We start from the raw sequence: 112,961 nt of genomic DNA, 5'->3' as shown, positions 1-112,961 counted from the left end.
ATATTCATTTTCTGCCGCGTGGGTGTAGTCAATAGCGTAGGTGGCGTTTTCAGGGCCTGTTCTACCCATTTTTTGAAGTTCGAACTGGGCCTGCTTTCGCACTCTTGCGAGTCCTGTCAAGCCTGCCAGTTCTGCCTGCTGCTGTTTCTGTAATAACGTTTGTTGGTCTTGGGTCGAGACATCAACCTGCGGTAACCGCATGGGCGCAGTTACAAGACCTGAACGAGTTTGCAGTAGGGAGTTTCCCAGAGTTAGAAGGCGGTTAAACTCGGTATGTTGCCCGTTCATCATTACCAGCGACTGATAAGCCAAGTTTTGCTCCGCTGCCTGTTGACGGATCAAAGTGACTCGCCGGTTTTCCAAACCTTCCAATACTTCCTGAATCTGTTGAGATTTGGACTGCATCTCAGTGAGCCTTTCCTGCTCCACAGCAAGTTTTTGGGTTGCCTCGCTCAGTGCACTCGCTGCGTCACTCGAACTCATGCCAAATGCCAATTCGGTCAGCCCCGGATTCGAAACTATTTTTTGATAACCGGCAATTTCATTCTTTAATTTTCTAACTTTATCAGCCTGCTCTTCTACCAGCCTGTTTTGTTCATCATAGGATTTTTGAGTGTTTTGTAGGCTATTATCAGCCTCGGGTAAGGCCATCGAACTAGTTTTTTGTTTAATATCATCAATGGTTTTTGCGTATTCCTGCGCCTCCTGCCGCGCCTGCTCGGTTTTTTGATATGAATAAAGCCAAGCAGCTCCCAATCCTAAAACTATACCTGGAATACCTCCGACAGCACTCAACATCCCACCAGCAAGCCGCATACCTACCGATGTAACTGAGTTCAAACGATTTTGCGCCGCTTCACGGGCAGCAGTGTTTCGAGTAACTTGCGCCTGCGCCGCACTAAGCCTTTTTCTGCCGCTGCCTGTAGGTCTGCGGAGGTCGCGGCCGCTTTTGCTTGTTGGGCACGGTATACCGCTGCACGCGCTCGAGCAGTCGCAACCTGTGTACCCCGAACCTGCGCGGCGGCCAAGGCGACTTCACTGCGCTGTGCTGCCACCATCGCTCCTGTAGCAGAGACAATCCCCGAAGCCATGCCACCGAAATAACGCGCTGCACCCAAGCCAACTAAAATACCCAATGACGAGGCAACGGTATCAATGTTATTGGCTAATCCGTCGAGTATTACACTGAGCTTTGCCGTGGAACCCGTAGTCTGGTTTTGAGCGCCCACCCATGCCTGAAAGGCGTTTTCTACCTTAGTGACTGAACCACTTACCGAAGCTGGCAAGCTTTGGTATTCACCACGCAGTTTCCCCAATTGGCTTATAAGCGCCGGCACAACCTTATCAATGGTCAGCTGCCCCTGATCCGCCATTGATTTAAGGTCTTTTCGAGCAACGCCCATTCCCGCGGCCAGGGCGCGAATAACACGGTCACCGGCCTCATTTACTGCGTTGAATTCTTCGCCGCGTAGCACGCCCTGCGCCAATGCCTGGCTGAACTGCGTGATGACTGAGCCGCTTTCCTCTGCACTGGCCCCTGATAATTTTAATCCCGTCGCGACTGCTTCCGTGACGTTGAGAACATCTTGTGACTGATAGCCGAATTCACGCATTGAAGCAGCAGAACCGCGCGAAAAGGTTGGCATTATCTCCGAATGCCGTACCAGTCGCCTGACTGATAGCCATCAGTGCACTTTGGTTTTTACTAAAATCAGAAGTGGAGTTTGAGGCTTGTTTTAAACGCGCATTAACCTGATTCCATTCATCCGCCAGACCAATAAGGTGGCCCGTGGCAAACGCGCCGGCAAATACTCCGGCCACACCTTTGGCCATTTCACCAATGCCTGACAATTCTTCATTCAACTCTGAAATAGCGCGTTGGCTTTGTCGTGATGCAGACTCCGCGCGACGACTACCCTGCTCCATAGTTCGATAGTAGTTCTCGCCCATTCGGGAGGCACGCGCTATCTCACTCTGAAATGAAGTAGAGTTGGCGGATATTTTGATGATTAATTCGCGTAAAGTTGCCATGCTTCACCTAATAAAAAACCCGCCGAAGCGGGTGTGTTAATTCAATTAATAATCGGGTGATAAATATTTATCAATCGCAGTAGGTTTCACCCCCGAATTGATTTGCGCTACTGTGACAAGCGCTACCATCACTATCGAAACTATGGGCTTCTATACTACCATCGGGTAATTCAACGCTATAAGTATCGCCCCCATACTTCTTGGCATAAGCTTTATGAACCTCATATTGATGCCTATAAGCTGCATCCAAATCTTTATAGAGTTTCTCTCTCTCAGCCTCTACTATTTTTTTTGCTTCTAAATTCCCTGCTGTTGCAGCACCTTTAACATCACAGCTAAAAGGTAATCCAACATACGGCACCAAATCTGGGTATTTTGAATTTATATCTTTCTCACTATCGTAAACTATTTTTAAATAATAAGATTTGTTCCCACAAAGTCTATCTGCTTTCAACTGTGCTAAGTTAAAATCGTTAGTACTATATATTTTAGCAAGCCTTAAATCCGAGTCTACGCTATCTACCAATTCAGGAACTGGTCGTGAACAACTCGTAATGAACATGCATATAAACGCAGTGATGAAACTTTTTTCAAAATAAAACCTCCTTGGTATTTATAAGTGACATACTATCAAGGAGGGGATTTAGATCAACTTATGTACTTTTATTCTTAGTTCTAACCAACATTTTTAATAAAAATTAGTCGGCCAATTTCCCGAGGAATCCTTCCAGCCCATTGCTATCGTCCGCTTCTTCAGGCTCAACACCCCACTGCAATGTGGCGTCTTCCAAACTCACGTTTCCACCCTGGGCATTGAAAATTGCCGCCGTAATCTGGGCCGCCTGCCTGTCTCCGCGCCGGTCGCTAATCGGGTTGACCTTATCGAACTCCATCCACATCTTAAGCTCCGTAGCCGTCAGCGTTTCTTTCAGTTCTTGAAGCGTGCGCCCCAATCGGAGCGCAAGCGTCATCAGGAAGAGGGTTCCTGGGGTTCGGACTTTTTTCGATGTCTTCCGAGCGGCCAAGATCCAGCGCCTGGCGAAGCAAGCGGGAATGTACCGGACCGTAAATGGCTTCAACTTTTTCCTTATCTGCCAGCGTAAACACGGGTTTCAGGTCTTCATCCAGCAGAATGTCGATAAACAGGATCACGTCGGACTTCAAGTTGCGATTTGCCTGCTGTGCAGCTGTGAGCGGTAGCGCAGCCTCTTTTGAATTTTCCTGTTCGGTATCAGGATTAGGCTGATCGCCCTCATCATCCGGTAGCTCGAAAAGTTGACGCCATTCGAGCCACCCTGCGGCCGAAGGCTCACGAACCAGTTACCGTAACGCCCCAATCGGGTACGAATACTTCTTTTTTACGGAAACCGGAAAGCGGGGCCAGGGCGAGTTCGCGTAGAGAAGGTTTGGCAGATTTATTGGTCATTCGAATTTATTCCATATGATCGGGAGAAAAGCGGCGGCTGCCGCTTAGAGAGTTGCCGGACGAATGCGCACCGGTTTTCCCTTGATACGCAAGGTGTACGATGCAGTAACAATGCCGGACGTCGAGGCAGACCAGGAGTTCTGACGAACCTCGGCAAGATAGGCATAGCCGTTGCCGGACGGGAAAATCACGCGGATCGCACGAAGTTCGTCGTTGTCGTAGGCAGCTTGCAATGCCTCCTGCGCATCTTCGTCACCGCTCCAGTTACGGGAAATAGTTATTTCGGCCTGAGCCGGCAGACCGTTGGTATTTTCCTGTTCGGTAGAACAGAGTGTGGTCACGTCAATGTCGGCCTTCTGTCCGCCGGTAAAGCTGATTTCTTTCGTTGCACATTCGGCATCAAGCCAGGTTGCGCCGGTCGGGTTTGCCTCGGTGGCAACGGCACTCGAAATGCTCACCTTGGTGCCTTGCGTTTTTTCGTACTTACTGGCCATTAGTTTTCTCCAGACATAAAAAAACCGCCCGTAGGCGGTGATGGTTGATAAAGCGGATACAATTAAACCTGCACTTCGACAGTGACCCGATTAAGGCCAGTGTCCGATTCATAGCTCTTTGTTTTCATCAGCGAAACAGGCATCAAGGGGTTTATGGCCAACGCGACTTGACGATGAATTTCGTTGGCCTCGTCGATAGTCTTGGCATAGACATCAACCTGTAGCGACGTCGAGGTATAGCCAGACTGTCCGTTCAACACGTCATCACCCGTTTCCGTCGGGAGACTAAACACGATCCACGGTGCGAGCGTTTTCTGCGGCGCTACATAAGGAAAAACATTCCCTTTACACAACGTGGCCAACAACGGATAGATTTGTGATTCGGTCATTTCGACAATACCTCATCAATGGCTGCATTCAGCATGTCGAAACCTGCCTGAGCCGCCAATTCCTGATTGGTATCGTACGCCGGACGGACAAAGGGATTTGCAGGCATTTTCGACGTACCCAATTCGATAAATCGCCAGTAAAAGGCATTGTTTTGGCTAGACCCTTTGGTGGTCGTATCGCTGTTGGTCCCTGACGGATTGGTGCCCCGAATATGCACGCCGGCCACCGCCTCGCCGGGTCCCGATTTTCTGCTCAGGACGACAACGTTCCTTTTTAACTTGCCCGTGCGTACTGGTGCATTGTTTTCGACCGCGGCTCTCAGCACCTCGGCACCGGCGCGTGCGGCCTTATTCAGTACCTGCTTCGTTTCCGACTTGCTCAGTGTGTCCAAATCCTCGGTAAGCCTGAGCAGGTCGCCAAAATCAAGATTTGCACCAATCATTGTTTAACTCCTGCGCCGCAAAGGATTTCCAGTCGGCTGAACTTGGCATTGGGCATCGGCGGCGATGTTATCTCGAAGATTTGTCCGCGAAACAACAATCGCGACGTGGCATCGATATCGTCTCTGTATCTCATCCAGACACGATATTTTGCCTCTGCAAGCTCGGCACCCGACCTCATAAGTTCGGCCCCCGAAATAGCCTTGACCTCGGCAGATACGGGAGGCGAATCCACCCACTCCTCTACCGGCTGGCCCGAAGGCGAACGGATAGTCTTCAGCGTCTGAATAATGACGCGATGTCTAAAGCGCCCTGGCTCCATTATCCGTCTCCCTTTTCGACTGGCTGACTGTCGCGAAAGCAGCGGTAAGGCCACATCAGGTTTTGGGCTGCGCGGTTATCATAAAGCTGCACTTCACTTTGACTTGTCCGATGTTCAAACAAGTCTGCAAAGACGAGTAGCGTGGCGTTGACAACCGGTGCAGGAATATCACCTGCAACCTTCCACGCGGGGTTGTCACACCACTTTAGGCAAAGTTCCAATGCGCCCTGCGCGTAGCGTCTGATTAATGCATCGCGGTCATCACCGTCGAATTCGATGTGCTGTCGAAGCTCTTCGATATCGACCAAATCTGTCACGGTAATCGCCATCGGCTATTGGGGCGGTCACCCGCCCCCTCCCACAAGTTAATTACGCGGCAGCCGGTGCAGTAAAGCTGCCCTTGATAAGCGCCTTCGGACGATAGTGCGCCAGCGCCAGGCGTTCTTCACACAGGATGGTCAGCATGTTTTTAACGAAGTTGTCGCGGTCTTCACGGCTCACCTCGATGCTGGCATCCATGCGATCCCAAACCTGCGAAGCCATATCGAAACCGCCGACGGTAAAGGTACCTGCCGCCTGCGCACGGGTAGGCACGACCGGCAGGCCCCACATAACGTTGCTGGTAAATGCCGAAGGGCCGCCGAACAGGTAGCGTCCCTGCTCATCTTTCAGCAGCGCGATACTGTGCCAGTCACGTGGATTGAGGATGATGCCGGAGGCGCTGAACTCGGATTCGGTCACCTGATAAATTGCGTGGGCAATCAGGTCGGCGCGGCTGTCGCCGGTTTCATTCAGCGTTTCGTCATAAGCGGTGGCCACAAAGTTGAGGCCCTCCAGATCGTCACCGCTGCCTTCACCGTTCAGCAACTGCTCCTCTTCTTTCAGCGCCAGGCCGTACATCAGGCGGTTGTTGACATAGGATTGCAGCATCGGTGCATCGTCCATGACCTGACGGGATGCCTGGATCCAGTGTGCTACCGTTTTAACGTTCGCCGTTTGCTTGCTGAACTTGATGTCGGATTCCGGCTTCAGTGCCTTCTCCTTCACCGATGCGGCGCTATTGGTAAACAGCTCTTCACGAACGTATTCCAGTGAGTTGCTGGAAATACGGCCCTGCGCCAGCAGGTCACGGATGGTAAGACGACGCAGCCCAGGCATCACAATACCAGGCACCTGCATTGGCTGGATAAGCGAGCCGGCGGAAGCGTCGTCGCTTCCCAGAGACTTGTTGAAGGTTTTGGCGTCAAAACGGCCTGCGCTACCGTTCCATGATTTGACCAGACCTTCCGAAGCACGCTCGGCAAAGGATTTTTTGGTTTCCGGATTTTCTGCGCCGGCGGCCAGTTTCTGCTCCAAATCGAACAGGCGTGCGCCGGAAGATTTCATTTCATCCTGAACCCTTGCCAAATCGCCCTGCAATTCCTTGGAGATTTTACCGGTGGCTTCGATTTCATGCTTTTGTGCTTCAAACAACTGAGTCACGTTTTTCTGGGAGTCGGCGATGGCCTTTTGAATTTCAGCTAATTCAGACATTGTTATTTTCCTGTTTGGAGTGGTGAGAAGGTTTTAATGCTCTGCAAAAGAGCAGATATTTCAGGGTCGTCGCCTCCGGACTCGCTCCGAACTGCGGACTTGATACGGGCAATAAAGCCCTGTGCTTCCGATTTTGATAGGCCGACTGAGTCCCTCAGCCACTCCTCCGCATCGCGAATGGTTTCCACGCCGTCGATGCTTTTCAGGGAACTGACGCCCGCAAGCTCGTTGGCCGGAAAGGTACAAATACTGATTTCACGCAGCGCCGCCACGCTTTTGAAAATTCGCCCCGAAGCGCTCAGGGTGAAGTCATCCTTTGTGGCACTGAAACCTACCGACATTCCTTCGACCGTGCCGTGTTTCATCGCCGCCTTGAGGTCGTTTGCCTGGGAATGTCCTGGGGTTAGTACGCCACGAACCAGCAATCCCTTGCTGTCTTCCTCGATGCTATCCCACTTGCCGACCGGCATTTCCCACGTACGGTGGTTGTAGAACATCGCGACCTTGCGGGACTGACTGGTCAGCGCTTTTTTAAATGCACCAGGCAGGATGATGTCGCCGTCCGAATCGGTGTTGTTGAATACCGACGCGTAGCCTTCAAAAATCCCCTGCGTGCCGTCTCCGGAGAACTTGATTTCTGCCTGGTCAAAGGCGAGTGTCTTGTTGATGCTGCGCATCGTTACCCCCATAAAAACTAAACCCCGCTTTTAGCGGGGTCCTGTTTGCCTAAATCCGTTAACGGAACGTTTTGCGACTGTCGAGTGGCTACATCGCCTCCGGCAAGCGGCGGCATGTTGTCGGTGCGCCGCATTTCATTGATGGTTCGCAAGCCGGCGTCACCCATTGCCTTCATGTAAGCCGCACGCGCGGTTGAATCGCCACGCAGCAGCCCGTCCAGATTGTGTTCGGCATGTAGCCTGCCCACGTCGGCAGGCTTTAAAAGCCAGCGCTGGATGCTGTTTTCCCAGCGCGAGATAAACGGCTGAAGGGTGTACTGAAGAAACCCGAGGTTTTGCTGCTCAATGCCCGTTCCCCAGCTCGTAGACTTTTCCACGTCACCCACCAGATGCGGCGGAACGCCGAAGAATCGCGCCAGCTCGCTGACCTGAAACTTTCTTGATGCCATCATCTCGGCATCCTGCGGCGTGACACCGATAGGAGCATTGCTAAATCCCGCTTCGAGGATCCACAGGCGCTTTTTCACCGGCCCGCCGGCAATTTCCTTGAAATTTTCCTGCAACTGGTCGCGTTGTTCCTTGGCCAGAACCTTGTCACCGGTTGAAAGTATCTGCGGCGACTTTGCGCCGTTGGCGAAGAAATCACGCTGCTGATCTTCCATTGCCACCGCAACGCCGGCCGTCTTGCAGGCAAAGGCTATCGGCGACAGGCCGACCAGGCCGGTAAACCCGAACCCCTTGAGGTGAAAAATTTCCCTTTGGGTAAAATCGGCATATTCCGCATCGCGTTGATAGCGATAGACCAAATTTTTGCCGACCATCTTCACGTCCATATTTGCTGACTGAAGCGGGAGCAGGCTTATCACGTCACCCACGCTGTTTCTTTCCACCAGCGCGTAGGCGTTGCCGTAGAAACAGAGCTGCATCGTCATGGCTTCACGAAATTCCTGCGCAGTCATGTATTGATTGGGCGAGTAGCGCAGCAGACGCGCCAGCGGGTTGTTCATGTCAACCTTGCTGCGATTGTTATCCTTGTCAGTTTCGAAAACATCCAGAGGCAGGCAGGCAGTGAGCGTCGAAATAAGGCTGACGCAGCGCCAAACCGTTGATATCTGCAACACCCGTTCATCATTAACGGCTGAATCCCCGAGATGCCCGGATGCCGATACGGGACCGGATTGCGAACCTTGATTTGGGGTAACGAGACGTCCACCGACAAACCACGACTGAAGGCGTGCAAACCAGCCGCGATTGGTACGAAGGTCAATGCTGTAATTATTTTCTTCCATCACATGCTCAACGGTTTGAATATGAAGTCCTCGAAATCACCACCTTGTTCGGTGACTTCACCATTTGCGGCACCTACTGACATTGTCAGCCCCACCATGCCGTCAATGCGGCCGGTCGCCTTTGACTTGTCCAATTTTCGGTTTCCTGCAGCGTCCTTGACTACTACGGCGTTAACGGCACACATGGTCAGCACCGGATGCATTCCGTGTCGCACCCTTCCATTCAGCATCAGTGATTCAAGGGTATCGACCGCCGGTCCCATGTCCTTGAAGCCCTGACCGAACTGGACAAGCGGAAGCGTCAGCCCAATGTTGTCGCAATCTTTTTTGAATTGCTCGATGCGCCAACGGTCGAAGGCCATCGACGTCAGGTCGAACTCGCCAAGAATTTCGGCGATTTCATTGACGACAAAGGAGTAATCGACCGACGCACCAGGTGTGGTTCGTAGGAAGCCCTGCTTAACCCATACGTCGTAGGGCGCACGGTCTGTCTTGGCACGCTCCACCAGCGTTTTTTCTGGCGTCCAGAAAAACGGGAAAATGTCCCAAATCCCGTCATCGTCTGGACCGGCAATAACCAGCGCAGTAAGGTCATTACGCGCCGACAAATCCAGCCCCGCAAACCACTTGCGTGAAGTGTTGACCGGTGGTTCACCGCACGACTCCCACACGCTGCGGGAGATAAACGGGGAAACCGTAGACACGCGCTGATTAAGATTCAGGTTTCGGAAGGTATTTTCAAAACTCGGCATGCGGCCTGCCTTCTCCGCCTGCCGCGCCATATCTTTTTCCGACCTGAACGTGCCCAGCGCCGGATTTGCTGCCAGCCAGCTGTCTCGCTTACTAATGTCGGCATCTTTGGGCGCTTCGTACACGTGGCACACGATATGGGGATCGGCGGATTTGACCGCATCGTCAATCCAGATGCTCAGTAGGTCGGCGTCGTTTGCAGCCTGCGTGCTAATCACAATCAGCAGAGGGTTTTCGTGTGCACCCTGCGCCGTGGTAATGGCATCGATGAAGTCATCCTGTGAACCACGCACCTGACCGGTTTCGTCCAGAATCGCCAGAATGGGAGAAAGACCGTGTGTGGTTTTGCCTTCTGCAGACAGCGCCTTATATTCGACGTTGCAGGGCAGACCGATAAGCTTTTTACCGCTGGGCGTGATATGAACGATTTCCTGAAGGTCGGGATTCAGGTTAACCATTTTCACGGCCAGATTGAAAACAATGGATGCCTGCTCACGACTCAAAGCCCCGCTGACAATCTGCGAGTTCTGTACCGCCTCCGGCCCCACCAGGTGGGCGAGAAGAATGCCGGCAATCAGCCCCGTCTTTCCATTTTTTCGGGCAATGCTCAAAATTGCCATATCCGTGCCGACGGGATTGTCGTAGACGGCGAGGATAAAATCTTTCTGGAAATCATCCAGCCGCATCGGTTGCCCGATTAACTTACCCTCCGGCACTACGCAATAACGTTCGATGAACGCTATTACACGCTCACCTCGCGTCATAGGTAATTATCCGTGTTTGGGGAAGGCCAGCAAATTGTCATCTCCGGCCTGATGCCGTTCGGACGTTCTTCTGGCGTTGTGATCATTCTGGTTACGCTTCTTTTGGTCGCGGCTTTCACCGTTGGTGGCGTGCGAGTGAATCTGTAGATCACGGCGCTGGGCGAGGATAGTTCGCTGCAATTCAACAATCTGCTTACGCAGGTCCTTGATAAGCGCTTCGTTACGGCCTTCCCCCTCACGCGCTCTTCCTTACGCAAATCCTTGCGTAAAACGGTGATATAAAGCTGGTTATTTGCAAGTTCCGCAGCGGCCAGCAGATCGGCCGGCGTCCAGCTATCCAACGCTTTGGATCTGATATTGTCATGCCAAAATGGTTCGGCTTTTTTCTCCAAACCCGCATGTTCTGGGGGTGGATGGTGCCCACAGTTGCATTTTGCATGGCCTGAAGCGCCGCCGTCGAACTGTCCGAGCGGGTTCGTTTTTCTGCCATATGTCAACACCTATAAAACTGAAAAAATCGGGTTAGCGTTAAATTAAAAGGATGCGAGCGGTCTTTAGAGGCGTGCGCCTCAGAGATTTACCCTCCCCCCTCATGAAAATGAGAATGATTGTCATTTGAGGGGTAATAGTTTCACTTGGTAATCATTTCAGGACCGGCCTGTAACTGCGCACCAATAAAGCCTAGTGCCAACGTTCCTTCGCCATCAGGGTAATCGTCGAGCACCTGTTGGATTTTTTGCTCGGCATCTTTGAAATTTGCCTGACTATCTGCCGGTAACGAGGCTATCAGTCCTTTAAACATCAGGATGGTTTGCTGCTCTTCGGTCATCACTTACTCCAGTGTAAGTTTGGGTCTAAAGGGTAGCCGCTGGCATCACAGCCGATGACAACGCCGCTCTTTTCCATGCGCTGCTTGGTGGCGCTATGGTGGGTATCGCAGAGTGCCTGCCAGTTGCCCTTGTCCCAGAAAAGTTTCTGAGCCTTCTTCACAGCCAAAGAGTCGCCTGACTTCATGGCGGCCTTAAGCTTGTGCGGCACCTTGTGGTCCACTACGGTCGCGGCAGTAACGCGTCGTTGCTCCTGACACATCACACACAGGGGGTTGTCACGAAGAAAGGTCAGTCGCGCCTTGTTCCATCGACTGCCGTATATTCTTGGCTCTTTCATGATGGCGGTTCGTCCTGATCCAGATGAACAACGATGGGGTTCTCAACCTCGCTTTCGGTCAGCATGAATTGAGCGTTAATCACGGGCATTGAGCCAGGTAGCGTCTCGATGTTTGAACTAACCTGCCTGCCAATGATCTCGCCATCGACGGCGACAGCAAAGCCAAAGAACCATACCGCCACGATAAAGCTTTGCCATTTGAAATTGTTTGGTCTGTTTCATGAATCCCTCACTCTGTTCGATTGATAGGCAAACCATTAGCAGAGCCACCAGCCTTGGCCGATAGTTCTGATGATGAGTTGCAGGCATAAAAAAACCGCCCATGGGCGGTCGTTTTGGTGTCTTTCATTGTCTGCTTTTAAGCTGTTGCCATTCAGCCAAGTTAAAAATGCCAGATGGAGGTGTTACAAACTTTCTTAAATACTGCGTAGGTTGAAAAGTTTGTAATATTTCTTCAAACAGTAAGGCTTTCCAAACGTTCCCTAATTGAAGTGATTCCGAATGCCTAACTTTTTGTGTAACCGTTTGATTAACCTCTTCTAAAAAGACATCCGTATTAAGCATTGGCATGCTAGCAAAAATCCCTAAAAAACTTATAGTCATTCCTGCCCCATAGGAAAACTCGCCATTTCTTTTTTGATACCCTCCATGCGAAACGAAAAATGCAGGGGAGCCAGACATGCCCGGGAATGCAGAAATATCGACAACTATTATTTTTTGCCCATTGAAGTCATAATCAGGTTCACTTGCAATACTTCCAGTTTTCCAAATTGGTAATCGATTTTTTCATCATGATACCCATGAGGATAACCAATCATTACTACAGAGGTAGATGGGGTTAGTCTGATCTCAGAAGAGACGAAAGTACTATTTATTGATGTGTATTCAATGTTATCTAAATGCCCTGTTAGCATGGGGATAAGTACTAAATCAGCTAATGTATCCGTTGGATGCTCAAGCCATAATTTCTCTCCATCTTTGTAGAGAGGAATTACCTTTGAAACTGGTTTTCCACTTTTATCTCGAAGAAAAATTTCGAGTTCGTCACCCTTGGGTTCCTTATTGCCCTTATCTACTGGGTCTAAACCAGTTACCACATGAAAATTAGTAGCGAGGAAAGTTATATTTTCTCTGTTGAAATAAAAAAAGCCTGTACCTTGGGATACAACATTTCCACCAGACTTCAATAAAATCATTGTTGTTGTTAAAGATAAGCCATTCACGTTTTCCATTTCAAGACCCCGAAAATCTGCTGAATTGCAGATGATCAAGATATCATTCTTATAAAATTAAAAACACTGATACATAAAGTATTTCACACTGTAATTTTGGTTAAAATTTTACTACAAAACAATAAGTTACATACTCAATAAAAATCACTAGTATAATTTCTTTTTTCAAAAATCGGCGTAAACCACCTTAATTGATTAGGGCATACCAGACTTTAAAAACATAGCTTTCTAAGTCTTAATCTTAATAATGCCTTCTATTTGTCTATTACAGTTCTGCAAATCATTTAGCAGTAACTCGTTCCAGAGCACAGAGCCACCGTAAGACAGCGGTTCATCCGGCGGTGGTGATATTGGGCACGGGCTTAACAGGCTGGCCGGTATCGGCGTTGCTGGCACCTTTACGTATTGCGTTGTAGTGGTCGAGCAGGCTACCAGCAGCGGCAGCAGGAACAGGCACCACAGCGCACGGCTCGGTCTTGAGAACCGTCTTGATAATGACCTGGCGTTCTGGCTGGTGGCTGTGTTGGCTTTCTGATCATTAAGCGTTGCTCCGGCGATGGTGTTGAATATGCCGACTGTCTGCGCCTGTGACTGGCTGATAAATTCGGCCTCGTTTTTCTGCTGGGTCAGCGTGGTTATCGTACCTGCCTGATCCGTGGCCTTTCCGTAATAGTGAAATGCCACCCAAGCGAGGCAGATCACCAGAGCGAACAACAGGGTGGCCAGCGCCACGATTATTTTATTAAGCATGGAAGCACAATCCCCGCTAACCAGACGCCTATCCACCAGCGTGCCTTAAAATTGCTTATGCTCATCGACACGGCTATGAGCAAGTAGAGTCCACTCATGACCGCCTCATTAGGCAAACTTGCCGGTCTATCTCACGCCGGTTAATCAGGCCGCGATTGCGCTGCTTATTGACGTAGACCCATGCGCGTAAATCGTCACAGGCCTGAGCCGTGTTCCCCGCGTTCAGGTGGCGCAGCAAAGAGGAATTCTTGAAGGCGCTCACGCCGACGTTGTAGGCAAACGAGTAGAGCGCGGCACGTGTGTAATCATCAATGGGTACCCTCACCGATGCGTCCACCGCCTTTTTGACCGGCGCGAGAAGCTTTGCCAGTAACGCGTCGCATTCTGCATCCGAGTAGTAGCGCCCCTTGACGACATCCGACCCTGTAATGCCGCTGCATACTGTCCAGACGCCGCCGACATCTTGGTAAGGGTAATGTCTCAACCCTTCCACTCCGTCGTTACCGCCCAATAGCGCAACGGCTATCGCGACCGCGCCACCAGCCGAGGCTGCAGCAGCTACCACTTTATTTCGAAGCGTTGTTGTCATGGCCATAATCAGTCCTGTTGCGGCGGCGGGGTTATCAGCCCCTGCTTTAGCGAGGCTTCATAAGCTTTGACGGCGCGTGATTTGTAGTAGGCGTTCGTCAGGTAAGTAGCTACCGCGATAAGTATCCCCACGATCACGGCTACCTTGTTCCAGTCGATCTGGCTGAACCACTGAGCCACGCTACCTCCGCAAACAAGACTGCCTGACACGCAGTAGGTCGTTACCGATGCGATTTTGTCTGGCATAAATTTAATCATCCGTTCACCTCCAACTCAGGGTTGGCTGTGCTGTAGTCGAAAGCACACATCCGATGAATGAGCGCTGAATTTACACAATAAAAAAAGGCCACCTGAGTGACCCGCTGAAAACATTTGTTAAGATTGACTAAAATGTAACAATTAGTGTTATCTTAAATTACTGCTCTTTTATTTGGAGATGGTTATGAGAAAAGCTCAATTCACAATTCGAGTTCATCTTAACGATGCTCAAGCAACCAGCTATGCCAAGTTACATGAGAAACTGGCAAAAAAAGGGTATACAAAATCGATAGTTGGGCGCTCTGGTAAAACGTATTTATTGCCAGATGCTGACTACATTATTGAAAGCATTCTTGATGAACGAGGTGTTGCAAACGAAGTCGTCGCAATAGCTAACTCCATATGCCCATCCTCGTCAGTTTTAGTTACCAAATCGGCAGGGATGGCTGTGCGAGGTTTAAAGCCAGCTTAACAATATGTCCGTCAACCTGCTTATGCGCTGGCTTTCAAAAACGAAGCTATCCACGCTTTTGCAGGTTCGGGTAAATCTCGATGTAACTGGCAATAAAAAAGGGCCACCGAAGTGGCCCTTTTGAAAAGGTGAATTTAATCAGACAGCGACAAGTTCAAGTTGCTTTCCCAAGGCCGAAAGAGCCTTTTGGATAGTGTCAATCTTGGTGGAATGCTGCAGGTCAAACAACCTGGTCACTTCCTGCTTTTTCACGCCCATCGCGTTCGCCAACTGAATTTGCGTCAATCCTGAATCAATGAAAGCGTTCAGCATTATCACTTTGGCTGTCACGCTGGCAGGCACCTCAACATAATCACCTGTCACGGCGCTTGGCGCTGGAACCTTTTCACTATCCTCAAAGTAAAACTCAAAGGATGTTACCAAAGCATCGAGCGCCATTTCCAAGGCTTCTTCCCGTGATCCTCCCTGCGTTAAAGCTTCGGGGATGTCGGGAAACTGCACAAGGTATACGCCGTTATCGGGTTCTAAGGTTACTGGGTATCGCATAATATTTTCGTAATGAATCGCTGCAAGTACCAGCCCCGAAGGGCTGGTTTTATTTAAGGCCTAATTGCTTGAGAATCACTTTTCTGAGTCGGTCATCTAACTCAGAGCCGGGGTGTCTTGGCATCACACTACGCTTGCCTTTGAATCGAAGTTTTAGATGTTTGGTACCGTCGTAAACTTCTACCCCTTGAGATTCAAGCCACCGCCTGAACTCGCTTTGCTTCACTACTCTCTCCTATTTGTTAAACATGAAACTATGTAAGCATTTTTGCTTACATAGTCAACATTTTTGTTTACTTCATTTTGGGAGAGCAATAAAAAACCCCGCCGAGGCGAGGTCTTAAAGTGTGTAAGCTACGTGGCTAAGTAACCAGTCTTAGCAGATTAATCAGGGTTTTGTCATGACGCAACTCTTTTAAGCTTTTCAACCAGAACATTTTCTCTTCGGCATTCTCTATCCATCTCAAGCCGGATATTCAACGCCCACAGGCAACCGTCAATAAAGCCTTCTGCTGTCTGCAAACGCATGGCAACCGTGTTATATGAAATCCCCAGCTTCTTACCCATCACTCTCAGGTTGAGATTGTCGATGTAATACCACTCGATTAATGAGCACAGGTATTCATCTTTTTTGCTCAGGCGAATCATCGCCTCATTAATCTGCATGCCGTCGTCGTCACAGCATGAAACCCGCCCTGCGCGTGTGGCCGGAAGCAGCCTTGAAAGCCCTGCTGCGGTTCGTGGGTATCCATGATTAGTTTCCCCACTTGCTGCCCATGCGCCCCATCGCGCCAGTACCATCTGAATGTCTCGCATTAAGCACACTCCCTTACGAGGTTCAGGATAATTTCCTTGGTATTGCCGCTGCCCAATTCATAACGCGAATCCCCCAAAACCCATTCGCACACACTGGATGCTTCGGCGCGAGAGGAAGGCTTGATTTGGCACAGAAGATTATCCAAATAATCTTCACGGTCGGTAATCCAACAATCCTCGTCGTGATAATACTCGTTATACAATGCTTCATAAGCCGGTTCTTCGCATCTCATGGAGCCACCGCCAGTAAAGAATCTCTTTCACTACGTCCGAAATTGAATTTGGGGTTGGCAGAACGTTAGCAAAACCTTTTGAGGTTGCCTTTCGCAGAGCCATAGTTTCAATAATGCGCTGGCCGTACATGCATTCTTCAAGTTTCTCTTGTTCATTCCAGTAATAAAATGGCTCATAAATTTCCGCCAGTTCTCCCACCAGCATCATTTTTTCGGCCTGCGTTTTCTCCAATGCCGCCTCATAACTGCCGAAAATGTTCCTCACGCTACTGGCCGTCTCAATAGCTTTTTTGGCTGCCTTGATGTAGCCAGCTGGGTTATCCATAGACATCGTGCCAAAAGCAATTTGCAAGGGGTGAGCACCCGTCCTGTGCAGATAATCGATGTAACGCTGCTGGGCATCTTTCGGGCTGATTTTGAGCTTGCCCAGCGCCTCTTCTGCCGCATCCAGATGTGCAGGTTCGTTGAGCCTGATAACTTTCAAAATCCAGAGGTAAGCATCCGTTTGCTTGTGACCGGTCACCACTTCTTGAGGAGGCAAAGCTTTTGGTACTGCCATAGCCGTGCTGAAAGAGGCAGTTGGAATTGTAAAGAGTGTTTTATGTTCGATGTTGTCAGTGCGCATTATGCTGCTCTCCCATCGCGGTAACGGCGATTATTATCTTGTGGCTGTTCTCTGCTGAGGTTGTCGGCCTCCGCCTGATCAATCGGGTAAAAGTGCCCAAGGCGGAAACCTCGGTAAACGGTGCCCAGCGCCCCGTTACGATTTTTGGTCACGTTGATTTCGGCAATGCCGCGCGCCGGACTTTCGGGGTTATAAACCTCATCGCGGTAAAGCATCATGATGATGTCTGCGTCTGCTTCAATCTCACCCGAGTTTTTGAGGTCGGCATTGACCGGCCGCTTGTTCGGGCGCGACTCCACGCCGCGAGAAAGCTGGCTGAGGGCAACGACCGGCGTTTTGTTGGTCTTCGCCAGCGACTTGAGCGTTTTCGATATCTCGCCCACTTCCAGATCGTGACGGCCCTTACCTTGCGTTTTAACGAGTCCAACATAGTCCACGGCCACCAGCGCCGTTTGAGGAAACTCCAGTTTGTGCTTGATGGCACGCTGTTTAATTTGTTCAGCTGTCAGGTTCGTGGCGTCGATAATCCAGATGTTGCGGTCCGTCATTCGGCCAATGCCGCTGGCAATACGCGCCCAGTCTTCGTCTTCAAGCTTGTCCGGAGACTTGAGTTTCGAGGTCGAGAATTGTCCCGCGCCAGCCACCTGACGTTCTGCAATCTGAATTGCGCCCATTTCCATGCTGAAAAAGAGAATGCCATGACCTTGCTCGGTCACCCTGTCGATGATATTCAGCACCAGTTCGGTTTTGCCCATCGAGGGCCTTGCGGCCAGCACCACCAAATCCGTCTGATCCAGACCGCCGGTAAGCGTGTCAAGTTCTTCAAGGCCGGTCAGTAGCGTGCGGCCCTCGGCGTGTCCGTCCATCTTCTCCTGCAGCCGGTCGGTAATTTTCGGTAGCAGTTCATTGATGTGGATAGCCCGTAATTCTTCCTGAACGGTATCCAGTGCGTTTATTTGGGCTTTAAGCTCGTCCAGTAACCCTATCGCCTGCTCGCTGCTGGTGGCCGTTTTAATGCGGTTCAAGGACACCTCCAAACTACTTTCCGCCATTCTAAGCGTGGCATTGCGTTTCAAGACGTCGATGTAATGACGTAGAGAGGATTTGGCCCAGAGCTTGCTGCTGGCTTCGAGGATCGCTGCCTCGTGCTGCGGCAATGACTCACACAGGAGGTACGGATCAATCACGCCCTTGCCTTTAGCCTGAGTCCGAATGCCTTCAAAAATTTGCTGATACTGCCAATTGCCAAAGTGGGAGGCTGGCACTGTGTCCAGAATTTCCATTACCTCCGGCTCTTCGCCTCGCTGGAAGATGCCGCCAATCACCGCACCTTCGATATCTTCATCACGCCAAATACTGCTCATGCGGTCACTGCCCCTTTTTTCCACGATAACTTTCCCAATCAAAAACCAGCGTTGCGCCTTCGCCTTCAACCATACGATCCATCAGGCGTTCGCCAATCACCTCGGCAATATCTGCTGGTGGGAGGTTGCTAATCAGCACTGTGGGCAGCATCTCCTCGTAGCGAGTGTTCAGGATGTCGAAAAGAATAATCTTCTCGGAATCGCTGCCGTACTGGATGCCCACCTCGTCAATAATCAGCAAATCGCGGCTGGTGTAAAAATCAATCACGTCTTCTTCACGCTGGTCTGATGCCTTGTCCCAACTGCGCCTGACTGCCCGAATTATCCGCATGACCGACGTCAGAAGAACGTCGCCCTGATAGCTTCGGATTATCTCCTTGGCCAACGAGACGGCCAGGTGATTCTTGCCGGTGCCAGGTGCGCCGCAAAGGATCAGGCTTGTGCCTGCACTTTGCATTTGCGGCCACGCCTTTGCATACGCACGCATTACACCGAGGTTTTTTCCGGCATTTGGATTAACCACTTTGAAATTGTCAAAATCGCAGCCGGTAAAGCGCGGCGGGATATTGGCATTCTCGGTTAACTCCCCGATCCGGATTTCCTGTTTGCGGGTTTTTAAGTCTTTGGCTTCCTGATCCAGACAGTGTGGGCAACGGGAATGCTTGTGCGACTCTCGGCCGGAGAAGAACATCCAGATATGCTGCTGTTCAAACTCACCGTGTTGAGGGCAAGTAACTTGCAGCGTCTCACTGTTCCGGTAGGCGCTGTAAAGCGACCCAATTTTCCCTTGGGCAAAACTACGTTCTTCACGCAGGTCTGCCTGCTTGGTTGCGATCTCGGCCAGCTCCTGACGTCTTTCTGAAAGCTGATTATTCATCGTTTTCCCTCGCCCAAGATGGTGTTTGTGATACGCCGTAGTCGGCTGTTACGAATCCGCTATGGCGCTGGGTTGCTACCCGCTTTGCAGGCGCACTCCATGCTTCATCGAACGAGCGACTTGGGCCAAAAAACGTTGCTGCCTGCTTGACAAATTCGGTCCCAAGCTTGCCTGTGCTTTCGAGGAAAGCGGTGTAACGCTGCATACCTGCCACCATTGAGGCCGGGGTAACCCCTTCATGCAGTCTCGCGTTCCAAGCTTTGAAGGCATTAATCTTTGAGTTGCCACCAGCTCGTTTAGGGTATGCCTGCCAAGCCTGTTCAAATTCGGGAGAATAATCTGCAGATCCACTTTTGGTCGGTGTACTGGCAGCTGCCTGTGCACCAATAGATTTAGGTTCAATGACTGATTCACTGACTGATTCAAAAGAGTGACTGATTCTGGGTGAAACTCCTTCACCACCCCTAGTGAATCTCCTTCACCACCTGGTAAATCTCCTTCACTAGGGGGTGAATCTCCTGCACTAGGGGGGTGAATTTCCTGCACCACCCCCTAGTGAAATTCCTGCACCACCTAAATTAAGGCGATATAGGTTGCTTGAATTCCCTTTTTGACCTGGACGAAGCTCTTTCCTGAGCAATCCCGACTCGCATAGCGCATCGATATGGGTGATAACGGAACGTCTTGTCGTTTCACACTGTTCGGCTATATGTTGATAGCTCGGCCAGCACTCGCCCTGATCACTCGCATTATCAGCCAGCTTGATGAGGATCAGCTTTCTCAATGGATTGCCCACTTTAATTTTGAAAGCCTTAGTCATTAACTCCATGCTCATTGATCAACCCTCACGAAGTTATCTTGAAAATCTTTAAGTGGTCGAAAACATTCATCGGGCCAACCTTCACGCATAAAAATCACTCTTTGGTTGATACGATCGAACGCAATCACCCGCACAATCACTCCTCGTGGGTCACGATACCTACGGTCAAGAGTTTGTATTAAATTAGGCATTAGGAATTTTGCCTCTAGGTAATTGACTTGGAAACTTCCTCCATTCTTCTGCGTCGATCTCACCATTTTCATGTTGAGTGATTAATATATTTCTCTTGTATTTCAATGCCTTGTTTATCGCACTTTGTCTTACACCAAGCATATTTGCAGTGTTAACTTGCCCATGCTCTTTGACAAAAACTGAAAGAGGTATTCTTTTCATCCTGGCTCCTAAGAAATTCACTGCGATAAGTATCACCGCTAGAGATTTTTAGTCAACACCTGCGGTGGTTGACTGTTATTCCCTGCGGTGATAAATTGCGAGAATGAAAAAGAAACCCTTATCCTCAGAGCAAATCGCTGATGCTCAGCGCCTTAAGTCGCTATATGAAGCGAAAAAGAAATCTTTGGGTTTATCTCAAGGTTTTATTGCTGACGAATTGAACATGGGGCAAAGCGCAGTAAATGCACTTTTAAATGGCGTCAACGCATTAAACACTAGTAATGCTGCGACATTTGCAAAAATCCTTCAGGTTTCAGTTGGTGATTTCAGTCCTTCATTAGCAGAAGAAATTGCGATTATGGCTAAGTCGTTGAGTGCGGATGAGTTTGAGTATGCAGGTAAGCCGCGCCTGGGTTTAATACCGGTCGTTGGAGAGGCTATCTTGGGAGTTGATGGCATGATCGACATGGTGGAGATACCGGCTGGATGGTTACAAATTTATAGTACCGATAAAGACGCTTATGGGCTTAAAGTCAAAGGTGACAGCATGCACCCTCGGATTCAATCGGGTGAGTTTGTGGTTATCGAACCAAACACTCATGTTCACTCAGGGGATGAGGTGTTTGTTCGTACTTTGGACGGCCACAACATGATAAAAATAATGACTAAAACTAGGGACGGAAGCTACCAGTTCTCTAGCATAAATAATGAACATAAGCCTATTACTTTAGATGCAAATGAAGTACAAAAAATGCACTTTGTGTCCGCAATAGTAAAAGCAACTCGCTATATGGATCACGACGAAATCCCGCCAAAGCACAGTCCTAACTAACTACAAGTTTCAAAATTAAACCGGCGTTAAGCCGGTTTTTTTATGTCTCCGATAAAATAAACATCTTTTCATTTTTTCCCTCAAATCAGTAACTTCTACTTAAATCCACCGCAAGTGTTATATAAAAATCACCAGCGGAGTTGACATATAAATCTCCAGCGGTGATACTTACCCCATCGAATACTAATGGGAGGCATAATGTTCAATCTGGAAAATAAAATATATGAAGTTGATTCATTCACCCTTTGCATAGCTCACGGTCAATATCAGTCTTTTTCTAAAGTGGACAATAAAGGTGAGTTCTATGATTTTTATAAGACAGTATCAACTGATAGTTTATGCCTTCACCTTAAACCTGATGTAAACCGTCCTATTTATGCCTTATATAAAAGGTTTGGATCTTTTTTTGTTTTGATTTGTGCTTTTGAAAATAAGGATGAAATTTGCCATGAAGCAATGCAAATCATCAATAGCTCAGAAGAGCTTAAAACTTCTTTGCAAAACTGTCTTAAAGGAGGTGACTACTGGGTAAATAATAAGTAATTCGTCTTTAACAAAAACAAATAATTTCCTTTGTGAATTTCATTGCGTGATAGCTTTTTAAGGTTGGTTTTATCTCAAGAAAATTCACATTAAAACAGTAGTGAAAACTCTTAACTTTGTAGATAGATTGAGATCACCATAGAAGAACCCTCATGACTATGTTAAAAAATTCAACTGACGTTTTACACATATATGTTTTTGCTTCCGTACTTCGCTCTGACTGCTTCGCCAAGCCTATGATGAAGCGTGTGGTGGCTACAAGTGAAATCGAAGCTCGCCGCCAGCTGTCATCCAAATATGTTTTATCATTAAGTTGCCGAATGCCCACTTATTTGGGAATTAAACATGAAAGAAGATTTGAAAATTGAAATTTCCGATCAAATCATTGATAGCGTAGCTGGGATTGAAGTTGCCGAAGCCACTATTAAATTGGCAATGGAATCTTTATATGAAACCTCATTCAAAGAGTGGTCCGCATTACAATTAGCAGTAGAGCACTTAAGTTCAATCAGGAATGAATTATCAACAATCGATAGAGAGCTACTTAAATGAAATCAGCAAAAATTGACTACTCAAGATTTGAAGAAGATGAATTAATTGACGACGGTGGTATTGACGTAGCTTTTCGCATTCGCCCTACGCCTGTTTTTTATATCTCTCGTCATGGCCGTTTTAAAAAATGCCTCAGCCGCTCGGCGGCAATAAACACCCTTGCGCACTTTATGACGCAAAAAGTATTTACGCGAGCCAACCGCCCTTCACGCCATCCCGATGTAAAGATAGACCGTGATGACAAAGTGCTTTGGCGACGCGGTGAAATCCGCGAAGAATATTGGCAAATGCAATTACGCTGCATTCGTCGTATCCGTAGGATACTTGCTAAAAAACGTGATATTCAAAAATGGAAAATAAAGCACGATAAATTGGTTGCTGATTATCAGGCGTTGAATAAAGCCAAGCCATTTTAAATATTAATTAACTCAAAAAATAATAGCGGCCATTTGGTCGGGGATAACTGCGCCCAAATCGCCGCCTGGAGTTTATAGCATGAATGTAGAGCAAAGAATTGAAAGGGACAGAAAGCGTATTGCACTTTCATATATCGACTATTGCAAAAGTCAGCACGGAGTAAAGGTTGCCCACATTAAGGTGCCAAGAAAGAAAATGCCGGTTGTCGTTGAACTGTCCGAAGCTGGCATCAAAAAAGGCATGATTGAGCGCTTTGAGAACTTGGTGATGAAGTCTGGAATAACTCCGTTCGTTACCACTGATGAAATGCGCTGCGTAGCCGATACATACGCTGAATTTTTCGATCCCAATAATGGAAAACTGACTCAGCAAGGCTTTGGCTTTATGGAGGCATTGATGGTCGAAATGGTATCTGAGGCGCTCAAGCAGCCCAAGGGTTCAGATTTGAAAGTGGTGGCTGAATGAACATAACAGTAATCAAGGCACCTGCGTGGGTCGTGGATAAGGCAGTGAGCGTGCTCAAAAAGTATCGCCACCAGCGACAGCTGCCCACACGAATTCTTTCGACCGGGAATCTATCGCTAAAAGTGAATCGACGCTGGCGCCTACTTTCAAAAAACCAGGGTAAAAGCTGGCAGTTAATGAGCCACGAGCGCTACAACACTCAGAAGGATATCAAGTGAAAACTCAATTGAAGCCTTTAGAGGCCAAAAACCTGCAGGTTATCGAATATCGCGGCCAGCGCGTGGTAACGACCGAGCAAATGGCAGCTGGCTATGGTGCCAGCGTCAAAAACATTCAAGACAACTTTCAGAATAACCGGCTGCGTTTTGTAGTAGAAAAGCACTTCTTTCGTGTTGAGGGTGAGGAGCTACGTGAATTCAAGAACAGACCCGAAATAATCGGGGCTGTAGGTAAAAATGCACGAAGCCTGATTCTTTGGACGGAACGCGGCGCGGCCTACCATTCGAAGATGCTGGAAACAGATCGAGCGTGGGATTACTTCAACGATTTGAGTGAATTTTATTTCACGCACCGTGGAACTATTGCAGCACCTATCGATGCTATGCAGTTGCTCAATGACCCTGCAACACTGCGTAATTTATTGATGAATTACTCAGGCGATAATGAAAGGCTTAAAAACCAAAACAAAGAGTTGTCAGTAACGGTAGAGAGCCTGGAAAAGCATTTTGCCAAAGGGATGACTATACCGGCCTTCTGCAAGTGTCTTAATGGGGTAAACACCAGCAAAGTTATGTGGTGGGCGTTTGGACGCGACTGGATTTTCAATGAGCAACGTGATCCCGAGAAAGACCCACGCTGGCGTGTTGCCTCTTATGCGCGGGATAAATACCTCACCGAGGAGGAAACGGAGATTAAGCCGCATGGCATGGAGGCTTTTCGAAAGAAAACCCCTGTTCTTTTGGAAAAGGGGTGTCACCGGCTGTATGCCCTGTATCTGAAAGGTGAATTGCCGATGAAGGTGTCATGGAACGGTGAATTCAGCCATGACAAAGCTCTCTATATGTCGGAGGTAAAATAATGAAAATTGCAACCAAGAACTTCCAGTTGAATTCTCTGGCAAATCAATATGCAGCCTCTGTGCTGGATCATGTACGCTCGAAAAATAAAGGCGATTGGTTTGAGGTCCCTGCTGGGCATTCGTCTTTGCGTATCGAGATTATCGGCGGAGTAAAAGGTGTGCGTCAGCTAATTGATGGATACCTTCTAGAAGCATTGGAACAAAATCTTGATAAGTGGGAAAGATTTGGTATCGCCATACTGAAAAAGTGTTTGAAAAATAAAAGTGGCCTTACTTCGTATGGGATTGAAATATGGGAAAGTATGGGGAATGACATGGGTTCTACTTATGCGGGGAAGGAAGGGAAAACGCTATGAGTGACTTTATGACTGAAGAAGAGGTAATGCTCAAAATTGGTAAGGCGAGGACTGCCCTGTGGAGGCTAAGAAAATTCAATGGTTTCCCAGCCCCAGTGCTTACTCACCCTGCCAAATATAGCAGGGCTGCCGTCGAAAAATGGATCGCGGATGGTGGCGTCAACCGAGTTTCTTAACGTGCCAGAAAATTTTATCAGCGTAGAGTTCATAGGCTTTGCGCTGTTCTTCCATCCAGTCATGTTTATTATATACAGCCATGACACCACCTAACTCATGTCCAAGCATCTTTTCAGTAACATGGGGCATTACACCTTCACTGGACAGATTCGTTACCAGCGAGCGGCGAAAGTCGTGAGTCCTCCATTCAGGAATATCAAGTGTTGCCCTAAACTTCTTCATGTAAGTGTTTGAGGATGATCTGTCTATCGCTTTGTCTAACTCTTGGCCTGGGAAAAGAATTTTATTACCGGAATTAAGTAGCCTTTCGATAGACGGTTGGATTTGCTCGAAGATTGGTCTACGAATGACATTTCCCATTTTTGAGTGTATCGATGGAGTGGTCCATATAAGGTCTTCCATATTGAATTCTCCAATGGTGGAAAGTCGCAATTCGGAAAGCCTAGCGCCCCATAAAAGAAGTAACTGATGTAACATTTTGTTAGATGAAGCAATTTTGCTGTTCTCAAGTCCCAACCATATCTTAGCCAGTTCCGAGTACGTGAGTACGCGATCGCCGACATCCGCCTTTTTGCCGATATTTTTTACACTAAGCTTGGTTAGCTCACATGACGGTATTATTTGCCTACTAATACACCAATTAATGACTGAACGTAACTGAGTGAGTAAAACCCGCGCCTTCTTTTTGTTCAAAGATTCTTGCTTGTCAAAAAACTTCACCCACATTGAGATAGGAATATTTGCAACAGGTGTGTCTGGAAATTCAGAGTACATCGTGTTGTAGACAACTGATTTGTACAAAATCCGAGTATTTTCTTTGAGTCCACTAACGTATTTTTCCCACCAATAGTCCAAGCAATCTTTCAGTGTTAGTTCTCCAGTGGATCCAGAGAAATAGGTTTTTGGGTGAACCCCCTTCATGTACAATGCGCGCAACTCACCGACAGTTATCCGGGCGTCTTTGAGTGTAGTAGAGGGATAGCGACCAATAGTTACGCGAGCTGGCTTTCCCTGCCACCTGAAACGATACTGGAATGCTATCGTCCCAGTAGGGGATATCCTGGCCCCCAGACCATCGGCGTCGGTTACCTCTGCAGGTCCACTGTAGGGTTTCCCGTTTATACTTCTAAGTTTGGTATCGCTTAATGCCACAATGATTTTCCTGTACACACTGGTTAAATCATTCTGTACTCAATCTGTACTCATTGGCAAGTGAACGAAGTGATTATGACCTCAAACGTACTGGAACAAAGAGGAACGAATTAAAACGTAAAGCTTGAAAAAACATGAGCAATTACGATAAGATACAAACAACGGCGAACATTGCGAAACAATGCCGCACAAAGTCTCCTTAGTTAAACGGATATAACAAGCCCCTCCTAAGGGCTAGTTACAGGTTCGATTCCTGTAGGGGACACCATTTTCACTGCTCATTACATCTCTTAAAGTCTAAAAACACATATCTTTCAAACAAATAATCTAAAACCACGTCTCAGCACATCTAAGAAAATGCAGTAAAAGCTCGCACAATTGTGTATATAATTGCGTATAACTCAGGTTCGATGTAGAGAGCTATACACATGCCACTCAGTGATATCCAAATAAAACGCGCCAAACCAACCGAAAAACCCTACACCCTCAATGATGGTAATGGGCTTTCTTTGCTCGTCGAAACCTCGGGTGCGAAAGGCTGGCGGTTCAGATATCGCTTTGCAGGTAAGCCAAAAATGATTTCTTTTGGTGTGTATCCCGCAGTTTCTTTGGCAGATGCGCGTGCCAGACGTGAAGAAGCCAAATCCCAACTGGCCAAAGGTATAAATCCGAGTGAAGCCCGTAAAGCCGGTAAACTTGCTCAGCTGTCCGCTGCTGGCAATACATTCAAAGCTATTGCTCTGGAATGGCATGCCGCTAAGAAAGCATCCTGGACAGAGAATTACGCTCAGTCAGTGATCCGTCTTCTTGAGTTGAATGTATTTACTTTCCTGGGTGAAAGGGCAATTGATGGGATCCAGCCTTTAGAGTTGCTGCTTGTACTTCAGAAAATTGAAGGTCGGGGAGCGGTAGAATTAGCCAGTAAAGTACGCCAACGCTGTGGAGAGGTATTCCGCTACGCTGTTATTACTGGCCGCGCCGCGTATAACCCAGCTCCAGATCTGGCCAGCGCCTTACAGACGCCAAAAAGAAACCACTACCCCTTCCTGATGGCGGATGAACTCCCTGCTTTTATAAAAGCTCTGGATTCCTACTCAGGCAGCATCATAACTAAATTGGCCACGCAGCTGCTAATGCTAACCGGCACCCGAACAATCGAGTTAAGAGCAGCAAGATGGGAGGAGTTTGATTTAGAAAATGCTATGTGGGAGATCCCTGCGGAACGCATGAAAATGAAACGTCCTCACCTAGTTCCATTATCAACGCAGGCACTGGAGATCCTACGCCAGTTAGAGACGCTAACAGGGCGTTACCAGCTCGTGTTCCCTGGGCGCAATAATGCCAGTAAGCCGATGAGTGAAGGGAGCATTAATAAGGTACTAAAACTGATCGGGTATCATGGGAAAGCCACAGGACATGGATTCAGGCACACCATGAGCACTATCTTGCATGAGCAAGGTTTTGATAGCGCCTGGATAGAGTTACAACTTGCGCATGTTGATAAAAACTCAATTCGCGGAACTTACAATCATGCGCAGTATTTAGAAAGTCGAAAAAAAATGCTCCAATCATTCAGTGATTATTTGCTAAATGAAAAAACAAATTAATTTAATAACCTGCATCAGTAATATCCGTTTCAAGTTCTTTAACTTGTTTTGAGATTCTTTTCCTGAAGTTATAACTAATCTCCTCAAGTCTCATGTTTTCTGTAGATTTTTTGAAGTATTTATTAAGAACATCACACATTTGCTCTTCAGTATAGTTATCAAAATTTGGAATATAACTAGTTTTAGAACGATTATGTTTGACTTGGTAAAATGCTCTTACGAAACTTTTTACATTTATTTTTACATTATAACGAATACATAGCCGATTAATAAAGGCGTCCATTGCATGCAAAAATACCTCATCATTTATTTCAGAGAAGAAGAACAACCACCCCTTAGACTTTGCTTGAAATACACACCCTGTAATCCTTAAATTGACTCGCCATTCAAGAAATTCTTTGCTCTTAATTTTTGAGTATTTATAACCTGTAAAAATAGACATAATTGATTCGCGAAGTCTATCTTTAGATGCCTGTTTAGCGGAAACCTGAGTAGATGAAAACTGATATCCTAAGTAAGAAAAATCACTCACACCAAGGACACCTACAGAGGATTTATCTGGGGATTTTATAGGATCGTGAATTTCTAAACGAATATTTTTAAATCTTTTAATAACATCTTTGGATAGCTGAATACATTCTTCTTTACGACAAAGAATTAAAATATCATCTACATATCTAAAATACTTAATACCTTCCATTTGACTATAATATTTATCGATATTGGATAAGTATATTGCAGCAAGCACATTAGATATAGAAAGGCCCTGAGAACCACCGACTGTAGCAAGCTTGTCAGAGCTGCTTGATTTTGATACCGTAGGCGCAGTGATAGCACTCAGAATAAGCGCTAATATTCTCTCATCTCTAATTCTCTTTCTAAGAGTAGTAAGTAACTTTTTATGATTTATTTTCGGATAAAAGTTTGACACGTCAAGTTTAATAAATGCATCATATTCAGCTGACAACAAAACCTCTTTAATATCTTTAACAACCAATTGCGGAATAGAAAATTTCAAAGAAGCGGAAAATCTATTTTGAAGAAAATCACATAGAGCTCTTAATGCAATTTTATCACGAATTGTTGGTATTGATATTTCTCGAGGAGGCTTTCCTCTTCCTTTACTAATAAGTTTCAACTTATACTTGGTAAAACGATACTCTCCCAACAATACTTTTCTTCTGATAATTGATATTTGCGAATCAAAAATCTCCCATAATTTTTTATGAGTCATATTATCTATGCCTGTCGCTGCAGACAGGATGACAAATTCCTTATAAATTCTTATTAGGTTATCTTCTTTGAATATCCTGTCATACTCATCCCATATTTTCACGACATCACCTCAAATATATAGAAATCAACAAGGGGAATATAAATAAAACCAATAAGAAGATGGAGTATCCGATTGAACTTGATAGAACAACAGCAGTTTGAATTTTTGTCGGTTTTTTAGTTAAGCTATCAACTTGGCTAGCGTGTGTATTATAAAACTCGGAAACCACAGCTTTTTTAAAATCAATATCCTTGTGGTTCTCGCAAACACTCAAAATACTTTGATACTCTCTATTTAACTCAACCGAATCGGACTCCGTACTATTAAGCTTCTCGATAATAATACTCAACTGCTCATAGCACTGCTTCATTAACATAGCCCTCTCTTTAAAGTTTCTATTGTTTACAAAAAGAGTCGCGCATAGAACCAATACAGATAGAGTTACCATTATCAAAGGAAAAAAGTTACTTGGGGATGGCAATTTCAACTCAAAAATAGATACACAAACAAGAACGATTGAATACCAAAGGAGCATTAATTGAGAGTGGATATCATAACTCAAGAGGCGTTTCTCGGATTGTATCCTGGTTTTTCTTGTCCACCATATTTTATTATTCAAACTCATCTTACACTCCGAGGTGATAGGGTTCTTGAGACGCCTTACGTAGTATTAAGAGTAACGCCTATTAAAACAGGCTAGCAGGTAGCTAGGGGATATAATCCCCTCAAAATTAGTTACACCCAATTTCTGGATGATCGGAAAACCGATACGCCCCAAGAAATCTAATTCTACCGCTACTTATTAAAGTATCAATAAAAAAATGAAATCTAACAAAAATTGCACTACACCGCACCCGCCTGCGGTTTTTGCAATGCATAATTTTTTCAGTTTTCATTTTTTACAAACCGATACGCCAGGCCGCGCCACGTCTGGTGTTGTCTCGTAAATCCCAAACTGAAAAGATTGAAATGAATTTCAGTATTTTTCAGTTTTAGAGTTCTGCCTACCTTGTTGAATGCCGGTTAACCATATGTTTAAAAACAACTTTTCTATTTTACGTGAAAATAAGTGAGCAAAAAGGGAGTGGTATGTGGGTGGGGTAAAACGTGAGAACCCTTGCGCCACGCGGCCTGGAAGCACAAGGGATGAAAATCAAAACTGAAAAAAATGTAATGCTAAAAACCTGTAAGTCCGCGTTTGAGCATTTCGCTCACCGGATTAACTTCGGCGAACAACCGTACTTTTTGCCTCACTGTTACGTTGCTCTCCTTCCCTCGCTTCTTTTGCCGAGTTCGTCAGAAAAACCGCTATTTCTTCGCGCTGCGCGGGCGCAATGTTGTCCGCAATATCCTTTACTATACGGCTGTACGTTCTGCCGCTTGGGCTTAGGGTATGCGAGAAGGTCATATTCATCACAAAGGTGTGACCACATTCCGGATCCGAACAGGAACAGTAGAGATCAGCAAAATGCTTATGTTTGCGGTGCGTCTTTTTGATTACGGCCGCAGCATCACACTCCGGGCATATCACTTTGAATACTCGCATCCTGTTTTATCCTTCTTAACCCCAGCCAGCCAGAAAGAAGCCTCAAGCCGGGGTTTCATGTTTGCTTTATCGTTTTTGACTGGTAACAGAGGTAACACTGGTTAAACCCTTGTTTTATATATAAATATCCTGTTACCTCGTCCTGTTTAGTACTGGTAACCACTGGTAACGCTCGGCACTTTGTTACCAGTGTTACCAGTGACCCTTTTTACTGGTAACAGGCCGAGGCCTTGCTATTAGGGGTTGTAACCAGTGTTACCTCTGTTACCAGTTATAAATAAGACTCGTGCGAGAGTATTACCCTAAAACGGTGCTGTTTAGCTGATAGACCCGTTTAACCCCCATCTCTGGCAGGCGGAGGCTTTTCTGGGTTCTGGCTTCCTCCTCCGGCACGTCGAGATAGCCCGCCGTCGCGCACAGCCTGGCCACCTTCTTGGCGTCAAAGCCTTTGGTGACCTCCTTCCAGCCGGTAGGCAGCACGTAGAAGGTGGTTACCGTATCCTCCTGACCGCTGCCCTTCTCTACGCGGCGAAAGCCCACCATGTTGGCCGGGCGGCTGTGTGAGTCGTGCCAGTCGGCAAAGCGGCTGTACTGATTGCGCGTCATGAAGTCCCTGACCTGCTCCAGCGCGGCGGCGTCCTCCTGGTTCGCCGTGTGGCCACGGTCATACATCCACGCATCCAGACAGCTTTTGGCCGCGTTGTAGGCCTCTCCGGGTTGCCAGCCGGTGATCCCCGCCTCGGTGGCCAACTCGCCCGCCATCGCCACCAGCGCAAAGCGCGTGACCGCGCGTCCTACCTGGTTCCCGGCGTTGTCAGGCGTCAGCCTGCGGGTAAACTCTTTCAGCATGGCCTTGGCCTTGCTGGTCATGCCCGGAAGATCGGCCGTTAGGCAGCGCAGCCACTCCCTGAACGGCGCACCGTGGCTCAGCATCACGGACTGCTCAAGGTGTTCGGCCAGCGCCTTGCCGCCAGCAAAACCGTGCAACTCCTCAAACACGCCGTACTTGCCGGTGTCGCTGGGGATTTGGATCATCCGCACCTCAACCCCAGCGTAGGTCTTTTCCCCACGTTGGCGGCGTGTTCGACCAGGGAAAGCTCACCGGTGGACAGGAACAGCAGGCACCAGCGGTTAGTTTCCCGCACGCTGCCGTCCGTTCTCGCTCGCGCTTTACCCTGGCCGTTCGCCAGCATGTAGGCAATGTTCCCCGCCTCTCTGCCGTCTACTTCGCGAATTTCATCCAACATTAGCGTGGCGTCATTGCGGCGGCTGGCGGTGCCTTCCAGCGCGTTGCCGGTGGCACGCCAGGTGTGCCAGAAGTCAGCCCCGCCGCACACCCACGCGGCCACCTTCATGGTAGTGGTTTTACCATCCGTGGATTCACCCTTGAGGTGATATCCGCCCCCGCCAACGCCCACCAGTTTCAGCAGCGGTGCGGCAAACGCCAGGCTCACGGCAAAAGCCACCCGCCCGTTGCCGACGCAGTAGCGTGAAACCTGTTCCCGCCAGTCTTCCAGCGTGCCCGCTGTTCTAAAATCCCGCCCCTGAACGCTTGAGGTCTGCAAAATAACGGACTCCGAACCGACGCCGATCACTTCATCCTGGAGAACGTACACCGAACCGTGCCACCCGGTTTTGGTCACGCAGGTGACTTTTCGCTCGGGCTTGCACAGAGAAATGTATTCCATCAGGTGCGCACGCGCCTGGCCGTTAATATTGATGTACGACAGCCCGTTAACCAGCAGCGTGCGGCGCAGCTCTTCCCCGGCGCTGGCCAGCATTTCCATCGGCATTGCCCATTTTCGGCTGATCCCGTTGGTATCCTCCCACTCCAGCAGGCGGCCATAGTTGCTGCCGTCTTCGTCGCAGGTGATGGCCGTGACGCGCACTGGGCTGCACAGCTTGATGTTGCGGATTTCCGTGTCACCGTCGGATTTCTGCACCTGTTTGTCGTACCACAGGTATTCCTGCGTCAGGCGGAACCCCTGCGGCAACTTGGTTTTCCCTTTGCCAAACAGCACGAGTTCTTCTTTAAACGCCTCTTTAGCGCGATCCATGCCGTGCTCCTGGCGGAAATCGTCCCAGTCGGCCTTATGCCGTGTGGGCGGCACCGTCACCCACCCGTTGACCGCTTTAGCCGCCTTCTGCGCGCACAGCTTGCCGGTGTTTTCCTTGCCGTCGTCAAAGTCGTTGTCCCCGGCAATGATGATCCGTGCGTCCGGCCACTTTTCACGCACGGCCTGCGCCACGTTAAGCAGGTTATTTGCCGAGAGGGCCGCCACGCAAACCCCGTCCGTCAGCCTGGACACGGTGAGCGCCGTCGCAAACCCTTCGGTGATCGTCACCTGCTCAGGGGCGATATCGCCCGGTTCAACCACGCTGATGAATGAACCGGCCAGCGCGGAATGGGGTAAGAGTCGTTTTTCACCGTAGGGGTGAATAAGCTGCGCACCGGTTTGCTGCCCCTGCGCGTTGGTTAAGGGCAACAAAAGAGAGCCGGGGATAAACTCCACGCCCCCGAACGGTTTCATGACCTGCGTTAGCATTCCCTCGGTGTTGTCTAATCCCTTCCCTTTCAGATATTCACTTTCGCCCTGAATGCACTGACCCAGTAGCGCACCATACGCTTTCAGGCACATCGCCCGCTTTTGCTCCGGGGAGGCTTCTTTCCTGGCGGGCGTGTTTGTCGGTAATGACACTGAGGCCATCGCCAACGCCGCCGCCACTTCTTTGGCGGCTTCCGCCGCAGTCGTCCCGCCGACCAGACGCACTAAGTCCAGCCCGTCGCCGTGTTCACACTGCGAACAAATCCAGGTGCCGCGCCCGCCCTTATCATCAAAGCGAAAGCGATCCTTCCCGCCGCATTTTGGACAGGCTCCGTGCTGGCCGTTGGCGGGAACGGTGATACCCAGCGCAGGAAGTATATGTGGCCAGCGGCCTTTCGCGGCGCTGATCACCTCTGATACCGGCTTGTGACTCATAACGTTGCCTCCCCGTCCTGTTCATCCATGATGCAGCTGCCTGCGGGAAATTCGCCGTCCGGCGCACCGTAAATAATGTCCTGATAAACCCGGCACAGGCGCATCGTGCCGTAACAAGAAAGCTGCATGGCTTCGCTCATAAATCCCGGCTTGAGCATCTTATTTAATTCCTGCGCGGCTAAACGCCCGCCCTCAATTGCGCCCAGCTTTTGAATAAACGGATGCTCAATGTGATAAATAATATTGGCCGCGACCTTATCCAGGCTGAGAGGAATAATTTCACCGTCAGCAATAAAGACCGGGTTGCCATGTTTAGAAGCCATCAGGGAAATGAACGCCTGAGAAATATAATGGCGCAATAAGGCCGCACGAAATTCAGCCGAGATTAACCGGGTTTTATTCAACATCATTTTCCCCCATCTTGACTTCACCCTGAAACATCTCACTGCATCCGATCGCCCCGTCCAACTGATCCGCCAGGCTCTCAAAAAGGGCGGACATGCCTTGCAATGAAATGCTCGACTGCGTGTTACTGGCAGCCAGTGCCAGCAGCTCGGCCAGACAGGCGGATGCCTGATGTGCTCTAAGGATTTTGTCATGACCTTCATTTGAGAAGGCGTAGGGAAAGACGTTTTGGGCTTTATTGCTCATGACGCGCCTCCTGTGTTGTGCAAGGCAGGCGGCCATCAAAGGCCAGCACAAAGTCTTTGGCCAGAGTACGCCGGGCATACCGTTCAGAAGATGCTGTGACTTTGAGGCGGCAAGGTACGGCGCAAAGGTCAGCGCGGCGAACGGCCAGGAACAGATAAGTGAATTGCGGGCAAACAAACTGAGGGACAGAAGCCATGCGGCAACCTCCTGTAACTGAGATGAAATCTCACCACGGGAGTTCCTACACTCTTGGGTGGTGAGCTGGACGGGGGTAGGAATACCGGCGTTACAGGATACCGGCCTGACCGAAGTCAGCCCCGCCCAGCCCACCATAGATTCTACGCGGATCAAGCCCGCAAAAAACAGGTGCACTGAGGCTACGACATAAAAAAAGACGCTTGGCGCGTCGTATGTCGCCTGTAACTTATTCGGGTTCCTACGCCCGACTGCCGATTTTGCGGCAGCAACAAAACTATAGCGTGAGAAGATCTTTGTAGGCAAACTATTTTTGTTGCCTACAAAGTTAAAAGAAAACTCTACAGCATTAGTTGCAAACCAATTCTTCCGCTTAAATATATTCATTAGTCATTTCCGAAAAATAGTTATCTAACCCGATATTATTCAAGCGGGTGGTAAGATAAATAAAATATAATCAATTGTTTGAAATTGCAGAAACCCAGCCTTTACCGGCCATGGTAATACTATCTTTCAAAGAGAATGCTATAGGGTTACTAATAAGCGTCTTGGCATCAAAACGGGAAAAATAACGTTTATTAACACTAAACTTTAGTCGATCGGTTCCAATACTTGCTGGACTATCAGTCACAGCCAATCCACTGAGATAAAAACGACCAACGTCCGGAAAATCGTCTTTAACTTCTATCGAACAAAACAACTTCTGCCCATGTTCGTTGTAGCTCATTAGCTTTGCTGTAGGTCTAATTCTGACATACAGCTTCTTCAACCCTGCGGAAGTCTCACTACGCGCTTCCAAGACTTCACCTAAATTATCTAGATCACGATTATGTTCTTCCCAAATTAATGCGGTATATAACTTAGGATTGTACGTTTCAGCCAAATCAGTGATCCAGGAGGGTGCTATTTTACGCCCATCTATTGTGTCCCCTTCTGTAGCCACACACACCCACCCCGTCGACACCGGTGAATATTCCATTGTTAGCCCCTACAGCAGCGTGATGGCGTTTTCATCCGCCGCCGCATACAAAAATCCATTGCCCAGTGCATAGCCTTCATTGCGCAGATAGGCATGCTGATACTCAGCTGAATCGTCCACAAACTCAGCGCGGAAACGGCGTGAGCCTTTCTGCGTGTAGATATGAAAATTTTCAAGCGTTGTAACAGCCAGACGTTTACCCGGCATGAATGGCGGAACAAAAGCAAAGCGCCCAGCAATAGAGCTGGTCAGCAGCTGCGCCGCAGCTGTATCGGAAAGTGAGCGATCTGCGGCATTGAATAAGCGCAGACGGTTCTTTTGCTGCCAGTTCGGCACCGACCAAAACAACCAGGCGCGGATCTTCCCGGAAGGCTTCAGGGATTTTATCTTTGATAAGCTGATTAGCCAGAGCATCCAGATGCGGATAGTCGCCACCTTCGCCCAGGCTAAATTTTTCAGTGATGACCTGGGAACCGTTATTAAACTCTCGTGCTATAGCATGCCAGCCGGTGTTAATATCCTCCCCTTTAGGGTTCTCAATGGGATTCGTAGGCAGTCCGGCATATTCACCGTTAAACCCAATCCGCAGCATATCTAAAGAAACAGCACGACCAAAAAAATCAGAGAGAAGGCTTACAAATTTATCAAAGCTATTGATGTTAGCGAGTTGCCCCAATTGTTCGTAAGATAATGAAACGCAGGAATCTGTTTCAACTAATTCAAAAGGCGTGCCATTAACAGTTAGTTTCTTTTTAAAACGCCCTGATAACGCACGCCCTGAATGCAACGAGTTATCACCAATCTCAATAGCTTGCCCGGTAGAACTATCAATATCACGCAGAGTAATACTTCCCATCATCCAACCTGATTCTAACATCGCTATATGCAAAGAATTTTCGGAGGGAGTCGATATGGTAAATTCCCCTTCTTTATTATTACTGAAATATTCTGCACCTCGAGTGAAAAGTTGATGAAACTGCTTCGCCATATCAGGAATTAAATGTACTGCCATGTCTTATACCTTCTTATTTCAAATTGATGAATTCATCATGTGTGTTTTTCTAAGCATGCACTGATCATGCAGACATTTACTATTTACATAATCAATGGCCGTCATTCTTTGACGTAGCTCGGCATTTAGATTGCTGAAGTATTCACGATAATATCGAGCCTTACTTTCTCCACCATTAGCTATTTCATATTTACTTGTAGGTACAGTGCATAATGAAATAATTTTTCGCAATGCTGTTTCCAGCATATCCAGCTCTTTCCAAGCATATAAAATTGGACTATCTGACTTATTAAAGTAAGATTCTTTGATCGGACATCCTTTAAGATATTCCATAGGTATTCGCGTAAGAATTACCGGCATCAGACCAGGCGCATTGTTCGCAGATAGTACCTCAGCCTGCTTGCGTAACATGCCTAAAAGCTCTCGACGCTCATTTAATAGCTTGTCGGCAGATGCAATATACCCATCGATACGGTCTTTTCTGTATTCGAGATCCTGCAGATAAGCTCGTAAGCTTTCATAGCCACCCAATCCGCTACGTTTACCTTTATGGGCTTGGGCAATATCGTCATCAATACTTTTTGCATCAGCCAAAGCATCTTTATAAGCTTTATTAGCTGTATTAATGACACTTAACCCGCGCTCTACTAATAGATTCATTTCTGAAGCATTACACTCAGTATAAGGAACCTCATACCCTGTCAATTTTTTAAATTCCTCACGCAGTGATTTTATTTCATTAAAGCGCTTAATCTCTATAGTTCGAATAGCATAACCACCATCAGAGTGCCCTTCACTGAAAGTAATAGATTTATAGTTAAGCACTTGATCAATATTGCTATCTTTACAAAAAATTAAATCTTCACTACCCATTATAACTAACTCCTTCTTTTAATATTTTCTTTAATCCAATCTTCGATTTCACTTTCAACCCACGCAACAGAGCGTTCTCCAATCATTACGTTCTTGGGGAATTTTTCACACTTCATCATTTTGTAGAGTGTTGACCTTGGCAAGCCTGTAGCGCTAATTACAGAAGAGAGCCTTATTAATCTTAATGAGTTAGATTGAATTTCGTTTACAGTATTTATAGACATGACTCTCCCTAGTTAGATGATAAATTAGTATTGGACATTCTCAGATGTTGTCGGATGCGCTAAGACTGCCATCATAATTTAGAGTTGTAAATATGAGATGGTTAAAGTGAATTGGCAATTTAATATTGACAATTAAATGTTTTGAAGGGTGAGGAATGCTTATTAAGGGTGCTCCGCAATATTCATTAGTATCTCTTAGTATTCGTTAGTTTCTTTTAGTATTTCCTGACCGATGGGGAATAGTGGTGAGTGGTGGTAAGAGGGTAAATTCTAACGTAAAGATTTGTAAATATATAAAAATAAGATAATCACAAGAAATTTTCCTAACCCATCCTCAACATTGATACTAAGCAAAGTTGGATTACTCATGGTAGTGAGTATATTATTTAATCTTTCAACATCTGGAAGTCATTTATGAAACGCTATGAAAAGATCCTAATTGGGGGTAAAGATAAAAGAGATGAAATTTTTGATGTATGCCTCAGTATTGGCATTACTGAAGAAATGTTAGATAGATGTAGCCTGATCTTTATCATGCAGATTTATGGCACGTACATGTCTAGGGCTGAAAACCCATTCAAAATCGGTGATGAGATTCTTCACCTTGAAGGTTTATCTCGTAGAGGGCAAAGCAGTACCAAACCAGCAACAATGTTCGACAAAAAGGTTTATCTGAAAGGGTTGTGGCACAAGCATTACGTGGGTAGCAGCGTATCTGATATGGCAATCAACTTAATTGGTGCGTTACGTAATTATGGCCTGCCTAAATTGGAAGCTGACGTAAATGAGGTGATGAGTTCTGGACAGGAAAGGTACTTTACGCCTGAGGATGCAGGGCGAATCGCGCATGAAGCTGTTGTAGAAAACTTCCTAAGACGCTCTCAAGAAAAGAGATTAACTGGACACTGGATTATTTATGCTGTCCATGAGGGGCAAAACTTTTATCTTAGTCTCGGCCGCCATAATAGTGATGAAGCAGAGATAAGGCGCAACATTGATGCTGTCGCAGTCCTTGAATTTCCCTTCTTATCAGAAATCTTGCATCCAATAAATTAAATAGCGTATAGAAATACGTATAACATAAATAATTGATATTAACATAAACCATATAAATCAATTATTTATAAATTTAAAAATATTCCTGTAGGGGACACCATCAAGCTGTGTTTTTGCAAAATCCAATAGAACGAGCGTGCTCAAAATCTTTCTCGAGATTGATCCCCGTCATAATTACCCCCTTAAGTTTTCCTCAAGTTTTTGATATGCTATTTCACGCAGTTAAGTAACTCATATAATTGAAAAAAATGATTTAAGACGCCATAAGTGCGTCAACTCTTACACCTACAAGTTTTTTCTGGGCCATTACCCAGGAAGCATTTCATAAAACTACACATCTTTTGGTAATTACGATGAACAAAAAAGCAACGAATAACGTTGGATTCTGTCCGTTTTGCAGTGGCGAACTCAATGAAAGCCCCGCTAACTGCCACCAGTGTGGCGCGGCGATGATGAAAGGCCATATCGATAAAACACAGAGAAAATGGATGCTTTTTCTGCGGGTCATTCTGTTGATAGCTACCGCACTGAATTATATTTACCTGTCTCCGATTCTAGAAGGCGATGAATTAATCACGGTATTTGTCATTTCAATTTCTGTCTCTTTGGTCCTGCCTTACATTTATTTTAAATTAAAAAACATCAGTCATTCAGTGTGGATAAGAAAACCGTTGTCTTGGTAAATTAACCCATAAAATCAATGCATTGAAAAAATCATGCGTATTAAATCTAGTACGCATGATGATGAGTTGTGTTTATTTACGGCTGACAAATAGACAATTAGACCAATAAAACAATTCTACGTTCGTCCCTCCAACTAATATCTTATTTTTAGAACCTATTACATAAATAAGGCGCCTCTTTCGACGCGCCTTATTGGTAATATGTTTTTACGAAAGTTTATGGCTTAACGCCAACCCATTTCAGGGGCAATGTGTTTCAAAATAGAGTCGATGACGTGAATATTGTAATCCACGCCAAGTTGGTTCGGAATGGTGAGCAGCAATGTATCGGCTTCGGCAATGGCTTCATCCTGTTTCAACTGTGCAATCAATTGTTCAGGCTGGGCGGCATAGCTGCGTCCAAAAATGGACCGGTTCTTTTCTTCAAGGAAACCGACTTTGTCGCCGTCCTGTCCACTCCCGCCAAAGTAGGCGCGGTCCATATCATTCATCAATGCAAAAATACTGCGACTGACAGAAACACGCGGCGTGCGAGTGTGACCTGCCTCTTTCCAGGCTTCGCGGTAGGCGCGAATCTGATTAGCCTGCTGGATATGGAAAGGCTCGCCGGTTTCATCGTCTTTAAGTGTGGAGCTTTGCAGGTTCATTCCAAGCTGTGCCGCCCATCGAGCCGTGGCATTTGAGCCTGCCCCCCACCAGATGCGTTCACGCAATCCTTCGGAATAAGGTTCAACTCGCAGTAATCCCGGCGGGTTTTGGAACATTGGTTGCGGATTAGGTTCTGCAAAACCGTTTCCATTCAACACTTCCAGAAACGCGAGAGTATGTTTACGCGCCATATCCGATTCATTTTCGCCTTCGGCTGGCTGATACCCAAAATAACGCCAGCCGTCGATAACCTGCTCAGGCGAGCCACGGCTTAATCCAAGCTGTAAACGGCCCCCTGAAATCAGGTCTGCCACGCCGGCATCTTCCGCCATATACAGCGGATTTTCATAACGCATATCGATAACGCCCGTACCAATTTCGATACGGCTGGTTTTAGCCCCTACCGCTGAAAGTAGCGGGAAAGGTGAGCTCAACTGGCGAGCAAAATGGTGAACGCGGAAATAGGCTCCATCGGCCCCCAACTCTTCAGCGGCGACAGCAAGGTCGATGGATTGCAAAAGCGCATCGGCAGCCGAACGCGTGCCGGACTGCGGTGAAGGAGTCCAATGCCCAAAGGATAGAAAACCAATCTTTTTCATCACGCATTTGTCCTGTAGTTAGAAAATTTCGAGTAAAAAATCGACTGTTCATATCATATTACATCGAATCAACGTGAACAGGAGCAGGATGTGGCATGTTGGTAAAAGGATGTGTTTTTAGCAGGCATCTGGAAACATAAAGAGCGCAATATGCGCTCTTTATGGCTATCCGGTTTATGAAAATCTAGCGGTTTAGCAGCTCACGCTCAATACGCTCGCGGGTCGCCACAGCCTGAAGCGGCATCTTTTCAGGATAACCAAACAGCGACGTGGCGATAATGGATTCGCCACCTACTTTAAAGTTGCGATTGGCAAAGTTCATTTTACGCAGGGTTTCGAATAACGCATCGAAATTGATTTCTCCTTCACCAATACCGACATGCTGGTGAACAACGGCGTCCACACCCGGCGGATTGACAATATAGCGGCAATGTTTGGTATGGTTCATGGTATCGGCTATCAATACGTGAGAAAGATCGTCACCGGCGTAATCCAGCATTGTCGCTACGTCGCCCTTGCCTTTGTCATAGAAAAACGTATGAGGCACGCTGTACAGATATTTGACGTTATCGCTGCGCAGCGATTTCACCATATCGGCCGTTTCATTGTTTTCTTCGCAGAAATCCCACGGATGTGATTGAATTTCAACGCGGATACCTTCACGCTCGATAATAGGCAGCAGCTCTTCCATCGACTGATACCAGCGTTCTTCACAGATTTCCGGTTGATTAGGATCACCCGAAAGTTCGGTATTGATGACTTCAACTCCCATGTCGACTGCAATCTCGATCATGCGTTTCCAGTTACGCACGGCTGCGATGCGGCGGTCATTATCCGGACCAGACCAGCGATACACCACGATAAAGGATGAAATTTCGACGCCATACTGGGTCAATGCGCGTTTGTATTCATTCATCACATCCAGTCCGGCTTTGGGATGTTTATAGAAAGGATTGATGCGCGGATGAGGCGACTGTTCAATATATTTATAGCCCCATTCCGAAACCTGGCGCACCATTTCGGTAATACTTCTGTCCCTGATTACGTCTACATCAAATGCAATTTTCATGTCCGGCTCCGATCCACATTCTAAAACGTGCTTGGTATATGTCAGGTTGCGGGCAAATGAGATTAATACTCACGCGCCTTGCCAATATTTTCGCGTAGCATGTCGGCCACTTTATCGACAGCCTTGCTTTCTGAAACCATGGCACCGCCAACGCGCCACCAGCTGAAATACTTGTGGATCATGGTTTTTGGCAGCACTTTGATATCGATAAGTGTAGAAACTTTCTGTTTTTTGGCATCGGCCAGCGCCGCATGCAACTGTTCGAGCGTGGTCACAGAGTAGGTTTTGCAGCCATAGCCTTCGGCAATTTTGGCGAAGTTTACCGGCACAAAGCCGCCGTCGAGTTTGGAGGTGGAATCGGCGCGGAAACGGAACTCGGTGTTAAAGCTGTCCATGCCATGTTCCATCTGCAAATTATTGATGCAGCCGTTGGTCATGTTATCCAGTAGGATCACGTTGATTTTGCAGTGTTCTTGAATCGAGGTGACAAGCTCTGAGTGCAGCATCATAAAGGAACCGTCGCCCACCAGCGCATAGACTTCACGTTCCGGCTCGGCCATTTTCACGCCCAGCGCCGCGTTGACTTCATACCCCATGCAGGAATAGCCGTATTCAACGTGATAACCGTTGGTATCCGTAGTGCGCCAGATGCGTTGCAGGTCGCCCGGCAGGCTTCCGGCAGCCGCGACGATGACGGCTTCTTTGTCTAAGGTGCTGTTCAGTGTTCCCAGCACACGGCTTTGCGTCAGCAAAGATCCGGTAATGGTTTCAAACTCGGCGTACACCGCTTTGCGATCCAGATGATCGTCAATTTCCGGTATGAAATCTTCACCGCTGTAGTCCACTTGATAAACACGTTTCGTTTCAGCAATGAGCTCTTCGCGCACGTCGGCTATCTGATGCCCCCACGCCGCATGGTAATCACTGCCTTGCAGAGCTTTATCCAGCGCGTCTAGACCGACGCGGGCATCGGCAACGACCTGTACGGCGTCCAGCTTGAAGGCATCGAAACGGTTCACGTTGATGTTTATGAATGAAACGTCTGGATTCTGGAAAATCCATTTCGAGGAGCTGGTGAAATCCGTATAGCGCGTTCCGACACCAATGATCAGGTCCGCCTCTTTTGCCAGTGTATTGGCGGCAAGCGTACCGGTTTCACCGATACCGCCCAGATTAAAGGCATGTTCGGATGTCAGGGTGCCTTTACCTGCCTGCGTTTCTGCAAAAGGAATGCCGTAGGTTTCTGCCAGTTTCTGCAACGCCTGACCCGCTTGCGAATATTTCGCACCGCCGCCGCAGACGATCAGAGGTTTGCGCTTGCTCTTTATAAGGGTAATGGCATCAGCCAGCGCACCTTCGGTAATAGGCTGACGGTCAATTCGGTGTACACGTTTCTGGAAGAAATATTCAGGATAATCATAAGCTTCACCCTGTACATCCTGCGGCAGAGACAAAGTCACCGCGCCGGTTTCAGCCGGGTCGGTCAACACGCGCATGGCGCTGATACAGGCGGTCATCAGCTGCTCGGGGCGCACGATGCGGTCCCAATATTTGGAAACGGTACGAAATGCGTCATTGGTGCTGATACTAAGATCATGACTCTGTTCAATTTGCTGCAACACGGGATCCGGCTGACGCGAGGCAAACACATCGCCTGGCAGCAGTAAAAGAGGGATGCGGTTCGCCGTTGCGGTCGCTGCTGCGGTCAACATGTTGGCGGCACCCGGCCCGACGGAAGAGGTGCAGGCATAAATCTGATGGCGCAGCTTCTGTTTTGCATATCCGGTTGCGGCGTGGGCCATGCCCTGCTCGTTTCGGCCCTGATGAACGATGAGCTGTCCGCTGTCTTGTTCCAGCGCCTGACCCAGTCCCAGTACGTTACCGTGACCAAAGATGGCAAAAATACCGGTGACAAATTTAATCTCTTCGCCGTCTACGCTGACATATTGCTGATCCAGAAAGCGGACCAAGGCCTGTGCCATTGTTAATCTGATCTTTTTCATCTTCATTCCTTGCGGTTAACGCCGATACCGTGGTGATGTTTGCATCAAAAATGATATGAAAAGATTATAAAGATTTTATTGCGCAGTGAAATGAAAAAACCGAACCAATTTTTCATTTTGAGACAATCATCATAAAAACAAAACAAAGATATCGAAATACAGCAGATAAAAAAGCGTGTTCAATGGGATGCGAAACTCGAGTAAAATCCTTTATACATTGATTTTTAATGGTTTATTGTATTTTCACATCGAGTTTATTTGGAAGGTTAAAACGGATGGTAATTTTCATTTATAATTAAAATGAAAATTATAAATGTATAACGATTGAGGTTACAGCGCCCTCCCTGAGCTTGAAGAGGGCAGAAATACATGAAAAAACAATAATTTAACTTTTTACAGCCTGAGGTTTGGCTTTGAAACCCGTCAGCAGCAGAATAAAGGCACCTGCCAGCAAGACAATATCGGCCACGTTGAACACGCCGGTACGCAGCATGCCTGCGCTGATATTCATGAAATCGACCACGTAACCCCCATAGACAATGCGGTCCAGCAGATTGCTCACACCGCCCGCAAAAATCATGGTCAATGAAATAAGGGTTGCGGCATTGGCGCGCTTATTGGTCAGCGTGTAAATCAGCAGTGCCAGCAGGAAGGTGCCGATACCGACAATCATCAGCACATAGCGCAGGTTGGCAGGCAGCGTGCCGCCAAGGCCCAGAAAGGTGCCCGTATTATGGGTAAGTAACAGCCTGACGCTACCGCCCAGATATTCACGCACATAATCCATGGACAGCGTCGCCTTGGCGAAGGCTTTGGTGAGTTGATCAATGCCAACACACAGGGCAAAAACAAGAGTTATCAGGCTTAGACGTTTACTGAATTTCATATTCATGAGCTCGGAGTAAAGAGAAAACGCAGTATAGCCAGCCTTGAGGACATCATCCAGATCTCTACCCCGTCAGCGCCCTCGCAAAAGGTTGCGGCAATTTTCATTGCAGCCTGTCGTTCATTCCAAAACAGAAGATGTGCGCTGCATCATAAAAATTATAATTTCAAAAATATTTTATTTGAAATTTTAATTTCGAATATTTATATTGATTTCGACGAACGGATGAACTTCCCATGAAGAAGCTCGATTCGGACGTTGCACGGAGGGCGTGGAGAGTGAAACAAGGCTAACGCAACGTTTTCGTTCATCGTCTCGGCAAAGGCAGCGCTTACTGCCCGAATCGAGGTTACACCGTTGAACGAGAATTTCGAAAGCCTATGGCCGTTTACGACAAGGATGTCGTAAAGGGTTTCACCCTGTTTCTGTACGCGGTTAGCGGTTTTATCGTGGCGACTTGCCAATGGCCGAGTCGATTTTGCCCACGCTATTTAGCGCAAGTGACATCATTAGCGTTTGCGCCAGGCACATGGAAGCGATTTGCGAACGGAAGCCATCAACCTGTGCTTCACGTACAATAAAGCAGACGTCACTGAAAGCCGTCAACGGGCTGACAAGACTGTCGGTAATGGCAATCTGCTTGGCTCCCTGCGCCGCACCCATCGACACTAAATCAACCACTTCCTGCGCATACGGTGAATTACTGATAGAAATCACCACGTCGGTTGGCTGCACCATATTAAGCTGTTCGTTGAACATGCCGCCGAGGCCATCAATCAGAAACGTGCGGCGCTCAAGATGGCGAAACGCATAGGTCAGATAGGCCGCGATGCTGAATGAGCGACGAAATCCAATCACATAGATATTTTCTGCTTCATCAAGCAGTTTCACCGCACGTTCCAAATCTTCGGCTTTGATCTGGCCGCTGAGCTGTTGCAGCGCCTGTTCGTTGACCATACTGAAGACTTTCAGAATTTCAGCAGGCGTTTCGGGCGCGCCGCTCTCTTCACTGGCGGTCTGGCGCGACAGGCTGGCGCGTTCGGTGTAATTCACCGTGCCTTCCATCAGATGCTGACGAAATACCTGCTTCATTTCGTTAAAACCATCAAAACCATAATTGTTGGCGAAACGAATAAGTGTCGACGGCGGAACGTTGGCTTTCTCTGCAATCGAGGCAATGGTTTCAAAGGGGATCGTGTTGCCGTTGTCCAGAATATAACGGGCAACCTGCTTTAACCTTTTGCTCAGGGAATCATAGCTGGTACGGATTTGATCTTGCAGCTGCGCGAGTTGTGAAGGAGTAGCCATATTGATTATCAATACCTTAAGTCAAACTATTGTGGCAGCAAGGGACTCCCTCTCTGCGCCATATTCATAACTTTCATGGGCTTATCTTACCAAGTCCCCCCGTTACAGAGAAACCAGTTTACGCCTTTCAACGAGCAACAAACAGGATCCGCATCAGATAATTGTAAAACAGTCCATGTTTTACAATCAGTTAAGCCGCAATTTTCAAACGAAAATCTGTGTTATTTTCCGGGCATCATGCGCTTGAGCGTATCGTCTTTCATGAAATAGTGATGGAACAGCGCTGCCAGACCATGCAATCCGACCAGATAATAACCCAGCGTCGCGACCAGTTCGTGCGTGTCACGCAGCACCGGTCGCCATTCAGGACGCGGCGTCACAAACTGCGGGATCTCCCAGCCAAGCAGGAAAATCTGCCGTCCGGCGAACAATACGGTCAGAAAACCCAGCGTCGGCAACGCCAGAAAAAGCAGATAAAGCAGCCAGTGCGTGAGCGTTGCTATATGCGCCTGCCAGGTGGGCAGCGGCGGCGTGATAGGGGGCGAACGAAAACGATGGCGCAGCAAAATGCGGATGAAAACCAGCACCCACACGCTTATGCCGAAGTTGTAATGCAGTTGTCGCACAATCAGTCGGTATTCGTCCGGAAAGTAGCCGCGCCCCAACATGACTGAATAGGTAAGAATAATCATTAACAAGGTCAGCCAGTGAAGGCTGATTTGCAGCGACGAATAACGATTTTTCATGCATTTTCCCTAATTACGCAATGTGTTACAAACTACGTCAATACGTTTAAAAATAATAGCGCCAAATTAAGGGGTTTTTATGAAAGTCGGGCATTTAATGCGGTTATTTACTTTTCCTGAAAAACGGCGGGCCCTTTCCTTTTCAAATGCAAATAAAGAAAAACCGGGCATTTGAGGCCCGGTTTGCTGTTTGGTGTTTTCGAAAAGCAACGTGTGTGAGGAATTACACTTTATCGCTCACCGATTTCGGCTCGGCGGTTCTCGGCGCTGCCCTTCCTGGGCGCGATAAGTCCGTCGGCGCGGAACATGGCTTTGATGCCGCGCACCGCCTGACGGATGCGGTCCTGATTTTCGATGAGCGCAAAGCGGACGTGGGTATCGCCGTAATCACCGAAACCCACGCCCGGAGAGACGCAGACTTTGGCATCCGCGAGCAGTTTTTTGGCGAATTCCAGCGAACCTAAATGAGCATAGGCGTCAGGAATTTTAGCCCAAACATACAGTGTGGCTTTCGGATTTTCGACCATCCATCCCGCTTCGTGCAACCCGCGCACCAATACATTACGACGCTGGCGATATTGCTCGGCAATATCTTTCACACACTGTTGATCGCCTTCCAGCGCAGCAATCGCGGCAACCTGAAGCGGCGTAAAAGTGCCGTAATCGTGATAGCTTTTGATACGTGCCAAGGCACTGACCAGCTCCTGATTACCGACCATAAAGCCAATACGCCAGCCCGCCATGTTGTAGCTTTTCGAAAGCGTAAAGAACTCGACAGCGATATCTTTCGCACCTGGCACCTGCATGATAGAGGGTGCTTTCCAGCCATCAAAAACAATATCCGCATAAGCTAAGTCATGGATAACCATCACGTTATACTGTTTCGCCAACGCGACAACCCGCTCGAAGAAGTCCAGCTCCACGCACTGTGCCGTAGGGTTCGACGGGAAACCAAGAATCATCATCTTGGGACGCGGAATACTCTCTTTTATCGCGCGTTCAAGCTCGCCGAAGAAGTCTACCCCTTCGACCAGCGGCACGGAGCGCACCTGTGCACCGGCAATCACGGCGCCATAAATATGAATGGGATAACTTGGGTTGGGCACCAGTACGGTATCGCCGTGATCCAGTGTCGCCAGCATCAGGTGAGCCAATCCCTCTTTCGAACCAATGGTCACAATGGCTTCGCTTTCAGGGTCTATATCTACCTGATAACGGTCGGCATACCAGCGGGAAATCGCACGGCGCAGACGCGGAATGCCCTTGGAGGTTGAATATCCGTGGGTATCTTCGCGCTGGGCAACGGTAACGAGTTTTTCGACGATGTGCGGCGGTGTGGGACCGTCAGGATTCCCCATACTGAAATCGATAATGTCTTCGCCGCGACGTCGCGCAGCCATTTTCAATTCGGAAGTGATGTTGAATACGTAAGGGGAAGACGATCGATACGCGTAAAACGGCGCGGTTGGCTTGAATCGGACATAGTAACCTCGATGAACGTAAGCGCCCGGACCATCCGAGCGACGCTGGTCTGCATTTGCCGCTTGTGGCGGTGAACGTAGACCGATAATTCAACATATCGCAGTGTGCAAACGCTGTCGAGAGATCAAGCGACTATTTTTTCAACGGCTCGGGCGCAAGCGCGATATCGTCACGCAACAGACCTAGCAACCAGTCATTATGCCACTCGCCGCGCAGACGATAACTTTCCCGCAGAAGTCCCTCTAGCTGGAATCCGCAGCGTTCAAGCATACGGCGTGAAGGATAATTGCCTTCAATAACATTGGCCTGCAAGCGGTGAAAGCCGCAGACGCGGAAAGCATAGTTGACCACTTCACGCAGCGATTCCTGGCCGTAGCCCTTACCCTGATGTTCGGGCAGCAGCATAAAACCGACTTCGGCCTGCTGATAGGGTCGCCAGTCGGGAAAAAAGCCGGTCAGGCCGACGGGCGCGTCCGTTTCCAGTTCACGGATAACCAGACACAGCCAGAAGTCGGAATATTTCGTCCAATGTCCCAATCGTTGATCGAAACGGTGGCGAATCTGCGCGGGCGTGTCGATATCTCCAATAAATTTCATCACGCCGGGATTTTCGTTCAGCGAAAGAAACAATGGCCAGTCTTCGCGTTTAAGCGGCCGCATGGTCAGCCGCGGCGTTGTCAGAACAATCATGCCCGCTCCCTGTTTTATCTGCATAACAATCGACCAAGTACGCCATAAACCGGCGCTTTTTGAAATGGTTCGCGCTTTCAAAATACGCTATTTTTGATGGCTTACGCGTTTTATGGCTCCTGCAGGCACATTTCCCTATAATCATGCCATTCCAATGAGCGCGATGCTTTGCATCCCACCGAGAATTTGCTGTGCAAAACGTTTTCGATATGACGCTGGCGGTATTTGATCGCGCCGCGTTAATGCTGATTTGCCTGTTTTTCCTGACCCGTACCCGTCTTTTTCGCCGGTTGCTGCAAAAGGAAAACGATGCCCATACGCCGCTGGAACCGACCGCCGTCACCGCGATTTTTTCTCTCTTTGCCATCTTCGGCACCCTTTCCGGCATCAATGTCGAAGGCTCGCTTATCAATGTGCGCACGATAGCTATCGTGTCGGGCGGTATTCTGTTTGGTCCGTGGGTCGGCATCATTACCGGCATTATCTCGGGCAGTCACCGGTTTTTGATTGATATTCATGGTGTCACCTCGATCCCGTGTCTTATCACCAGCATCATCGCCGGTTTTCTTTCGGGTTATATCAATCTCAAAGTGAAAAAAGAGTATCACTGGCGGGTCGGCATTGCGGCGGGGATGCTGTGCGAATCTTTGACCATGCTGCTGATTTTATTGCTTTCACGGCCTTTTGCGCTGGGTCTGGATATCGTGCTGACGATTTCTGCGCCCCTTATCCTCGGCGCGATTTCGATAGGCCCGATCGTGCTGCTAGTACAAAGCGTGGCCGACGAGAAAGAGGCTATTGCCGCCCGTCAGGCCCGGCTGGCGCTGGATATTGCCAACAAGACGCTGCCCTACTTTCGCAATATCAATGCCGAATCGATGGCGACGGTATGCAATATTATCCGTGAAGACATCAACGCCGATGCCGTAGCGATTACCGATACCAAAAACATCCTCGCCTATGTGGGAACAGGCGCGGATCAGTACAATATCGGCCATGAAATCATCAGCGACAACACCAAGGAAGTGATCAGCAGCGGCCGTATAACCATCAAAAACAACGATGAAATGGACCGCACACCGCAAATTCACTCGCAAATGATCATTCCGCTGTGGGAAAAAGGCGTGATCACCGGCTCGTTGAAAATTTACTATTGTCATGCGCACCGTATTACCTATTCGCTGAAAGTCATGGCGGTCGGGTTGTCGCAGATAATTTCGACGCAAATGGAAGTCTCACGCGCCGAGCAGCTGCGTGAAATGGCCAACAAGGCCGAAATGCGCGCCTTGCAGAGCAAGATTAACCCGCACTTTCTGTTTAATGCGCTCAACGCTATCTCTTCGTCGATTCGCATCAATCCAGATACCTCGCGGCAGCTTATTATTAACCTGTCGCGTTACCTGCGTTACAATCTGGAGCTAAACGACGAGCTTATCGACCTGCGCAAGGAACTGCATCAGGTGCAGGACTATATCGCCATCGAACAGGCGCGATTTGGCAGCAAATTGACGGTAATTTACGACATCGACGAAGATGTTTCCGTGTCAATCCCAAGCCTGCTGATTCAGCCGCTGGTAGAAAATGCCATTGTTCACGGCATTCAACCCTGTAGCGGCAAGGGCGTGGTGGTGATTGCCGTCAAACATGTCGGCAATAATATTAACGTCTCCGTAAAAGATACCGGACAAGGTATTCTGCAATCGGTTATCGACCGCGTGGCAAAAAACGAGATGCCGGGCAATAAAATCGGCCTGCTCAATGTTCACCACCGCGTGACCCTGCTTTATGGACAAGGTTTGCAGATCCGCAGACTGGAACCGGGCACAGAAATTTCATTTATGATTGATCGGGAAAAAAGCCGTTGAGAGCAATAATCGTCGAGGATGAATTTCTGGCTCAGGAAGAGCTTGGCTATCTGATTAACACCCACAGTGCGATTGATCTTGTCGGGAAGTTCGATGACGGCCTTGAGGTGCTTAAATACCTGCAAACTCATCAGGTTGACGCCATTTTTCTGGATATTAACATCCCTTCGCTCGACGGCGTGCTGCTGGCGCAGAATATCAGCAAGTTTGCCCACAAGCCGTACATCATTTTCATCACCGCCTACAAAGAGCACGCCGCAGAAGCCTTTGAAATCGAAGCTTTCGACTACATCCTCAAGCCCTATCACGAGTCGCGAATAGTCACGATGCTGCAAAAGCTCGAGTCGCATTTTGAATGGGACAAGCAAAAGCGCGAGAAACAGGCCGATACCCCGGCGGCCACGGGCAGCCATCGCGTAAGTCACAGCATCAATCTCATCAAGGACGAGCGGATTATTGTCACCGATATCAACGATATTTATTATGCCGCCGCGCAGGAAAAGGTCACGCAGGTGTATACCCGCCGCGAAGAATTCACCATGCCGATGAACATTTCCGAGCTATGTCTGCGCCTGCCCGAAGAACATTTCTTCCGCTGTCATCGCTCCTATTGCGTCAATCTGTCGAAGATTCGCGAAATCGTGCCGTGGTTCAACAACACCTATATTTTGCGGTTAAGCGATCTGGATTTTGAAGTGCCGGTGAGCCGCAGCAAGGTCAAGGCCTTCCGCCAGCTGATGGGGTTGTAATTTTACGCGGACAAAAAACTAAGCCTCCTCAGGAACCGGTCCTGAGGAGGCTTAATTATGTTTATCGATTTTGACGCTAGATAACCAGAGTGATGCCGATGGACTGGCGCAGATACGCCCCCGCCCCCAACAGACCCGGCTGGTCGTGCGTGATGAGATAAACAGGAATATCAATCAGATAATCTTTGAAACGCCCCTTGTCCTCGAAGGCGGCACGGAAACCGGAAGCCTTGAAGAAGTCCAGGAAGCGCGGCACGATGCCACCGGCGATGTAAACGCCGCCGAAGGTGCCCATTGTCAGAGCCAGATTGCCCCCGAAACGCCCCATGATGACGCAGAACAGCGACAGCGCACGACGGCAGTCGAGGTTGTCTTCCAGCGCCAGTTTGGTCACGTCTTTCGGTGCATAGTTTTCCGGCTCGCGGTTGTCGGACTTGACGATTGCGCGATAAAGATTGACCAGCCCCGGACCCGAAAGAATACGCTCGGCGGAAACGTGCCCCATTTCGGTACGCAACTGCTCGAGAATGATGTCTTCTTCTTCGCTGTTCGGCGCGAAATCGACGTGTCCGCCTTCGCCCGGCAGGCTCAACCAGCGGTTGGCGACGTGGATGATGTGCGCCACGCCAAGACCGGTTCCCGCGCCGTAAATCACCGCCGGTTTGCCGTCGACCGGCTTCTTGCCGCCAAACTGTAGCAGATCGGCTTCTTTCAGCATCGGGATCGCCATGGACACCGCGGTGAAATCGTTAATGACTTCAAGATGCTCCAGACCCAGGTTTTTCTTCATCTCGGCAATCGAGAACGCCCAGGTGTGGTTGGTCATCGCGACCCAGTCGCCCACAATAGGACAGGCGATGGCTATGCAGGCATCTACGACTTCCTCGTGATGCTGCAACTCCAGATAGTGACGAACTGCCGCTTCGAGACTGTCGTAATCCAGGCCGGAAAAGGTCTGGGCCTGAGAAATCTCGCCACTGTCGAGATCGCAAAGTGCCAGACGGCAGTTTGTGCCTCCGACATCGCCCACCAGGGAGTACTTGGTCATTTTTATCTCCGCAAAAATTAAATTGCTTGCCCTGCTTCGGCACGCATTCAGTGATGTCAATCAGCCTTCTCTGACATGCCCCTTTCAGGGCTGGAAAATCTTGGCCAGCAGGACTATAAGTGCTTAGGTTTATGCTTACAGATCAGTGAGGGCAAAATAGCGGTAATTGACCTATGCTGCAACGCCGATTTAACCTATTGATGATATAAGCAGCGGCATAGCGCAAAATAACTCGGTAACAAAACAAAAAGTCGGCAATCTTCTCTACACTGGACAGAGCAGTATAATAAGGGAATTCCTGCATGTTGCATCCTCGCGCAAAAACCATGCTGACCTTCGGGGTCCCGGCATTGGTGATCGGCTCTGCGTCCAGTATTGTTTTGGTCGCCGTCCTACGTGTCGCCCACGCCTTGCAAAATGTGTTGTGGTTCAATATACCCGACGTTTTAAACATTAACACGCACTCTGCGGGCTGGATGCTGTTTATGCTCACATTGACCGGCGTGGGCGTAGGCGCGGTCATCCGCTATCTGCCGGGCCATGCGGGTCCTGATCCCGCCACTGAGTCCCTGATTGGCATGCCGCTGCCGCTCAATGCGGTGCCGGGACTGCTGCTGGCACTGATACTCGGCCTGGCGGGCGGCGTCAGTCTCGGGCCTGAAAATCCGATTATTGCCATTAATATTGCGCTTGCCGTCACCCTCGGCGCGCAGCTGTTTCCGCGCGTTCAGTCGACCGACTGGGTCATTCTTACTGCGGCAGGTACGCTCGGCGCGCTGTTTGGTGCGCCCGTGGCGGCGGCGCTTATCTTTTCGCAGACCCTGAACACCGGCAAGGATATTTCGCTCTGGGACCGGCTGTTTCCTCCGCTGCTGGCGGCCGGAGCGGGGGCAATGACCAGCAGTCTTTTCGACGAGCCGAACTTCACCCTCAATCTGGCCGCCTATACCAGCACGCACCTTGTCGATGTGTTCAGCGGCGCGATAGTCACCGTCATGGCGATAGCTGTAGGCATGCTGGCGGTATGGTGTTTCCCGCATTTACACCGCTTTTTCCACGCCATTCGCTATCCCATGCTGATGCTGGGTCTGGGCGGTTTTGTACTCGGCTTACTGGCGTTGACCGGCGGACAGATTACGCTGTTTCGGGGCTATGACGAGATGAAACTGCTGGCGGCCACCAGCGACAATCTGTCGCTCGGTAAACTGCTGGCCATCACCCTAAGCAAACTGGCGGCACTGGTCGTGGCAGCAGCCTGCGGCTTTCGGGGCGGACGGATTTTTCCTGCGGTGTTTGTTGGCGTATCGCTCGGGATTTTGCTGCACAATCATGTCGATTCGGTACCTGCGGCGGTGACGGTGTCCTGCGCAGTGATGGGCATGGTGCTTGTGGTCACGCGAGACGGCTGGCTTAGCCTGTTTCTGGCGCTGGCGGTGGTTCCGGATCTCAATTTGCTGCCGGTGCTGTGCATCGTGATGCTGCCGGCCTGGGTAGTGCTGACCGGGAAACCGCTGCTGCTGGTCTCCCGACGCGACAAATCTGCCGATGACGACAGCGATTAATTACATCAGGCTATAGCTGGCCGCCGCCTGTGCGTGAATGGCGGTGGTATCAAACACCGGTACGCGGGCGTCCTGCGCGCCGACCAGCAAGGTAATCTCGGTGCAGCCCAGAATGATGCCCTCGGCGCCCTGCTCTTCCAGTTGGCGAATAATCCGCTGATAATCACCGCGCGAGGCGGGCAGGATTTTACCGAGACACAGCTCTTCATAAATGATGCGATGCACCACGGCGCGGTCGGCCTCGTTTGGCGTCAGCACTTCGATGCCCTGCGCCAGTAATCGACCGCGATAAAAATCCTGCTCCATCGTAAAACGCGTACCCAGCAACCCCACACGCCGCAGATTTTGCCCGAGAACGCGCGACGCGGTGGCATCGGCAATATGCAGCAACGGCAGGCCGCCAATCTGCTCGATGGCCCCAGCCACCTTATGCATCGTGTTGGTACAGACCACTATCACTTCGGCCCCCGCTTTTTTCAGCGCCAGCGCCGCCCCGCCAAGAAGGGCTCCCGCCTGATCCCAGTAGCCCTGCGCCTGCAGCTTTTCTATCTCGTAGAAATCGACACTGTAGAGAATCATTTTAGCCGAATGCAGGCCGCCGAGCGCCTGTTTCACCTGCTCGTTAATGATTCGATAGTAGGGAATGGTGGACTCCCAGCTCATTCCGCCAATCAGGCCCAGGGTTTTCATCGTTAATCTTCCTCTTCGCCATCGGTTCACTCGCTATCAATGCATCATAGCCGAACTGAACCAGCGTTGACGCAGAGTATCGTAAAGCCAGTTGTAGATGAGCGTATAGGGCAGGAAGAACAGGAAAAAGCCCAGCTCAAGCATAAAGGCCTCGAACAGGCCAATCTGCAACCACCCGGCGGCAATCGGCAGGCCGAACAGAATAAATCCGCCTTCAAAACCCAACGCATGGCCGATACGAATAGGCACGGTGCGTTTAATCTTGTTAACAGGCCAGAAGTAATCGAAGAGGCTGTTATAAACCACGTTCCAGACCATAGCCGTCGCCGATAACAAAATGGCCAGCACGCCCATATCAAAAATGGGTTTGTTCATCGCCCACGCTGCGGTCGGGGCACAGATAAGCAGCGCAATGACTTCATAGCCTACAGCGTGGAAAATACGTTCGGACAAACTTTTTTCGCCTTTGCCGGGGCGTTTTTGAATGACATGGTGTTTAGCCTCTACCTTTTTGTGAAACATCGGGACCCGTCCTTGTCCGTAGAGGCATATTTTCATCTATATTAGAGATAGTAAAAAGATAGTTACCATCGATAAAATAGATGGATTAATGCTAACTGATTAAAAGGATTTCCATGCGTTATTCACCCGAAGCGCTGGTCGCATTTGTGGAAACCGCTGCCAGCGGATCTTTTTCGGCGGCGGCGCGCAAGCTGCATAAAAGTCAGTCGACGATCAGCACGGCAGTCGCCAATCTGGAAATAGATCTAGGCATAGTGCTGTTTAACCGCGAGGGCAAGCAGCCGCGCCTGACGCCCGAAGGACAGCGGGTGCTTACGCATGTGCAGGCCATTCTTGCCGCCAGCGAGCAACTTGACGAACTGGCCGTGCGCCTGTCCACACAAACCGAGCCGAGACTGACTTTTGTGCTGTCGGACACCTATCAGCCGACCCACTACGAAACCATGCTGGGCCGCTTCGAACAGCTTTATCCCGATATCGAATTCGAGTGTCTGATAGCAGAAGATCACGACGTGATTGATTTGCTGCAAACGGGGCGTGCGCACATCGGCATGCTGGAGGTTCAGGAGAATTATCCGCCGGATATCGGCTATGCGCGGCTGCCCGACCAGACGGAGATGGCGCTGTTCGTTGCCAAAAAGCATCCGCTGGCTCAGGTGCAGAATCTGCGGCGTGAAGACCTCTCGACCTATCGCCAGCTGTGCCTGCAAACCTATGGCCGCAAGGAAAAACCGCAGGCGCAGGGGCAAACCTGGTCTGCGCCGAGCTATCTTATGCTGCTGGAAATGGCGGAACAGGGCTTCGGCTGGTCGATTCTGCCGCGCTGGCTGGTGGCGCAGTTCGGGCATCATAAACTGCTGGAATTATCTCTGCCGGGCTGGCCGAAACTGATTTCCATCGACGCGGTGTGGTGCAAGAGCAATCAGCCCGGCCCCGCCGGACGCTGGTTTATCGACAGCCTGCTTGATCCGCTGCGCCTGAAAGGCTGATTGACCTCAAGGCGCAGCGCCCTACTCATCACGGGAAGTGTTATGTTCCTCAAGCGCGCGGGTGACGGCGCTCAATAACGGCGGCACATCCATTTTAGGCAGCACGACTTCCACCCAGCCAAGCTGCGGCGTTGCGCTGATTTTTGCCATGACCTGCTGCAACTGCCCGACTTCCGTCACCCTTTCGACAATCGTGGGTTGCGTCGCCCCAAAGGCCTGCGCCAGCAAGGTCCACTGCCATTGTGCAATATCGTTGTAGCGCTGATCCGCCCCATGTATTGCCCGTTCGACGGTATAACCCTCATTGTTGAGGATAAATACCACTGTATTGAGGTTATAGCGAATCGCCGCGCCCAGCGCCTGTACGGTCAGTTGCGCCGATCCATCGCCAATAATCAGCACGACGCGCCGCGTCGGATTGGCAATCTGCGCGCCAAACGCGGCGGGCAGCGTAAAGCCTATCGACCCCCACAGAGGTTGCGCGATAAAATCACAGCCGACCGGCAAGGTGAGCTGCGCTGCGCCGAAACAGGCTGTGCCCTGCTCGGCCACCAGAATGTCGCCCGGCTGGAGAAACGCCTGCATCTGCTGCCAGAATGCCTGCTGGCCCAGTCCCGCTTCGGTGGGGTCGGCAAGACGTTTGTCGGGCAGCGCCGGAGACTGCCAGAAAGGCGCGAGTTCGGCGGTAAGACGATGCAGAATCTCGATACTGACGTGGAACGGCACCTGATCAAAACGCGCCTCTCCCACCTGCGCCGAGAACGGCTGCAAATCGATGCGCTTTTCAGCGGCAATATTCTGGGTAAAACCACTGGTCACCGTATCCGAGAAGCAGACGCCAAGGGTGATGATGGCATCGGCATCCTCAATCACGCGAATCAGTCGCTCGCTGCTGGCCAGTCCTGAATAGGTGCCGCAAAACAGCGGATGCTGCTCGTTCAGCAAGCCTTTACCTAACAGTAACGTAGCGTGCGGCAGGGGCACGTCATCGACCCACTGCTGCACGGCATGCCGAACCTCGAAGCGGTCGGCCAGAAAATCCGCCAGCAGGCTGACGCGCCGTGCAGGCTCAAGCAGCGTTTTAACCGCACGGGTAAAGGCTTCCACGGCCTTGGGATCGACAGGCGGCGGGCTGGGGCGTAAAGGAGTGGTGGGCGGCGCAACCTTGAAGGAGGCGACATCGCTGGGCAACTGAATATAGACCGGGCGGCGGGCGTACAGGGCTTCGCGCAGCACACGGTCTATCTCCGCGGTGGCGTTTTCGCGAGTCAACAGCGCCTGCGCCACACTGAGATGCGCCGACATACGTGCAAAATGGTTGAAGTCGCCGTCGCCGAGGGAGTGATGAAGCAGTTCATGATTATTCTGGGCAGCCAGCGCGGGCGCGCCGACAATGTGAATGACCGGCACATACTCGGCGTAACTGCCCGCAATGCCGTTGAGCGCGCTGAGCTCACCCACGCCAAAGGTTGTCAGCAAGGCAGCCGCCGGTTTGCTGCGACCATAACCGTCTGCGCCATAGGCGGCATTAAGCTCGTTTGAACAGCCAATCCATTTAAGCCGTGGATGGGCAATCACGCTGTCCAGGAACTGCAAATTGTAATCGCCCGGCACGCCGAACATTTCATCAATCCCCAGCTGAGAAAGTCGCTCAACGAGATAGTCACCTACGCTACAAAGATTGCTCATGATGATCCCCTGTTAAATACGCGTTCACCCACTGAATGAACTGGCGGTTAATGACTCTGTCAGTTAATAGTTCTAGCACACCTCCAGTAAAAATAATGATATGAGTGTTTAATATTCAGTCAGTGAATAGAAAGCAAAGATGACCACTGAAATAACGCGTCGTGAACGCCAATATGATCGAATCTTCACACTATTCATCCACCTAAGAGTTTTCCGTTGATGAAAAAAGTGTAGCCGATGTGATCGGCACATCTGAAAATGGGAGTGAAAGCGCATACACTAAAACGCCTTTTTACCCATTGTTACTTTTTGAACAAGGATCCCTATGCCTTATCAAGCCAAGTCCGACCGCTATGAATCCATGCTTTATCGCCGCTGTGGACGCAGTGGCCTGAAGCTTCCCGCCGTGTCGCTGGGTCTGTGGCACAACTTTGGTGACGTCAACCGTTTCGATACCAGCCGTGAGCTGGTGCGCCACGCATTCGATCGCGGGATCACGCATTTTGATCTGGCGAACAACTACGGTCCCCCGCCGGGATCTGCGGAAGAGAATTTCGGCAGGATCCTGCGTGACGATCTGCTGCCGTGGCGCGATGAGCTTATCATCTCCTCCAAAGCCGGTTACACCATGTGGGACGGGCCTTACGGTGACTGGGGATCCAAAAAATATCTGGTTGCGAGCCTCAATCAAAGCCTGAAACGGATGGGACTTGAGTATGTCGATATCTTTTATCATCACCGTCCCGACCCCGACACGCCGCTCGAAGAGACCATGGCCGCGCTGGATTTGATTGTTCGTCAGGGTAAGGCGCTGTATATCGGGCTGTCGAACTATCCGGCGGAACTGGCACAAAAAGCCTTTGCCATTCTTAATCAACTCGGCACGCCGTGTCTTATCCACCAGCCAAAATATTCGATGTTTGAACGCTGGGTGGAAGCGGACCTGCTGGATACCCTGGAACAACACGGCGTTGGTTCGATTGCCTTCTCTCCGCTTGCAGGCGGCGTGTTGACAGACCGCTATCTTGCCGGTATTCCCGAAGACTCCCGCGCAGCCAGCGGCAGCCAGGTTCCTGAAGCCCGATCAACTGACCGAAGAGAAACTGGCGAAGGTCCGCAAACTGAATGATATTGCGCTGGCACGCGGACAAAAACTCTCGCAGATGGCGCTGGCGTGGGTACTTCGCGGCGACCGCATTACCTCGGTGCTGATTGGGGCGAGTAAAGTCAGTCAGATAGACGACGCCGTCAATACGTTGAGCAACCTGCATCTCAGCGAACAGGAAGTGGCCGAGATCGAAAAAATCCTCGTGTAAGCGTTTACTCGATGGCCGACTCCGAGGCGTAAACTTTGCTAACAATCCCGTCAGGGACGCACTGTAAGTAAATCGTTAAACTGGGTAAAACAATCAAAACAGGATTGCGGGCAATAGATCGCCCGCGTTCAAGGCCTTATAACTGTCACTATTGAAAACGTTAGTTAACCCACATGAATGAATGCCGGTATCTGACGAGTAAGTCGTACAGTTCCGATAATTTCATTACGCAATAAAACGGCCTGGCCCGTGCGCAATGAAAAAGGCGGTATAAGGTTGAATGGAGAAACAAGATGAAGAATTTACCCGTTGTGAAGATTGCTTTGGGTGCCCTGCTGTTCGGCCTGTTGCCTGCCACCCTGCCGGCACACGCCGACGGAATTAGCATTAGCGTTCCCGGTTTGTCTATCAATATTGGTTCGCGCGATGACCGCGGCTATTACTGGGACGGCTACGACTGGCGTTCTCCGTACTGGTGGCAGCACCGTAACGAGTATTATGGTCACCGCAATGACCGCGGTTACTATTGGGATGGCGGTCACTGGCGCGATCGCGGCTGGTGGGACAATCACCGCAATGAGGGTCCACGTCCTCCGGAACGTTTCCACGGCGGTCCTGGCCCGGACTTTGGTCACGGGGGGCCTGACCACGGCGATCGGGGTCACGGCGGCGGTCACGACAACGGTAATCACGGCGGAGGCGATCGCGGTAATGGCGGTGGTCACGGCGGCGGTGATCGTGGCAATGGCGGCGGCGGTGAGCATCGTCCTCCTCAGGGCGGACCTGGCGGCGGCGATCGTCACTAATCGCTTCGACTCTTCGGGTCACCATGACCGAATCGAACGCAGCAAAAGGGGCACTGAAAAGTGCCCCTTTTTTATGGATTGCGCGTTAGATAATCGGCAACTATTTCAGCATGCCGATAAGCAGGTAGAAGTTAAGACAGACCACAACCAAGACAATGATGCGCCCTGCCCACTGCATCGGCCTTGAGTTGGTCATATCGCCCATCAGTTCGCGATTGCCGGTAAAGGCCAGCAAGGGCAGCAGCGCCAGCGCAATACCAAAGCTCAGCAACACCTGGCTCATCACCAGAATTTTGGTGGCATCCATACCGGCTAAAATCACTATAAATGAAGGGGCCATGGTCACCGCGCGGCGCACCCACAGCGGGATATAAAACTTCACGAAGCCCTGCATGACCACTTGACCGGCGAGCGTGCCGACCACCGTGGAAGACAGACCGGCGGCAACCAGACTCAGCCCGAATGTGGTGGCGGCGGCGTGACCGAGCAGCGGCGTGAGCGTTAAATAGGCATCTTCCAGCTCGCTGATACCTTTATGCCCGCTAAAGTGGAAGGCCGCGGCCGCTGTCGCCATCATGGCGAGATTCACAAAACCGGCGATGGTCATGGCGACGGCGACGTCAAGCTTGGTCGAGGAATAGCGCTGGTTCGCGTGAATCTTCACTGGAACGCTGGGTCAGCGACGAGTGCAGATAAATGACGTGTGGCATTATCGTCGCGCCAAGCACACCGGCGGCAAGGTAGACGGCATTGCTGTCGGGCAGACCCGGAACCAGCATTCCCTTGCCCAGCTCCATCATTTTCGGCTGCGAGAAGAACAGCTCGACGATATACGCCAGCGCGACAAACAGCAGCAGCCCGCCAATCACTCTCTCGAGCGGCTTTTGCCCTCGCTTTTGCAGGCCGAGGATAATAAAGGTCGCAATACCGGTCAGTACCGCGCCTTCAAGCAGTGTGCAGCCCAGCAGCAGTTTGAAGCCGATTGCAGCTCCGATGAATTCGGCCAGATCGGTGGCCATCGCAATGATTTCAGCCTGAACCCAATAAGCCCAGACGGCAGGACGAGGAAAACGGTCGCGGATGTGTTCGGCGAGATTTTTGCCGGTGGCAATGCCGAGTTTGGCAGACATTAACTGAATCAGCATCGCCATCACGTTGGCCCAGACCACAACCCACAGCAACTGATAGCCATAAGAGGCACCGGCCTGAATGTTGGTGGCGAAGTTTCCGGGATCGATATAGCCAATGGCGGCAATAAAAGCAGGCCCCATTAATGAAAGCTTGATCTTCCTGGAGGAACGGCTGGAGGATTCAGCTCGGCTATTAAACATGTCAGTTAACCCTTACAGTTTTTGTGCGATGAGTCATCATACTTAAGTGATAATGATTATCAAGCGCATTTGGAAAGATCCTGATTATTTCTCTGATAGGGAGTAAGCGGCTGAGGTAAAACTGACAGCTTTCAAACGTTTCAAGCCAAAAGAGTCAATGAAGACTCGCTTTCCTAATACAGACTTTTTAGAATATTCAGTGCCAATACCCACAATGTTAGGGGTGTAATTTGGCTACTGGTAAAATTAGCATAATAAAGCCAACTGTGCGTGATTTTCTTGTGATCTTCACTAATCGTGTTATGTCGCTGGAACTGTTGCTTTTTTTAGTCTTAATTCTTATATTTGCAATGCATATCACATCTTTTATGTACGCGTTACATAAAATGACCGTCGAAATATTGCCTGCCTCAAATTTGGAGCACACATGTCCCGAATACTGCACTTTGTTTTAGCATTAGCAGTTGTCGCAGTACTGGCCTTGCTGGTGAGCCGCGATCGTAAAAACATCCGTTTACGTTTCATCGCTCAGTTGCTGGTCATTGAAGTCCTGTTAGCCTATTTCTTCCTGAATTCAGAAATTGGATTGGGATTCGTCAAAGGCTTCTCCGACTTGTTTGAAACACTTCTGAAATTCGCGGCCGAAGGGACAGGCTTCGTATTTGGAGGCATGAACGAAAAAGGATTGGCGTTCTTCTTCCTGAATGTACTGTGCCCGATCGTGTTTATTTCTGCACTGATTGGCATTTTACAGCACCTGCGCATTTTGCCGGTCATCATCCGCATCATCGGTACTATTTTGTCGAAAATCAACGGTATGGGGAAACTCGAATCCTTCAACGCCGTGAGCTCTCTGATCCTCGGTCAGTCGGAAAACTTTATCGCGTATAAAGATATTCTGGGCAAAATGTCTGAAAAGCGTATGTACACCATGGCAGCGACGGCCATGTCGACCGTCTCGATGTCTATCGTGGGCGCATACATGACCATGCTGGAGCCAAGATTCGTGGTTGCCGCGCTTATCCTCAACATGTTCAGCACCTTCATCGTGCTTTCACTGATCAACCCTTATAAGGTGGAAGGCGAAGAAAATCTGCAAATGACCAATGCGCATCAGGGCCAAAGCTTCTTCGAGATGCTCGGCGAATACATTCTGGCGGGCTTCAAGGTCGCGATTATCGTTGCCGCGATGCTGATTGGCTTTATCGCCCTTATCTCCTGTCTGAATGCGCTGTTCACTGCGGTGTTCAACATCAGTTTCCAGGGCGTGCTGGGCTATGTGGTTCTTCCCGTTTGCCTGGGTAATGGGCGTGCCAACGCATGAAGCGCTGCAGGTCGGCAGTATTATGGCAACCAAGCTTGTCTCCAACGAGTTTGTGGCCATGCTGGATTTGCAGAAAGTGGCGCACGACCTGTCACCACGCGGCGTGGGTATCCTCTCCGTGTTCCTGGTCTCCTTTGCCAACTTCTCGTCGATTGGTATTGTCGCGGGCGCCATCAAGGGTCTGAACGAGCATCAGGGCAACGTGGTGTCGCGCTTTGGTCTGAAACTGCTTTACGGTTCAACGCTTGTCAGCGTGCTGTCTGCCTCTATCGCAGGACTGGTATTGGCGTAACGCTTTGAGTAGTACCGTTTGAAAGGCGCTTCGGCGCCTTTTTTTATGGGCGCGATTCGGGAAGGAATTAAAAACGAGAGGCGAAACAGCGGGCAGTGACGGAGTCCAGAAAAGCAAAAACCCGCCGAAGCGGGTTCTTTAATTTTGGTGGAGATAAGCGGGATCGAACCGCTGACCTCTTGCATGCCATGCAAGCGCTCTCCCAGCTGAGCTATACCCCCACGGGTGTTCGTCAATTTATGGTCGTCTGCCTAATCCTTGGGAAGATTAAGCGGCCAATCTGCTCTGAGAAGAAGATTGGTGGAGATAAGCGGGATCGAACCGCTGACCTCTTGCATGCCATGCAAGCGCTCTCCCAGCTGAGCTATACCCCCGTTCCGGACACATTAAATCTTGTGAACGGGGCGCATAATATGAATTCCCGCCAAAGCTGTCAACGGCTAAATTTGATTATCCGACCAACCGCTGAAAAAGACGCCAAATACCGGCTATAACAGCGATTTTTCATTCGACATGAACAATTAATGCGCAGTTACACTCTTTTTCTCGCCGCCGATTTAATCACGGATATTCGCCATTTCTCTGATCCGCTTCATCATTTTCCACAACAAGCTTAATGCTTTTCTTAACGAACCGTTAACGCGCGGTTCAAGGTGTCTTGTTCTCGGAGAATTCTCATAATAGACTTCTATCGCGTTATCGCCGATGTCTATTAACACCAGGTTGTTTACCCAAAAGATTTCAATAAACAAATAACATCAATCAACATTCGAGCTCACTCATGTCCTTGTATACACCTAAAGAGATAGCCTCACTTGCCGTTACGGCCGGTGTGAATAAAAGTCGTGCATCTGTCACTCACCTGCTGATCCTCGGCTTTCTTGCGGGCGCCTTTATCGCCATCGGCTTTCTGCTCGACCTGCACGTCGTCGGCACATTGCCTGCTTCGTGGGGGTCATTTGGCGGCCTGCTGGGTGCTGCCGTCTTCCCTGTCGGCCTGATCCTTACCGTGCTGGCCGGAGGCGAGCTGTTGACGGGTAACATGATGACGCTGCCGATGGCGTGGTTCGCACGACAAATCAGCCTGTTCGCCGTAGTGCGTAACTGGTTCTGGGTAACGCTCGCCAACCTGATTGGCAGCATCGCCGTGGCGTACTTCTTTGGTCACGTGCTCGGCATGACGGAAGGCGTATTTTTGGCGAAAACGGTGTCTATCGCGCAGGCCAAGGTCAATGCAGACTTCCTGCACTCCTTTATTTCGGGCGTAGGCTGCAACTGGCTGGTCTGTCTGGCGGTATGGCTGGCGTTCGCCAGTAAAGAGATGGGTGGCAAGGTGATTGGGATGTGGTTCCCGGTCATGGCGTTCGTGGCTATCGGTTTCCAGCACGTGGTGGCCAACATGTTCATCATTCCGGCAGCCATTTTTGCCGGTGCGCTGAGCTGGTCGCAGTACTTCCCGAACTTCGCGGCTGTCTTCCTTGGCAATGCCGTAGGCGGTGCCGGATTCGTGGGCCTGATGTACTTTATGGCTTATCGTCCGACGGTAACGACCGAATCAAGCTCGCAGCCTCGTTAATCTTCAGGCAGTAAGCATGAAAAAGGCCAGTCGGAAAATCCGCTGGCCTTTTGTGTTTCTATGCGTTAGCGAGGCGGGTAATTACGCCTGGGCTTCACGTTCGGCGATAAAGGCAAGAGCCTGATCGATACGCGACAGCGTGCGGCGCTGGCCGATGGCGTGAACGGTAACGTCCATACCCGGCGACATGCCCGCACCGGTAACGGCCACACGCAGCGGCATGCCGACTTTACCCATGCCGACACCCAGCGCGTCTGCCGTGCCCTGAATGGCGTTGTGCACGTTTTCAGGCGTCCATTCGGTAATGGCGGCCAGGTTGGCGCGTACGGCTTCAAGCGGCTGACGGGCAACCGGACGCAAATGCTTTTTAGCCGCGTCGGCGTCGAACTCGCTGAAGTCCTCATAGAAATAGTGGCAAGATTCGGCCATCTCTTTCAGCGTCTTGCAGCGCTCGCCCAGCAGTTTCACCAGCTCGCACAGCTGCGGACCATTGCGGGTATCAATGCCCTGCTGCTCGATGTGCCACTGTAAATGTGTCGCCACGTATTCGGCCGGCAGCGCGTTGATATAATGGTGATTCAGCCATTGCAGTTTTTCGGTGTTGAAGGCGCTGGCCGATTTGCTGACGTTTTCCAGACTGAACATAACTTTCATTTCATCAATGCTGAAGATTTCCTGATCGCCGTGGGACCAGCCCAGACGCACCAGATAGTTCAGCAGGGCTTCCGGCAGATAGCCGTCATCACGATATTGCATGACGCCCACGGCACCGTGACGTTTGGACAGCTTTTTGCCGTCATCGCCCAGAATCATGGACACGTGTGCATACACCGGTACCGGCGCGCCCAGGGCTTTCAGAATGTTAATCTGGCGCGGGGTATTGTTGATATGGTCTTCGCCACGAATAACGTGGGTAATTTCCATATCCCAGTCATCGACAACCACACAGAAGTTGTAAGTCGGTGAACCGTCGGTGCGGCGAATGATAAGGTCATCAAGCTCAAGGTTGCTGAATTCGATAGGGCCACGAATCTGGTCATCAAAGATAACCGAGCCTTCCTGCGGATTACGAAAACGTACAACGCAAGGTTCGTCGGCGGCGTGATGTTCGTGGCTATCGCGGCAGCGACCGTCGTAACGTGGCTTCTCGTTGTTGGCCATCTGCTCTTCACGCAGCGCCTCGAGACGCTCTTTGGAGCAGTAACACTTATAGGCCGTGCCGTTTTCCAGCATTTCGTCGATGACCGCGTTGTAACGGTCGAAACGTTTGGTCTGGAAATACGGGCCTTCGTTCCAGTCCAGATTCAGCCAGTTCATCCCGTCCATTATCGCATCGATTGCCGCCTGGGTAGAACGCTCCAGATCGGTATCTTCTATACGTAACACAAACTCGCCACCCAGGTTACGGGCAAAAAGCCAGGAGTAAAGTGCAGTACGCGCGCCGCCAACGTGCAAATAGCCGGTTGGGCTGGGAGCAAAACGGGTTTTGATTTTCATCTGGGAAGCAGCCTTAACTATGTTTCAAATAGATGTCGCGTGAAATTGCGACACTTAACTAATAAAAAGTGGGAGTCATTCTATCACTCTACCTCGATTCCTCAACGTCGATACGTCCAAACCCGAAGCGAAATAGCCCATTGATGCATAAAGAATAGACCGGATTGCATACTTTTTTGGCGGCTTGTCTAGTTTTACGCCGAACAGTCATTTTTGTTTTTAAAAACCGTTGACTCAATTCGAACTATCCCTATAATGCGACTCCATCACGACGGGGCGATTAGCTCAGTTGGTAGAGCATCTCCTTTACACGGAGGGGGTCGGCGGTTCGAGCCCGTCATCGCCCACCACTCTTTTTAAGAGTGACCGCGTTGTGATAAGCCATCTTATGATGGGCGATTAGCTCAGTTGGTAGAGCATCTCCTTTACACGGAGGGGGTCGGCGGTTCGAGCCCGTCATCGCCCACCACTCTTATGAGTGATGGTGCAGTAAGAAGAAATGAGAAATGGGCGATTAGCTCAGTTGGTAGAGCATCTCCTTTACACGGAGGGGGTCGGCGGTTCGAGCCCGTCATCGCCCACCATTTCTCGGTTATCTTCTTGCGAAACAGTTTTCAGAAGTGGGCGATTAGCTCAGTTGGTAGAGCATCTCCTTTACACGGAGGGGGTCGGCGGTTCGAGCCCGTCATCGCCCACCACTTCTGATAATTGAAGAGTACAAGACAGTTACTAAAAAGTGGGTCGTTAGCTCAGTTGGTAGAGCAGTTGACTTTTAATCAATTGGTCGCAGGTTCGAATCCCGCACGACCCACCACTTAGTAAGAAAAAAGCGCCTAACGGGCGTTTTTTGCGTTTCAGGGCCAGCGAAACTTCTTCCTTCTTCCTTCTTTCATTGTTCCTTCTCTATTTCCTCGTCTCTTGAATTCAAACGTCTTCGAACTTGTTATCTCCCCTTCTCCTGCATCAGTCCAATTCTCTGCGAGTATAAGTTTTATTTCTCTATTCTTCCCTTTTACGGCGACCTTCATACATTACCCTTATACGTGGCGAAATGGGTGAAATATCCACCACTAAACCGCTTTACTAAACCGGTTTACTTTGTTATCACACTGTTATCAGCTTAAAAAGCGACCAGGAGAAAGCGGTATGAGCAAGCGCGTATTGTTGTTGGGTGAAAGCTGGGTCAGTTCTTCGACCCATTATAAAGGCTTCGATCAGTTCGGCAGTGTGACTTTTCATCTAGGGGCCGAACCATTGGTCAAGGCCCTCGAAAATACCGAATTCGAGCTGACGTATATGCCCGCTCACGAAGTGGTTGAAAAGCTGCCGTTCGATCTGGAAGGCCTCAAGGCCTATGACGCCATTATCCTGTCCGATATCGGCGCAAACTCCCTGCTGTTGCCACCGGCAGTATGGATGCACAGCAAACCCATGCCCAACCGCCTTAAACTTTTACGTCAATGGACCGCAGAAGGCGGCGGCCTGATGATGATAGGCGGTTATTTCTCCTTCCAGGGTATCGACGGCAAGGCCCGCTGGCGCAATACGCCGGTTGAAGAAGCCTTGCCGGTCACCTGCCTGCCTTACGACGATCGTCTGGAAATTCCAGAAGGTTTTTCGGCAAAGATAACTGCCGATAGCACCCATCCGATTCTCAAAGGCATCGAAGGCGAATGGCCGCTGCTTCTGGGTGCCAACGAAGTGCTGCTGAAAGACGGCGCTGAAGTGCTCGCGACCTTGCCCGACGACGAAGGCGGACATCCTCTGCTGGTCAGCGGAACCTACGGCGAAGGTCGTTCGCTGGTCTGGACTTCCGATATCGGCCCGCATTGGGTTCCGGGTGAGTTCATTCAGTGGCCGGGTTATGACCAGCTGTGGAAAAACTGCCTGAGCTGGCTTACCCGTCTGGAAGATAAATAACGCCGAGGGCATCGCGGATGAGTCAACCCTACGTTCAGGCCAGACATATCAGCAAGCGTTTTGGTGCACTGACCGCGCTCAACGACATCAATATCGATATTTACGCCGGCGAAGTGCTGGCGCTGCTCGGCGATAACGGGGCCGGTAAATCAACCTTTACCAAAGTGCTGGCAGGCGCCTACCCCGCGAGTTCCGGCGAGCTGCTGGTCGCGGGTGAACCTGCGGTCTTTGCCTCGCCGAAACAGGCCGCCGATCGCGGTATCGCGACGATTTTTCAGGAGCTTGCCCTGTCCGAAAATCTGTCGATTGCCGAAAACGTGTTTCTTGGTCGCGAGCTGAAACGCCGCTTTCTCGGGATTCCGTTTTTACGTCAGCAGGCAATGCAGTCGCGCGTCGCCGAACTGTTGCAGGAACTCGAGGCGCACATCAGCGATCCACTGGCCCCCGTCGGCAGTCTGTCTGGCGGGCAGCGTCAGGCGGTGGCGATTTGCCGGGCGCTCAATCTTGATGCCCGTCTGGTGATTATGGATGAACCCACAGCGGCACTGGCCGTTGCCGAAACGCGCAAAGTGCTGGCCCTCACCCGCAAGCTGGCCGAACGCGGCTGCGCGGTGGTGTTGATTAGTCACAATATTTCCGACGTTTTCGACGTTGCCGACCGGATGGTGGTTTTCCGTCGGGGCCGCAAAATTGCCGAACGACGCCGTGCCGAGACAACCCCCGAAGAGATTGTTTCGTTAATTACCGGCGCCCATCCCGACGCGCGAGCGTTTGATGCCGTCACCGTGTAGCTGCGCTACTCCTTTATAGATGGTGGATCCCTTATGTCAAAGACTTCACGAATCGTTAAGACCCTTGCCGCCACGTTAGTAACCTCTGCCCTGCTCGCCTGTGGCATCACGGGTGCTTTCGCGGCAGATAAGCCGAAAGTGGCCTTTGTGCCGCAGATTGTCGGCATTCCGTATTTCAAGGCGATGCAGGACGGCGGTACGCGCGCGGCTAAAGCGTTTGGCGTGGATTTTGTCTACACGGGGCCGGTCGATACCAACCCGATGGACCAACTGCAAATCGTGCAAAACCTGATAGCTCAAGGTGTCAACGCCATTTCCGTAAGCGTACTCGATGCTTCGAGCATTGCCCCCGTTGTCGCGCAGGCCAAAGCCAAAAACATCAAACTGTTCACCAGCGACAGTGATGCGCCCGACAGCGGCCGCGCGGTTTATGTGGCGCAGGCCACCGATCAGGGACTCGGCGAAACTATCATTGATCAAATGGTTGAACGCGTCGGCGATCACGCCACCATCGGCATCGTTTCGGGTGAGGCCACCGCCTCCAACCTCAATGCCTGGATTGGTTTCATGCAGAAACGGGTGAAGGAAAAATACCCGAATGTCACGTTGCTGAAACCTCAGTTTGCCGGTGGCACCTCGAGCCGGGCGGCGCAGATAGCCACCGATCTCATGGCTTCCCATCCTGATCTGAAAGGCATTATTGCCGTCGCTTCGACAACCTGTCCGGGCGTGGCGCAGGCAATAGAAACCGCAGGAAAGGTCGGCAAAGTGGTCGGCACCGGCTATTGCAGCCCAAACACCGCGCGTGCCTATCTTAAAAGCGGCTCCTTTGGTTTCTCCGTGCTGTGGGATCCCGAAAAACTGGGTTATCTGACCGTCTGGGCCGGTAAACAGCTGATTGATGGCAAAAGTTTCAGTGCCGAAAATACGGTGCCGGGGCTGGACCAACCGGTTAAATACGACGCGAAAACCGGCATTTTGCTGCTCGGCGCGCCTGCGGTCTTCACGGCTAAAAATGTCGACCAGTTCCATTTCTAAATGAAGGGATTCAACCCCAATGGAGAGCGCAGCGCTGTGGTAAATCGCAAGAGCTTGACCTCGTCTCTTTCTTTATCCGGGCGGGAACTGACGCTGGCCTGCGTCTGTCTGCTGGCCTTGGTGGTTTTTAGCCTGTCCTCGCCGTATTTCGCGACGGTCGATAATTTAACGACCGTCATGCGCAATAGCGTCGAGTTACTGCTGATTGGCCTGGGCATGACGCTTCTGCTGGCGATGGGCGGAGTTGATGTGTCTGTCGGCGTGGTCATGGGGCTGGCGGCGATAGGTGTCGGGCAACTGCTCAATACCCCGCTCGCCCCCGCTCTCACGGCACTCGCTGGCCCGCTGATTGGCATTCTCGCCGGGCTGATTACCGCCTGCGTGGTGGTGCTCGGCAAGATCCCGTCGATTGTCGGCACGCTCGGGCTTTACGGCGTCTATCGTACCGCCGTTTTCGCCCTGCTCGGCGGCCAGTGGCTGTCGGGGCTGCCCGCCACGCTGACCCGGCAGCTTGAAACACGACTGCTTGGCCTGCCCGTGACGGTTTGGGTCATCGTGCTGGCCTATTTTATGGTCTGGCTGGCGCTGCGCCGCACGCCTTTCGGCCCGCATCTGCTGGCTGTCGGCCACTCTCCCGACAAGGCACGCCTTTCCGGCATCGCCGTCACGCGGGTTCGTTTTATTACTTTTATTATTAGCGGCGCACTGTGCGGATTGGCCGCGACCTTTTATGTCGCGACCTACCGCAACGTGGAGATGACTATCGGCAGTACGCTGGCGCTTGAGGCTATCGCAGCCGTGGTGCTCGGCGGCACCAGCATCATGGGCGGTCACTGTAGTCTGCTCGGCACGGTGCTCGGCGTCTTTCTGCTGCGGATCCTGCAAAACGGCCTGCTGCTGATGGGCGTTCCGTCACTGTGGCAAACCGTGGTGACCGGTGCGCTGCTGTTGCTGGTGCTGATTGCCGAAGTGGCCACCGGAAGACTGAAATATGCGCCGTGGATGATGCGCCTCAAACGGAGACAATCTTCATGAAGGCCCTGAACAAGGCAAGTACGCTGCGCTGGTGTCAGCGAAATCTGGTACTGACGATTCTGGCCGCACTGTGGACAGTGCTGATTCTGGTCGTGGTCATCGCCCAGCCCTCCATTTTCTCGGGCGCGACGCTCGGCAGCATTTTGCAGTTCGCCACCCTGCTGGCGCTGGTTTCACTGGGACAGGCACTGGTCGTGCTGTGTGGCGGCGCGGGCATCGACCTCTCCGTCGGCGGCAATGTGTCGCTGTCAGCCATTGTCGGCGTAACCAGTGTGCAGGCCGGATTGCCGCCTGCTCTCCTGCCGGTCGTTTGCCTGCTGTGTGGCGCGTTGCTCGGCGCCCTCAACGGCATTCTGGTCGCCAGACTGCGCATTTATCCGCTGATTGTCACCCTCGGCACCTTCTATCTCTATTCCGGACTGGCGCTGTGTCTCACCGATGGTGCAGCCCAAAGCGGCGTGCCTGCCTGGGCGCTGCCGTGGGGTCGCGGCATGCTGGGCGATGTTCCACTGCCCTTCCTGACGCTGGTTCTGCCCGCGTTTGTCATCGTCGCCATCCTGCTCTCCTTCACCTCGTGGGGCCGCTGGATTTATGCCATGGGATTCAACGAACACGCGGCGCGGCTGGTCGGTATTCCGGTAGACCGGATGCGGATCGTGCTTTACAGCCTGTGCGGTCTGCTGGCGGGCGCGGCGAGCTTTGTTTCCCTGTCGTGGCTGGGCAGCGGCCGACCGGACGCCGGCGTCAATCTGGAACTTGAATCACTGACTGCTGCACTGCTCGGCGGTATCGCCATCTTTGGCGGCAAAGGGGGCGTGAGCGGCGTTTTTGCTGCCGTGCTGCTGCTGGTCGCGCTGAAAACCAGCATGCTGCAGTTTGGCATCAACAGCGTCTGGCAAGTCGGCGTCGTGGGTCTGCTGCTGATAGCCGTACTGCTCGCCGACCGACTTTCTTCACGCGTTTCGCAAATAAACGGAGCCCGATAATGTCTCTTTCAGAAAAGATTTCCGCGCACATAGAAGCAAATCCGCAGCGCATCGTCGAGACGCTGTGCGATATTTTATCCTTTCCGTCCATCGTGCTTGCCGACCCGACACAGGCCGGTCCGGGCGAGCATGACTGCCAGCGTTACCTGCAACAGCGTCTCGAAGCGCTGGGCATGACGACCGACCTCTGGGACCCCGACGGCCCGGCATTGTACGAGAAATACAAGGGTCGACCGGGAGCCAACAAGGGCCGCACTTTTGAAGGTCGCCCCAATCTTGGCGGCACATTGAAAGGCACAGGCGGCGGGAAATCCATCATGCTGACCGGGCACATCGACGTCGTGCCACCCGGCGCACGCGCGCACTGGAACACCGATCCTTTTGTCCCTGAAGTGATTGACGAACACGTCTTTGGACGCGGTGCCGTCGATATGAAAGGCGGTGTCGCCTGTATGCTGATGGCGGTGGAGTTTCTGCATGAACTGGGTATCAAACATGCCGGTGACGTGGTCTTTACCACTGTCGTGGACGAAGAGATAGGCGGCATGGGATCGCTCGCAATGGTGGATCGCGGCTTCAAGGCTGATGCAGGCATCATGACCGAGCCGAGTGCCAACCGCATTGCCCCGCTGTGCCACGGCATTCTCTGGGGCAAGATTCTGGTCAATGGCGTGGGCGGCCATGCCGAACTGATGCCGAATTCATGGTATGGCACCGGGCCTGTCGATGCAGTGCAGCTTTGCCGCCAGATTATGGACGGCATCGATATCATCAACCGCCGCTGGCAGTTTGATCCTAAAAAGAATCATCCGTTAATGGCGTTGCCGAATCAGATTCTGGTTACTCAGCTCAAGGTGGGCGAGCACGCATCTTCTACCGCAGGGTATGGCGAAATCATCATCGACGTGCAGTATCTTCCGTCCGAAAAAGACGAGTTTGGGCTTGGCGGCCATGTGAAGCGCGAAGTCGAGGAGCATCTGGCAAATATTTGTCTGGCGGATCCTTATCTGCGCCAGCATCCGGCCACCATCGAGTGGATCCTCGACGCCGACTGCGCCGAGATCCCGGCCGATCACCCGTTTGTGCAAACTTTCCAGCAGGCCGTGATCGAAGCCGATCTTTCACCTGTGCTCTCGGGATTTGGTGCGCACAGCGACATCGGCCTGCCGAGCGGTCTGGGCAATACCCCGACCGTCAATTTCGGCCCCGGCGACCCTGCGCAGTCCCACCAGCCCAATGAACGCGTCTCCATCGCCGATCTGGTGAGCTGCACCAAAGCCATCGCCCTGACAATTGAAAAATGGTGTAGATAGTGATGCAGCGCTGCGCGCACGGCGAGGCGACCTATTCAACGCCGTGTGTGCAGTCCTCTCTACCCCTCTCCCGATAAGTTGTCCGCTTTCGAGGTGAAATCCGGGATGGTTGCATTATCACTTTCGTCTTTGAGGTCGACGCCGGACAATCGTCGGACAAAGGCCTGTTCCAGCAGCCACGCGAGTTTGAAGGCCGCCTGAGGATAATCCAGACCTTCGGGGCGTACATTGGAAATGCAGTTACGTTCCGACTCCCTACGGCGCGTGTGGGGTCCCCAGGTCATATAAATGCCCAGGCTGTCGGGCGAAGAGAGTCCGGGGCGCTCGCCGAGCAAAATCGCCACGGCCTTCGCCTTCATGGTTTCGGCAATGTCGTCGCCGAGCGCAACGCGCGACTGATGCGCCAACACAACAGGCCCCACCTTGATACCCAGCGCACGCAGGTGAGGCAACAGCGCGGTGATCAGCGGCACAGCCTGCCGGTGTACGGCTTTGGACGACAGTCCGTCGGCGACCACCAGCAGCAAATCGATATCCTGCGCCGGTAATGCACGCAAAAACGCGCGACTTTCCTGAGACAGCTTGCGGCCAAGATCAGGACGGCAAAGGTAGGTGGTACGATCGGGTGCGGCACTGTCGACGCGCAGCGTCTTGAGGCCGAGCGCCTGAAGTTCAGGCTCAAGTTCTGGCTATTAAACGGCTGATGCACTGCATCGCGCGCCTGCGCATGTGCCATGCCAAAACGCAGCACTTCATCGGTTGGCAGACTTGCGCCGGTTCGCCCGAGCGCAATCCGCGCGGCGGTAAACTGTCTGAGTGTCTGCCAAGGATTCAGGTGTACCGACGGCAAGGCGGGTTTGTCATCTTTCTTGCTCATCAACGACCTCCCAGCTGCGGCAGATGCATCAACAGCGGATGAGACGCACGGGTGTCGCGCAGCCTGCCCGCGGGGTCGATAATCTGCATTTTTTCCAGCCATGCCCCGAATTCGGGCGCATGTTTCAGGCCCAAAAGCTCGCGAATATAGAGGGCGTCGTGAAAGGAGGTGCTCTGATAGTTCAGCATGATATCGTCCGCGCCGGGCACGCCAATCAGGAAGGTCAATCCGGCGGTGCCGAGCAGCGTGAGCAGCGTGTCCATGTCGTCCTGATCCGCTTCGGCGTGATTGGTATAACAGACATCACACCCCAGCGGCACGCCAAGCAGTTTTCCGCAGAAATGATCCTCCAGACCCGCGCGAATAATCTGCTTGCCGTCATAAAGGTATTCCGGTCCGATAAACCCCACCACGGTATTGACCAGCAGCGGCGAAAAGCGGCGCGCGATGGCGTAGGCCCGCGCCTCGCAGGTCTGTTGATCGACGCCGAAATGCGCGTTCGCCGACAGGCAACTGCCCTGTCCGGTTTCGAAATACATCACGTTATCGCCGAGCGTGCCACGGTTCAGGCTCAGCGCCGCCTGCTGCGCTTCTTCCAGCAGGGCCAGATTAATGCCAAATCCGCTATTGGCCGCTTCGCTCCCGGCAATGGACTGAAACACCAAATCCACCGGCGCGCCGCGCTCCACCAGCCGAATCGTGTTGGTAACGTGGGTCAGAATGCAGGACTGCGTCGGGATCTCGAAGCGGCTTATCACGTCATCCAGCATGTAGTTGAGATTTTCCAGCAGCGGCAGGCTGTCGCTGGCCGGATTAATGCCGATGACGGCGTCACCGGAGCCATACAGCAGCCCGTCGAGCATACTTGCCGCGATGCCCTGAAGATTATCGGTGGGATGATTCGGTTGCAGCCGCACGCTCATGTGCCCCGGCAACCCGATGGTGTTGCGAAAACGGGTGATCACCCGACATTTTTTGGCCACCAGAATCAGGTCCTGATTACGCATCAATTTGCTGACGGCGGCCGCCATTTCAGGGGTAATGCCTTTGGCGACGCGCGCCAGCACGGTGGAATCTGTCTCTTCGCCGAGCAGCCAGTCGCGGAAATCCCCCACCGTCAGATGCGAAATTTCAGCGAAAGCGGCGGCGTCATGGCTGTCGATGATTAACCGCGTGACCTCGTCATCTTCGTAGGGAATCAGCACCTGTTGCAAAAAGGTCTTGAGCGGCACCTCGGCGAGCGCCATCTTTGCCGCCATGCGCTCCTCTGCGCTGTCGGCGGCAATTTCTGCAAGATAGTCACCCGAACGCGCCGGAGACGCCTTGGCCATCAACTCACGCAGGTCGCGAAACTGATAGCTGCGGTGGCTTAACGTGGTCTGAAACATATCACTCCCTCGAAAGCCGGTTATTTAGTGCTTTTCACCGGAGCCGGTTTTAAACCCCTAAGCTGCGGGTCGGAAGCCGCATCGCTGCGGGCCTGATGGGTCAGCCTGAACCAGGCATAGGCCAGCAGCATCATGGCGGCAAAAATCAGGAACAGTAAAGTGTTGTAGTAGATCATCGCGCCAAGACAGACCAAGGCCAGCACTAGCGCCAGAGCGGGCGCAAAGGGATACAGCGGCGCACGAAACGGACGAATCAGCCGAGGCTCGCTGCGGCGCAGCTTGAACAGCGCCGCCATGGAAATAATATACATTACGATGGCGCCGAACACCGACATGGTCACAATATTGGCGGTCAGCGGCAAGCCGCCAATCACTATCAGCTGATCCGAGAAGATGGCGGCGATGCCGACTACGCCGCCGGCAATAATGCCCAGATGCGGGGTCTGAAAGCGCGCATTCACCGTCGCGAGCCGCCTGGGCAGATATCCCGCCCGCGCCAGCGCAAAAATCTGCCGCGAATATCCCATGATGATGCCGTGAAACGAGGCAATCAGCCCGAAAAGTCCGAGCCAGACCAGCATATGCAGCCAGCCGCTGTTACTGCCGACAATCAGTTTCATCGCCTGCGGCAGCGGGTCGTTGATGTTGGAGAGCTTGCTCCAGTCCCCTACGCCACCGGCAAACAGCATCACCCCGAGCGCCAGCACGGTTAAGGTAAGAATGCCGCCGATAAAGGCTTTCGGGATGGTTTGCTGTGGATCTTTGGCTTCTTCGGCCGCCATCGATGCCCCTTCGATGGCCAGGAAGAACCAGATGGCGAACGGAATGGCGGCAAACATTCCCGAAAATGCCGCCGGGGTAAAGGTGTCGCTGCCTGCCCAACCGCCGTGCGTAAAGTTCGCCATCTCGAATCCCGGTGCGACCACGCCCATAAATACCAGCAGTTCAAAGATGGCAAGCAGCGTAACCAGTAACTCGAAGGTGGCGGCGATGCTCACACCCAGAATATTGAGCGTCATAAAGACCAGATAGGCGCCCACGGCCACCCATTTGGGGTCGATGGCCGGAAACTGCACATTGAGGTAGGCACCAATCGCCATGGCAATGGCCGGTGGCGCGAAGACAAACTCAACAAGTGTTGCGAATCCGGCAATAAAACCGCCGGTGGGTCCAAAGGCGCGATAGGCGTAGGCAAAAGGCCCGCCCGCGTGGGGAATCGACGTGGTCAGCTCGGTAAAGCTGAAAATAAAGGCGCAGTACATCGCGGCTATCACTAATGCGGTAATGAGAAACCCCAGCGTACCGGCCTGCGCCCAGCCATAACTCCAGCCAAAATACTCCCCGGAGATCACCAGTCCCACGGCGATTCCCCACAGATGAAAACTGCCCAGCGTGCGTTTGAGCACGGGCGTTGCCGTTGTTTTTTGCATGTTTGATTCCCCAGCGTGACGAAGTGCTTCTATCCTGCAAGGGCTGTACCAACTTATGCAGCGCGGATTGACAGGCCAAGACCTGTGCATCACCTTTGTTGTGCCTCATTTTGGCGCGTGCCGTCACACCTTGCGTCTGTAACGGTGCGTGACCACATTGTGGGGCCTATTTCGCGGCCATCCTCACAGGCGTGTCATTTATCTTTGCTAGGATGAAGGCAGACCAGGACAAGGGGAATTTGATGAGCGAACAGCAGATATTGGAATGGATTGCACAAGATGACATGCGGATGCGGGCGCTGCGGGCGGTACAGACGCTGGGTCTGCACGATGTGTGTCTCGCGGCAGGCTTTGTGCGCAATCTGGTGTGGGATCGCCTGCATCGGCATGCGCAGACCACCCCGCTCAACGATATCGACGTGGTGTATTTTAATCCTCACGACCTTAGTCCCGAGACAGACAGCCGCCATGAACAGCAGTTAAAGGCGTTGCTTGCGCTGCCGTGGTCGGTCAAGAATCAGGCCCGCATGCATCTCAAATATGGCCGTGCGCCCTATCATTCTACGCGTGATGCCATTAGCTACTGGGTAGAAAAAGAGACGGCGATAGGTGTGCGGCTCAATGCGCAGGACGCCCTCGAGCTGGTCGCCCCGCTGGGCGTCGACAGTCTGTTTGCCTTCACCATCAGCGCCAATCCTCGACACGGCATGCCCGAGATACTGCTTTCACGCGCACGCGAAAAAGGCTGGACCACACGCTGGCCCGACTTACGGATTGAAATCTAACCCGTATTTTTTGCGTTTGTCGGTCAAAATCTGCGCCTGCTGCTTGACCACCTGCCAGATAGCTCGCGCAGCAGGCGACAGAGAACGGTTTTTACGTTTGACCAGCATCAGGGCACGATTCACTTCGGGCACCAGCGGGCGGATGACCAGTCGGCTTCCCGACGGCAGAGGCAGCGCCAGGGCAGGCAATACGCTGATGCCGATCCCCGCTTCCACCATCGGATACAGCGTTGCCGGATGGCCTATCTCCTGAACAACCTGATTTTTTACTGATAATTCGGCAAAGGCGCGGTCAATCAGTTGACGACTGCCGGATGAATAATCCTGCAGAACCAACCTTGCCTCGTTCAGCGCCGTCCACGGCACCTGTTCCTTCGCGGCGAGCGGATTATCTTCGTGACACAGCAGCAGGAAGGGTTCGTGCAGAATAATTTCGGTATCGAGATCGTTGCAATAACCGGGATCGATAACAATGCCGAAATCGACCTCCGCATTGCGCACACTGTTCAGCACCTGTTGCTGTGATTGATCCCTGAGCAAGATCTGAATATCAGGAAACAGGTCACCGCTGCTGGCAATGCATTGTGGCATGAGATGTGCCGAGATGGTTTGACTGGAGGCAACGCGAACCCGGCCATTCTGCTCCGTACCAAAACTGCGGGTGTCCAGCAGCATCGCGTGCAGTTCATCGAGCAGAGGCTCCACGCGGTTGGCAAGGCGGCGACCTGCGTCGGTCAGCGCCACTTCCCGTGTGGTACGGTCGAGCAGGCGCACACCCATTTCGCCTTCCAGCTCTTTAATATTGTGGCTAATGGCCGATTGACTCAGCCCAATCATCTCGCCGGTCCGGCTAAAACTGCCGTGACGCGCCACGGCAATAAATATCTTGAGCTGCTTGAGCGAATAGTTCATGAAAATAATTCATTAATGGATTAAATAAATCAATTTTATAATTCTACGCGAAAAGCACAGAATAGCCGCATTACTTCTTCATTATCGAGACAGCCATGAAAGCCCTGCGTTTTTTGCCCGATACCTTTACTCTGATGCTGGTCGCGACCGTTATTTTAGCGACACTGCTGCCCGCTCAGGGCATTTACATCACCGTCTTCAATGACTTGACCATCTTTGCCATCGGCCTCCTGTTCTTTATGCACGGCGCAAAACTGTCGCGGGCCGCGATTCTCGAAGGCAGCAACAACTGGCGTCTGCATCTCTGGGTGATGTTCAGCACCTTTATCCTGTTCCCGATTCTGGGTCTGTTGTTCCAGTGGTGGCATCCGGTCGATGTCAGCCCCGAGATCTACACCGGCTTCCTCTACCTTTGCGTACTGCCTGCGACCGTGCAGTCGGCCATTGCCTTTACCTCGATGGCAGGCGGTAACGTAGCCGCCGCCGTGTGCAGCGCGTCGGCGTCCAGCCTGCTGGGTATATTTGTATCCCCGCTGCTGGTCAGCGTGCTGATGCATGTTCAGGGCGATACGGGCAGCAGTCTGGATCAGGTGTGGCACATCGTATTGCAGTTGCTGGTGCCGTTTATTGCCGGTCACCTGCTGCGTCCGTGGATTGGCAAATTTGTCGATAAGCATAAGAAAATCATTGGCAAGACGGACCGCACCTCGATTCTGCTGGTGGTCTATACCGCCTTCAGCGAAGCCGTTACGCAGGGAATTTGGCACAAGGTTGGGCTGGGATCGTTCGCGTTTATCGTTGGGGTGTGTATCGTGCTGGTCGCACTGGTGATTGTTTTCAACACCTATATGGCGCGCTGGATGGGCTTCTCGAAAGCCGACGAAATCACCATCGTCTTCTGTGGTTCCAAAAGAGTCTGGCCAACGGCATTCCGCTGGCCAATATTCTGTTCCCGGTCAGCGCAATCGGCATGATGGTACTGCCGCTGATGATTTTCCATCAGGTTCAGCTGATGATTTGCGCCGTACTCGCCAAGCGCTATCACGACAAACAGCTAAAGCTGGAAAACGAAAAGCTGCAGCAGGCAGCCCCCGCCGTCAAGACGCAGGCAAAAGTAAACTAAAACTCTGGGCGCGAGGTTAGCGCTCGTCGTTGTCTGAATACTTTTCGTTATACGGCATCTTCTGAGGGGACGATGCCGCATTGGCCCCGCGTTTCAGCGGGGTCAGCAAATCCTGAAGACCTTCGATTTTAATGGCGAGCGCCATTTCCATCAGCATGCCTAGTTTCCCTTCCGGAAATTCGCCCTTTCGGGCGAACCACAGCAAATACTCTTCAGGCAGGTCGATTAATACCCGCCCCTGATATTTACCGAAAGGCATGACCGTATTGGCAATGTCGATCAGATTCTCTTTTTCCATCCTGATTACCCCTGACCGAGATCCAGCAGGCGGATCATTTCCTGTTCATCAATAACGGCAATCCCCAGCTCCTGTGCCTTCGCAAGCTTGGAGCCCGCCGCTTCACCGGCGATCACCATGTCGGTTTTTTCGACACGCTGCCGGTCACTTTCGCCCCGAGCGCCGTCAGGCGATCCTTGGCTTCGTCACGGGATAAAATCGACAGCGACCCGGTGAGCACCAGCACTTTACCCGCGAAAGGACTGTCAATCTCTTCGGCAACGATCACTTTCGGCGCTGGCCAGTGCACGTTGATTTCAGGGCTGAGCAGCTCGTCAATGACCTGCTGGTTATGCTCTTCGGCGAGGAAATTGACCACGTGTTTTGCGACCACATCGCCGACGTCCTGCACCTGTTTCAGCGACTCGACGTCGGCCGCACGCAGCGCGTCGATGGTGCCGTAATGGGCTGCCAGATTTGCCGCCGTAGCTTCGCCGACTTCACGAATGCCGAGCGCATAGAGGAAGCGGGCAAAGGTGGTTGATTTGGCCTTCTCGAGCGCCGAGGCGAGATTCTGCGCCGATTTGGGCCCCATGCGGTCCAGACCGGTCATTATGCCCGCACTTAAACGAAACAGGTCGGCCGGATTCTTGACGTACTCTTTCTCGACGAGCTGGTCGATAATCTTGTCGCCCATGCCATCGACGTCCAGCGCGCGGCGAGACACGAAGTGTTTCAGCGCCTCTTTGCGCTGCGCGCCGCAGAACAGTCCGCCGGTGCAGCGGGCAACCGCTTCGCCCTCTACACGTTCGACGTCGGAATGACAGACAGGACAGTGCGTCGGGAAGCTGACTTCGCGCGCCGCTTCCGGCCGACGATCGGCAATGATGCCCACCACTTGGGGAATCACGTCGCCCGCACGGCGCACAATAACCGTATCGCCAATCTTGAGGCCCAGACGTTCAATCTCGTCGGCATTGTGCAGCGTGGCATTGCTGACCATCACGCCCGCCACCAGCACCGGTTCAAGACGTGCCACCGGCGTGATCGCGCCCGTGCGGCCTACCTGAAACTCAACGTCTTTGACCTGCGTAATCTGCTCTTGTGCAGGGAATTTAAACGCCGTGGCCCAGCGCGGCGCGCGGGCAACAAAGCCGAGCGTTTCCTGCGTATCCAGCGCATCGATTTTAACGACTACGCCGTCGATATCGAATCCCAGCTGCGGACGGTCAGCTTCAACCTGGCGATAAAACGCCAGCACTTCTTCGCTGCCGGTGCAGAGCTTCACGCGGTCGCTGACCGGCAAGCCCCATTGTTTGAACTGCTGTAAACGACCTAGGTGGCTGGGCGGCAAGGTGCCGCCGTCCAGCGCGCCGACGCCATAGCAGAAGAAGGTCAGCGGACGTTTGGCGGTAATGCGCGGGTCCAGCTGACGCAGGGAGCCTGCCGCCGCATTGCGCGGGTTGGCAAACACCTTGCCGCCCGTGCGTCTCGCCTCTTCGTTCAAGGCCTCGAAACCTGGCTGCGGCATGAACACTTCGCCGCGCACCTCGAGTCGAGCAGGAATATTGTCACCGCTGAGGCGCAGCGGAATGGCGCGGATGGTGCGCACATTCGTGGTGATATTTTCACCGGTCGTGCCGTCGCCGCGCGTGGCGGCCTGCACCAGCTCGCCGTTTTCATAAAGCAGGCTGACGGCAAGCCCGTCGAGCTTGAGTTCACAGCAAAAGGTCAACGGCGTGGTGACTTTCAGTCTGTCCTGCACGCGTTTATAGAAAGACAGGAAGCTGGCTTCGTCGAACACGTTGTCCAGTGACAGCATCGGCACCTGATGCCTGACCTGTTCAAAGGCGGAGATGGGCGCGGCCCCGACGCGTTGCGTTGGCGAATCTGGCGTGACGAGTTCGGGATGCGCTTCTTCCAGCGCGCGCAGTTCGCGCATGAGGCGGTCGTATTCGGCATCGGGAACGTCGGGGGCATCCAGCACGTGATACTGGTATTCATGATGACGCAGCTGGGCGCGCAGTGTGTCTATCTGATTTTGAATTGAGGCCATGGCTCACCATCTTGAAGATAAAAAACCCTCGACATGCCAACATGCGAGGGTTAGTAGAAGTGTGTCAGATTTTAGCTCATCCTGCGGCGTGAGCGAAGAACTAGGCGGTATTTTCCAGCACTTCGCGGATACGCGCTTTATAGGTTTCGAGCTTCTGCGGCGTAATCATCCGACGTTCGTCATCCCACACTACGGCTCCCACGTCGTCAGCAATGCGCTGGGCAGACTGAAGCAGCAGTTTGAAGTTCTGATGGGCATCGCCGAAGCAGGGCACCATCATGAACAGCGTAATGCCGGGGGTCGAGAAATCAGACATATTCTCGGGGTCGAAGGAACCCGGTTTCACCATGTTGGCCAGACTGAACAGCACGGGACCGCTGCCGGAAGGGCTGACGTGGCGATGGAAGATGTTCATCGCACCAAACTGGAAACCGGCCTGCAAGACGCTTTGCAGCAAGACTTCACCGCCAATGACACCGCCATGATGTGCGGCAACGTGCAGCACAAGAACCGTTTCTTTCAGTTTCTCTCTCACCGGCTCGTCCTGTTCTTCAGGCTCGGCTAGCGCGAAAGGCTGAGGTTCGGCGCGCGCGGCAGGTGCAGCGTCGGCATGGATTTCAGCCGGTGGCACAGGTGCCGTATGCTCGCGGGCAGGCTGAGCAACAGGCTCGGCTGGCGCGTAGGCAGTATCGGCCGCCGAGTAGCCGCTTAACAGCGGGTCATCGTAATGTGCGGCTGGCTGCGGCGGCTGAACCGGTGCCTGTGAAGGCGCGGGACGCTGCTGCGGTGCCTGCTGGGCTGGTCGCTGGGCATCAGGCTGGGCCTGAACCGGCGACGGCTGGCCTGGCTGATGCTGCGCAGGTTGAGGTTGTGCTGGCTGATGTTGGGCCGGCTGAGGCTGGGCAGGTGCCTGCAGTGCGCGCTTGGGATCGGCATGCATCGGGGCAAACTTCTCAGCTTCGTCATAGCTTCCCATCGTAGGTTCGTCATGTGGATGGGCCGAGCGCACGCGCACTTCTCCCACCCCATCAACGAAGTCTTCGTTCGGGGATTGCTCTCGTTCTTTTTTCACTCGTTTAGCTGGACGATCGCGAAAAAGCGAAGAGCGTTCTTTACGGCTGGTCCACAAACCGTGCAATAACAACGCTATTATGGCGATCGCACCAACAACGATTAATATCAGACGCAAGTCCTGCATCATTGCTATCTCTGTTGTTCTTTATCCATCATCCTTCGAAATACAAGGCGTCGGCTTCTTCCACTTACCCTAATCACTTAGTTGGCTAAGCTCCCAGGAATACGTGTGATTGCCGCCTACCCGCGTCTCGAATGCTTTTGGGTAATAATTCATTGCCAACGCGGCAAACATTCACCTATCTAACTCTATTTGGCTGAGTTGATAAGTGCAAGTCTGGACACAGTTTTATGCTAATAAAGATGATTGTTGCATCCTTTTTGACTATTTTTCAGCCAACAAGTGCCTAGTCAGTGCAAAATCATATCGATATGATAGCCCAGCCTATTCAATAGAGAGAGAAAATTTCTTTTATGTCGTCATCCGATGTCAATGGAGTGCACTATTTTACCCAGGGTTGGAAACTCATCTCCCTGCCTGGAATTCGCCGTTTCGTGATTATCCCGCTGCTGGTCAACGTGGTGCTGATGGGCGGCGCGTTTCTGGTGGTTGTTTAATAGATTGGGTGAATGGATCCCCGCGCTAATGCGCCATGTTCCCGAGTGGCTGCGCTGGCTGGACTACCTCATCTGGCCGATTGCCGTGGCCTCCGTGCTGCTGGTGTTCAGCTTCTTCTTCAGCACGCTTGCCAATCTCATTGCCGCGCCTTTCAGCGGATTACTGGCAGAGCAGCTCGAAGCCCGTCTGACCGGAAAATCCATTCCCGACAGCGGCATCTGGGGCATCATGAAAGATCTGCCGCGCATCATGAAGCGCGAGATGCAAAAGCTGGCCTACTACCTGCCACGCGCCCTGCTGCTGCTGATTCTGCATTTTATTCCGGGCGTAGGCCAAACCCTGGCCCCGATCCTGTGGTTCTTTTTCAGCGCCTGGATGCTGAGCATCCAGTATTGCGACTACCCTTTTGACAACCACAAGGTTAGCTTTGCCGACATGCGCCGCTCGCTTGGCCGCAACAAGGTCGACAACCTGCAATTTGGCGCGCTGGTAAGCATATTTACGCTGGTGCCCGTGCTGAATCTGCTGATTTTGCCGGTGGCGGTGTGCGGGGCGACGGCAATGTGGGTCGATCGTTACCGCGATGTGCACGTCAGGCGTTAGGGTTTTGTACTAAAATAAAAACTTATTTCGGAAACACATAACATATACCAATTGTTTACTTCACTGGGGTAAACGTTCGAGTATGCTTTTTGTGGATTCCTCTTAATTTCATAACAATATCATCAAAAGATTACGACATAAGGTAGACACGGTTATGAGCAAGATCTTTGAAGACAATTCATTAACCATCGGCCATACGCCGCTGGTGCGCCTGAATCGTATCGGTAATGGCCGCATTCTCGCCAAGGTCGAATCACGCAATCCGAGCTTTAGTGTTAAATGTCGTATCGGCGCCAACATGATTTGGGAAGCCGAAAAAAGCGGCGTCCTGACCAAAGACATTGAGCTTGTCGAGCCGACGAGCGGCAACACCGGTATCGCACTGGCCTACGTGGCGGCCGCGCGCGGCTACAAGCTGACGCTGACCATGCCCGAAACCATGAGCGTCGAGCGTCGCAAGCTGCTGAAAGCACTGGGTGCCAATCTGGTGCTGACCGAAGGTGCCAAGGGCATGAAAGGTGCCATCGCCAAGGCCGAAGAGATTCAGGCAAGCGATCCGAACCGTTATCTTATCCTTCAGCAGTTCAGCAATCCGGCAAACCCGGCTATCCACGAGAAAACCACCGGTCCTGAAATCTGGGAAGATACCGACGGTGACGTTGACGTGCTGATTGCAGGTGTAGGAACCGGCGGCACCATTACAGGGGCTGGGCGTTTTCTGAAAAGTAGGAAGAGCAGCATTACGCTGGTTGCCGTGGAACCTACCGATTCGCCGGTCATTACCCAGACGCTGGCCGGTCAGGAAGTCAAGCCGGGTCCACATAAGATTCAGGGTATCGGCGCGGGCTTTATTCCAGGCAACCTGGACTTGGAGCTTATCGACCGCGTTTCATTGATTACCAATGATGAATCAATGGATTACGCGCGTCGTTTAATGGAGGAAGAAGGCATTCTGGCCGGTATTTCTTCAGGTGCAGCGGTCGCGGCGGCGGTGAAACTTTCCGAAGAAGCCGACTATGCCGACAAAACGATTGTGGTGATTCTGCCCTCTTCCGGCGAGCGCTATCTGAGTACCGCATTGTTTGCAGATTTGTTTACGGAAAAAGAATTGCAACAATAAGGTCATCTCCATTCCATTGAACAAAAAAGCACCTTGATAGGTGCTTTTTTGTGGTCCACATCAAAGTTTGGTGCAGTTCGTGATTGATTTTACCTGCCAGGTTTAGTATTTAACCCATCAATTATTTCGCTGCATAAAATTAATCGCTGATACAATTGCCTGAGGCTGAATCGATTTACCGATTTGTTACAGCAAGGTAAATAGCGGCATAATGGAAAAGGAACGGAAAAGATTTTGCATGGGGCTGGCAATACTGTTTCTTCATGCGGGTTTTCGCTCTTCCCGTTGCATCGAAGTTTGCCTCTGAACCATCATCAGGTGCGAATCTCACAGGCTAAAGCAAGGTCTATGGACTAAACTTTAGCTCCACAACATTACTTTAAATTAAGTTGGGGAAACATCAATGTTCCAGCAAGAAGTCACTATTACTGCTCCAAATGGTCTGCATACTCGTCCTGCTGCACAATTTGTGAAGGAAGCAAAAGGTTTCACTTCAGACATTACCGTGACCTCGAACGGAAAAAGTGCCAGCGCCAAAAGCCTGTTCAAGCTGCAAACTCTGGGTCTGACTCAGGGCACCGTGGTGACCCTTTCCGCTGAAGGCGAAGACGAGCAGAAAGCCGTCGAGCACTTGGTAAAACTGATGGCAGAGCTCGAATAAGAAGCTTGGTCAGAGAGACAGTAACAGGACGTTTTACTCTCTAAGTCTTAAACCTTTTAAGTCAATCACTTACAAGTATAAAAACTTAATGCTGTAACAATGTCCTGAACGGTTTCCGAAGAGTTAACACCAGTCAACAGAAAGGTAGGGTTATGATTTCAGGCATTTTAGTATCTCCCGGTATTGCTTTCGGCAAGGCGTTGTTGCTGAAGGAAGATGAAATTGTCATCGACCGGAAAAAAATCTCTCCTGAGCAAGTCGATCAGGAAGTTGAACGTTTTCTGTCTGGCCGTGCGAAAGCCTCTGCACAGCTGGAAACGATCAAGACCAAAGCCGGCGAGACCTTCGGTGAAGAGAAAGAAGCCATCTTCGAAGGCCACATCATGTTGTTGGAAGACGAAGAGCTAGAACAAGAAATCATAGCCCTCATCAAAGATGACAAGTCCTCTGCCGACGCCGCCGCCTACTCCGTTATCGAAGGCCAGGCCAAGGCGCTGGAAGAGCTTGACGACGAATACCTGAAAGAGCGCGCCGCCGACGTGCGCGACATCGGCAAACGCCTGCTGCGCAATATTCTGGGCATGCCCATCATCGATCTCGGCTCCATTCAGGATGAAGTGATTCTGGTTGCCACCGATTTGACCCCTTCCGAAACCGCGCAGCTGAACCTGAACAAGGTACTGGGTTTCATCACCGATTTGGGCGGCCGTACGTCGCACACCTCCATCATGGCGCGTTCTCTGGAACTCCCGGCCATCGTTGGCACCAGTGATGTCACCAAGCAGGTGAAAAACGGCGATTATCTGATTCTCGACGCCGTAAACAATAAAATCTATCTCAACCCGACGCCGGAAGTTATCGAAGAGCTGAAAGCCGATTACAGCCAGTATGTCAGCGAAAAAGACGAGCTGGCCAAGCTGAAAGATCTGCCCGCTATCACGCTTGACGGCCATCAGGTTGAAGTCTGCGCCAACATCGGTACCGTGCGCGACGTCGCCGGTGCAGAGCGCAACGGCGCGGAAGGCGTGGGTCTGTATCGTACCGAATTCCTGTTTATGGACCGCGACAGCCTGCCGACCGAAGAAGAGCAGTTCCAGGCCTACAAAGCCGTGGCCGAGGCGATGGGCTCACAGGCTGTTATTGTGCGCACCATGGATATCGGCGGCGACAAAGAGTTGCCGTACATGAACCTGCCGAAGGAAGAGAACCCGTTCCTGGGCTGGCGCGCCATTCGTATCTGTCTGGATCGCAAGGAAATCCTTCACGACCAATTACGTGCGATTCTGCGTGCTTCCGCGTTCGGCAAATTGCGTATCATGTTCCCGATGGTGATTTCCGTTGAAGAAGTGCGCGAGCTGAACGCCGAGCTGAAACTGCTGAAAGCGCAACTGCGTGACGAAGCCAAAGCCTTTGACGAGACGATTGAAGTGGGCGTGATGGTGGAAACACCGGCGGCTGCGGTTATCGCTCACCATCTGGCGAAAGAAGTCGATTTCTTCAGTATTGGTACAAATGACCTTACCCAGTATACTCTGGCAGTAGATCGCGGTAATGAACTGATTTCTCATCTTTATAATCCGATGTCCCCTTCGGTGCTTGCCCTTATCAAGCAGGTTATCGATGCCTCACACGCCGCAGGAAAGTGGACGGGCATGTGTGGAGAGCTAGCAGGTGACGAACGTGCTACACTTCTCTTATTGGGCATGGGTCTGGATGAGTTCAGCATGAGCGCTATCTCAATCCCACGCATCAAGAAAATTATTCGTAATACAAACTTCGAAGATGTGAAGGCGCTGGCAGAAGAGGCTCTAGCCCAACCTACGGCGCAAGAGTTGATGAATTTGGTCAACAAATTCATTGAAGAGAAAACACTCTGCTAATTGCGCGTTGCTGGAAAGCTGCCCAAATTAATGCTTAGGAGAAGATCATGGGTTTGTTCGATAAATTAAAATCATTGGTTTCTGATGATAAGAAAGACGTCGGTACAATTGAAATTGTTGCGCCGCTGTCTGGTGAAATTGTCAATATTGAAGATGTACCCGATGTGGTTTTTGCCGAGAAAATCGTCGGTGATGGTATCGCCATCAAACCAGCGGGCAACAAAATCGTCGCACCTGTTGATGGTACCATCGGTAAAATCTTTGAAACTAACCATGCTTTCTCAATCGAATCCGACAGCGGCATCGAGCTGTTTGTTCACTTCGGTATCGACACCGTCGAGCTGAAGGGTGAAGGTTTCAAGCGCATCGCCGAGGAAGGGCAGCGCGTGAAGAAAGGCGATTTGATTATCGAGTTTGATCTGGCCCTGCTGGAAGAAAAAGCCAAGTCGACCCTGACTCCGGTTGTTATCTCTAACATGGATGAGATTAAAGAGCTGATTAAGCTGTCTGGTAGCGTTGTTGTCGGTGAGACCCCGATCATCCGCATCAGAAAGTGATTCGCTTCCAATGAAAAACGGCGCTGATTGCGCCGTTTTTTTGCCTTTTTTCTGCAAACCGGAAAGCGGACTGCCGCTTTACACCAGACTTTTCCAGTGCGGCACCTTGAGGTCGATAATAAGCCCTCTCGGCGAGCCGTTACGCGCTTCGATTTTCCCGTGGTGCGCCACCATCACCTTGCGGGTGATCGCAAGCCCAAGGCCGTAGCCTTTGCCTGAAAGCGGGGACATCACTCTCACGAAGGGATCAAAGATGCTCGAGAGCTTGTCTTCTTCGACGCCCGGCCCCTGATCCGCCACTTCGACGCAAAGATAATCCTCACGGGAAGTGAGCGACACGTTGATAGTCTGCCCTCTGGCCGAAAAACGCAGCGCATTGCGCACGACATTGTCCACGGCGCGACGCATCAGCTCGGCATTGCCCTTGACGGTATAGTCTTCTTCGTTCTGTTCATTGCACTTCAGCACAATCTCGACGCCCGGCAACTGCGCTTCGTAACGCGCATCGTTGACCACGGCCTCGACCAGTCCGTGGAGGTCGAAATACTCTTCGTCGGGCATGATGCTGTGTTCGGTGCGCGACAGCGCCAGCAGTTCGCCAATCATCTTGTCCAGCCGCCCTGCCTCATGCTCGATACGCTTGAGCGAGGTTTCGACATTTTGCGGATTCTGCCGCGCCAGACCAATGGCCAACTGCAAACGGGCCAGGGGCGAGCGCAATTCATGAGACACATCGTGCAGCAGCTCTTCACGGGCTTTGACCAGCACCTGCAACCGCTCCGCCATCGAGTCGAAATCGCGGGCAACCTCGGAAAGTTCATCGTGACGTCGCCCCATGGTGGAGAACAGCCGCACCGACAAATCGCCCTGCGACACGCGACCAAACGCCTGACGCATTTGCAGCATCGGACGGGTTAGATTCCAGGCCAGCATGGCGCTGAACAGCAGTCCACCAATGCCTCCTATCCATAAAAACGGAGGCGGCATATTAAACACGTGTTTTTCTCGTTCGGGTCGATATTTGTCGAGCAGACCTTCGACGTTATAATGCAGGCGATAGCCCTGTCCGCTCGGCGTTTGCACAAACTCGACAATTTCATCGGGCGTTTTTCCGGGTTCGAGATCGCTAAGGGTTTGTCCCTGCACCGGAATCATGGAAGGTTCTATCGTCAGTAAATGCCGGTCATCCTCGGGCCATTTTGCCATCATGGCATTCAGGGCAGGCAGACCGCCGCTTTGCAGGGTTGACACCGCCGAGGTCACCTGCATTTTGACAAAGCGCCGCGCAATGCCGCTTTCTGGCGGTTCGTGGTGGTAATAAAAAGTGAATACCGCCCACAACAGCTGGGTCATGATGATAAATGTCACCCAGTAACCCAGCAGTATTTTCCAGAACAGCCTGCCGCGCAGGCGTTTATCTGATTCGATAGCCAATGCTTCGCACCGTTTCGATAGTCATTACGTCACCGCCGTTGAGCGAAGCCAGCTTCTGACGAATGTTGCTGATATGCACGTCAATGCTGCGGTCGTAGGCTTCACGCGGACGGCCCAGCCCCTTTTCGGACAGCTCGTCTTTCGACACCACGCGCTCGGGAGAACGCAGCAGCAATTCAAGCAGATTAAACTCGGAGGCGGTCAGGTCAAAAGCCACACCCTGCCATTCACTGCTGCGGGTCGCCGGGTTCAGCGTCAGATCACCATAGGTAATGCTGGAAGAGTCGGAATGGGTATCCTGCTGCTCTTCAACGCGGCGCAGGACGGCACGCAGACGCGCCACCAGCTCGCGCGGATAGCAGGGTTTCGGCATATAGTCGTCGGCGCCCATCTCGAGACCGATGACGCGGTCGATGTTGTCGCCCTTGGCGGTCAGCATGATGATCGGCAGGCGGCTGTTTTTGCGCACCTGACGCAGCACGTCGATACCGCTCATGTCCGGCAGCATGATATCGAGGATCATGGCGCTGTATTCGCCCGACATGGCGCCTTCGACGCCCGCCTTGCCGCTCAGTACCAGATTGGCATCAAAGCCTTCGGCAATCAGGTATTCGCTCAGCATCGTGCCCAGCTCGAGGTCGTCGTCGACTAACAGAATTTTCATGGTTTTTTTCCGCCTAACAAAATTGCGCTCATTTTTACCCCTATCCTGTCACGCCGCAGCCTCATTTACTCTATTTTTACTCTTTAACCCACTTCGGCAACAGAATATCAGCGTATTTAACCAAAAACGCCGGTGGAGAGATAGCGATCGCCCCGATCGCAGATGATGGCGACGATCACCGACCCCGGATTATGTTGTGCAACACGGATAGCGCCCGCTACCGCACCGCCTGAACTCACGCCGCAGAAAATGCCTTCCTGCTGCGCCAGCAAACGCATGGTCACTTCGGCTTCCGTCTGTGCCATGTCTATCACTTCATCGATAAGCTCCGGGCGATAAATGCCCGGCAGATAAGCCTGCGGCCAGCGGCGAATGCCCGGAATGCTGCTGCCTTCGGCAGGTTGCAGGCCGATAATCTGCACCTCGGGGCGCTGCGCCTTTAAATAGCGCCCGACGCCCGAAATGGTGCCGGTGGTGCCCATGCTGGAAACGAAATGCGTAATGCGCCCTGCTGTCTGCTGCCAGATTTCGGGACCGGTGGTTATAAAGTGGGCCAGCGAGTTGTCGGTATTGTTGAACTGGTCGAGAACCTTGCCCTCGCCTTTCCCGGCCATCGCCTGCGCCAAATCGCGCGCGCCTTCCATGCCCTGCTCGCGGCTGACCAGCAACAGTTCGGCTCCGTAGGCGCGCATCGCGGCTTGCCTTTCCATGCTCATGTTTTCGGGCATCAACAGCTTGAGTCTGTAGCCTTTCACCGCCGCAATCATCGCCAGCGCGATGCCGGTGTTGCCGCTGGTCGCCTCAATCAGCGTGTCGCCGGGCCGGATTTCGCCGCGCTTTTCGGCCTGTTCAATCATAAACAGCGCGGCGCGATCCTTGACCGATCCCGCCGGGTTATTGCCTTCCAGTTTGACCCAAATTTCGCTATCAAGATCCTTTGACAGTCGCTGTAAACGCACCAGAGGCGTATTACCGATAAATTGTTCGAGCGTGCTCACGTGGCTGCCTTATTTCAGTTGGATATATCTTTCGGATATAGACCCTATACTAAAATGAATAGTTGTTTATAAGACGATAAAAAGGGCGGTAATCACCGCCCTTTTTTAAGCATAATAATTAAAGTTTAAGAATATTAAAACTATTAAGCCGTTCTCGCCAATTCAACCGACTGCAATTGTTGATCGCCTGCGTAAATACGGCCATTCAACCCACCCACGAAGAAGCGATCGCCGCGCTGTGGTGCACGATTATCGGAGACTTCGTTCAGCACCACGGAAATCGGCTCGTCATGCCAGCCTTGCGGCTGCACGGTCAACTGCCAGAAATGGCCGCGCGGACTGACCTCCAGCACCTGCACCGGCAGCGGGCAACGGGCGGTTGCCTGCGGCGTAATGTCCATTTCCCACGGACGCAGGAACACATCGACCTGACCCTGATGCAGCGGCGTTATCGACAGCGGCCAGTGATGCTGGCCCACATACAGCTGCGAGCCGCGAATTTCGCCGCCAATCTTGTTCACTTCGCCCATAAATTCCAGCACGAAACGGGTAGACGGCTCGCGCCAGATTTCAATCGGTGCGCCCACCTGCTCGATATTGCCCTGACTCATCACCACCACGCGGTCGGCCACTTCCATCGCCTCTTCCTGGTCATGGGTGACAAAGACGCTGGTGAACTTCAACTCTTCATGCAACTGACGCAGCCAGCGGCGCAGCTCTTTACGCACCTGCGCATCCAGCGCGCCGAAAGGTTCGTCGAGCAGCAGAATCTGAGGCTCGACCGCCAGCGCACGGGCCAGCGCCACACGCTGCTTCTGCCCCCGGAAAGCTGGGCCGGGAAACGGTTGCCGAGATGGCCAAGCTGCACCATCTCCAGCAGTTTGGTGACCTTCTGCCTGATGGCGGCGGCGTTGGGACGTTCGCGGCGCGGCAGGACGGTCAGGCCAAAGGCGATGTTGTCGAACACGGTCATATGGCGGAACAGCGCATAATGCTGGAACACAAAACCTACCTGCCTGTCACGCGCGTGCAACCGGGACACATCTTTGCCGTGGAAGCTCAGATTGCCCGAACTCTGGTTTTCCAGACCGGCAATAATGCGCAGCAAGGTAGTCTTCCCCGAGCCGGAAGGCCCGAGCAGCGCCACCATCTGGCCGGAAGGAATATCGAGCGAGATATCATTGAGCACCTTGGTGCGACCAAAAAACTTGTTGATACCGTTAATTTCAATGCTCATTGTTTCCCTCCCGCTCAAGACGGTCGTTGGTACGCGCCAGGCGCCACTGCAAACCGCTTTTCAGAAATAGTGTGACGATTGCCAACAGGGTCAGTAGCGCAGCGGCGGTAAAGGAGCCGGCGACGTTGTAATCCTGATTCAATAATTCAACCTGTAAAGGCAGTGTGTAAGTCTCGCCGCGGATCGCCCCGGCCACCACAGACACTGCACCGAATTCACCAATTGCACGCGCATTGGTCAGCACCACGCCGTAGAGCAGCGCCCAGCGGATGTTCGGCAGCGTAACACGGCGGAACATCTGCCAGCCGGACGCGCCAAGCAGCACGGCGGCTTCATCTTCCTGACTGCCCTGACTTAACATCACCGGCACCAGTTCACGAATGACAAACGGACAGGTCACGAAAATGGTCACCATCGCCATGCCCGGCCAGGCAAACATGATTTGCAGATTATGCGCGTCCAGCCAGCCGCCCAGCGGTCCGTTGCTGCCATAGAACAACAGATAAAGCAGACCGGCGACCACCGGCGAGACGGCGAACGGAATATCGATCAGCGTGAGCAGCAACTGACGGCCGCGAAAATCGAAGCGCGCCACCAGCCAGGCCAGCAGCGTACCAAACACCAGATTGACCGGCACCGTGATAAGCGCAATCAGCACGGTCAGCCAGATGGCGTGCAGCATATCCGGATCGGCGAGATTTTTACCCACCGCCGCGACGCCGTCAGACAACGCCTCGACGAAGATGGTTATCAACGGCACCACCAGCAGCAGCACGCAAATCAGCGTACCGAGGCCGATAAGGGACCATTTCAGCCAGTCGATACGGCGCGGGGCCGTGTCTTCATATTGCGAAACCTGTGACATTACTGGCCTCCCAGACGACGGCCATAGCGGCTCTGCAAGGTGTTGATGGCAAACAGCAGAATCAGCGAAGCGGCAAGGATCACGGAAGCAATGGCGCTCGCCGCCGCATAGTCAAACTGTTGCAGACGCACGAAAATCATCAGCGAGGTCACTTCGGTTTTCCAGGCAATGTTTCCGGCGATGAAAATAACCGCGCCAAATTCGCCGAGGCTGCGGGTGAATGACAGCGCCGTACCGGCCATCAGCGACGGCATCAGTTCGGGCAACACTACGCGGCGGAAACTCTGCCAGCGGGAGGCACCCAGCGTTTCGGCGGCCTCTTCGTACTCCGGCCCCAGCTCTTCCAGCACGGGCTGCACGGTGCGCACCACGAAAGGAATGCTGGTGAATGCCATTGCCACGGCAATTCCGAGCCAGGTGTAGGCCACCTTGATGTCGAACTGCGCAAGCCACTGGCCGTAAAAACCGTTGACCGAAAACAGGCCCGCCAGCGTAAGACCGGCAACCGCCGTCGGCAGTGCAAAAGGCAGGTCCATCAGGCCGTCGAGAATGGTTTTGCCCGGAAACTCGTAGCGGGTCAGGATCCATGCCATCAACATGCCGAAGAAGCAGTTGAACAGGCTGGCGACACCCGCAGACAGCAGGGTCACTTTATAGGCGGCCACTACCTGTGCATCCGTGACGACGGCCCAATACTGGGCCAGCGTCATGTGCGACAGCTGAATAATCAGGGCGCTGAGCGGCAACAGCAGAACCAGACAGACGAACAGCAGGCTGCTGCCGAGGCTCAGGGTAAAGCCGGGTAATACGCGTTTGGTAGACAACAGCATTACGGATGTCCCTGCGCGATCAGTTTATCCAGCTCACCGCCGGTTTCGAAATGGGTTTTCATCACTTCTGGCCATCCTCCAAATTGATCTTCAACGTTAAACAGCTGGGTCGGCGGGAATTGCCCCTTCGCCTGTTCCATGACCTGCTTGTCATACACGCGGTAGCTGAAACGGGTAATGATTTTCTGCGCTTCAGGACTCCACAAATAGTTCAGATAAGCTTTCGCTGCCTTTTCGGTGCCGTTTCGGGCCACGTTTTTATCGACCCAGGCCACCGGGAACTCCGCCAGAATATCGACCGGCGGAATAATCACTTCATACTTGTCTGCGCCATACTGGTCGCGAATATTGTTGGCTTCGGATTCGAAGGTGATCAGCACATCGCCCAGCCCGCGGTCGACAAAAGTCGTGGTTGCGCCGCGCCCGCCGGTATCGAACACTTCGACATTCCCGATAAGCCGGGCCATTTTTTCGCGCGTTTGCGCCACATTCCTGTTATCGGCGAGATTGAACGCGCCCCAGGCACCCAGATAGGTATAGCGGCCATTGCCCGACGTCTTCGGATTAGGAAACACCAGTTTCACGTTGTCGCGCGTCAGGTCGTCCCAGCCGTGAATATTTTTGGGGTTTCCCTTGCGCACCAGAAACGCCATGGTCGAATAAAACGGCGAACTGTTGTTCGGTAAACGGCTTTGCCAGTTAGCCGCAACCAGATCCCCGCGGTCGTGCAAAATCTGCACATCCGTGATTTGATTGTAGGTCACCACGTCGGCCTTCAATCCCTGAAGGATAGCCAGCGCCTGTTTGGACGACCCCGCATGCGACTGTTTTATTACGAGTTTATCGCCGTTGTTTTGCTGCGCCCACTGTTGTTCAAACGGCGGATTCAGCGCGGCAAACAGTTCCCGCGAGACATCGTAGGAACTGTTGAGCAATTCGGTTGCAGAGGCAGAAGCCATCCCACCGGCAATCAGCAGCAAGGCACACGCACCTTTTAACGCCCTATTCTTTACCGATGTGTTTGTCATTCTCTGCCCTGTCAAGGAAGCGGTTCAGGACGTAAAAAAGCACCGTCCGGGTTTATCACGGATGAGTGAAAGCGCCGCATTGAGCAAGGCGGTTTCAATCATCCGTTCCGACAGTGTATTTATAACTCGGTGAAGACCAGTAACGGTTTTATATATCGTTTGGTGATTTGCAAGCATCAAAAGCTATAAGCCATGCACATCAAGGGGGAATTGCAGTCAGCGGAACTTCAGAAAAACGGGCTGGAAGGACGATATGCCCTGAACAGGGCTGCTAAAAAAGGCGGATACAGCACAAAGGCCCGGCGTTCGGGAGGAAATATCCGGTCACCTACGTCAGTGACCGGAGAGACTTCTCAAGGAAGGCGAGGCGTGGCGTGCCAGACGATTTTGCTGACCTTCCACGTTTTCAGATTTTCATCGGCCGGCATCAGCTCGTCCGGGCCGTCCCACACACCGCTAAAGATATAAGTGACGTGCTGGCTATTGGGCGCGTAGCACTCGACATTGCGGGCGTCGTCGCCCTTGCCTTTCTGACAGGCATCGAAGGCTTTGCTGTAGAGCGAACTAAATGGCGTACCGATTTTAACGCCCCACTCGCTTGCGATTTCGGCGTCGCGGACCTCGATAGTTTGCACTTTGCCTTTCGGCTCGCCGGAAACCACAAGCTTCACGGTTTTGCCGTCCATCGCTTCATAGAAGGCGCGCATTTTGCCGTCGCTCATCGACATGCCGTTGCGCAGCGAATAATCGCCGTCGAGTCCATCATTCACGGCGCTTTCCGTCAGTGGCGTCGCGGCATTCAGCTTGCCTACGCCCTGTTCGGTCACCTCGAGGCTGCTGCCAAACCAGTTCAGCGGATTGAAGCTGGACCAGCTGGGCGCATGCATGTTGGCCATCGTCGAACAGCCCGTCAGCATAAGAGGCAGCGCCAGTAACAGTGGGCGGAAAGTCATGTATTACACTCCTTGATAGTCATCGCATGTTTCATCGTGTTGAACCGTTGGAGTCTGATTACGCAAAAAAGTGCCGCAAACCTTATCCTTGAGAGCAACGTTGGCCGTCGCCCGCAAAATAGAGAGGCTTAAACCAGGCGGCGTTCTTCGTCAAAACAGGCGCGCAGACGACGGCTCAGCAGCCAGTAGCCCAGCGCGCCCGCATCCAGCAATGCCAGCACGATATCCAGCACGTTCGGCTCGTCCATCGACTGCCACAGGCCAAGCCCCTGAAGCGCAAAGGTAATAAACATCCCGGCCAGCAGCAGCCAATATCCCATTTGCCACACTTTCGGCCAGAGGTGACGGCGACCACTCAGCAGGAAAATCAGCGCGGGCGGCAAACCCAGACAGATTCCGTACCAGAATGACTGACGGTCAGGATAAAGCAGCGAAAGCAGATCACTGCCCTGCTGTCTCGACGCGCCCGCCATGACAAACACCAGCCAGGTGCGCGCCTGTAGCACCAATATTGCCCAAAACCACAGCGGCAGACGGAGCATGCCGTGGCTGTTGTAATCGTCAGGATTCATGGCCTGGAAAACTCTTCCTCAAACATTAATGACACTCGACGGCGTGTCGACACTCGGTGGCAGCACGCAGTTGACCCCGGCCTATTCTGTTCTCTTTTATCCGGGTATGCGTCGTCGCACTGTCTTATTAATCATAAATTAAGTCAACTTAAGAACCGGTTAAGAACCTTGTGCTTTACTGTTTATCAAGGCGACAGGTTATGACTTGCTTAACAGGTTCAATCAGGTCGCTTATTGATGACTGATAATTGAAATTAAGGATGACTATTATGATGAAGAAGATAGCTCTGGCAAGCGTGATTGCACTCGCCTCCCTGCCTGCATTGGCGCAGAACAGCGGTGGATTTAACGACCCAAGTGCTCCTCAAACGCAGGGAAAAGGCGGCTTCACCGGCGATAACGCGTCACTTGGCAGCGTTAAGGACGTTAAAAACCTGAAAGATGACCAATGGATTCGTCTGGAAGGACACATAGAGAAACGCACCGGTGACGAAAAATATCTTTTCCGGGATGCAACGGGCACGCTGACCGCCGATATCGATGACGATCGCTGGAAAGGCCAGAACGTTTCACCCAAAGACAAGGTTCGCCTTGAAGGGGAAATCGATAAAGACTGGAATTCGGAAGAGATTGACGTGAAGAGAATCACCGTCATCAATTAACGGGGCAAATAGCCGTCCCCCTCCCGTTCACCGTGAGACGCGGAGGGGGAAAGCAGGCAGAATCAGTATTCCTGGTCGACAATCAGTCGCTTGCCGAGGCTGATACTCTCTACCACTTCGTAGTCCAGCTTTTCATACATGCTTATCACGGCATCGTTTTCGGCGCGCACCATCAGATTTATCTTTGGGCAGCCGCGAGCAATCAGTTTTTTTCCAGTCGATTCATCAGGGCGTTGGCAATGCCGCGACCGCGATATTCAGGATGAACGCCCAGATAGTAGGCCGAGCCGCGATGACCGTCGTAGCCGCCCATCACCGTGCCCACCACTTCGCCACTGACTTCCGCGACCAGAAACAGCTCCGGGTCGTGGTTGAGCTTGCGTTCGATATCCAGTTCAGGGTCATTCCACGGACGCAGCAGGTCGCAACGCTCCCAGATAGTCAGCACTTCTTCAAAGTCTTCTTGTTTAAATACGCGAATTTCCATCACTCTTCGCCGCTGTCAATTAGTTATTTATTGATTATCGCGGGATCTGCTGGAGACGCAATATCAAAATGCCTGCTTTTAGGCCTGTTGGCCGACTTTTTAACTTTCCGATACAAGTTTTTTCTCTAAGTGTTGCGGGATTAATCACAAAACTAAAAATACTCAGGAAAATATCAGGCTGTATAAATGTTAAAAATGCCGACATTGTTAATAACCAGCAATAGTTCTGCTGTCGATTATGCTGAATGGATACTATATAACATCCGCATTCTGCTTTATTTAAGGGCTGCGGACCGATGCTTAATCCACTGAATAAATTTCTCCATTTCCAACCGCTTCCTCGTTCGGCAACCCGACGTCAGGTGTTGCTCTCCGGCCTCGGGCTGGCATTCGGTGCCTTCGGCAGCCGTTTTGCAAAAGCCCAGCAGAGCGAACACATCACCAAAACCGCCCCCAAGCCCAAACCGCCCGGCGCAAAAAAGCTGGTGATGATCGATCCGGGCCACGGCGGGATTGATTCGGGCGCGGTGGGTCATGAAGGCTCGGAAGAGAAACATGTGGTGCTGGAAATTGCCAACTACGTGCGTGAGCATCTTTCCAGCCATCCGAACATCGAGGTCAAGCTGACCCGCGAGGCGGACCATTTTATCCCGCTTTATCAGCGTGTTGAAATTGCCCACCAGCATCAGGCCGACCTCTTTGTCTCGATTCATGCCGACGGTTTTACCAGCCCGGAAGCCAGTGGCGCGTCCGTGTTTGCCCTCTCCAATCGCGGCGCCAGCAGCACGATGGCGAAGTATCTGATGAACAAGGAGAATGATGCCGATCTGGTCGCGGGCGCGAAATACAAAGATGCCGACAACAACTATCTGCAACAGGTGCTGTTTGATCTAGTCCAGACGGATACCATCAAAAACAGTCTGACACTCGGCCACCACGTGCTTGACCGCATTCGCCCGATTCACCATCTGCACAGTCAGCAGACTGAACAGGCGGCGTTTGCCGTGCTGAAATCGCCGTCGATTCCGTCGATTCTGGTCGAAACCTCGTTCATTACCAATCATCAGGAAGAACAGTTGCTGAGCACTACGGCCTTCCGTCAGGAGATTGCCGGGGCGATTTCACAGGGCATCATCAATTTCTTCGCCTATTTCGATGCCAACGAGCGAAAACCGCGCTAACGGTGCAAAACGGCGGGCATTTAGGGCTATAATGACGCCCTCTTTGTCCGCCAGATTATGAGTTTGCCCGTGAATCCATTACCCGATATCGACCAAGTAAAAGCCTTTCTGCTCTCCCTGCAAGACCGCATTTGCCAACAGCTGGCTGCCGCCGATGGCCGCGCGCAGTTCAAACAGGATAACTGGGTGAGAGAAGAAGGCGGCGGTGGCCAGAGCCGGGTTCTGACCCAAGGCGCGGTGTTTGAGCAGGCGGGCGTAAACTTCTCCCATGTTTCCGGAGCAACCCTTCCGGCCTCCGCCACGGCGCACCGTCCCGAGCTGGCGGGCCGCAGTTTCCAGGCGATGGGCGTGTCTCTGGTTATTCACCCGTTAAGCCCCTATATCCCGACCAGCCATGCCAATGTGCGCTTCTTTATTGCCGAAAAACCCGGCGAAGATCCGGTGTGGTGGTTTGGCGGGGGTTCGACCTGACGCCCTATTACGGCTTTGAGGAAGATGCCCGTCACTGGCACCAGACCGCAGCCGACCTCTGCGCGCCGTTTGGCGACGATGTCTATCCGAAGTACAAGAAGTGGTGTGATGACTACTTCTTTATCAAGCATCGCAATGAGGCGCGTGGCATTGGCGGCCTGTTCTTCGACGACCTCAACACCCCCGATTTCAACCAGTGTTTCGCCTTTATGCAGGCCGTCGGCAACGGTTTTACCGAGGCCTATCTGCCTATCGTTGAAAAACGTAAAGCCTTGAGTTGGGGCGAACGCGAGCGCCAGTTCCAGCTTTATCGCCGTGGCCGCTACGTTGAATTTAATCTGGTCTGGGATCGCGGCACGCTGTTCGGCCTGCAAACCGGCGGGCGTACCGAATCCATCTTGATGTCGATGCCGCCGCTGGTGCGTTGGGAATACGGTTTTGAACCTGAGGCGGACAGCCCCGAAGCCGCGCTGTATCGCGATTTTCTGCCGGCGCGCGACTGGCTGGCGGAGACGAAATAATGCAAATCTGGGTCGATGCCGATGCCTGTCCTAACGTCATCAAAGAGGTCTTGTTCCGCGCCGCCGATCGCACGGGCGTGATGGTGACGCTGGTTGCAAACCAGCTGATTCGCAGCCCGCCGTCGCGGTTTTTGCGCACGCTGCGGGTGGAGGCCGGGTTTGACGTCGCCGACAACGAAATCGTCAAACGCGTCGAAAAAGATGATTTGGTGATAACCGCCGATATTCCGCTGGCGGCGGAAGTTATCGAGAAAGGCGGCGTGGCGCTGAATCCGCGCGGCGAACGTTATACGACCGAAACCATCCGCGAGCGGCTGAACATGCGCGATTTCATGGATACCATGCGCGCCAGCGGCGTGCAGACCGGCGGTCCACCGGCGTTGAACCAGCGCGATCGTCAGCAGTTTGCCAATGAACTCGACAAATGGCTGGTGCAGGCCAAAAAGGGCTAGACGCTTTCTTTCATTGCCTGCCCCGTAGAGGCGCATCTGAGGTTATTGCGACATATTCAAGATGGTGCGGATGTTCAGCGCCGAGGTCGCAATGATATCGATAGCGCCGGTGCGCAGCGCACCCAGAATCGCCAGCGCCTTGGTATTTTCCGAGGCAATGGCAATCACGCACGGGATCTGTCGCAGCTCGTCGATACTCAGCCCGATCACCCGCTCATTCATCACGGTGTCTACGTGCTGGCCCTGCGCGTTGAAAAAGTCATAACCCGCAACATCGCCGATTACGCCCTGATTCAGGTTGGCATCGATTATCTCGTGCGGCGTAAACCAGCCCAGCTTCACCATGTAACTGTTTTCATTCATGTCACCGATGCCGACCAGCGCGATATCCGCCTTGCGGGCGCGATCCAGCGTTTCATTGATGGTGCCGTTGCGCATAAAGGCTTCGCGCTGGGATTTTTCTTCGACATAGGCGGGGGCATAAAGCGTTTCGCTGATACCGCCAAATTTTTTCGCCAGACGACGGCTGATGTGGTCGGCATTGATAGAGTCGCCGGGCCGATGTGTGCCGCCAATCCCGCAGATAAACTTGCACTGACGTTCGGGCATACTGCCGGGATGATCGGCGATGGCCGCAACGTTGCGCCCCTGACCGACAGTCACCACCGTCTGGTCTTTCAGCGTGGAGGCCAGATAGTTGGAGACCAGCGCGGCAACCTGACGACGCTGTTCGTCTTCATCCTGATGGTCGAGTGCAATCAGCGCGCGCTTGATAGGAAACCGCTCCAGCATCTGCTGTTCCAGACGGGTGCTGAACACGGGGTGATAGCGCACGTTTATCTCGACGATGCCCTCTTCCTTCGCCCGCTTGAGCAACCGCCCGACCTTGATACGTGAAATACCGAACTTTTTGGCGATCTCTTCCTGCGTAATTTCGTCCTGATAATAGGCAACGGCAATTTCGGTCAACAGTTCGTTATCTTGAATGACAGTTTGCTTTTCCATCCGGGGCTCACTTCTCCTGGCAAATTCTGCCTTTTTATACGCTATTCGAGGTTTTATGACCACAATATGACACGGACGAAGCAGAAAACAGCACGGCGGGAGTTGAAGATGTGGCGCAGACCCCAGGGATCTGCGCCTTTACTGCATGATAAGCCTGATGTCGATTAACGCTTGATGGCGTCGATTTTCAGCATGCGGGCAATCACGATATCCAGCTCTTTTTCTTCAAAGATCTGTTTCCAGTCTTCTTTAATAATTTTCTCGCGACCGTATTCCATGGCAATCATGCAGGCGTCGGAGAACGGATTGGTGCTGCGGAAGGCCACGGCCAGCGCAATCTGAATGTGGCCGTAAAGCATTGCCTTGGCCGCTTCTTCCGGTACACCGCAAGACTTCACGGTTTCGTCCAGCGCTTCTTTCATGAACGAGCCCACCATGCACGCCACGGTTTCCACAAGCGTCGGTTCCAGATAAGCCAGCTGTTTCACGGTCACCCAGTGAACCTGCTCGACCGGGCCGTACATGATGCTGACCACTTTCGACAATTCGGCGCGATCCGCTTCGCTGCCCTGCTCGTAAGAGGCGGCAACGTGCTGAATCGCCGCGATACCGCCAAAGGCATCCGCATGCTCTTCCTTGGTGTAACGCTCAAGGAACACGGAAGGATGGCACGGGTGCGCCACGGCGTAGTTGATGTCGTCGCGTTGGGCAATCAGGTTGGCATAGGCCGCGGCGGGGTCCAGAGTCAGCAGCACGGCACCTGATTTCATTTTCGGCACCACCGCGGTAGACACGGCGCCCAGCGCAATGTCCGGCACGGCGAGAATAACCACATCACTGTGCGGCACGACGCTGTCGGCGTCGGACAGCTCGCGACCCAGCGCGGTAACCTGCTCCTGAGCACGCGGTGAATTCTCGCAGTAAAACACCTGATAATCGCTTTTCTGGAAATTGGCAGAAATACGCATGCCCATTTTGCCACCGGCACCCAGTACAGTAATTGTCTTCAAAGTCGTTGTCATGATGTGTTCCTCTATAAAAAATTGGCGAATGTATAAAGTCGGGATTCATGCCCACGGGCGGCTTATTGCGCGGCCTGTCGGGCTAAAAGAAAGTCGAGATTGTGGCGCGTCCAGGCATCTTCCATCTCGCAGGTCGCGGCGGCATCTTCCTGCCACGGCAGCCAGTGCTCGATAATCTGGTTGACGCCACGCGCATCGGGCCTGACCTCGGCAATCATCGCGTCGTAGTCCAGCAGGCCTTCGCCCATCGGGCATCCGGCGTAGGTAAAGCCGACCCAGCCGTCGCGACGCGAGAACGCAAAATCTTTGACGTGCAGATTGAGCACGTAAGGCGCAGTGCTGCTGATGACCTCTTTCGGCATTTCCAGCGCCGCTACGCAGTTCGCGGGATCAAGACAGATACCCAGCCACGGCGAGTTGAAGTGTTTCACCAAGGCGAGATTGTCGGCGGTGCGCACCTGCTCGTAGGTTTCGATGCAGAGCGCCACTTCGCTGTGTTCAAACGCCGGTAATATCTGCGCCAACTGTTGCTTTGCTTCGGCAAGCGTCGGGCGCGAGTCGGGGCTGTTGAACATCGAGCGCAGAATGTTGGCGTCCAGCGCCCTGGCAAGCTGCAAATAGCGGCCGAGATGATCGGCTTTCAGCCCGCGCGTACCCAGTTCGAGCACCACGCCGAGCGCTTCTGCGCGCTGTCTGAATTTTTCCAGTTCGTCGGCCGACAGGCGTTCAATCGGCGCGTAATCACAAATCTGAAAAACTTTTCCGCCCAGTTCAGCGGTGTTTTCCAGCATGGCATCCAGCCCCATTGGCGCGGGGACTCGCTCGGAAAGTCGCCAGAAATAGGCATAAGTGCTAAGTCCAATCGCCATCATCAGCTCCTGTTGGCCGGGGAAAGTAAAAGCGTAAAGGCTTCGTCGAGAATCGCTTTGTAGGCGGCCGGTTGATGCGAGAAGCGCCCGAGGAACAGCCCGCCCGTGCGACTGCCGAGTTGTGTCAGCAAGCCCGGACCGGCGCTGCCGCCGTAAATCACCCGACGCGCGCCGTGGGCATTTTCAGCAAGCCGCGCCGCCAGCCCTTCACAGACTTCGCCGATAAAATCGGCGGAGGCAGGCTCTTTTGCCCCGATGGCCCACTGCGGCTCGTAGGCCAGAATAGCGTCGCCGTGCAGCCCCTGTTTCTCGGCGGGTGCCAGCGCCTGCTGCGCCTGATCGACGGCCTGTTCAATGGCCTGCGCCGCGGTACAGCGCTGGGCTTCGCCGATGCAAATCACCGGAATCAAGGCGTTTCGCAATGCAGCCGTGGTCTTGTCGGCAATCTGTTTGTCCGTTTCGGAAAAATAGCGGCGGCGCTCGGCATGGCCAATTTCGACATATCCGCAGCCCATCTCGCGCAGCATCGTGCCGCTCACTTCACCGGTGTACGCGCCTGCATCTTCCCAGAACATGTTCTGAGCGCCCACGCTGACCGACGTGCCGCGAAAAGCTTCAAGCGTGCCCGCAATCGCGGGCAGCGAAGGAAACACAAACAGCTCGACCTGCCCTTCGCGGATAACGGGATGGCGGCGGACGATATCGGCAATCTGACGAGACCACTCCAGCGTCTGCTGATAGCCAAAATACATTTTGAGGCTCACCCCCAGCGTCAGTTGCGGTTTCATCACACCTGCTCCTCGCGCGACTTGGTGCTGGCGGCGGATTGACCGCCAAACAGCGGCAGTAAAGCGTTGACTATCAAGGCCAGCGAGACGGCACCGGCGTCCGGCGTGCCGAGGCTTTTCTCGGCCAGCGGACGGGCGCGGCCCATTTTTGGTCGCAGATGCGCGGTGGCCTTGGCCTGCGTATCGGCTTCAAGCGCCGCCAACTCCCACGCGATGGCGAAATCGTCACCGGCCTGCACGCGGGCACTCAACGTGTCGCTGAATGGAACCAGCACGTCGACCAGCGTCTTGTCGCCGACCTTGGCCTTACCGAAGTGCATGATGCCCTCTTTGGCTTTGCGCACGCCTTCGGCCACACTTTTCGCATCGGGATATTTTTCGTCGCCAAACACGGTGCCCAGCGCATTGAGCGCCATGCCCCAGAGCGCCCCGGAGGTGCCCCCTGCGCGGTCGGCCCAGGCATCGGCCGACTGTTGCAGCAAGGTGCCGGCACCTGCGCCGCGCAACTGCATCTCGGCCGCTTTTTCCGCTGCCGCCAGCGCTCCGCGTTCCATACCGATGCCGTGGTCGCCGTCTCCGGCAACGGCATCGATACGCCCCAGTTCATCGGCATGCGTCACGATGGTTTGCGCCAGCGTATTCAGCACGCCGACCAGACACTGCGCGGCTTTTTTAGACGCGTCAGTCGCCGTCGGCACCTTCACCACCAGCGCCTCGTCAATTTTTTGGGCTTCCAGCGGTTCGGCGGCAATCACCGATCCCTTGCGAAAAGCCGGTGCATCGGCCGGGGCACGCCACAGCGGTTCCAGCTCGTCGTCGAGCCAGAACAGCGTCAGCGATGCGCCCGCCATATTAAAGCTGGTGACGAATTCACCGACTTCGGCGTCGACCGCCTCAATGCCCGCTTCACTCAACAGCTGGGCAATGCGACGATAAACCACAAACAGCTCTTCATACTTTACCGAGCCCAGGCCGTTGAGAATGACACCGGCACGTTGCCCCCTGGCGTTGGCGACGTCATCCGGCAGTTCATCAAGCAGACTTTTAACCAAGACTTCGGCCAGCTCATCGGCCGTCGGGATATCCGATTCGCCAATGCCCGGCTCGCCGTGGATCCCCATGCCGAGCGCCATCTTGCCCTGCGGAACGCTAAACAGCGGGTGATCCGCGCCCGGCAGCGTACAGCCGCTGAACGCCACGCCGAACGAGCGGATACGCTGGTTGGCCAGACGAGCAATGCGCGTCACCTCGGCAAGCGGCAGCCCTTTTTCGGCGGCAACGGCGGCGGCTTTAAACACCACCAAATCCCCCGCCACGCCGCGTCTTTTCTCGCGCTCGGCCTTGCTGGCGCTGGAAATATCATCGGTAACCAGCACGATTTCACAGGGAATGCCTTCGGCAATCAGGCGATCTTTTGCCAGACCGAAGTGCAGCACATCTCCGGCATAGTTGCCGAAGGTCAGCAGCACGCCGCCGCCGTTGTTGGCCGCGCGCGCCACCGTGCAGATTTGCTGGGCGGAAGGCGATGCAAACAGGTTGCCCATCGCCGCGCCGTGCGCCATACCCTGCCCAACCAGCCCGGCAAAGGCCGGATAATGACCTGATCCCCCTCCGATCACCACGGCGACGGTGCCAGGTTTACTGCGGGTGCTACGCACGACCCCGCCCGGCACCTGCCGAACTTTCGCAGCATGCGCCGCGACGAATCCTTCAATCAGCTCATTGGCAAACGCTGAGGGTTTATTGAATAAATAGGTCATTTCACGACTCCTAGGCAGCTTTTGCAGCATGCGGGTCTTTCAGATTGGATTTCACCGGTTTTGCCGGACGCTGGGTGGCGCGCAGCAGCACCATCAACACCGCCGAAAGCAGCATGAATCCGCCGACGACCATCATGGGTACCGTGTAGCTGGACGTCGCGTCATGCAGCGCGCCCGTTACATAACCTGCCGAGAAACCGGCGACGTTGCCGAGGGTGTTGATAAGCGCTACGGCAGCAGCGGCCGAGGCGCCGGAAAGGAACTGGGTCGGCAGCGTCCAGAAGTTCGGCAGTGCCGCAAAGATGGAACAGGCGGTCACGGTGATAACAGCGATAGTGGCAGCCGGTGAGTCCATATACAGCGCCAGCGGCACGCTAATGCCCCCTACCAGCGCAGGCAGCGCGATGTGCCAGGTTTTGCAGCCGCGTTTCGAGGCATCACGTGACCAGAAGAACATCACTACAGCGGCCACCAGATAAGGGATACCGGTGATCAACCCTTTCTGCAGCACGGTAAAGGTCACGCCGAACTGCTGCTGGAATCCACCGATGATGGTCGGCAGGAAGAAACGCCAGCGCATACAGGCCATACACGAAACCGAAATAAATCAGGCACAGCATCCACACACGTCCGCTCATAAACGCCGCTTTCAGACCCTGATGTCCGTGCGTAGATTTCTTGGTCGACTCTTCTTTTTCCAGCTCGGTTTCCAGCCACACACGTTCTTCCGTGGTCAGCCACTTGGCATCGCGTGGCTTATCGACCAGATAGAACCAGGCCACAATCCCCGCCACGATGGCCGGAATCGATACGCCGAGGAACATCACGCGCCAACCTTCCAGTCCGAACAGGCCGTGCTGATTGATGAACCATGCCGCCAGCGGTGCGCCGAAGACAACGGTCAGCGGCTGCGCCAGATAGAACAATGCGAGAATTTTGCTGCGATAGCGCGCAGGCACCCAGGCGCTCAGAAAGAAGATGGCACCGGGGAAGAAGCCGGCCTCGGCGACACCCAGTAACAGACGCAGGCCATAAAGCCCTTCAACGCTGCTGACCCAGGTGAACAGCAGGGAAACGATACCCCATGACACCATGATGCGCGCCAGCCAGCGACGCGCGCCGTAGCGGTGCAAAGCCAGGTTGCTCGGGACTTCGAGCAGAATGTACCCCACAAAGAAGATGCCGGAAGCCAGACCAAACTGCGCGACCTGAATGCCCAGATCCTTGATCATGCCGTTCGGACCCGCGAAGGAAATGGCGGTGCGGTCAAGGAAGTTGATGAAGAACATCAGCGCCACGAAAGGCACCAGACGGATACAGATTTTACGGATGGCCGATTTTTCGGCGGCTCCCGGTACGGTTGTTGAAAGCGTGGTCATTTTCTTACTCCTTCTGCCCGCAGGCAGGCAAAGCAGTGACTGAGGAGCTTCTGGCGTGCTGACATAAGCAGCGTTCAAAAGCGCTGGATGACTCATCCGACGCTGCAAAAGGGGCAATTCTTGTAGGGCATTTGCAGGGTGTTTTCATGGCCTCATCCTCTGACGGGTTTCGAGTTGTTCATTAATTCGTTGCGTGAACATATGAACACTATCCCTTTCGCCCTGCTTTGCCTATAACCGGATAACAAAAGTGTGACGTGACTCTAAAACCCGAAGTAAACGGGTTAACCAACAAATTACACGCTCTTTTGTTCAAAACATTTATGAGCGATCGCGCAATATCGATCACTCATCACAAAACATATGAACACCTATTGAACATATGTTTAAATTTGCGTTATCTTGTGTCTTACTCATTGCACCTTGCGAACCTATCGCAGGGTTGCAGCGTGAAGATGGCCGATACATGACGCGCCATTACGCACTCTTACCTTCATAACCTACTAATCAGGCAGGAAAAATTATGTTACCTATTGCGATTGGCGCCGATGATGCGGCGATTGAACTGAAAAATATCGTGAAAGCCTATATTCAGCAGCAGGGTCTGGAAGTGGCGGATTACAGCCAGGATGCCAACAACCCGCTGTATCCGGACATCGCTTTCACCGTGGCGAGTGCAGTAAAGGAAGGAAAGTTTGAACGCGGCATTCTGCTGTGCGGCACAGGCATTGGCATGAGCATTGTGGCGAACAAGGTGCCGGGCATTCGCGCTGCACAATGTCATGACACCTACTCCGCCGAACGCGCACGCAAGAGCAACAATGCGCAGATAATGACACTGGGCGCACGGGTTATCGGCCCTGAACTGGCCAAGTCGATTGTGGCAGCCTGGCTTGCTTCCGAATTCGAAGGCGGCGGTTCTACCAGCAAAGTCGAGAAGATTGGCTATTATGAAGGATTGAAAAGCGCGTAATGTCTTCGCTTCAGCGGGCCTTGCTGTCCCTCAGCATTTGAGGCCCGCCAACAAGACCTCCTAACTTGTTGATTTCAAAAGCCATAGTTCTGGCCCATCACAACAATAAGAAAAAGCGCATTCAATGTGTTAATAAAATGATGCAGTCTATGTAATCTAATTAAAATGTAATGACATAATGCTGTATCGATTCTTCTTAAGGAGCTAGAGATGAACCAGTTAGACGCACTTAAACAGCTAACGACCGTCGTTGCGGACAGTGGTGATATTGAATCCATCCGCCATTTCGAACCGCAGGACGCGACCACCAACCCTTCACTGATTCTCAAAGCCGCCGACCTTCCTCAATACCAGTCACTGATTCAAGAAGCGCTGGACTACGCCCGCCGACAGGGTGGCAGCAAGGAAACCCAGATTATCAATGCTTCCGACAAACTGGCGGTGAACATTGGTCTCGAGATCCTCAAAAGCGTACCGGGCCGCATTTCGACCGAAGTCGATGCCCGTCTGTCCTTTGACCGTGGCATGTGTGTGGCGAAAGCCCGCAAGCTTATCGGCATGTATCAGGAACACGGCATCGAGAAGTCACGTATTCTCATCAAGCTGGCCTCGACCTGGGAAGGCATCAAGGCTGCCGAAGAACTCGAGCGCGAAGGCATCAACTGTAACCTGACCCTTCTGTTCTCCTTTGCCCAGGCCCGTGCCTGCGCCGAAGCCGGTGTCTACCTGATTTCACCTTTCGTTGGCCGTATCTACGACTGGTATCAGGCCAAAGAGCCGAACGCGGCCTATGACGTGGCAAAAGATCCGGGCGTGAAGTCCGTGTCCGACATCTACAAGTACTATAAAGAACACCGCTACCAGACCGTGATCATGGGTGCGAGCTTCCGTAAAGTGGATCAAATTCTGGCGCTGGCCGGATGTGACCGTTTGACCATCTCTCCGAACCTGCTGGAAGAGTTGAAAAACAGCGATGCGCCGGTTGAACGCAAGCTGACCCCGTCCACTGAAGCCTACCATCAGCCAGCTCCGCTGGCCGAAGAAGAGTTCCGCTGGCAGCATAACCAAGACCCGATGGCGGTTGAAAAACTGTCCGAAGGTATCCGCACGTTCGCTGTCGACCAGCAGAAGCTGGAAGATATGCTTGCCGCTCAACTGTAATTAACTGGAGTAGAACATGTCCTCTCGTAAAGAGCTTGCGAACGCTATCCGCGCACTCAGCATGGACGCCGTGCAGAAAGCGAATTCCGGCCACCCCGGCGCCCCGATGGGGATGGCCGACATCGCCGAAGTCCTGTGGCGCGACTACATGAACCACAACCCGACCAACCCGCACTGGGCCGACCGCGACCGCTTCGTCCTCTCCAACGGTCACGGCTCCATGCTGATTTACAGCCTGCTGCACCTCACCGGCTACGACCTGCCGATTGGCGAACTGGCCAACTTCCGCCAGCTGCACTCCAAAACCCCGGGCCACCCGGAGTACGGCTACACGCCGGGCGTCGAGACCACCACCGGCCCGCTGGGCCAGGGTATCGCCAACGCCGTGGGCTTCGCCATCGCCGAGCGCACGCTGGCCGCGCAGTTCAACCGCGAAGGCCATGACATCGTCAACCACCACACCTACGCCTTCATGGGCGACGGCTGCATGATGGAGGGTATCTCCCACGAGGTCTGCTCGCTGGCCGGCACCATGAAGCTCGGCAAGCTGACCGCGTTCTACGATGACAACGGCATCTCCATCGACGGCCACGTGGAAGGCTGGTTCAGCGACGACACCGCGGCGCGCTTCGAGGCCTACGGCTGGCACGTGGTGCGCGGCGTCGACGGGCACAACCCGGACGCCATCAAGGCGGCCATCGAGGAGTCCCACCAGGTCACCGACCGTCCGACCCTCATCCTGTGCAAGACCATCATCGGCTTCGGCTCGCCGAACAAGGCCGGGTCGCACGAGGTGCACGGCGCGGCGCTGGGCGCCGACGAAGTGGCGGCCACCCGCAAGGCGATTGGCTGGAACCACGCGCCGTTCGACATCCCTGCCGACATCTACGCCCAGTGGGACGCGAAGGAAGCGGGCAAGGCCAAGGAGTCCGCCTGGAACGACAAGTTCGCGGCCTACGCCAAGGCGCACCCCGAGCTGGCGGCCGAGTTCGAACGCCGCATGGCGGGCGAGCTGCCTGCCGACTGGGAGGCGCAGTCGCAGAAGTTCATCGAGGAGCTGCAGGCCAAGCCGGCCAACATCGCCAGCCGCAAGGCGTCGCAGAACGCGCTGGAAGCCTTCGGCAAAATCCTGCCGGAGTTCCTGGGCGGCTCCGCCGACCTGGCGCCGAGCAACCTGACCATGTGGTCCGGCTCGAAGTCCATCGGCGACGACGCGGCGGGTAACTACATCCACTACGGCGTGCGCGAGTTCGGCATGACCGCCATCAGCAACGGCATCGCCCTGCACGGCGGCTTCCTGCCGTACACCGCGACCTTCCTGATGTTCGTGGAATACGCGCGCAACGCCGTGCGCATGGCGGCGCTGATGAAAATCCGCAACGTGTTCGTCTACACCCACGACTCCATCGGTCTGGGCGAGGACGGCCCGACGCACCAGCCGGTCGAGCAGCTGGCGAGCCTGCGCGTGACGCCGAACATGAGCCTGTGGCGTCCGGCCGACCAGGTCGAGTCCGCGATTGCGTGGAAGTACGCCATCGAGCGCAACGACGGCCCGACGACGCTGATTTTCTCGCGCCAGAACCTGACCCAGCAGCCGCGCAGCGCCGAACAGCTGGCCAACGTGGCCCGCGGCGGCTACGTGCTGAAGGACTGCGAGGGCACGCCGGAGGTTATCCTGATTGCCACCGGCTCCGAGGTGGGTATCACCGTGGAGGCGGCGGACAAGCTGGCCGCGGCGGGCACCCGCGTGCGCGTGGTGTCGCTGCCGTCGACCGACGCGTTTGACGCGCAGGACGAGGCGTACCGCGAGTCCGTGCTGCCGAAGGCGGTGTCGGCGCGCGTGGCGGTGGAAGCGGGCATTGCGGACTACTGGTACAAGTACGTGGGCCTGAACGGCGCGATTGTGGGCATGACCACCTTCGGCGAGTCGGCGCCGGCGGACCTGCTGTTCAAAGAGTTCGGCTTCACGGTCGACAACGTGGTGGCGAAGGCGCAGTCCCTGCTGAAATAAGCGCGGCGGCCCGCAGGGGCCGCGGTGCAGCGAAGGCAGCCTCCGGTGAAGACCGGGGCTGCCTTTTTTATGGGTCGAGATCAAGACTGTCGGCGAGGGCTATTTCGTAACCCACAATACCGGCCATTGGCCGCTGCGGCTGTAGCCATCACAACTCGGCTCCGAGGCATAGGCGGCCAGCCTGAAGGCTTTGCCATCGAAGACCCATTTAGACGATACGCCGCAGTCTCCGAGTCCGCGCCCCTTGTCGAAGGTGGAAAGAACCCCGCTTTTCTCGTCGAAATCGGCGTTGATAAGCTCGGGCGGCTGATCGTCCTCACCGGATTTAAACGGCATCTCGAGCACCAGGTTGTCGGCTTTATACGGGGCCTGGCGGGAGACGATGTAGCCCAGCACATAGAGGTTATAGGCCCCCATATCACAGTTGACCGTCATCAGCGCCTTGTCGTTGCTGAGCGGAAAGAGGTGCACTTCGCGCTCTGAAGGGTCAAGGCTGCAATCGTTGTTTTCGATATTGCTGGCGGTATTTTGTGTGATGGCGGAGATTTCGCTTTCAGACAGCGGATGCGGCTCGCTGAAACGCGGTAATTCCGGGACTGGCGGAGCCGCAGGAACCGTATTGGCCGCCTTGCTGCCGTGGCTGCCCCAGGCGGTTTTGGTGCCCACGCGCGACTGCTGTTCATCAATGGCCAGCAGTGCGGCTTTCAGACCATTCAAGGAAATGGCCGGGTGCGTGGTCTGCGAAGCCTCAAGCTTGCCGCCAAGCTGAATACTGCTGCCGTCGCGAATCGTACTGACAAACTCGTTGACCACAACCCGATTGATGCTGGCGATATGTTTCTTGCTGACATCCCATTCGCGGCGATTGAAAGTCAGCGCTTTTCCGTTGAGCAGCAGGCGGTTGGCAATAGCCACGTCCGAACTCTGCTCATCGTTGTTGCGCTGGAAATCGATGCTGACGCTGGCTCTGCCTTCCGGCCCCGCCTCGCGGGTCAACTGCAGCACCAACCCCTGACTGTCCTGCGAACTTCTCGCCGAACAGCGGTTTAAATTGTCGCAACTTACCTGCCAGTCATTGTAAATTCTCTGTAGCGGGTCGGCGTGCGCGTAGTGGGTCATCAAGGTGACCAATAACAGCAGCGGTGCGGCTATCCAGTTGGGTATCATCACATTTCAACTCTTTTACGAAGTAAACCTGTAGATATTAACCTAAGCTGTGAAAAGACTCTGCCCGAAAAGCATCATTTTTTTACCAGCAAATAGAAATGGATAGCCCATAAACCTCTCGAGTCGCGGTAAAAGCCGTCTTGGCGTAAACCCGGCGAAAACGTTTCAGGAAGCAGGCAATAAACACGTTTTGTTGCGCTGTAATACGCTTAAGTACACCCTTGGCTGATATTCTATTCGTCAGCAGCGGTCATATTCAAAAGGTACATTAGGGATGGCGAAAGGTAACCACTCGAGATTACTGACGACAACTATAACGATAATCCTGTGCATGTTCACGTTACTGTCCGCCTCGGCGCGGGCCGAAGAACCGCCCGTGGTGCTGACGGGCACTATCGGCAGAACGCCTATCGTCATGGAGCTTGAT

At 52.4% G+C, this 112,961-nt stretch carries 105 protein-coding genes, 8 tRNA genes and 17 pseudogenes (1 of these 130 cut by a window edge); 48 read left to right on the top strand and 82 right to left on the bottom strand.

Annotated features, from left to right (window positions below; genetic code table 11):
• Nucleotides 1-54 precede the first annotated feature (54 nt).
• The 22 genes and pseudogenes from O1V66_RS01700 to O1V66_RS01595 all read right to left on the bottom strand — a co-directional run.
• A pseudogene (locus O1V66_RS01700) lies at nt 55-2,031 on the bottom strand (phage tail tape measure protein); the annotation flags it as partial.
• Nucleotides 2,032-2,101: 70 nt separating this feature from the next.
• Nucleotides 2,102-2,557: a hypothetical protein gene (locus O1V66_RS01695; protein ID WP_269128045.1), complete on the bottom strand. Its 456-nt coding sequence runs from the start codon at nt 2,555-2,557 to the stop codon at nt 2,102-2,104.
• A gap of 172 nt (nt 2,558-2,729) precedes the next feature.
• A complete protein-coding gene (locus tag O1V66_RS01690; protein ID WP_045047451.1) occupies nt 2,730-3,002 on the bottom strand; it encodes a phage tail assembly protein T in 273 nt (90 codons plus the stop codon).
• Between the two features lie 25 nt (nt 3,003-3,027).
• Nucleotides 3,028-3,457: pseudogene (locus O1V66_RS01685) on the bottom strand (phage tail assembly chaperone); the annotation flags it as partial.
• Nucleotides 3,458-3,501: 44 nt separating this feature from the next.
• Nucleotides 3,502-3,951, bottom strand: a complete 450-nt coding sequence (locus O1V66_RS01680; RefSeq protein WP_045047453.1) for a phage tail tube protein — start codon at nt 3,949-3,951, stop codon at nt 3,502-3,504.
• Nucleotides 3,952-4,013: 62 nt separating this feature from the next.
• Nucleotides 4,014-4,340 carry a tail completion protein gp17 gene (gene gp17 / locus O1V66_RS01675; protein ID WP_045047454.1) on the bottom strand — a complete coding sequence of 109 codons (327 nt, stop codon included), beginning with the start codon at nt 4,338-4,340 and terminating at the stop codon, nt 4,014-4,016.
• Complete coding sequence (locus O1V66_RS01670; protein WP_045047455.1) at nt 4,337-4,783, bottom strand: HK97-gp10 family putative phage morphogenesis protein; 447 nt, start codon at nt 4,781-4,783, stop codon at nt 4,337-4,339. The genes gp17 and O1V66_RS01670 overlap by 4 nt, the downstream gene beginning before the upstream one ends.
• A complete protein-coding gene (locus tag O1V66_RS01665) occupies nt 4,780-5,103 on the bottom strand; it encodes a phage head closure protein (RefSeq protein WP_045047456.1) in 324 nt (107 codons plus the stop codon). The genes O1V66_RS01670 and O1V66_RS01665 overlap by 4 nt, the downstream gene beginning before the upstream one ends.
• Nucleotides 5,103-5,432 (bottom strand): head-tail connector protein, encoded by a 330-nt coding sequence (locus O1V66_RS01660; RefSeq protein WP_082050987.1) that lies wholly within the window; start codon nt 5,430-5,432, stop codon nt 5,103-5,105. Before O1V66_RS01660 ends, O1V66_RS01665 begins: the two co-directional genes overlap by 1 nt.
• Before the next feature lie 40 nt (nt 5,433-5,472).
• On the bottom strand, nt 5,473-6,636 hold the full coding sequence (locus tag O1V66_RS01655; protein WP_045047457.1) for a phage major capsid protein: 1,164 nt from the start codon (nt 6,634-6,636) through the stop codon (nt 5,473-5,475).
• A 2-nt stretch (nt 6,637-6,638) separates the two neighbouring features.
• Nucleotides 6,639-7,313, bottom strand: coding sequence for an HK97 family phage prohead protease (locus O1V66_RS01650; protein ID WP_045047458.1), 675 nt, complete (start codon nt 7,311-7,313; stop codon nt 6,639-6,641).
• A 17-nt stretch (nt 7,314-7,330) separates the two neighbouring features.
• Nucleotides 7,331-8,602: a phage portal protein gene (locus O1V66_RS01645; protein WP_045047459.1), complete on the bottom strand. Its 1,272-nt coding sequence runs from the start codon at nt 8,600-8,602 to the stop codon at nt 7,331-7,333.
• Nucleotides 8,602-10,116 (bottom strand): terminase large subunit, encoded by a 1,515-nt coding sequence (locus tag O1V66_RS01640; RefSeq protein WP_045047460.1) that lies wholly within the window; start codon nt 10,114-10,116, stop codon nt 8,602-8,604. The genes O1V66_RS01645 and O1V66_RS01640 overlap by 1 nt, the downstream gene beginning before the upstream one ends.
• Nucleotides 10,117-10,122: 6 nt before the next feature.
• Nucleotides 10,123-10,296, bottom strand: coding sequence for a hypothetical protein (locus tag O1V66_RS01635; protein ID WP_269128044.1), 174 nt, complete (start codon nt 10,294-10,296; stop codon nt 10,123-10,125).
• Nucleotides 10,297-10,747: 451 nt separating this feature from the next.
• Nucleotides 10,748-10,945 carry a hypothetical protein gene (locus O1V66_RS01630; RefSeq protein WP_045047462.1) on the bottom strand — a complete coding sequence of 66 codons (198 nt, stop codon included), beginning with the start codon at nt 10,943-10,945 and terminating at the stop codon, nt 10,748-10,750.
• Complete coding sequence (locus O1V66_RS01625) at nt 10,945-11,286, bottom strand: HNH endonuclease signature motif containing protein (RefSeq protein WP_152623596.1); 342 nt, start codon at nt 11,284-11,286, stop codon at nt 10,945-10,947. Before O1V66_RS01625 ends, O1V66_RS01630 begins: the two co-directional genes overlap by 1 nt.
• The gene (locus O1V66_RS01620) at nt 11,280-11,465 is read right to left on the bottom strand and encodes a hypothetical protein (RefSeq protein ID WP_269128043.1); all 186 of its coding nucleotides are present in this window, start codon (nt 11,463-11,465) and stop codon (nt 11,280-11,282) included. The genes O1V66_RS01625 and O1V66_RS01620 overlap by 7 nt, the downstream gene beginning before the upstream one ends.
• 163 nt (nt 11,466-11,628) lie before the next feature.
• On the bottom strand, nt 11,629-11,964 hold the full coding sequence (locus O1V66_RS01615) for a hypothetical protein (protein ID WP_269128042.1): 336 nt from the start codon (nt 11,962-11,964) through the stop codon (nt 11,629-11,631).
• 29 nt (nt 11,965-11,993) lie between these two features.
• A complete protein-coding gene (locus tag O1V66_RS01610; protein ID WP_269128041.1) occupies nt 11,994-12,515 on the bottom strand; it encodes a hypothetical protein in 522 nt (173 codons plus the stop codon).
• 228 nt (nt 12,516-12,743) lie between these two features.
• The gene (lysC, locus tag O1V66_RS01605; protein WP_269128040.1) at nt 12,744-13,265 is read right to left on the bottom strand and encodes an Rz1-like lysis system protein LysC; all 522 of its coding nucleotides are present in this window, start codon (nt 13,263-13,265) and stop codon (nt 12,744-12,746) included.
• Between the two features lie 94 nt (nt 13,266-13,359).
• The gene (locus O1V66_RS01600; protein WP_045047465.1) at nt 13,360-13,860 is read right to left on the bottom strand and encodes a lysozyme; all 501 of its coding nucleotides are present in this window, start codon (nt 13,858-13,860) and stop codon (nt 13,360-13,362) included.
• A 2-nt stretch (nt 13,861-13,862) separates the two neighbouring features.
• Complete coding sequence (locus O1V66_RS01595; RefSeq protein WP_414058465.1) at nt 13,863-14,099, bottom strand: phage holin; 237 nt, start codon at nt 14,097-14,099, stop codon at nt 13,863-13,865.
• A 196-nt stretch (nt 14,100-14,295) separates the two neighbouring features.
• Between O1V66_RS01595 and O1V66_RS01590 the strand changes: the two genes are divergently transcribed.
• Complete coding sequence (locus O1V66_RS01590) at nt 14,296-14,583, top strand: hypothetical protein (protein ID WP_072045067.1); 288 nt, start codon at nt 14,296-14,298, stop codon at nt 14,581-14,583.
• A gap of 138 nt (nt 14,584-14,721) precedes the next feature.
• Here the strand turns inward: O1V66_RS01590 and O1V66_RS01585 are convergent, their stop codons facing one another.
• The 9 genes and pseudogenes from O1V66_RS01585 to O1V66_RS01545 all read right to left on the bottom strand — a co-directional run bounded on the left by O1V66_RS01585 (nt 14,722) and on the right by O1V66_RS01545 (nt 20,257).
• Nucleotides 14,722-15,129: a type II toxin-antitoxin system HicB family antitoxin gene (locus O1V66_RS01585; protein ID WP_045047467.1), complete on the bottom strand. Its 408-nt coding sequence runs from the start codon at nt 15,127-15,129 to the stop codon at nt 14,722-14,724.
• A gap of 49 nt (nt 15,130-15,178) precedes the next feature.
• Entirely contained in the window at nt 15,179-15,355 is a 177-nt protein-coding gene (locus O1V66_RS01580) for a type II toxin-antitoxin system HicA family toxin (protein ID WP_072045068.1), read from the bottom strand.
• A 173-nt stretch (nt 15,356-15,528) separates the two neighbouring features.
• Nucleotides 15,529-15,945, bottom strand: coding sequence for an antiterminator Q family protein (locus tag O1V66_RS01575; protein WP_045047468.1), 417 nt, complete (start codon nt 15,943-15,945; stop codon nt 15,529-15,531).
• 207 nt (nt 15,946-16,152) lie between these two features.
• A complete protein-coding gene (locus O1V66_RS01570) occupies nt 16,153-16,803 on the bottom strand; it encodes a helix-turn-helix domain-containing protein (protein ID WP_269128039.1) in 651 nt (216 codons plus the stop codon).
• Nucleotides 16,803-18,167, bottom strand: coding sequence for a replicative DNA helicase (locus tag O1V66_RS01565; protein WP_045047470.1), 1,365 nt, complete (start codon nt 18,165-18,167; stop codon nt 16,803-16,805). Before O1V66_RS01565 ends, O1V66_RS01570 begins: the two co-directional genes overlap by 1 nt.
• A gap of 4 nt (nt 18,168-18,171) precedes the next feature.
• A complete protein-coding gene (locus tag O1V66_RS01560; RefSeq protein WP_045047471.1) occupies nt 18,172-19,044 on the bottom strand; it encodes an ATP-binding protein in 873 nt (290 codons plus the stop codon).
• Nucleotides 19,037-19,879, bottom strand: a pseudogene (locus O1V66_RS01555) (helix-turn-helix domain-containing protein). The gene O1V66_RS01560 and the pseudogene O1V66_RS01555 overlap by 8 nt, the downstream one beginning before the upstream one ends.
• Nucleotides 19,876-20,055, bottom strand: coding sequence for a DUF4222 domain-containing protein (locus O1V66_RS01550; RefSeq protein WP_045047615.1), 180 nt, complete (start codon nt 20,053-20,055; stop codon nt 19,876-19,878). Before O1V66_RS01550 ends, O1V66_RS01555 begins: the two are co-directional and overlap by 4 nt.
• Nucleotides 20,048-20,257, bottom strand: coding sequence for a Cro/CI family transcriptional regulator (locus tag O1V66_RS01545; protein WP_072045069.1), 210 nt, complete (start codon nt 20,255-20,257; stop codon nt 20,048-20,050). The genes O1V66_RS01550 and O1V66_RS01545 overlap by 8 nt, the downstream gene beginning before the upstream one ends.
• 103 nt (nt 20,258-20,360) lie before the next feature.
• On the opposite strand from O1V66_RS01545, the gene O1V66_RS01540 reads away from it, so the two are divergent.
• From O1V66_RS01540 to O1V66_RS01510, 9 genes are all read left to right on the top strand, one after another.
• The gene (locus tag O1V66_RS01540) at nt 20,361-21,089 is read left to right on the top strand and encodes a S24 family peptidase (RefSeq protein WP_072045070.1); all 729 of its coding nucleotides are present in this window, start codon (nt 20,361-20,363) and stop codon (nt 21,087-21,089) included.
• Nucleotides 21,090-21,287: 198 nt separating this feature from the next.
• Nucleotides 21,288-21,632: a hypothetical protein gene (locus tag O1V66_RS01535; RefSeq protein ID WP_152623597.1), complete on the top strand. Its 345-nt coding sequence runs from the start codon at nt 21,288-21,290 to the stop codon at nt 21,630-21,632.
• Nucleotides 21,633-21,784: 152 nt separating this feature from the next.
• Entirely contained in the window at nt 21,785-22,000 is a 216-nt protein-coding gene (locus tag O1V66_RS21825; protein WP_152623598.1) for a host cell division inhibitor Icd-like protein, read from the top strand.
• Nucleotides 21,978-22,184, top strand: a complete 207-nt coding sequence (locus tag O1V66_RS01530; RefSeq protein ID WP_045047474.1) for a hypothetical protein — start codon at nt 21,978-21,980, stop codon at nt 22,182-22,184. The genes O1V66_RS21825 and O1V66_RS01530 overlap by 23 nt, the downstream gene beginning before the upstream one ends.
• On the top strand, nt 22,181-22,600 hold the full coding sequence (locus tag O1V66_RS01525; protein ID WP_045047475.1) for a hypothetical protein: 420 nt from the start codon (nt 22,181-22,183) through the stop codon (nt 22,598-22,600). The genes O1V66_RS01530 and O1V66_RS01525 overlap by 4 nt, the downstream gene beginning before the upstream one ends.
• A gap of 79 nt (nt 22,601-22,679) precedes the next feature.
• Complete coding sequence (locus O1V66_RS01520; RefSeq protein WP_045047476.1) at nt 22,680-23,066, top strand: hypothetical protein; 387 nt, start codon at nt 22,680-22,682, stop codon at nt 23,064-23,066.
• The gene (locus O1V66_RS21970) at nt 23,063-23,284 is read left to right on the top strand and encodes a ParE family toxin-like protein (RefSeq protein ID WP_045047477.1); all 222 of its coding nucleotides are present in this window, start codon (nt 23,063-23,065) and stop codon (nt 23,282-23,284) included. The genes O1V66_RS01520 and O1V66_RS21970 overlap by 4 nt, the downstream gene beginning before the upstream one ends.
• Nucleotides 23,281-24,144, top strand: a complete 864-nt coding sequence (locus O1V66_RS01515) for an ORF6N domain-containing protein (protein WP_052673398.1) — start codon at nt 23,281-23,283, stop codon at nt 24,142-24,144. Before O1V66_RS21970 ends, O1V66_RS01515 begins: the two co-directional genes overlap by 4 nt.
• Nucleotides 24,144-24,500: a hypothetical protein gene (locus O1V66_RS01510; RefSeq protein WP_414058425.1), complete on the top strand. Its 357-nt coding sequence runs from the start codon at nt 24,144-24,146 to the stop codon at nt 24,498-24,500. Before O1V66_RS01515 ends, O1V66_RS01510 begins: the two co-directional genes overlap by 1 nt.
• A gap of 159 nt (nt 24,501-24,659) precedes the next feature.
• Here O1V66_RS01510 and O1V66_RS01505 read toward each other — a convergent pair whose 3' ends face one another.
• Nucleotides 24,660-25,829 carry a tyrosine-type recombinase/integrase gene (locus O1V66_RS01505; protein ID WP_045047478.1) on the bottom strand — a complete coding sequence of 390 codons (1,170 nt, stop codon included), beginning with the start codon at nt 25,827-25,829 and terminating at the stop codon, nt 24,660-24,662.
• A gap of 193 nt (nt 25,830-26,022) precedes the next feature.
• On the opposite strand from O1V66_RS01505, the gene O1V66_RS01500 reads away from it, so the two are divergent.
• Both O1V66_RS01500 and O1V66_RS01495 read left to right on the top strand, forming a co-directional pair.
• Nucleotides 26,023-26,097, top strand: a tRNA-Arg gene (locus tag O1V66_RS01500).
• Nucleotides 26,098-26,257: 160 nt separating this feature from the next.
• Nucleotides 26,258-27,436 carry a tyrosine-type recombinase/integrase gene (locus O1V66_RS01495; RefSeq protein WP_045047479.1) on the top strand — a complete coding sequence of 393 codons (1,179 nt, stop codon included), beginning with the start codon at nt 26,258-26,260 and terminating at the stop codon, nt 27,434-27,436.
• A 1-nt stretch (nt 27,437) separates the two neighbouring features.
• Here the strand turns inward: O1V66_RS01495 and O1V66_RS01490 are convergent, their stop codons facing one another.
• The 10 genes and pseudogenes from O1V66_RS01490 to O1V66_RS01440 form a co-directional block, all read right to left on the bottom strand.
• A complete protein-coding gene (locus O1V66_RS01490; RefSeq protein ID WP_269128038.1) occupies nt 27,438-28,772 on the bottom strand; it encodes a reverse transcriptase domain-containing protein in 1,335 nt (444 codons plus the stop codon).
• 4 nt (nt 28,773-28,776) lie between these two features.
• Complete coding sequence (locus O1V66_RS01485) at nt 28,777-29,337, bottom strand: SLATT domain-containing protein (RefSeq protein ID WP_152623599.1); 561 nt, start codon at nt 29,335-29,337, stop codon at nt 28,777-28,779.
• 594 nt (nt 29,338-29,931) lie between these two features.
• Nucleotides 29,932-30,258 carry an Ogr/Delta-like zinc finger protein gene (locus O1V66_RS01480; RefSeq protein ID WP_045047481.1) on the bottom strand — a complete coding sequence of 109 codons (327 nt, stop codon included), beginning with the start codon at nt 30,256-30,258 and terminating at the stop codon, nt 29,932-29,934.
• A gap of 297 nt (nt 30,259-30,555) precedes the next feature.
• Nucleotides 30,556-33,239, bottom strand: a pseudogene (locus tag O1V66_RS01475) (DUF927 domain-containing protein).
• Complete coding sequence (locus O1V66_RS01470; protein ID WP_414058424.1) at nt 33,236-33,649, bottom strand: hypothetical protein; 414 nt, start codon at nt 33,647-33,649, stop codon at nt 33,236-33,238. The pseudogene O1V66_RS01475 and the gene O1V66_RS01470 overlap by 4 nt, the downstream one beginning before the upstream one ends.
• Nucleotides 33,636-34,472, bottom strand: a complete 837-nt coding sequence (locus tag O1V66_RS21965) for an ash family protein (RefSeq protein WP_420911489.1) — start codon at nt 34,470-34,472, stop codon at nt 33,636-33,638. Before O1V66_RS21965 ends, O1V66_RS01470 begins: the two co-directional genes overlap by 14 nt.
• Before the next feature lie 70 nt (nt 34,473-34,542).
• Entirely contained in the window at nt 34,543-35,064 is a 522-nt protein-coding gene (locus tag O1V66_RS01455) for a GPO family capsid scaffolding protein (RefSeq protein WP_045047484.1), read from the bottom strand.
• Nucleotides 35,065-35,073: 9 nt separating this feature from the next.
• Nucleotides 35,074-36,076 (bottom strand): annotated as a pseudogene (locus O1V66_RS01450) (P2 family phage major capsid protein).
• 18 nt (nt 36,077-36,094) lie between these two features.
• Entirely contained in the window at nt 36,095-36,949 is an 855-nt protein-coding gene (locus O1V66_RS01445) for a hypothetical protein (RefSeq protein WP_045047486.1), read from the bottom strand.
• A gap of 5 nt (nt 36,950-36,954) precedes the next feature.
• Nucleotides 36,955-37,173: an AlpA family transcriptional regulator gene (locus O1V66_RS01440; RefSeq protein ID WP_072045072.1), complete on the bottom strand. Its 219-nt coding sequence runs from the start codon at nt 37,171-37,173 to the stop codon at nt 36,955-36,957.
• Nucleotides 37,174-37,587: 414 nt separating this feature from the next.
• Between O1V66_RS01440 and O1V66_RS01435 the strand changes: the two genes are divergently transcribed.
• Complete coding sequence (locus O1V66_RS01435; protein WP_052673400.1) at nt 37,588-38,229, top strand: hypothetical protein; 642 nt, start codon at nt 37,588-37,590, stop codon at nt 38,227-38,229.
• A 353-nt stretch (nt 38,230-38,582) separates the two neighbouring features.
• Nucleotides 38,583-38,912, top strand: coding sequence for a hypothetical protein (locus tag O1V66_RS01430; RefSeq protein ID WP_152623600.1), 330 nt, complete (start codon nt 38,583-38,585; stop codon nt 38,910-38,912).
• Between the two features lie 224 nt (nt 38,913-39,136).
• Here O1V66_RS01430 and O1V66_RS01425 read toward each other — a convergent pair whose 3' ends face one another.
• From O1V66_RS01425 to O1V66_RS01390, 8 genes and pseudogenes are all read right to left on the bottom strand, one after another.
• The gene (locus O1V66_RS01425; RefSeq protein WP_045047488.1) at nt 39,137-40,159 is read right to left on the bottom strand and encodes an LLM class flavin-dependent oxidoreductase; all 1,023 of its coding nucleotides are present in this window, start codon (nt 40,157-40,159) and stop codon (nt 39,137-39,139) included.
• Nucleotides 40,160-40,343: 184 nt separating this feature from the next.
• Nucleotides 40,344-41,228 carry a sugar phosphate isomerase/epimerase family protein gene (locus O1V66_RS01420; protein ID WP_045047489.1) on the bottom strand — a complete coding sequence of 295 codons (885 nt, stop codon included), beginning with the start codon at nt 41,226-41,228 and terminating at the stop codon, nt 40,344-40,346.
• Between the two features lie 62 nt (nt 41,229-41,290).
• Complete coding sequence (gene iolD / locus O1V66_RS01415; RefSeq protein WP_045047490.1) at nt 41,291-43,231, bottom strand: 3D-(3,5/4)-trihydroxycyclohexane-1,2-dione acylhydrolase (decyclizing); 1,941 nt, start codon at nt 43,229-43,231, stop codon at nt 41,291-41,293.
• Between the two features lie 385 nt (nt 43,232-43,616).
• Nucleotides 43,617-44,117, bottom strand: a complete 501-nt coding sequence (gene lspA, locus O1V66_RS01410) for a signal peptidase II (protein WP_045047623.1) — start codon at nt 44,115-44,117, stop codon at nt 43,617-43,619.
• A 444-nt stretch (nt 44,118-44,561) separates the two neighbouring features.
• Nucleotides 44,562-45,425 (bottom strand): MurR/RpiR family transcriptional regulator, encoded by an 864-nt coding sequence (locus tag O1V66_RS01405; protein ID WP_045047491.1) that lies wholly within the window; start codon nt 45,423-45,425, stop codon nt 44,562-44,564.
• A gap of 221 nt (nt 45,426-45,646) precedes the next feature.
• The gene (locus O1V66_RS01400) at nt 45,647-46,171 is read right to left on the bottom strand and encodes a cytochrome b (protein WP_045047492.1); all 525 of its coding nucleotides are present in this window, start codon (nt 46,169-46,171) and stop codon (nt 45,647-45,649) included.
• A gap of 230 nt (nt 46,172-46,401) precedes the next feature.
• A pseudogene (alaC, locus tag O1V66_RS01395) lies at nt 46,402-47,654 on the bottom strand (alanine transaminase).
• A gap of 131 nt (nt 47,655-47,785) precedes the next feature.
• Complete coding sequence (locus tag O1V66_RS01390) at nt 47,786-48,343, bottom strand: GNAT family N-acetyltransferase (protein WP_045047494.1); 558 nt, start codon at nt 48,341-48,343, stop codon at nt 47,786-47,788.
• Between the two features lie 209 nt (nt 48,344-48,552).
• On the opposite strand from O1V66_RS01390, the gene O1V66_RS01385 reads away from it, so the two are divergent.
• Nucleotides 48,553-50,208 (top strand): LytS/YhcK type 5TM receptor domain-containing protein, encoded by a 1,656-nt coding sequence (locus O1V66_RS01385; protein ID WP_414058464.1) that lies wholly within the window; start codon nt 48,553-48,555, stop codon nt 50,206-50,208.
• Nucleotides 50,205-50,957 (top strand): LytR/AlgR family response regulator transcription factor, encoded by a 753-nt coding sequence (locus O1V66_RS01380; protein ID WP_045047496.1) that lies wholly within the window; start codon nt 50,205-50,207, stop codon nt 50,955-50,957. Before O1V66_RS01385 ends, O1V66_RS01380 begins: the two co-directional genes overlap by 4 nt.
• Before the next feature lie 76 nt (nt 50,958-51,033).
• Here O1V66_RS01380 and glk read toward each other — a convergent pair whose 3' ends face one another.
• Nucleotides 51,034-52,005 carry a glucokinase gene (glk, locus tag O1V66_RS01375; protein ID WP_045047497.1) on the bottom strand — a complete coding sequence of 324 codons (972 nt, stop codon included), beginning with the start codon at nt 52,003-52,005 and terminating at the stop codon, nt 51,034-51,036.
• A gap of 302 nt (nt 52,006-52,307) precedes the next feature.
• Between glk and O1V66_RS01370 the strand changes: the two genes are divergently transcribed.
• Nucleotides 52,308-53,567 (top strand): ion channel protein, encoded by a 1,260-nt coding sequence (locus tag O1V66_RS01370; RefSeq protein ID WP_045047498.1) that lies wholly within the window; start codon nt 52,308-52,310, stop codon nt 53,565-53,567.
• Here O1V66_RS01370 and O1V66_RS01365 read toward each other — a convergent pair whose 3' ends face one another.
• Complete coding sequence (locus tag O1V66_RS01365; protein WP_045047499.1) at nt 53,568-54,257, bottom strand: aspartate/glutamate racemase family protein; 690 nt, start codon at nt 54,255-54,257, stop codon at nt 53,568-53,570.
• 36 nt (nt 54,258-54,293) lie between these two features.
• A complete protein-coding gene (locus tag O1V66_RS01360; protein WP_269128036.1) occupies nt 54,294-54,779 on the bottom strand; it encodes a multidrug/biocide efflux PACE transporter in 486 nt (161 codons plus the stop codon).
• A gap of 113 nt (nt 54,780-54,892) precedes the next feature.
• Between O1V66_RS01360 and O1V66_RS01355 the strand changes: the two genes are divergently transcribed.
• Nucleotides 54,893-55,768 carry a LysR family transcriptional regulator gene (locus O1V66_RS01355; protein ID WP_045047501.1) on the top strand — a complete coding sequence of 292 codons (876 nt, stop codon included), beginning with the start codon at nt 54,893-54,895 and terminating at the stop codon, nt 55,766-55,768.
• Between the two features lie 21 nt (nt 55,769-55,789).
• On the opposite strand, the gene O1V66_RS01350 is transcribed toward O1V66_RS01355, so the two are convergent.
• Nucleotides 55,790-57,457, bottom strand: coding sequence for an alpha-keto acid decarboxylase family protein (locus O1V66_RS01350; protein ID WP_045047502.1), 1,668 nt, complete (start codon nt 57,455-57,457; stop codon nt 55,790-55,792).
• A 325-nt stretch (nt 57,458-57,782) separates the two neighbouring features.
• Here O1V66_RS01350 and mgrA point away from each other — a divergent pair.
• Both mgrA and O1V66_RS01340 read left to right on the top strand, forming a co-directional pair.
• A pseudogene (mgrA, locus tag O1V66_RS01345) lies at nt 57,783-58,773 on the top strand (L-glyceraldehyde 3-phosphate reductase).
• Between the two features lie 293 nt (nt 58,774-59,066).
• On the top strand, nt 59,067-59,579 hold the full coding sequence (locus O1V66_RS01340) for a DUF2502 domain-containing protein (RefSeq protein ID WP_045047504.1): 513 nt from the start codon (nt 59,067-59,069) through the stop codon (nt 59,577-59,579).
• A 100-nt stretch (nt 59,580-59,679) separates the two neighbouring features.
• Here the strand turns inward: O1V66_RS01340 and O1V66_RS01335 are convergent.
• A pseudogene (locus O1V66_RS01335) lies at nt 59,680-60,910 on the bottom strand (Nramp family divalent metal transporter).
• A gap of 427 nt (nt 60,911-61,337) precedes the next feature.
• Here O1V66_RS01335 and O1V66_RS01330 point away from each other — a divergent pair.
• Nucleotides 61,338-62,526, top strand: a pseudogene (locus O1V66_RS01330) (NupC/NupG family nucleoside CNT transporter).
• A 145-nt stretch (nt 62,527-62,671) separates the two neighbouring features.
• Here the strand turns inward: O1V66_RS01330 and O1V66_RS01325 are convergent.
• Both O1V66_RS01325 and O1V66_RS01320 read right to left on the bottom strand, forming a co-directional pair.
• A tRNA-Ala gene (locus O1V66_RS01325) sits at nt 62,672-62,747 on the bottom strand.
• A gap of 77 nt (nt 62,748-62,824) precedes the next feature.
• Nucleotides 62,825-62,900, bottom strand: a tRNA-Ala gene (locus O1V66_RS01320).
• 407 nt (nt 62,901-63,307) lie between these two features.
• Between O1V66_RS01320 and O1V66_RS01315 the strand changes: the two genes are divergently transcribed.
• The gene (locus tag O1V66_RS01315) at nt 63,308-64,102 is read left to right on the top strand and encodes a formate/nitrite transporter family protein (protein WP_045047507.1); all 795 of its coding nucleotides are present in this window, start codon (nt 63,308-63,310) and stop codon (nt 64,100-64,102) included.
• An 81-nt stretch (nt 64,103-64,183) separates the two neighbouring features.
• Here O1V66_RS01315 and gltX read toward each other — a convergent pair whose 3' ends face one another.
• Nucleotides 64,184-65,599: a glutamate--tRNA ligase gene (gene gltX / locus O1V66_RS01310; RefSeq protein WP_045047508.1), complete on the bottom strand. Its 1,416-nt coding sequence runs from the start codon at nt 65,597-65,599 to the stop codon at nt 64,184-64,186.
• Nucleotides 65,600-65,873: 274 nt separating this feature from the next.
• Here gltX and O1V66_RS01305 point away from each other — a divergent pair.
• The 11 genes from O1V66_RS01305 (at nt 65,874) to O1V66_RS01255 (ending at nt 72,682) form a co-directional block, all read left to right on the top strand.
• Nucleotides 65,874-65,949, top strand: a tRNA-Val gene (locus tag O1V66_RS01305).
• A 43-nt stretch (nt 65,950-65,992) separates the two neighbouring features.
• Nucleotides 65,993-66,068, top strand: a tRNA-Val gene (locus O1V66_RS01300).
• Nucleotides 66,069-66,107: 39 nt separating this feature from the next.
• Nucleotides 66,108-66,183, top strand: a tRNA-Val gene (locus O1V66_RS01295).
• Nucleotides 66,184-66,221: 38 nt separating this feature from the next.
• Nucleotides 66,222-66,297: transfer RNA gene (locus O1V66_RS01290), tRNA-Val, on the top strand.
• A 40-nt stretch (nt 66,298-66,337) separates the two neighbouring features.
• Nucleotides 66,338-66,413 (top strand) — tRNA-Lys (locus O1V66_RS01285).
• 332 nt (nt 66,414-66,745) lie between these two features.
• Nucleotides 66,746-67,519, top strand: coding sequence for a glutamine amidotransferase (locus O1V66_RS01280; protein ID WP_045047509.1), 774 nt, complete (start codon nt 66,746-66,748; stop codon nt 67,517-67,519).
• 17 nt (nt 67,520-67,536) lie between these two features.
• Nucleotides 67,537-68,310: an ATP-binding cassette domain-containing protein gene (locus tag O1V66_RS01275; RefSeq protein ID WP_045047510.1), complete on the top strand. Its 774-nt coding sequence runs from the start codon at nt 67,537-67,539 to the stop codon at nt 68,308-68,310.
• A gap of 33 nt (nt 68,311-68,343) precedes the next feature.
• Nucleotides 68,344-69,348, top strand: a complete 1,005-nt coding sequence (locus O1V66_RS01270) for an autoinducer 2 ABC transporter substrate-binding protein (protein WP_045047511.1) — start codon at nt 68,344-68,346, stop codon at nt 69,346-69,348.
• Between the two features lie 36 nt (nt 69,349-69,384).
• On the top strand, nt 69,385-70,383 hold the full coding sequence (locus tag O1V66_RS01265; RefSeq protein WP_241481383.1) for an ABC transporter permease: 999 nt from the start codon (nt 69,385-69,387) through the stop codon (nt 70,381-70,383).
• Nucleotides 70,380-71,369 (top strand): ABC transporter permease, encoded by a 990-nt coding sequence (locus O1V66_RS01260; protein ID WP_045047512.1) that lies wholly within the window; start codon nt 70,380-70,382, stop codon nt 71,367-71,369. The genes O1V66_RS01265 and O1V66_RS01260 overlap by 4 nt, the downstream gene beginning before the upstream one ends.
• On the top strand, nt 71,369-72,682 hold the full coding sequence (locus O1V66_RS01255) for a M20 family metallopeptidase (RefSeq protein ID WP_045047513.1): 1,314 nt from the start codon (nt 71,369-71,371) through the stop codon (nt 72,680-72,682). The genes O1V66_RS01260 and O1V66_RS01255 overlap by 1 nt, the downstream gene beginning before the upstream one ends.
• Before the next feature lie 59 nt (nt 72,683-72,741).
• Here the strand turns inward: O1V66_RS01255 and eutC are convergent.
• From eutC to eat, 3 genes and pseudogenes are all read right to left on the bottom strand, one after another.
• A pseudogene (gene eutC / locus O1V66_RS01250) lies at nt 72,742-73,559 on the bottom strand (ethanolamine ammonia-lyase subunit EutC).
• A complete protein-coding gene (locus tag O1V66_RS01245) occupies nt 73,559-74,947 on the bottom strand; it encodes an ethanolamine ammonia-lyase subunit EutB (RefSeq protein WP_045047515.1) in 1,389 nt (462 codons plus the stop codon). Before O1V66_RS01245 ends, eutC begins: the two are co-directional and overlap by 1 nt.
• Nucleotides 74,948-74,967: 20 nt before the next feature.
• A complete protein-coding gene (gene eat, locus O1V66_RS01240; RefSeq protein ID WP_045047516.1) occupies nt 74,968-76,377 on the bottom strand; it encodes an ethanolamine permease in 1,410 nt (469 codons plus the stop codon).
• Between the two features lie 242 nt (nt 76,378-76,619).
• Here eat and O1V66_RS01235 point away from each other — a divergent pair, with 242 nt between their 5' ends.
• Nucleotides 76,620-77,162 (top strand): nucleotidyltransferase family protein, encoded by a 543-nt coding sequence (locus O1V66_RS01235; RefSeq protein ID WP_045047517.1) that lies wholly within the window; start codon nt 76,620-76,622, stop codon nt 77,160-77,162.
• On the opposite strand, the gene O1V66_RS01230 is transcribed toward O1V66_RS01235, so the two are convergent.
• Entirely contained in the window at nt 77,145-78,074 is a 930-nt protein-coding gene (locus O1V66_RS01230) for a LysR family transcriptional regulator (protein ID WP_045047518.1), read from the bottom strand. The genes O1V66_RS01235 and O1V66_RS01230 overlap by 18 nt on opposite strands.
• Before the next feature lie 95 nt (nt 78,075-78,169).
• Between O1V66_RS01230 and O1V66_RS01225 the strand changes: the two are divergent.
• A pseudogene (locus O1V66_RS01225) lies at nt 78,170-79,197 on the top strand (bile acid:sodium symporter family protein).
• A gap of 16 nt (nt 79,198-79,213) precedes the next feature.
• Here O1V66_RS01225 and O1V66_RS01220 read toward each other — a convergent pair.
• The 3 genes and pseudogenes from O1V66_RS01220 to zipA all read right to left on the bottom strand — a co-directional run bounded on the left by O1V66_RS01220 (nt 79,214) and on the right by zipA (nt 82,731).
• Complete coding sequence (locus O1V66_RS01220) at nt 79,214-79,495, bottom strand: DUF3820 family protein (RefSeq protein WP_241481384.1); 282 nt, start codon at nt 79,493-79,495, stop codon at nt 79,214-79,216.
• 5 nt (nt 79,496-79,500) lie between these two features.
• A pseudogene (gene ligA, locus O1V66_RS01215) lies at nt 79,501-81,530 on the bottom strand (NAD-dependent DNA ligase LigA).
• 100 nt (nt 81,531-81,630) lie between these two features.
• Nucleotides 81,631-82,731 carry a cell division protein ZipA gene (zipA, locus tag O1V66_RS01210; protein ID WP_045047521.1) on the bottom strand — a complete coding sequence of 367 codons (1,101 nt, stop codon included), beginning with the start codon at nt 82,729-82,731 and terminating at the stop codon, nt 81,631-81,633.
• Nucleotides 82,732-83,078: 347 nt separating this feature from the next.
• Between zipA and cysZ the strand changes: the two are divergent.
• The 5 genes and pseudogenes from cysZ (at nt 83,079) to crr (ending at nt 88,044) form a co-directional block, all read left to right on the top strand.
• Nucleotides 83,079-83,826, top strand: a pseudogene (cysZ, locus tag O1V66_RS01205) (sulfate transporter CysZ).
• A 154-nt stretch (nt 83,827-83,980) separates the two neighbouring features.
• On the top strand, nt 83,981-84,946 hold the full coding sequence (gene cysK / locus O1V66_RS01200; RefSeq protein ID WP_045047523.1) for a cysteine synthase A: 966 nt from the start codon (nt 83,981-83,983) through the stop codon (nt 84,944-84,946).
• Between the two features lie 403 nt (nt 84,947-85,349).
• A complete protein-coding gene (ptsH, locus tag O1V66_RS01195) occupies nt 85,350-85,607 on the top strand; it encodes a phosphocarrier protein Hpr (RefSeq protein ID WP_003038086.1) in 258 nt (85 codons plus the stop codon).
• Between the two features lie 152 nt (nt 85,608-85,759).
• On the top strand, nt 85,760-87,487 hold the full coding sequence (gene ptsI / locus O1V66_RS01190; RefSeq protein WP_045047524.1) for a phosphoenolpyruvate-protein phosphotransferase PtsI: 1,728 nt from the start codon (nt 85,760-85,762) through the stop codon (nt 87,485-87,487).
• A gap of 47 nt (nt 87,488-87,534) precedes the next feature.
• Nucleotides 87,535-88,044: a PTS glucose transporter subunit IIA gene (gene crr / locus O1V66_RS01185; protein WP_045047525.1), complete on the top strand. Its 510-nt coding sequence runs from the start codon at nt 87,535-87,537 to the stop codon at nt 88,042-88,044.
• A 78-nt stretch (nt 88,045-88,122) separates the two neighbouring features.
• Here crr and O1V66_RS01180 read toward each other — a convergent pair whose 3' ends face one another.
• The 9 genes and pseudogenes from O1V66_RS01180 to O1V66_RS01140 all read right to left on the bottom strand — a co-directional run bounded on the left by O1V66_RS01180 (nt 88,123) and on the right by O1V66_RS01140 (nt 96,625).
• Nucleotides 88,123-89,478, bottom strand: a complete 1,356-nt coding sequence (locus O1V66_RS01180; RefSeq protein ID WP_045047526.1) for a HAMP domain-containing sensor histidine kinase — start codon at nt 89,476-89,478, stop codon at nt 88,123-88,125.
• Nucleotides 89,459-90,142 (bottom strand): response regulator transcription factor, encoded by a 684-nt coding sequence (locus O1V66_RS01175; protein ID WP_045047527.1) that lies wholly within the window; start codon nt 90,140-90,142, stop codon nt 89,459-89,461. The genes O1V66_RS01180 and O1V66_RS01175 overlap by 20 nt, the downstream gene beginning before the upstream one ends.
• A 116-nt stretch (nt 90,143-90,258) precedes the next feature.
• On the bottom strand, nt 90,259-91,140 hold the full coding sequence (gene cysM / locus O1V66_RS01170) for a cysteine synthase CysM (RefSeq protein ID WP_045047528.1): 882 nt from the start codon (nt 91,138-91,140) through the stop codon (nt 90,259-90,261).
• 143 nt (nt 91,141-91,283) lie between these two features.
• Nucleotides 91,284-92,377: pseudogene (gene cysA / locus O1V66_RS01165) on the bottom strand (sulfate/thiosulfate ABC transporter ATP-binding protein CysA).
• Nucleotides 92,367-93,242, bottom strand: coding sequence for a sulfate/thiosulfate ABC transporter permease CysW (gene cysW, locus O1V66_RS01160; RefSeq protein WP_045047530.1), 876 nt, complete (start codon nt 93,240-93,242; stop codon nt 92,367-92,369). Before cysW ends, cysA begins: the two are co-directional and overlap by 11 nt.
• Complete coding sequence (gene cysT / locus O1V66_RS01155) at nt 93,242-94,072, bottom strand: sulfate/thiosulfate ABC transporter permease CysT (RefSeq protein WP_045047531.1); 831 nt, start codon at nt 94,070-94,072, stop codon at nt 93,242-93,244. The genes cysW and cysT overlap by 1 nt, the downstream gene beginning before the upstream one ends.
• Nucleotides 94,072-95,100 (bottom strand): sulfate ABC transporter substrate-binding protein, encoded by a 1,029-nt coding sequence (locus O1V66_RS01150; protein WP_045047532.1) that lies wholly within the window; start codon nt 95,098-95,100, stop codon nt 94,072-94,074. The genes cysT and O1V66_RS01150 overlap by 1 nt, the downstream gene beginning before the upstream one ends.
• Before the next feature lie 353 nt (nt 95,101-95,453).
• Nucleotides 95,454-96,053 carry an RpoE-regulated lipoprotein gene (locus tag O1V66_RS01145; protein WP_045047533.1) on the bottom strand — a complete coding sequence of 200 codons (600 nt, stop codon included), beginning with the start codon at nt 96,051-96,053 and terminating at the stop codon, nt 95,454-95,456.
• 128 nt (nt 96,054-96,181) lie between these two features.
• A complete protein-coding gene (locus tag O1V66_RS01140) occupies nt 96,182-96,625 on the bottom strand; it encodes a DUF2919 domain-containing protein (protein WP_045047534.1) in 444 nt (147 codons plus the stop codon).
• 272 nt (nt 96,626-96,897) lie between these two features.
• Here O1V66_RS01140 and O1V66_RS01135 point away from each other — a divergent pair, with 272 nt between their 5' ends.
• Nucleotides 96,898-97,287, top strand: coding sequence for a YgiW/YdeI family stress tolerance OB fold protein (locus O1V66_RS01135; RefSeq protein WP_277619527.1), 390 nt, complete (start codon nt 96,898-96,900; stop codon nt 97,285-97,287).
• 62 nt (nt 97,288-97,349) lie between these two features.
• Here the strand turns inward: O1V66_RS01135 and O1V66_RS01130 are convergent.
• Nucleotides 97,350-97,774, bottom strand: a pseudogene (locus O1V66_RS01130) (GNAT family acetyltransferase).
• Between the two features lie 296 nt (nt 97,775-98,070).
• On the opposite strand from O1V66_RS01130, the gene amiA reads away from it, so the two are divergent.
• The 3 genes and pseudogenes from amiA to O1V66_RS01115 all read left to right on the top strand — a co-directional run bounded on the left by amiA (nt 98,071) and on the right by O1V66_RS01115 (nt 100,399).
• On the top strand, nt 98,071-98,955 hold the full coding sequence (gene amiA, locus O1V66_RS01125) for an N-acetylmuramoyl-L-alanine amidase AmiA (protein WP_045047537.1): 885 nt from the start codon (nt 98,071-98,073) through the stop codon (nt 98,953-98,955).
• Nucleotides 98,956-99,012: 57 nt separating this feature from the next.
• Nucleotides 99,013-99,947, top strand: a pseudogene (gene hemF / locus O1V66_RS01120) (oxygen-dependent coproporphyrinogen oxidase).
• Nucleotides 99,947-100,399, top strand: coding sequence for a YaiI/YqxD family protein (locus tag O1V66_RS01115; protein WP_045047539.1), 453 nt, complete (start codon nt 99,947-99,949; stop codon nt 100,397-100,399). The pseudogene hemF and the gene O1V66_RS01115 overlap by 1 nt, the downstream one beginning before the upstream one ends.
• A gap of 42 nt (nt 100,400-100,441) precedes the next feature.
• On the opposite strand, the gene O1V66_RS01110 is transcribed toward O1V66_RS01115, so the two are convergent.
• From O1V66_RS01110 to O1V66_RS01085, 6 genes and pseudogenes are all read right to left on the bottom strand, one after another.
• On the bottom strand, nt 100,442-101,404 hold the full coding sequence (locus O1V66_RS01110; protein WP_045047540.1) for a sugar-binding transcriptional regulator: 963 nt from the start codon (nt 101,402-101,404) through the stop codon (nt 100,442-100,444).
• A 164-nt stretch (nt 101,405-101,568) separates the two neighbouring features.
• The gene (locus O1V66_RS01105; protein ID WP_045047541.1) at nt 101,569-102,426 is read right to left on the bottom strand and encodes a phosphogluconate dehydrogenase C-terminal domain-containing protein; all 858 of its coding nucleotides are present in this window, start codon (nt 102,424-102,426) and stop codon (nt 101,569-101,571) included.
• 62 nt (nt 102,427-102,488) lie between these two features.
• On the bottom strand, nt 102,489-103,295 hold the full coding sequence (locus O1V66_RS01100; protein ID WP_187329801.1) for a sugar phosphate isomerase/epimerase family protein: 807 nt from the start codon (nt 103,293-103,295) through the stop codon (nt 102,489-102,491).
• A 2-nt stretch (nt 103,296-103,297) separates the two neighbouring features.
• Nucleotides 103,298-104,083 carry a triose-phosphate isomerase family protein gene (locus tag O1V66_RS01095; RefSeq protein ID WP_045047543.1) on the bottom strand — a complete coding sequence of 262 codons (786 nt, stop codon included), beginning with the start codon at nt 104,081-104,083 and terminating at the stop codon, nt 103,298-103,300.
• Nucleotides 104,083-105,843 carry a dihydroxyacetone kinase family protein gene (locus O1V66_RS01090; RefSeq protein ID WP_045047544.1) on the bottom strand — a complete coding sequence of 587 codons (1,761 nt, stop codon included), beginning with the start codon at nt 105,841-105,843 and terminating at the stop codon, nt 104,083-104,085. The genes O1V66_RS01095 and O1V66_RS01090 overlap by 1 nt, the downstream gene beginning before the upstream one ends.
• A 10-nt stretch (nt 105,844-105,853) precedes the next feature.
• Nucleotides 105,854-107,222: pseudogene (locus O1V66_RS01085) on the bottom strand (MFS transporter).
• 523 nt (nt 107,223-107,745) lie between these two features.
• Between O1V66_RS01085 and rpiB the strand changes: the two are divergent.
• The 3 genes from rpiB (at nt 107,746) to tkt (ending at nt 111,367) form a co-directional block, all read left to right on the top strand.
• Nucleotides 107,746-108,195: a ribose 5-phosphate isomerase B gene (rpiB, locus tag O1V66_RS01080; protein WP_045047546.1), complete on the top strand. Its 450-nt coding sequence runs from the start codon at nt 107,746-107,748 to the stop codon at nt 108,193-108,195.
• A gap of 210 nt (nt 108,196-108,405) precedes the next feature.
• Nucleotides 108,406-109,356: a transaldolase gene (tal, locus tag O1V66_RS01075; protein WP_045047547.1), complete on the top strand. Its 951-nt coding sequence runs from the start codon at nt 108,406-108,408 to the stop codon at nt 109,354-109,356.
• 16 nt (nt 109,357-109,372) lie between these two features.
• Nucleotides 109,373-111,367 carry a transketolase gene (tkt, locus tag O1V66_RS01070; protein WP_269128034.1) on the top strand — a complete coding sequence of 665 codons (1,995 nt, stop codon included), beginning with the start codon at nt 109,373-109,375 and terminating at the stop codon, nt 111,365-111,367.
• 99 nt (nt 111,368-111,466) lie between these two features.
• Here the strand turns inward: tkt and O1V66_RS01065 are convergent, their stop codons facing one another.
• Nucleotides 111,467-112,534 (bottom strand): DUF1176 domain-containing protein, encoded by a 1,068-nt coding sequence (locus O1V66_RS01065; protein ID WP_045049234.1) that lies wholly within the window; start codon nt 112,532-112,534, stop codon nt 111,467-111,469.
• Nucleotides 112,535-112,865: 331 nt separating this feature from the next.
• On the opposite strand from O1V66_RS01065, the gene O1V66_RS01060 reads away from it, so the two are divergent.
• Nucleotides 112,866-112,961: the start of a hypothetical protein gene (locus O1V66_RS01060; protein WP_187329828.1), read on the top strand. It continues 1,053 nt past the right edge of the window; only the first 96 of its 1,149 coding nucleotides appear in the window; its start codon is at nt 112,866-112,868; the stop codon falls past the right edge of the window.

It is taken from the genome of Rouxiella chamberiensis, assembly GCF_026967475.1.
GTDB lineage: Bacteria > Pseudomonadota > Gammaproteobacteria > Enterobacterales > Enterobacteriaceae > Rouxiella > Rouxiella chamberiensis.
The sequence above is the reverse complement of the archived record's forward strand: the minus strand, read 5'-3'. Positions and strand labels throughout refer to the sequence as shown.

Excerpts from the sequence above, each read along its gene's own strand:
- O1V66_RS01150 (WP_045047532.1), bottom strand. The coding sequence starts at position 95,100 with ATGACAAACACATCGGTAAAGAATAGGGCGTTAAAAGGTGCGTGTGCC.
- ptsI (WP_045047524.1), top strand. The coding sequence starts at position 85,760 with ATGATTTCAGGCATTTTAGTATCTCCCGGTATTGCTTTCGGCAAGGCG.
- O1V66_RS01400 (WP_045047492.1), bottom strand. The coding sequence starts at position 46,171 with ATGAAAAATCGTTATTCGTCGCTGCAAATCAGCCTTCACTGGCTGACC.
- lysC (WP_269128040.1), bottom strand. The coding sequence starts at position 13,265 with ATGCTTAATAAAATAATCGTGGCGCTGGCCACCCTGTTGTTCGCTCTG.
- O1V66_RS01665 (WP_045047456.1), bottom strand. The coding sequence starts at position 5,103 with ATGGAGCCAGGGCGCTTTAGACATCGCGTCATTATTCAGACGCTGAAG.
- cysT (WP_045047531.1), bottom strand. The coding sequence starts at position 94,072 with ATGCTGTTGTCTACCAAACGCGTATTACCCGGCTTTACCCTGAGCCTC.
- ptsH (WP_003038086.1), top strand. The coding sequence starts at position 85,350 with ATGTTCCAGCAAGAAGTCACTATTACTGCTCCAAATGGTCTGCATACT.
- O1V66_RS01570 (WP_269128039.1), bottom strand. The coding sequence starts at position 16,803 with ATGCGCACTGACAACATCGAACATAAAACACTCTTTACAATTCCAACT.
- O1V66_RS01480 (WP_045047481.1), bottom strand. The coding sequence starts at position 30,258 with ATGCGAGTATTCAAAGTGATATGCCCGGAGTGTGATGCTGCGGCCGTA.
- O1V66_RS01435 (WP_052673400.1), top strand. The coding sequence starts at position 37,588 with ATGAAACGCTATGAAAAGATCCTAATTGGGGGTAAAGATAAAAGAGAT.
- O1V66_RS01640 (WP_045047460.1), bottom strand. The coding sequence starts at position 10,116 with ATGACGCGAGGTGAGCGTGTAATAGCGTTCATCGAACGTTATTGCGTA.
- eat (WP_045047516.1), bottom strand. The coding sequence starts at position 76,377 with ATGCAAAAAACAACGGCAACGCCCGTGCTCAAACGCACGCTGGGCAGT.
- O1V66_RS01255 (WP_045047513.1), top strand. The coding sequence starts at position 71,369 with ATGTCTCTTTCAGAAAAGATTTCCGCGCACATAGAAGCAAATCCGCAG.
- O1V66_RS01100 (WP_187329801.1), bottom strand. The coding sequence starts at position 103,295 with ATGGCGATTGGACTTAGCACTTATGCCTATTTCTGGCGACTTTCCGAG.
- O1V66_RS01495 (WP_045047479.1), top strand. The coding sequence starts at position 26,258 with ATGCCACTCAGTGATATCCAAATAAAACGCGCCAAACCAACCGAAAAA.
- glk (WP_045047497.1), bottom strand. The coding sequence starts at position 52,005 with ATGACCAAGTACTCCCTGGTGGGCGATGTCGGAGGCACAAACTGCCGT.
- O1V66_RS01615 (WP_269128042.1), bottom strand. The coding sequence starts at position 11,964 with ATGTCTGGCTCCCCTGCATTTTTCGTTTCGCATGGAGGGTATCAAAAA.
- O1V66_RS01175 (WP_045047527.1), bottom strand. The coding sequence starts at position 90,142 with ATGAAAATTCTGTTAGTCGACGACGACCTCGAGCTGGGCACGATGCTG.
- O1V66_RS01590 (WP_072045067.1), top strand. The coding sequence starts at position 14,296 with ATGAGAAAAGCTCAATTCACAATTCGAGTTCATCTTAACGATGCTCAA.
- O1V66_RS01315 (WP_045047507.1), top strand. The coding sequence starts at position 63,308 with ATGTCCTTGTATACACCTAAAGAGATAGCCTCACTTGCCGTTACGGCC.
- O1V66_RS01610 (WP_269128041.1), bottom strand. The coding sequence starts at position 12,515 with ATGGAAAACGTGAATGGCTTATCTTTAACAACAACAATGATTTTATTG.
- tkt (WP_269128034.1), top strand. The coding sequence starts at position 109,373 with ATGTCCTCTCGTAAAGAGCTTGCGAACGCTATCCGCGCACTCAGCATG.
- O1V66_RS01110 (WP_045047540.1), bottom strand. The coding sequence starts at position 101,404 with ATGGAAAAGCAAACTGTCATTCAAGATAACGAACTGTTGACCGAAATT.
- O1V66_RS01545 (WP_072045069.1), bottom strand. The coding sequence starts at position 20,257 with ATGAAAAGAATACCTCTTTCAGTTTTTGTCAAAGAGCATGGGCAAGTT.
- O1V66_RS01660 (WP_082050987.1), bottom strand. The coding sequence starts at position 5,432 with ATGGCGATTACCGTGACAGATTTGGTCGATATCGAAGAGCTTCGACAG.
- O1V66_RS01585 (WP_045047467.1), bottom strand. The coding sequence starts at position 15,129 with ATGCGATACCCAGTAACCTTAGAACCCGATAACGGCGTATACCTTGTG.
- zipA (WP_045047521.1), bottom strand. The coding sequence starts at position 82,731 with ATGATGCAGGACTTGCGTCTGATATTAATCGTTGTTGGTGCGATCGCC.
- O1V66_RS21970 (WP_045047477.1), top strand. The coding sequence starts at position 23,063 with ATGAACATAACAGTAATCAAGGCACCTGCGTGGGTCGTGGATAAGGCA.
- O1V66_RS01270 (WP_045047511.1), top strand. The coding sequence starts at position 68,344 with ATGTCAAAGACTTCACGAATCGTTAAGACCCTTGCCGCCACGTTAGTA.
- O1V66_RS01260 (WP_045047512.1), top strand. The coding sequence starts at position 70,380 with ATGAAGGCCCTGAACAAGGCAAGTACGCTGCGCTGGTGTCAGCGAAAT.
- O1V66_RS01470 (WP_414058424.1), bottom strand. The coding sequence starts at position 33,649 with ATGATGTTGAATAAAACCCGGTTAATCTCGGCTGAATTTCGTGCGGCC.
- rpiB (WP_045047546.1), top strand. The coding sequence starts at position 107,746 with ATGTTACCTATTGCGATTGGCGCCGATGATGCGGCGATTGAACTGAAA.
- O1V66_RS01420 (WP_045047489.1), bottom strand. The coding sequence starts at position 41,228 with ATGAAAATTGCATTTGATGTAGACGTAATCAGGGACAGAAGTATTACC.
- O1V66_RS21825 (WP_152623598.1), top strand. The coding sequence starts at position 21,785 with ATGACTATGTTAAAAAATTCAACTGACGTTTTACACATATATGTTTTT.
- amiA (WP_045047537.1), top strand. The coding sequence starts at position 98,071 with ATGCTTAATCCACTGAATAAATTTCTCCATTTCCAACCGCTTCCTCGT.
- O1V66_RS01065 (WP_045049234.1), bottom strand. The coding sequence starts at position 112,534 with ATGATACCCAACTGGATAGCCGCACCGCTGCTGTTATTGGTCACCTTG.
- O1V66_RS01670 (WP_045047455.1), bottom strand. The coding sequence starts at position 4,783 with ATGATTGGTGCAAATCTTGATTTTGGCGACCTGCTCAGGCTTACCGAG.
- O1V66_RS01145 (WP_045047533.1), bottom strand. The coding sequence starts at position 96,053 with ATGACTTTCCGCCCACTGTTACTGGCGCTGCCTCTTATGCTGACGGGC.
- O1V66_RS01485 (WP_152623599.1), bottom strand. The coding sequence starts at position 29,337 with ATGAGTTTGAATAATAAAATATGGTGGACAAGAAAAACCAGGATACAA.
- O1V66_RS01355 (WP_045047501.1), top strand. The coding sequence starts at position 54,893 with ATGCGTTATTCACCCGAAGCGCTGGTCGCATTTGTGGAAACCGCTGCC.
- O1V66_RS01560 (WP_045047471.1), bottom strand. The coding sequence starts at position 19,044 with ATGAATAATCAGCTTTCAGAAAGACGTCAGGAGCTGGCCGAGATCGCA.
- O1V66_RS01690 (WP_045047451.1), bottom strand. The coding sequence starts at position 3,002 with ATGACGCTTGCGCTCCGATTGGGGCGCACGCTTCAAGAACTGAAAGAA.
- O1V66_RS01510 (WP_414058425.1), top strand. The coding sequence starts at position 24,144 with ATGAAAATTGCAACCAAGAACTTCCAGTTGAATTCTCTGGCAAATCAA.
- O1V66_RS01650 (WP_045047458.1), bottom strand. The coding sequence starts at position 7,313 with ATGCGCAGCATCAACAAGACACTCGCCTTTGACCAGGCAGAAATCAAG.
- O1V66_RS01350 (WP_045047502.1), bottom strand. The coding sequence starts at position 57,457 with ATGAGCAATCTTTGTAGCGTAGGTGACTATCTCGTTGAGCGACTTTCT.
- O1V66_RS01245 (WP_045047515.1), bottom strand. The coding sequence starts at position 74,947 with ATGTTTCAGACCACGTTAAGCCACCGCAGCTATCAGTTTCGCGACCTG.
- O1V66_RS01275 (WP_045047510.1), top strand. The coding sequence starts at position 67,537 with ATGAGTCAACCCTACGTTCAGGCCAGACATATCAGCAAGCGTTTTGGT.
- O1V66_RS01535 (WP_152623597.1), top strand. The coding sequence starts at position 21,288 with ATGTTCAATCTGGAAAATAAAATATATGAAGTTGATTCATTCACCCTT.
- O1V66_RS01445 (WP_045047486.1), bottom strand. The coding sequence starts at position 36,949 with ATGGGTAGTGAAGATTTAATTTTTTGTAAAGATAGCAATATTGATCAA.
- O1V66_RS01390 (WP_045047494.1), bottom strand. The coding sequence starts at position 48,343 with ATGATTGTTCTGACAACGCCGCGGCTGACCATGCGGCCGCTTAAACGC.
- O1V66_RS01550 (WP_045047615.1), bottom strand. The coding sequence starts at position 20,055 with ATGCCTAATTTAATACAAACTCTTGACCGTAGGTATCGTGACCCACGA.
- lspA (WP_045047623.1), bottom strand. The coding sequence starts at position 44,117 with ATGAAATTCAGTAAACGTCTAAGCCTGATAACTCTTGTTTTTGCCCTG.
- O1V66_RS01425 (WP_045047488.1), bottom strand. The coding sequence starts at position 40,159 with ATGAAAAAGATTGGTTTTCTATCCTTTGGGCATTGGACTCCTTCACCG.
- O1V66_RS01340 (WP_045047504.1), top strand. The coding sequence starts at position 59,067 with ATGAAGAATTTACCCGTTGTGAAGATTGCTTTGGGTGCCCTGCTGTTC.
- gp17 (WP_045047454.1), bottom strand. The coding sequence starts at position 4,340 with ATGACCGAATCACAAATCTATCCGTTGTTGGCCACGTTGTGTAAAGGG.
- O1V66_RS01095 (WP_045047543.1), bottom strand. The coding sequence starts at position 104,083 with ATGAAACCGCAACTGACGCTGGGGGTGAGCCTCAAAATGTATTTTGGC.
- O1V66_RS01385 (WP_414058464.1), top strand. The coding sequence starts at position 48,553 with ATGACGCTGGCGGTATTTGATCGCGCCGCGTTAATGCTGATTTGCCTG.
- O1V66_RS01575 (WP_045047468.1), bottom strand. The coding sequence starts at position 15,945 with ATGCGAGACATTCAGATGGTACTGGCGCGATGGGGCGCATGGGCAGCA.
- O1V66_RS01540 (WP_072045070.1), top strand. The coding sequence starts at position 20,361 with ATGAAAAAGAAACCCTTATCCTCAGAGCAAATCGCTGATGCTCAGCGC.
- O1V66_RS01655 (WP_045047457.1), bottom strand. The coding sequence starts at position 6,636 with ATGTCTGAATTAGCTGAAATTCAAAAGGCCATCGCCGACTCCCAGAAA.
- crr (WP_045047525.1), top strand. The coding sequence starts at position 87,535 with ATGGGTTTGTTCGATAAATTAAAATCATTGGTTTCTGATGATAAGAAA.
- O1V66_RS01455 (WP_045047484.1), bottom strand. The coding sequence starts at position 35,064 with ATGGAATATTCACCGGTGTCGACGGGGTGGGTGTGTGTGGCTACAGAA.
- O1V66_RS01115 (WP_045047539.1), top strand. The coding sequence starts at position 99,947 with ATGCAAATCTGGGTCGATGCCGATGCCTGTCCTAACGTCATCAAAGAG.
- O1V66_RS21965 (WP_420911489.1), bottom strand. The coding sequence starts at position 34,472 with ATGAATATATTTAAGCGGAAGAATTGGTTTGCAACTAATGCTGTAGAG.
- O1V66_RS01565 (WP_045047470.1), bottom strand. The coding sequence starts at position 18,167 with ATGAGCAGTATTTGGCGTGATGAAGATATCGAAGGTGCGGTGATTGGC.
- O1V66_RS01235 (WP_045047517.1), top strand. The coding sequence starts at position 76,620 with ATGAGCGAACAGCAGATATTGGAATGGATTGCACAAGATGACATGCGG.
- O1V66_RS01595 (WP_414058465.1), bottom strand. The coding sequence starts at position 14,099 with ATGCCAGACAAAATCGCATCGGTAACGACCTACTGCGTGTCAGGCAGT.
- O1V66_RS01230 (WP_045047518.1), bottom strand. The coding sequence starts at position 78,074 with ATGAACTATTCGCTCAAGCAGCTCAAGATATTTATTGCCGTGGCGCGT.
- O1V66_RS01645 (WP_045047459.1), bottom strand. The coding sequence starts at position 8,602 with ATGGAAGAAAATAATTACAGCATTGACCTTCGTACCAATCGCGGCTGG.
- O1V66_RS01530 (WP_045047474.1), top strand. The coding sequence starts at position 21,978 with ATGAAAGAAGATTTGAAAATTGAAATTTCCGATCAAATCATTGATAGC.
- O1V66_RS01430 (WP_152623600.1), top strand. The coding sequence starts at position 38,583 with ATGAACAAAAAAGCAACGAATAACGTTGGATTCTGTCCGTTTTGCAGT.
- O1V66_RS01525 (WP_045047475.1), top strand. The coding sequence starts at position 22,181 with ATGAAATCAGCAAAAATTGACTACTCAAGATTTGAAGAAGATGAATTA.
- O1V66_RS01520 (WP_045047476.1), top strand. The coding sequence starts at position 22,680 with ATGAATGTAGAGCAAAGAATTGAAAGGGACAGAAAGCGTATTGCACTT.
- tal (WP_045047547.1), top strand. The coding sequence starts at position 108,406 with ATGAACCAGTTAGACGCACTTAAACAGCTAACGACCGTCGTTGCGGAC.
- O1V66_RS01370 (WP_045047498.1), top strand. The coding sequence starts at position 52,308 with ATGTTGCATCCTCGCGCAAAAACCATGCTGACCTTCGGGGTCCCGGCA.
- O1V66_RS01090 (WP_045047544.1), bottom strand. The coding sequence starts at position 105,843 with ATGACCTATTTATTCAATAAACCCTCAGCGTTTGCCAATGAGCTGATT.
- O1V66_RS01280 (WP_045047509.1), top strand. The coding sequence starts at position 66,746 with ATGAGCAAGCGCGTATTGTTGTTGGGTGAAAGCTGGGTCAGTTCTTCG.
- O1V66_RS01140 (WP_045047534.1), bottom strand. The coding sequence starts at position 96,625 with ATGAATCCTGACGATTACAACAGCCACGGCATGCTCCGTCTGCCGCTG.
- O1V66_RS01220 (WP_241481384.1), bottom strand. The coding sequence starts at position 79,495 with ATGGAAAAAGAGAATCTGATCGACATTGCCAATACGGTCATGCCTTTC.
- O1V66_RS01405 (WP_045047491.1), bottom strand. The coding sequence starts at position 45,425 with ATGGCTACTCCTTCACAACTCGCGCAGCTGCAAGATCAAATCCGTACC.
- O1V66_RS01600 (WP_045047465.1), bottom strand. The coding sequence starts at position 13,860 with ATGGCCATGACAACAACGCTTCGAAATAAAGTGGTAGCTGCTGCAGCC.
- O1V66_RS01680 (WP_045047453.1), bottom strand. The coding sequence starts at position 3,951 with ATGGCCAGTAAGTACGAAAAAACGCAAGGCACCAAGGTGAGCATTTCG.
- O1V66_RS01365 (WP_045047499.1), bottom strand. The coding sequence starts at position 54,257 with ATGAAAACCCTGGGCCTGATTGGCGGAATGAGCTGGGAGTCCACCATT.
- O1V66_RS01440 (WP_072045072.1), bottom strand. The coding sequence starts at position 37,173 with ATGTCTATAAATACTGTAAACGAAATTCAATCTAACTCATTAAGATTA.
- O1V66_RS01105 (WP_045047541.1), bottom strand. The coding sequence starts at position 102,426 with ATGACAACGACTTTGAAGACAATTACTGTACTGGGTGCCGGTGGCAAA.
- O1V66_RS01135 (WP_277619527.1), top strand. The coding sequence starts at position 96,898 with ATGAAGAAGATAGCTCTGGCAAGCGTGATTGCACTCGCCTCCCTGCCT.
- iolD (WP_045047490.1), bottom strand. The coding sequence starts at position 43,231 with ATGAAAAAGATCAGATTAACAATGGCACAGGCCTTGGTCCGCTTTCTG.
- cysK (WP_045047523.1), top strand. The coding sequence starts at position 83,981 with ATGAGCAAGATCTTTGAAGACAATTCATTAACCATCGGCCATACGCCG.
- gltX (WP_045047508.1), bottom strand. The coding sequence starts at position 65,599 with ATGAAAATCAAAACCCGTTTTGCTCCCAGCCCAACCGGCTATTTGCAC.
- O1V66_RS01630 (WP_045047462.1), bottom strand. The coding sequence starts at position 10,945 with ATGACCGAAGAGCAGCAAACCATCCTGATGTTTAAAGGACTGATAGCC.
- O1V66_RS01360 (WP_269128036.1), bottom strand. The coding sequence starts at position 54,779 with ATGTTTCACAAAAAGGTAGAGGCTAAACACCATGTCATTCAAAAACGC.
- cysW (WP_045047530.1), bottom strand. The coding sequence starts at position 93,242 with ATGTCACAGGTTTCGCAATATGAAGACACGGCCCCGCGCCGTATCGAC.